Annotated in this window: 111 protein-coding genes (1 of these 111 cut by a window edge); 66 read left to right on the forward strand and 45 right to left on the reverse strand. The window is 40.6% G+C overall.

What is annotated here, in order from left to right:
• Positions 1-252: 252 nt before the first annotated feature.
• The 6 genes from GWK08_RS02605 to GWK08_RS02630 all read right to left on the reverse strand — a co-directional run bounded on the left by GWK08_RS02605 (position 253) and on the right by GWK08_RS02630 (position 6177).
• Positions 253-1392: an acyl-CoA dehydrogenase family protein gene (locus GWK08_RS02605; protein WP_163606285.1), complete on the reverse strand. Its 1140-nt coding sequence runs from the start codon at positions 1390-1392 to the stop codon at positions 253-255.
• Positions 1393-1428: 36 nt separating this feature from the next.
• Positions 1429-2274, reverse strand: a complete 846-nt coding sequence (locus GWK08_RS02610) for a ComEA family DNA-binding protein (RefSeq protein ID WP_394352000.1) — start codon at positions 2272-2274, stop codon at positions 1429-1431.
• A 26-nt stretch (positions 2275-2300) separates the two neighbouring features.
• Positions 2301-3920, reverse strand: coding sequence for an alanine/glycine:cation symporter family protein (locus GWK08_RS02615; RefSeq protein WP_163605346.1), 1620 nt, complete (start codon positions 3918-3920; stop codon positions 2301-2303).
• 92 nt (positions 3921-4012) lie between these two features.
• Positions 4013-5032, reverse strand: coding sequence for a potassium channel family protein (locus GWK08_RS02620; protein ID WP_163605347.1), 1020 nt, complete (start codon positions 5030-5032; stop codon positions 4013-4015).
• 2 nt (positions 5033-5034) lie between these two features.
• Positions 5035-5262, reverse strand: a complete 228-nt coding sequence (locus GWK08_RS02625) for a PspC domain-containing protein (RefSeq protein WP_163605348.1) — start codon at positions 5260-5262, stop codon at positions 5035-5037.
• A 75-nt stretch (positions 5263-5337) separates the two neighbouring features.
• Positions 5338-6177 carry a M57 family metalloprotease gene (locus tag GWK08_RS02630; RefSeq protein WP_204335985.1) on the reverse strand — a complete coding sequence of 280 codons (840 nt, stop codon included), beginning with the start codon at positions 6175-6177 and terminating at the stop codon, positions 5338-5340.
• Between the two features lie 139 nt (positions 6178-6316).
• Between GWK08_RS02630 and GWK08_RS02635 the strand changes: the two genes are divergently transcribed.
• Entirely contained in the window at positions 6317-9100 is a 2784-nt protein-coding gene (locus GWK08_RS02635) for a S8 family peptidase (protein WP_163605349.1), read from the forward strand.
• Here GWK08_RS02635 and GWK08_RS02640 read toward each other — a convergent pair.
• A complete protein-coding gene (locus GWK08_RS02640) occupies positions 9093-10379 on the reverse strand; it encodes a DUF2851 family protein (RefSeq protein ID WP_163605350.1) in 1287 nt (428 codons plus the stop codon). The two genes, GWK08_RS02635 and GWK08_RS02640, sit on opposite strands and share 8 nt — an antisense overlap.
• Before the next feature lie 48 nt (positions 10380-10427).
• Between GWK08_RS02640 and GWK08_RS02645 the strand changes: the two genes are divergently transcribed.
• Entirely contained in the window at positions 10428-11297 is an 870-nt protein-coding gene (locus GWK08_RS02645) for a peroxiredoxin family protein (protein ID WP_163605351.1), read from the forward strand.
• A gap of 34 nt (positions 11298-11331) precedes the next feature.
• On the opposite strand, the gene GWK08_RS02650 is transcribed toward GWK08_RS02645, so the two are convergent.
• Genes GWK08_RS02650 through GWK08_RS02660 form a run of 3 tightly spaced genes read right to left on the reverse strand, consistent with a single transcriptional unit; the run spans position 11332 to position 12879 of the window.
• The gene (locus GWK08_RS02650; RefSeq protein WP_163605352.1) at positions 11332-11643 is read right to left on the reverse strand and encodes a rhodanese-like domain-containing protein; all 312 of its coding nucleotides are present in this window, start codon (positions 11641-11643) and stop codon (positions 11332-11334) included.
• Positions 11644-11700: 57 nt separating this feature from the next.
• Positions 11701-12318: a thioredoxin family protein gene (locus tag GWK08_RS02655; RefSeq protein ID WP_163605353.1), complete on the reverse strand. Its 618-nt coding sequence runs from the start codon at positions 12316-12318 to the stop codon at positions 11701-11703.
• Between the two features lie 6 nt (positions 12319-12324).
• A complete protein-coding gene (locus tag GWK08_RS02660) occupies positions 12325-12879 on the reverse strand; it encodes a TlpA disulfide reductase family protein (RefSeq protein ID WP_163605354.1) in 555 nt (184 codons plus the stop codon).
• A gap of 130 nt (positions 12880-13009) precedes the next feature.
• On the opposite strand from GWK08_RS02660, the gene GWK08_RS02665 reads away from it, so the two are divergent.
• The 15 genes from GWK08_RS02665 to GWK08_RS02735 all read left to right on the forward strand — a co-directional run bounded on the left by GWK08_RS02665 (position 13010) and on the right by GWK08_RS02735 (position 29240).
• Complete coding sequence (locus GWK08_RS02665) at positions 13010-13459, forward strand: MarR family winged helix-turn-helix transcriptional regulator (RefSeq protein ID WP_163605355.1); 450 nt, start codon at positions 13010-13012, stop codon at positions 13457-13459.
• A gap of 4 nt (positions 13460-13463) precedes the next feature.
• Positions 13464-14096: an NAD(P)H-dependent oxidoreductase gene (locus GWK08_RS02670; RefSeq protein ID WP_163605356.1), complete on the forward strand. Its 633-nt coding sequence runs from the start codon at positions 13464-13466 to the stop codon at positions 14094-14096.
• Positions 14097-14133: 37 nt separating this feature from the next.
• The gene (locus GWK08_RS02675) at positions 14134-14712 is read left to right on the forward strand and encodes a YceI family protein (protein ID WP_163605357.1); all 579 of its coding nucleotides are present in this window, start codon (positions 14134-14136) and stop codon (positions 14710-14712) included.
• Positions 14713-15129: 417 nt separating this feature from the next.
• A complete protein-coding gene (locus GWK08_RS02680) occupies positions 15130-16530 on the forward strand; it encodes an anthranilate synthase component I family protein (RefSeq protein ID WP_163605358.1) in 1401 nt (466 codons plus the stop codon).
• Between the two features lies 1 nt (position 16531).
• Positions 16532-17098, forward strand: coding sequence for an anthranilate synthase component II (locus GWK08_RS02685; RefSeq protein WP_163605359.1), 567 nt, complete (start codon positions 16532-16534; stop codon positions 17096-17098).
• 9 nt (positions 17099-17107) lie between these two features.
• The gene (trpD, locus tag GWK08_RS02690) at positions 17108-18100 is read left to right on the forward strand and encodes an anthranilate phosphoribosyltransferase (RefSeq protein ID WP_163605360.1); all 993 of its coding nucleotides are present in this window, start codon (positions 17108-17110) and stop codon (positions 18098-18100) included.
• Positions 18100-18885: an indole-3-glycerol phosphate synthase TrpC gene (gene trpC, locus GWK08_RS02695; RefSeq protein ID WP_163605361.1), complete on the forward strand. Its 786-nt coding sequence runs from the start codon at positions 18100-18102 to the stop codon at positions 18883-18885. The genes trpD and trpC overlap by 1 nt, the downstream gene beginning before the upstream one ends.
• 51 nt (positions 18886-18936) lie before the next feature.
• Positions 18937-19554, forward strand: a complete 618-nt coding sequence (locus GWK08_RS02700) for a phosphoribosylanthranilate isomerase (RefSeq protein ID WP_163605362.1) — start codon at positions 18937-18939, stop codon at positions 19552-19554.
• A 27-nt stretch (positions 19555-19581) separates the two neighbouring features.
• Entirely contained in the window at positions 19582-20766 is a 1185-nt protein-coding gene (gene trpB / locus GWK08_RS02705) for a tryptophan synthase subunit beta (protein ID WP_163605363.1), read from the forward strand.
• A gap of 1 nt (position 20767) precedes the next feature.
• The gene (locus tag GWK08_RS02710; RefSeq protein ID WP_163605364.1) at positions 20768-21874 is read left to right on the forward strand and encodes a carbohydrate-binding family 9-like protein; all 1107 of its coding nucleotides are present in this window, start codon (positions 20768-20770) and stop codon (positions 21872-21874) included.
• Entirely contained in the window at positions 21874-22962 is a 1089-nt protein-coding gene (locus GWK08_RS02715) for a family 10 glycosylhydrolase (protein ID WP_163605365.1), read from the forward strand. The genes GWK08_RS02710 and GWK08_RS02715 overlap by 1 nt, the downstream gene beginning before the upstream one ends.
• The gene (trpA, locus tag GWK08_RS02720; RefSeq protein ID WP_163605366.1) at positions 22955-23719 is read left to right on the forward strand and encodes a tryptophan synthase subunit alpha; all 765 of its coding nucleotides are present in this window, start codon (positions 22955-22957) and stop codon (positions 23717-23719) included. Before GWK08_RS02715 ends, trpA begins: the two co-directional genes overlap by 8 nt.
• A gap of 108 nt (positions 23720-23827) precedes the next feature.
• Complete coding sequence (locus tag GWK08_RS02725) at positions 23828-26650, forward strand: M16 family metallopeptidase (protein WP_163605367.1); 2823 nt, start codon at positions 23828-23830, stop codon at positions 26648-26650.
• 179 nt (positions 26651-26829) lie between these two features.
• Positions 26830-28335, forward strand: coding sequence for a M20/M25/M40 family metallo-hydrolase (locus GWK08_RS02730; RefSeq protein ID WP_163605368.1), 1506 nt, complete (start codon positions 26830-26832; stop codon positions 28333-28335).
• A 44-nt stretch (positions 28336-28379) separates the two neighbouring features.
• On the forward strand, positions 28380-29240 hold the full coding sequence (locus GWK08_RS02735) for a DUF2911 domain-containing protein (protein ID WP_163605369.1): 861 nt from the start codon (positions 28380-28382) through the stop codon (positions 29238-29240).
• A 7-nt stretch (positions 29241-29247) separates the two neighbouring features.
• Here the strand turns inward: GWK08_RS02735 and GWK08_RS02740 are convergent, their stop codons facing one another.
• From GWK08_RS02740 to GWK08_RS02765, 6 genes are all read right to left on the reverse strand, one after another.
• The gene (locus GWK08_RS02740) at positions 29248-29925 is read right to left on the reverse strand and encodes a uracil-DNA glycosylase family protein (RefSeq protein ID WP_163605370.1); all 678 of its coding nucleotides are present in this window, start codon (positions 29923-29925) and stop codon (positions 29248-29250) included.
• Positions 29926-29928: 3 nt separating this feature from the next.
• Positions 29929-30654, reverse strand: coding sequence for a tetratricopeptide repeat protein (locus tag GWK08_RS02745; RefSeq protein ID WP_163605371.1), 726 nt, complete (start codon positions 30652-30654; stop codon positions 29929-29931).
• 22 nt (positions 30655-30676) lie between these two features.
• Positions 30677-31438 (reverse strand): peroxide stress protein YaaA, encoded by a 762-nt coding sequence (gene yaaA, locus GWK08_RS02750; protein ID WP_163605372.1) that lies wholly within the window; start codon positions 31436-31438, stop codon positions 30677-30679.
• A gap of 29 nt (positions 31439-31467) precedes the next feature.
• Complete coding sequence (locus tag GWK08_RS02755; protein ID WP_163605373.1) at positions 31468-32118, reverse strand: VOC family protein; 651 nt, start codon at positions 32116-32118, stop codon at positions 31468-31470.
• Between the two features lie 94 nt (positions 32119-32212).
• Complete coding sequence (locus GWK08_RS02760; protein ID WP_163605374.1) at positions 32213-33244, reverse strand: RluA family pseudouridine synthase; 1032 nt, start codon at positions 33242-33244, stop codon at positions 32213-32215.
• Positions 33231-33827, reverse strand: coding sequence for a PASTA domain-containing protein (locus tag GWK08_RS02765; protein ID WP_163605375.1), 597 nt, complete (start codon positions 33825-33827; stop codon positions 33231-33233). Before GWK08_RS02765 ends, GWK08_RS02760 begins: the two co-directional genes overlap by 14 nt.
• Before the next feature lie 138 nt (positions 33828-33965).
• Here GWK08_RS02765 and GWK08_RS02770 point away from each other — a divergent pair, with 138 nt between their 5' ends.
• The 4 genes from GWK08_RS02770 (at position 33966) to GWK08_RS02785 (ending at position 37363) form a co-directional block, all read left to right on the forward strand.
• Positions 33966-34949 carry a D-alanine--D-alanine ligase gene (locus GWK08_RS02770; protein WP_163605376.1) on the forward strand — a complete coding sequence of 328 codons (984 nt, stop codon included), beginning with the start codon at positions 33966-33968 and terminating at the stop codon, positions 34947-34949.
• Between the two features lie 26 nt (positions 34950-34975).
• Positions 34976-35431 carry a pantetheine-phosphate adenylyltransferase gene (gene coaD, locus GWK08_RS02775; RefSeq protein ID WP_163605377.1) on the forward strand — a complete coding sequence of 152 codons (456 nt, stop codon included), beginning with the start codon at positions 34976-34978 and terminating at the stop codon, positions 35429-35431.
• 9 nt (positions 35432-35440) lie between these two features.
• Complete coding sequence (locus tag GWK08_RS02780; protein WP_163605378.1) at positions 35441-35848, forward strand: VOC family protein; 408 nt, start codon at positions 35441-35443, stop codon at positions 35846-35848.
• Between the two features lie 105 nt (positions 35849-35953).
• Entirely contained in the window at positions 35954-37363 is a 1410-nt protein-coding gene (locus tag GWK08_RS02785) for a response regulator (protein WP_163605379.1), read from the forward strand.
• A 23-nt stretch (positions 37364-37386) separates the two neighbouring features.
• Here GWK08_RS02785 and GWK08_RS02790 read toward each other — a convergent pair whose 3' ends face one another.
• Complete coding sequence (locus tag GWK08_RS02790) at positions 37387-38979, reverse strand: SulP family inorganic anion transporter (protein ID WP_163605380.1); 1593 nt, start codon at positions 38977-38979, stop codon at positions 37387-37389.
• Positions 38980-39097: 118 nt separating this feature from the next.
• Here GWK08_RS02790 and GWK08_RS02795 point away from each other — a divergent pair, with 118 nt between their 5' ends.
• Positions 39098-40852: a M14 family metallopeptidase gene (locus GWK08_RS02795; RefSeq protein WP_163605381.1), complete on the forward strand. Its 1755-nt coding sequence runs from the start codon at positions 39098-39100 to the stop codon at positions 40850-40852.
• Here the strand turns inward: GWK08_RS02795 and GWK08_RS02800 are convergent.
• Entirely contained in the window at positions 40818-41429 is a 612-nt protein-coding gene (locus tag GWK08_RS02800; RefSeq protein WP_163605382.1) for an NUDIX hydrolase, read from the reverse strand. The genes GWK08_RS02795 and GWK08_RS02800 overlap by 35 nt on opposite strands.
• Positions 41430-41436: 7 nt before the next feature.
• Between GWK08_RS02800 and pyrE the strand changes: the two genes are divergently transcribed.
• Positions 41437-42078, forward strand: a complete 642-nt coding sequence (gene pyrE, locus GWK08_RS02805) for an orotate phosphoribosyltransferase (RefSeq protein ID WP_163605383.1) — start codon at positions 41437-41439, stop codon at positions 42076-42078.
• Between the two features lie 16 nt (positions 42079-42094).
• Positions 42095-42487, forward strand: a complete 393-nt coding sequence (locus GWK08_RS02810; RefSeq protein ID WP_163605384.1) for an SRPBCC family protein — start codon at positions 42095-42097, stop codon at positions 42485-42487.
• 7 nt (positions 42488-42494) lie between these two features.
• On the opposite strand, the gene GWK08_RS02815 is transcribed toward GWK08_RS02810, so the two are convergent.
• A complete protein-coding gene (locus GWK08_RS02815; RefSeq protein WP_163605385.1) occupies positions 42495-43226 on the reverse strand; it encodes a biotin--[acetyl-CoA-carboxylase] ligase in 732 nt (243 codons plus the stop codon).
• Between the two features lie 94 nt (positions 43227-43320).
• Between GWK08_RS02815 and rsfS the strand changes: the two genes are divergently transcribed.
• From rsfS to GWK08_RS02845, 6 genes are all read left to right on the forward strand, one after another.
• A complete protein-coding gene (gene rsfS / locus GWK08_RS02820; RefSeq protein ID WP_163605386.1) occupies positions 43321-43692 on the forward strand; it encodes a ribosome silencing factor in 372 nt (123 codons plus the stop codon).
• Between the two features lie 21 nt (positions 43693-43713).
• Positions 43714-45657 carry an ATP-dependent zinc metalloprotease FtsH gene (gene ftsH, locus GWK08_RS02825; RefSeq protein WP_163605387.1) on the forward strand — a complete coding sequence of 648 codons (1944 nt, stop codon included), beginning with the start codon at positions 43714-43716 and terminating at the stop codon, positions 45655-45657.
• A gap of 110 nt (positions 45658-45767) precedes the next feature.
• A complete protein-coding gene (locus tag GWK08_RS02830) occupies positions 45768-46376 on the forward strand; it encodes an LUD domain-containing protein (RefSeq protein ID WP_163605388.1) in 609 nt (202 codons plus the stop codon).
• A 1-nt stretch (position 46377) separates the two neighbouring features.
• Positions 46378-47181, forward strand: coding sequence for a phosphatidate cytidylyltransferase (locus tag GWK08_RS02835; protein ID WP_163605389.1), 804 nt, complete (start codon positions 46378-46380; stop codon positions 47179-47181).
• Positions 47171-47818, forward strand: coding sequence for a phosphatidylserine decarboxylase family protein (locus tag GWK08_RS02840; protein ID WP_163605390.1), 648 nt, complete (start codon positions 47171-47173; stop codon positions 47816-47818). The genes GWK08_RS02835 and GWK08_RS02840 overlap by 11 nt, the downstream gene beginning before the upstream one ends.
• On the forward strand, positions 47818-48093 hold the full coding sequence (locus GWK08_RS02845) for an acyl-CoA-binding protein (RefSeq protein ID WP_163605391.1): 276 nt from the start codon (positions 47818-47820) through the stop codon (positions 48091-48093). The genes GWK08_RS02840 and GWK08_RS02845 overlap by 1 nt, the downstream gene beginning before the upstream one ends.
• A gap of 8 nt (positions 48094-48101) precedes the next feature.
• On the opposite strand, the gene GWK08_RS02850 is transcribed toward GWK08_RS02845, so the two are convergent.
• Positions 48102-50735 carry a valine--tRNA ligase gene (locus tag GWK08_RS02850; RefSeq protein WP_163605392.1) on the reverse strand — a complete coding sequence of 878 codons (2634 nt, stop codon included), beginning with the start codon at positions 50733-50735 and terminating at the stop codon, positions 48102-48104.
• Positions 50736-50865: 130 nt separating this feature from the next.
• Here GWK08_RS02850 and GWK08_RS02855 point away from each other — a divergent pair, with 130 nt between their 5' ends.
• Positions 50866-51252 (forward strand): DUF1573 domain-containing protein, encoded by a 387-nt coding sequence (locus GWK08_RS02855; RefSeq protein WP_163605393.1) that lies wholly within the window; start codon positions 50866-50868, stop codon positions 51250-51252.
• 56 nt (positions 51253-51308) lie between these two features.
• On the opposite strand, the gene GWK08_RS02860 is transcribed toward GWK08_RS02855, so the two are convergent.
• Complete coding sequence (locus GWK08_RS02860) at positions 51309-52568, reverse strand: pepsin/retropepsin-like aspartic protease family protein (protein WP_163606287.1); 1260 nt, start codon at positions 52566-52568, stop codon at positions 51309-51311.
• A 232-nt stretch (positions 52569-52800) separates the two neighbouring features.
• Between GWK08_RS02860 and GWK08_RS02865 the strand changes: the two genes are divergently transcribed.
• The 11 genes from GWK08_RS02865 (at position 52801) to GWK08_RS02915 (ending at position 64137) form a co-directional block, all read left to right on the forward strand.
• Positions 52801-53991 (forward strand): pyridoxal phosphate-dependent aminotransferase, encoded by a 1191-nt coding sequence (locus GWK08_RS02865; protein ID WP_163605394.1) that lies wholly within the window; start codon positions 52801-52803, stop codon positions 53989-53991.
• A gap of 6 nt (positions 53992-53997) precedes the next feature.
• Positions 53998-55011: a UDP-N-acetylmuramate dehydrogenase gene (gene murB, locus GWK08_RS02870; protein ID WP_163605395.1), complete on the forward strand. Its 1014-nt coding sequence runs from the start codon at positions 53998-54000 to the stop codon at positions 55009-55011.
• Positions 55012-55421: 410 nt separating this feature from the next.
• Positions 55422-55982, forward strand: a complete 561-nt coding sequence (locus GWK08_RS02875; protein WP_163605396.1) for an RNA polymerase sigma factor — start codon at positions 55422-55424, stop codon at positions 55980-55982.
• The gene (locus tag GWK08_RS02880) at positions 55979-56752 is read left to right on the forward strand and encodes an anti-sigma factor (RefSeq protein ID WP_163605397.1); all 774 of its coding nucleotides are present in this window, start codon (positions 55979-55981) and stop codon (positions 56750-56752) included. The genes GWK08_RS02875 and GWK08_RS02880 overlap by 4 nt, the downstream gene beginning before the upstream one ends.
• A 79-nt stretch (positions 56753-56831) precedes the next feature.
• Entirely contained in the window at positions 56832-57038 is a 207-nt protein-coding gene (locus tag GWK08_RS02885) for a membrane or secreted protein (RefSeq protein WP_163605398.1), read from the forward strand.
• Positions 57039-57054: 16 nt separating this feature from the next.
• Entirely contained in the window at positions 57055-58167 is a 1113-nt protein-coding gene (locus GWK08_RS02890) for a glycosyltransferase (protein ID WP_163605399.1), read from the forward strand.
• Complete coding sequence (locus tag GWK08_RS02895; RefSeq protein WP_163605400.1) at positions 58158-58727, forward strand: RNA polymerase sigma factor; 570 nt, start codon at positions 58158-58160, stop codon at positions 58725-58727. The genes GWK08_RS02890 and GWK08_RS02895 overlap by 10 nt, the downstream gene beginning before the upstream one ends.
• Positions 58724-59938 (forward strand): Nramp family divalent metal transporter, encoded by a 1215-nt coding sequence (locus GWK08_RS02900; protein WP_163605401.1) that lies wholly within the window; start codon positions 58724-58726, stop codon positions 59936-59938. Before GWK08_RS02895 ends, GWK08_RS02900 begins: the two co-directional genes overlap by 4 nt.
• Positions 59939-59987: 49 nt before the next feature.
• Complete coding sequence (gene lipA, locus GWK08_RS02905) at positions 59988-60863, forward strand: lipoyl synthase (protein ID WP_163605402.1); 876 nt, start codon at positions 59988-59990, stop codon at positions 60861-60863.
• 38 nt (positions 60864-60901) lie between these two features.
• Positions 60902-61903, forward strand: a complete 1002-nt coding sequence (gene gap, locus GWK08_RS02910) for a type I glyceraldehyde-3-phosphate dehydrogenase (protein ID WP_163605403.1) — start codon at positions 60902-60904, stop codon at positions 61901-61903.
• Positions 61904-61929: 26 nt separating this feature from the next.
• Entirely contained in the window at positions 61930-64137 is a 2208-nt protein-coding gene (locus GWK08_RS02915; protein WP_163605404.1) for a response regulator, read from the forward strand.
• A gap of 77 nt (positions 64138-64214) precedes the next feature.
• On the opposite strand, the gene lpxK is transcribed toward GWK08_RS02915, so the two are convergent.
• Positions 64215-65255: a tetraacyldisaccharide 4'-kinase gene (lpxK, locus tag GWK08_RS02920; protein WP_163605405.1), complete on the reverse strand. Its 1041-nt coding sequence runs from the start codon at positions 65253-65255 to the stop codon at positions 64215-64217.
• Between the two features lie 45 nt (positions 65256-65300).
• Between lpxK and GWK08_RS02925 the strand changes: the two genes are divergently transcribed.
• Both GWK08_RS02925 and GWK08_RS02930 read left to right on the forward strand, forming a co-directional pair.
• Positions 65301-66395 carry a Nif3-like dinuclear metal center hexameric protein gene (locus GWK08_RS02925; RefSeq protein ID WP_163605406.1) on the forward strand — a complete coding sequence of 365 codons (1095 nt, stop codon included), beginning with the start codon at positions 65301-65303 and terminating at the stop codon, positions 66393-66395.
• Positions 66396-66398: 3 nt separating this feature from the next.
• Positions 66399-67178 carry a zinc ribbon domain-containing protein gene (locus GWK08_RS02930; protein WP_163605407.1) on the forward strand — a complete coding sequence of 260 codons (780 nt, stop codon included), beginning with the start codon at positions 66399-66401 and terminating at the stop codon, positions 67176-67178.
• A 54-nt stretch (positions 67179-67232) separates the two neighbouring features.
• On the opposite strand, the gene GWK08_RS02935 is transcribed toward GWK08_RS02930, so the two are convergent.
• The gene (locus tag GWK08_RS02935; protein WP_163605408.1) at positions 67233-68582 is read right to left on the reverse strand and encodes an FAD-dependent oxidoreductase; all 1350 of its coding nucleotides are present in this window, start codon (positions 68580-68582) and stop codon (positions 67233-67235) included.
• A gap of 360 nt (positions 68583-68942) precedes the next feature.
• On the opposite strand from GWK08_RS02935, the gene GWK08_RS02940 reads away from it, so the two are divergent.
• The 5 genes from GWK08_RS02940 (at position 68943) to GWK08_RS02960 (ending at position 72277) form a co-directional block, all read left to right on the forward strand.
• Entirely contained in the window at positions 68943-69791 is an 849-nt protein-coding gene (locus tag GWK08_RS02940; protein ID WP_163605409.1) for a helix-turn-helix domain-containing protein, read from the forward strand.
• A gap of 86 nt (positions 69792-69877) precedes the next feature.
• Entirely contained in the window at positions 69878-70261 is a 384-nt protein-coding gene (locus tag GWK08_RS02945; RefSeq protein WP_163605410.1) for a DoxX family protein, read from the forward strand.
• Positions 70262-70336: 75 nt separating this feature from the next.
• Positions 70337-71095 (forward strand): SDR family oxidoreductase, encoded by a 759-nt coding sequence (locus GWK08_RS02950; protein ID WP_163605411.1) that lies wholly within the window; start codon positions 70337-70339, stop codon positions 71093-71095.
• A gap of 209 nt (positions 71096-71304) precedes the next feature.
• On the forward strand, positions 71305-71850 hold the full coding sequence (locus GWK08_RS02955; RefSeq protein ID WP_163605412.1) for a carboxymuconolactone decarboxylase family protein: 546 nt from the start codon (positions 71305-71307) through the stop codon (positions 71848-71850).
• Positions 71851-71914: 64 nt separating this feature from the next.
• The gene (locus tag GWK08_RS02960) at positions 71915-72277 is read left to right on the forward strand and encodes a cupredoxin domain-containing protein (protein ID WP_163605413.1); all 363 of its coding nucleotides are present in this window, start codon (positions 71915-71917) and stop codon (positions 72275-72277) included.
• Positions 72278-72352: 75 nt separating this feature from the next.
• On the opposite strand, the gene GWK08_RS02965 is transcribed toward GWK08_RS02960, so the two are convergent.
• Positions 72353-72901: a ClpP family protease gene (locus GWK08_RS02965; protein WP_163605414.1), complete on the reverse strand. Its 549-nt coding sequence runs from the start codon at positions 72899-72901 to the stop codon at positions 72353-72355.
• 140 nt (positions 72902-73041) lie between these two features.
• Here GWK08_RS02965 and GWK08_RS02970 point away from each other — a divergent pair, with 140 nt between their 5' ends.
• Positions 73042-73710 carry a hypothetical protein gene (locus tag GWK08_RS02970; protein ID WP_163605415.1) on the forward strand — a complete coding sequence of 223 codons (669 nt, stop codon included), beginning with the start codon at positions 73042-73044 and terminating at the stop codon, positions 73708-73710.
• Positions 73711-73712: 2 nt separating this feature from the next.
• On the opposite strand, the gene GWK08_RS02975 is transcribed toward GWK08_RS02970, so the two are convergent.
• Positions 73713-74870, reverse strand: coding sequence for an MFS transporter (locus tag GWK08_RS02975; protein ID WP_163605416.1), 1158 nt, complete (start codon positions 74868-74870; stop codon positions 73713-73715).
• A gap of 131 nt (positions 74871-75001) precedes the next feature.
• On the opposite strand from GWK08_RS02975, the gene GWK08_RS19350 reads away from it, so the two are divergent.
• Together GWK08_RS19350 and GWK08_RS02985 are read left to right on the forward strand one after the other, a co-directional pair.
• Positions 75002-75862, forward strand: a complete 861-nt coding sequence (locus tag GWK08_RS19350) for an AraC family transcriptional regulator (protein WP_163605417.1) — start codon at positions 75002-75004, stop codon at positions 75860-75862.
• 11 nt (positions 75863-75873) lie between these two features.
• Entirely contained in the window at positions 75874-76584 is a 711-nt protein-coding gene (locus GWK08_RS02985) for a pirin family protein (protein WP_163605418.1), read from the forward strand.
• 14 nt (positions 76585-76598) lie between these two features.
• Here GWK08_RS02985 and kynU read toward each other — a convergent pair whose 3' ends face one another.
• Positions 76599-77870, reverse strand: coding sequence for a kynureninase (kynU, locus tag GWK08_RS02990; protein ID WP_163605419.1), 1272 nt, complete (start codon positions 77868-77870; stop codon positions 76599-76601).
• A 62-nt stretch (positions 77871-77932) separates the two neighbouring features.
• Between kynU and GWK08_RS02995 the strand changes: the two genes are divergently transcribed.
• On the forward strand, positions 77933-78577 hold the full coding sequence (locus GWK08_RS02995) for an O-methyltransferase (RefSeq protein WP_163605420.1): 645 nt from the start codon (positions 77933-77935) through the stop codon (positions 78575-78577).
• On the opposite strand, the gene GWK08_RS03000 is transcribed toward GWK08_RS02995, so the two are convergent.
• From GWK08_RS03000 to rpsO, 4 genes are all read right to left on the reverse strand, one after another.
• The gene (locus GWK08_RS03000) at positions 78572-79132 is read right to left on the reverse strand and encodes a phosphatase PAP2 family protein (protein ID WP_163605421.1); all 561 of its coding nucleotides are present in this window, start codon (positions 79130-79132) and stop codon (positions 78572-78574) included. The genes GWK08_RS02995 and GWK08_RS03000 overlap by 6 nt on opposite strands.
• Positions 79132-79404: a Sec-independent protein translocase subunit TatA/TatB gene (locus tag GWK08_RS03005; protein ID WP_163605422.1), complete on the reverse strand. Its 273-nt coding sequence runs from the start codon at positions 79402-79404 to the stop codon at positions 79132-79134. The genes GWK08_RS03000 and GWK08_RS03005 overlap by 1 nt, the downstream gene beginning before the upstream one ends.
• Positions 79405-79474: 70 nt before the next feature.
• On the reverse strand, positions 79475-81643 hold the full coding sequence (locus tag GWK08_RS03010) for a polyribonucleotide nucleotidyltransferase (RefSeq protein ID WP_163605423.1): 2169 nt from the start codon (positions 81641-81643) through the stop codon (positions 79475-79477).
• Between the two features lie 208 nt (positions 81644-81851).
• The gene (gene rpsO, locus GWK08_RS03015; RefSeq protein ID WP_163605424.1) at positions 81852-82121 is read right to left on the reverse strand and encodes a 30S ribosomal protein S15; all 270 of its coding nucleotides are present in this window, start codon (positions 82119-82121) and stop codon (positions 81852-81854) included.
• Positions 82122-82286: 165 nt separating this feature from the next.
• On the opposite strand from rpsO, the gene GWK08_RS03020 reads away from it, so the two are divergent.
• Complete coding sequence (locus tag GWK08_RS03020; protein WP_163605425.1) at positions 82287-83138, forward strand: hypothetical protein; 852 nt, start codon at positions 82287-82289, stop codon at positions 83136-83138.
• 233 nt (positions 83139-83371) lie between these two features.
• Here GWK08_RS03020 and GWK08_RS03025 read toward each other — a convergent pair whose 3' ends face one another.
• Entirely contained in the window at positions 83372-84019 is a 648-nt protein-coding gene (locus GWK08_RS03025; protein WP_163605426.1) for a hypothetical protein, read from the reverse strand.
• 315 nt (positions 84020-84334) lie between these two features.
• Between GWK08_RS03025 and GWK08_RS03030 the strand changes: the two genes are divergently transcribed.
• Positions 84335-85072 (forward strand): LytR/AlgR family response regulator transcription factor, encoded by a 738-nt coding sequence (locus GWK08_RS03030; RefSeq protein ID WP_163605427.1) that lies wholly within the window; start codon positions 84335-84337, stop codon positions 85070-85072.
• A gap of 4 nt (positions 85073-85076) precedes the next feature.
• Positions 85077-87011, forward strand: a complete 1935-nt coding sequence (locus tag GWK08_RS03035; RefSeq protein ID WP_163605428.1) for a tetratricopeptide repeat-containing sensor histidine kinase — start codon at positions 85077-85079, stop codon at positions 87009-87011.
• A gap of 90 nt (positions 87012-87101) precedes the next feature.
• Here the strand turns inward: GWK08_RS03035 and accD are convergent, their stop codons facing one another.
• The 3 genes from accD to tamL all read right to left on the reverse strand — a co-directional run bounded on the left by accD (position 87102) and on the right by tamL (position 91683).
• Positions 87102-87959, reverse strand: coding sequence for an acetyl-CoA carboxylase, carboxyltransferase subunit beta (gene accD, locus GWK08_RS03040; RefSeq protein WP_163605429.1), 858 nt, complete (start codon positions 87957-87959; stop codon positions 87102-87104).
• Between the two features lie 77 nt (positions 87960-88036).
• Positions 88037-89104, reverse strand: a complete 1068-nt coding sequence (gene fbaA, locus GWK08_RS03045; protein WP_163605430.1) for a class II fructose-bisphosphate aldolase — start codon at positions 89102-89104, stop codon at positions 88037-88039.
• A gap of 47 nt (positions 89105-89151) precedes the next feature.
• Positions 89152-91683, reverse strand: coding sequence for a translocation and assembly module lipoprotein TamL (tamL, locus tag GWK08_RS03050; protein WP_163605431.1), 2532 nt, complete (start codon positions 91681-91683; stop codon positions 89152-89154).
• A 39-nt stretch (positions 91684-91722) separates the two neighbouring features.
• Between tamL and GWK08_RS03055 the strand changes: the two genes are divergently transcribed.
• Positions 91723-92451, forward strand: a complete 729-nt coding sequence (locus GWK08_RS03055; RefSeq protein WP_163605432.1) for a TrmH family RNA methyltransferase — start codon at positions 91723-91725, stop codon at positions 92449-92451.
• A 2-nt stretch (positions 92452-92453) separates the two neighbouring features.
• Here the strand turns inward: GWK08_RS03055 and porT are convergent, their stop codons facing one another.
• Positions 92454-93149, reverse strand: coding sequence for a type IX secretion/gliding motility protein PorT/SprT (porT, locus tag GWK08_RS03060; RefSeq protein WP_163605433.1), 696 nt, complete (start codon positions 93147-93149; stop codon positions 92454-92456).
• 4 nt (positions 93150-93153) lie between these two features.
• Positions 93154-93885, reverse strand: coding sequence for a bifunctional demethylmenaquinone methyltransferase/2-methoxy-6-polyprenyl-1,4-benzoquinol methylase UbiE (gene ubiE / locus GWK08_RS03065; protein WP_163605434.1), 732 nt, complete (start codon positions 93883-93885; stop codon positions 93154-93156).
• 128 nt (positions 93886-94013) lie between these two features.
• Here ubiE and trkA point away from each other — a divergent pair, with 128 nt between their 5' ends.
• Both trkA and GWK08_RS03075 read left to right on the forward strand, forming a co-directional pair.
• A complete protein-coding gene (gene trkA / locus GWK08_RS03070; protein WP_163605435.1) occupies positions 94014-95363 on the forward strand; it encodes a Trk system potassium transporter TrkA in 1350 nt (449 codons plus the stop codon).
• Between the two features lie 6 nt (positions 95364-95369).
• Positions 95370-96860, forward strand: a complete 1491-nt coding sequence (locus GWK08_RS03075; protein ID WP_163605436.1) for a TrkH family potassium uptake protein — start codon at positions 95370-95372, stop codon at positions 96858-96860.
• 83 nt (positions 96861-96943) lie between these two features.
• Here GWK08_RS03075 and GWK08_RS19180 read toward each other — a convergent pair whose 3' ends face one another.
• The 3 genes from GWK08_RS19180 to GWK08_RS03090 all read right to left on the reverse strand — a co-directional run bounded on the left by GWK08_RS19180 (position 96944) and on the right by GWK08_RS03090 (position 101895).
• The gene (locus tag GWK08_RS19180; RefSeq protein WP_204335986.1) at positions 96944-99301 is read right to left on the reverse strand and encodes a CHRD domain-containing protein; all 2358 of its coding nucleotides are present in this window, start codon (positions 99299-99301) and stop codon (positions 96944-96946) included.
• A 284-nt stretch (positions 99302-99585) separates the two neighbouring features.
• Positions 99586-100770: a pyridoxal phosphate-dependent aminotransferase gene (locus GWK08_RS03085; protein ID WP_163605437.1), complete on the reverse strand. Its 1185-nt coding sequence runs from the start codon at positions 100768-100770 to the stop codon at positions 99586-99588.
• Positions 100771-100791: 21 nt separating this feature from the next.
• Positions 100792-101895, reverse strand: a complete 1104-nt coding sequence (locus GWK08_RS03090; RefSeq protein WP_163605438.1) for a fatty acid desaturase family protein — start codon at positions 101893-101895, stop codon at positions 100792-100794.
• A 138-nt stretch (positions 101896-102033) separates the two neighbouring features.
• On the opposite strand from GWK08_RS03090, the gene rsmG reads away from it, so the two are divergent.
• The gene (gene rsmG, locus GWK08_RS03095; protein WP_163605439.1) at positions 102034-102663 is read left to right on the forward strand and encodes a 16S rRNA (guanine(527)-N(7))-methyltransferase RsmG; all 630 of its coding nucleotides are present in this window, start codon (positions 102034-102036) and stop codon (positions 102661-102663) included.
• Between the two features lie 65 nt (positions 102664-102728).
• Here the strand turns inward: rsmG and GWK08_RS03100 are convergent, their stop codons facing one another.
• The 6 genes from GWK08_RS03100 to GWK08_RS03125 all read right to left on the reverse strand — a co-directional run bounded on the left by GWK08_RS03100 (position 102729) and on the right by GWK08_RS03125 (position 109502).
• The gene (locus tag GWK08_RS03100) at positions 102729-103634 is read right to left on the reverse strand and encodes an SPL family radical SAM protein (protein ID WP_163605440.1); all 906 of its coding nucleotides are present in this window, start codon (positions 103632-103634) and stop codon (positions 102729-102731) included.
• Positions 103612-104343, reverse strand: coding sequence for a DNA alkylation repair protein (locus tag GWK08_RS03105; RefSeq protein ID WP_163605441.1), 732 nt, complete (start codon positions 104341-104343; stop codon positions 103612-103614). Before GWK08_RS03105 ends, GWK08_RS03100 begins: the two co-directional genes overlap by 23 nt.
• A gap of 155 nt (positions 104344-104498) precedes the next feature.
• Positions 104499-105731 carry an erythromycin esterase family protein gene (locus GWK08_RS03110; protein ID WP_163605442.1) on the reverse strand — a complete coding sequence of 411 codons (1233 nt, stop codon included), beginning with the start codon at positions 105729-105731 and terminating at the stop codon, positions 104499-104501.
• A 240-nt stretch (positions 105732-105971) separates the two neighbouring features.
• Positions 105972-107600: an L-glutamate gamma-semialdehyde dehydrogenase gene (gene pruA / locus GWK08_RS03115; RefSeq protein ID WP_163605443.1), complete on the reverse strand. Its 1629-nt coding sequence runs from the start codon at positions 107598-107600 to the stop codon at positions 105972-105974.
• A gap of 87 nt (positions 107601-107687) precedes the next feature.
• The gene (gene apaG / locus GWK08_RS03120; RefSeq protein WP_163605444.1) at positions 107688-108074 is read right to left on the reverse strand and encodes a Co2+/Mg2+ efflux protein ApaG; all 387 of its coding nucleotides are present in this window, start codon (positions 108072-108074) and stop codon (positions 107688-107690) included.
• 174 nt (positions 108075-108248) lie between these two features.
• Positions 108249-109502, reverse strand: coding sequence for a type IX secretion system plug protein (locus GWK08_RS03125; RefSeq protein WP_163605445.1), 1254 nt, complete (start codon positions 109500-109502; stop codon positions 108249-108251).
• 201 nt (positions 109503-109703) lie between these two features.
• On the opposite strand from GWK08_RS03125, the gene GWK08_RS03130 reads away from it, so the two are divergent.
• The 6 genes in view from GWK08_RS03130 to nqrF are tightly spaced (at most 45 nt apart) and all read left to right on the forward strand, a layout consistent with a single transcriptional unit that may run on beyond the window.
• Positions 109704-111056, forward strand: a complete 1353-nt coding sequence (locus tag GWK08_RS03130) for a Na(+)-translocating NADH-quinone reductase subunit A (protein WP_163605446.1) — start codon at positions 109704-109706, stop codon at positions 111054-111056.
• Between the two features lie 4 nt (positions 111057-111060).
• Positions 111061-112260: an NADH:ubiquinone reductase (Na(+)-transporting) subunit B gene (locus tag GWK08_RS03135; RefSeq protein WP_163605447.1), complete on the forward strand. Its 1200-nt coding sequence runs from the start codon at positions 111061-111063 to the stop codon at positions 112258-112260.
• Positions 112261-113013, forward strand: a complete 753-nt coding sequence (locus GWK08_RS03140) for a Na(+)-translocating NADH-quinone reductase subunit C (protein ID WP_163606288.1) — start codon at positions 112261-112263, stop codon at positions 113011-113013. It begins immediately after the preceding gene.
• 3 nt (positions 113014-113016) lie between these two features.
• A complete protein-coding gene (locus tag GWK08_RS03145; RefSeq protein ID WP_163605448.1) occupies positions 113017-113664 on the forward strand; it encodes an NADH:ubiquinone reductase (Na(+)-transporting) subunit D in 648 nt (215 codons plus the stop codon).
• Positions 113665-113709: 45 nt separating this feature from the next.
• A complete protein-coding gene (nqrE, locus tag GWK08_RS03150; protein WP_163605449.1) occupies positions 113710-114432 on the forward strand; it encodes an NADH:ubiquinone reductase (Na(+)-transporting) subunit E in 723 nt (240 codons plus the stop codon).
• 1 nt (position 114433) lies between these two features.
• On the forward strand, positions 114434-115343 hold the 5' portion of the coding sequence (gene nqrF / locus GWK08_RS03155; protein ID WP_163605450.1) for an NADH:ubiquinone reductase (Na(+)-transporting) subunit F. It continues 398 nt past the right edge of the window; only the first 910 of its 1308 coding nucleotides appear in the window; it begins with the start codon at positions 114434-114436; the stop codon falls past the right edge of the window.

Genomic DNA, 115343 nt, shown 5'->3' on the forward strand with positions numbered 1-115343 from the left:
AAATGAGGCGCCTCATCTTTATAAATTCGCAATAGTTTCGTTAATTTCCTGACAATTTAGCAAAAAACACTTTCGGAAAAATAGACAGGTAAAAGCGAAAACGTTGTAGTTTTATAAAAAAAGGAAATACTACCATAAAACCATCGTTTCCCTGCCATTAAAACGCATTCAAAACTCTATTATGCTGATTTTCACCATAAAAAAACGCCGGAGATCATCCGGCGTTTTTCAGTATATATCTAAGATTAAATATTATTTCAGAATATTCCTTGAAATAACTAACTTTTGAATCTCGGTCGTTCCTTCCCCGATTGTACAAAGCTTAGAGTCTCTGTAAAATTTCTCTACCGGGAAATCTTTGGTATATCCGTAGCCTCCGTGTATCTGAACAGCATCGTTAGCCACTTTCACACATACTTCCGAAGCATACATTTTCCCCATCGCACCGATGGTAGTAACTTTTCTGTTGGTATTCTTTAAAAAGGCAGCTTTGTGCAATAGCAATTCGGAAGCTTCGATCTCCGTAGCCATATCGGCCAGTTTAAAAGAGATCCCCTGAAAACTGCTAATTGGCTTTCCGAACTGAACACGTTCTTTAGAATATTTAAGAGCAGCTTCATAAGCACCTTTGGCAATTCCCAGAGAAAGTGCCCCGATCGAGATCCTTCCTCCATCCAGTACTTTCATAGCCTGAACAAAACCATCTCCTACTTCTCCCAGTCTGTTTGCATCAGGTACTCGGCAATTATCAAATACCAATTCTGCAGTTTCGCTGGCACGCATTCCTAATTTATCTTCTTTTTTTCCACTGGAAAAACCTGGTGTTCCCATTTCAATTGCAAAGGCAGTCATTCCGTGTGAATCTCCTTTTTCTCCTGTTCTTACTATTACCACTGCAATATCTCCGCTTTTACCATGAGTGATAAAGTTTTTTGCCCCGTTAATGATCCAGTCATCTCCGTCCTTTACTGCTGTGGTATTCATTCCTCCGGCATCAGAACCTGTGTTGTGCTCTGTGAGCCCCCAGGCTCCTATCCATTCTGCTGTTGCCAGCTTGGGAAGCCATTTTCTTTTTTGCTCTTCGTTACCAAAAGTCAGGATGTGATTAGTACAAAGGGAATTATGAGCTGCCAATGACAGACCTATAGAAGGGTCTACTTTAGCAATCTCTTCAATAATAGCTATATATTCATGATATCCTAAACCGGATCCTCCGTATTCTTCCGGAACTAACACTCCCATAAAGCCCATCTCACCGGCTTTCTTAAAAACTTCAATGGGGAATTCCTGTGATTCATCCCATTTCATAACGTGAGGGCGGATATTTTGCTCCGCAAACTCTTTGGCAGAAGTCGCCACCATTTGTTGCGTTTCAGAATAATCAAAATTCATTTGTGTACCGAGATCTATCTCCATTTCTAAGCTCTTTTAATCAATTTTCAAATATAACCCAATTCTAGTAATTTTTTCTGCTGAAAAATCTTGAATTTTTGTTAATTCATTAATCGAATTAATCCGTCCAAACTTACTCCTGAAGCTAATTATTTTTTTCGCATCTTCATAATTAATATACGGAAGAGTCGTCAGATCCCGTAAGGAAATTGTATTGATATTTTGCTTTTTTATCTCCGGTAAACTCAACACTCTGAATTTTAGCAAAGTCCGTTCAACTACCTCCTTACGCAAGCCGTATACTTCATGCAATTGCTCATCCAATGAAAAACCTCCAAGGTAATTCCTGTATTTTATAATCCTTTCAGATAGCTTTAACCCTACCCCTCTTATCGTCTGCAATTCTTCCGCCTTAACCTGATTCAGGTCTTTGATCCGGATAACTTCCTTCTTTTTAGTGGCAACTGATGCACTTTTCCTGTTTTTCCTTTTAGGGAATCTAAAGTAGGGGCTGATCTCTTTTAGCAGGGAATCGGAAACTCCGGTTACCGATTGAAAGTCCCGGGCAGAATTCAAATATTTTCCACCGGTACGAAAACTGAACAGGCGATCTGTTTCTTCTACATCCATCCCCAGGGAATAGGCCCGGAAATCGGATATAAAATTCGGATTAAAACGATAAAAGATACTTTTTTTCTGCACGTTTTCCAAACGTTTCAGGGAATCCAGCCTGGATTCCAAAGCGAGCAGGTAAGCAGATCTAATGGAAGTCTCACTCTTAAAGCTCCGATAGTACAGTGTGCTTTGTATAGCGACAAGAAAGAGGAGTAAAAAGAAGATCCCACTTCGTTCCTGTTTGTTGAACACGAAGTGGGATCTCAAACTTCTCATTTTAACTGAGAATGTTGTTATTTTTTCAAGCCTCGTATAGCTCCCATATATTTACCGAGTTCTTCTCTTACTCTCGGGAATAAGAAGAATAAACCGATCATGTTAGGGAATACCAGGGCAAGGATCATTGCATCTGAAAACTTAATAACGGCGTTTAATGTTGTAGAAGCACCGATGATTACAAATGCAAGGAATAAAAGCTTATATGCCAAATCTGCACCTTTTCCTCTTCCGAAAAGATATTTCCAGGACTGTAATCCGTAGTAAGACCAGGAAATCATAGTAGAGAATGCAAACAATACGATCGCTACCGTTAATATCTTGGAGAAATGAGGAATTACAGAATCAAAAGCCAGGGATGTAAGTCCAACACCACCAACAGCTTCTCCTGTTGCATTTAAGATAACGTTTCCGCCACCATCTCCACCATAAGCAAAGATATCTCCGGAGTTATAGAAGATAACAACCAAAGCGGTCATTGTACAGATTACTACTGTATCAATAAACGGCTCCAGTAATGCAACTACTCCTTCAGATGCAGAATACTTTGTCTTAACCGCCGAGTGAGCAATTGCAGCAGAACCTGCACCTGCTTCATTCGAGAACGCAGCTCTCTGGAATCCTACGATCAGAACCCCAACCAATCCACCTAAACCGGCCATTGGTGTAAATGCTCCACTGATGATCATTCCAAAAGCATCATCTACGAAACTGAAGTTCGAGAAGATGATCACTAAACACGCAAGGATATAGATACCTGCCATAAAGGGAACGATCTTTTCCGTAACGTTTGCAATCCTTTTTATTCCTCCGATGATCACTACCGCAACAATAGCTGCCATGATCACACCGATCCAGAAACCATATGTTTCAAAAGAAATTCCTATTAAACCTGTTAACTGTGCTGCTGCCTGGTTAGACTGGAAAGCATTTCCTCCACCAAAAGAAGCTCCAACACACAAGATAGCGAACAGACCTCCCAGGATCTTCCCGAAAACTCCCATTCCTCTTTCTTTAAGTCCTTTAGACAGATAGTACATCGGACCTCCGTATACAGTTCCGTCTTCTCCCACATCTCTGTATTTTACCCCCAGGGTACATTCTACAAATTTGGAAGACATTCCTATCAAACCACAGACAATCATCCAAAAGGTAGCTCCGGGTCCTCCCAGGGCGATCGCCACTGCTACCCCCGCAATATTACCGAGACCAACTGTTCCGGAAACTGCGGTTGTTAATGCCTGGAAGTGACTTACCTCTCCTTCCTGGCTCTCATCTTTAATAGTTCCGATTACATCGCCATCAACAGCTAGATCCGATTTCTCGGCACCGTGATGATCCAATTCATCATATTTACCTCTAACGGTATTAATGGCCACCGGAAACAATCTTATGTTCGGGAATCTGAAATAGAGCGTAAAGAAGGTTGCACCCAAAACCAATAATAGTACAACGATCGGAATATCATATCCGAAGATCTTAATTGGAAAGGGATAAAGAACTTTGTGTTCCCACCAGTCTGCGATAGGTTGAAACCATCGGTCAATTCGCTGTCCCAATCCTAAATTTTCTGCCTCCTGCGCAAAAGTGATAACCGGTATCATTAATGTAAAGATGAAAAGAAGATATTTCTTCATAATATGTAGTTTGATGTTAATTTTAAAGATAGTTTAAGTTTAAGCAGCCGCCAATATCCTAAAAAAATAAGTGGAAATCAAATTTTTGGTTGTTAAATGTAATTTTCCGGAATGTGGAACATTTCATTGAGTTTCTTTATCTGCTCTGGCCTCCCGAGGACCATAAGTTTTGATTTTGGAAGTAGTTGTGTCTCTCCTTCCGGATTCACAATATAGGTTCCGGAAGGGGCTTTATAACCTATAACGGTACAGCCCGTTTTCTTTCTGAGATCCAGATCAATGATCGATTTATATTGATAATCTTTAGGCAGGTCTTCGATCGCTACTTCTTCCAGGTTGATGGTGTTTTCTCCTTCTATCGAAAGCTGGTCCATAAATTCTATCAGATCCGGCAAAACCACCAGTGAAGCCATATGATCTCCCCCGATCTTATCGGGCATAATGATCTTATCTGCCCCGGCCAGTTTAAGTTTGCGCTGGGAAGCTTCCTGGGAAGCCCGGCTAATGATAGACATATCTTTATTAAGCTGACGGGAAGACAATACCACAAAAAGATTATCCGCGTCGTTGGGTAAAGTAGTTATCAGGCAGGCAGCACGTTCGATCCCCGCTCTCTGAAGAGTTTCATCTTCATTGGCATTTCCTTCGATAAAAAGAATATCCTCCCCGCTTTTTTCGATAACCTCTCTGTCGTTCTCAATAACCAGAAAGGGGCGCCTGTAAGCTTTTAACTTAACTGCAGCCTGTCTTCCATTCCTGCCGTAACCACATATAATAATATGATCACTTAAGTGATTAATCTTTTTTTTCATCTTTCTGATTTTTAATTGTTGAAAGGAACTTCTTGAGATCAGGTATTCCGTTATGACCGATATTGCGTACGCAAAAATAAATACGCTCGAAACTATCAGGATAATCGTAAATATCTTGGTCCCGTCGTCAACCGGTTGCACCTCCCTGAACCCAACCGTGGTAATAGTTATTATGGTCATATAAACCGAATCTATCCAGGAGAAACCCGAAAAGAATCTATATCCAAATACACCAAGCAGAAAAACAACCAGCAATAGGCTTATTGCTGTATAGAATTTGGATTTATAGAGTTTATGCATAGTTACAGATCAAAAACTGAGGTTCTTTTGGTATATACCAGATCTTTAAGTTTTAACCAGAATGCCAGGGTGAGATATACGGCAAACCAGGCGCCGAAAGTGGCAAATGAGACGTATATAAAAAACAATCTCACATTTTTGGCTTTCATTCCCAGGCGATCGGCCAGCCTGGAAGAAACTGCAAAGCCGTGTTTTTCGAAGAAATAGCGTAAATCGTTCATCATCTTCATATGACAAATTTGATGATTTTTTGCGAATAAAAAAAGCCGCTTTTCAGCGGCTTCTTATAATATTTATCGTATGAATTAATATACGGTAGTCAATGCAGTTTGATCTCCGGATGTAAACGGACGATCCGTACCGCTGCTACAAGCCAGCATCCAGGATCCGTTTTCAGGACCTGCAGGAGTTCCGGGGATAAATATAGCACCTACACCGGCATCTCCTTCATCACCTCCCTGACCACAGCTAAAAGAGCGATCAAAAAAGTCGGTGTGACGGAAACCGATCGCATGCCCAATTTCGTGAGCGATCACGGTAACCACATCTGCAGGAACACCTCCTCTACGCGGATTGTAAACCGCAGAATTAAGGATAATAGGTGTTGCAGGGTTTCCGGCTGCATCAGGGAATCCGGCGCTCTGCCCGAGGATAATATTTCCTCTTACTCTTCCCAGTCTTTCTGCTAAAATATCGATATCAGCTCCCGGAGCATTAGCACGCTGGAAGGTAAGATCGAGATTTAAAGCATTAAAACGGTCCAGTGCTTCGTCAAAAGCTGCCTGTACATCAGATCTTGTAAATCCGTCATCAAAGTAAATGTTAAGCACCCTCGGTGTACTAACAATATTGTTAGTTCTGTAGTGCTCTGTGTTTACTTCGTTTCCGTTGTCAACAGATCTTCTTGGTGCTAAATTGGCAATGTCCTCGTCTGTCAAAAAGATATCTCTTTCAACCAAATAACCTTCTTCCCCCCTCATAGTGGTGGCAATAAGATCGTCAGTGTTGAAACCAAGAGCCCGAAGTTCTGCAGCAACTTCTTCGTTGACGGCCTCATTATCGGCACTGTCATTGGTACAGGAAATAAACATGGTAATAGACATAGCTGTCGCACCAGCAAGCGATAATAACTTACTTTTTCTCATAATTAAATTTATAGTTTTGATGGTTAATAATTAATTATTCATTAGAATTTTGGCCAATATATTAGTTTTTTCACATTAAAAATGCATTTTTTATAAAAAATCGATAAATTGCACTCAAAAAAATTAACCTGCTATAGCAATGATGAAGTACGTTATTTCCCTCTTGTTTATTATAGGGCTTATATCCAAAGGGTTGTCACAGGAATCTCTCCCTCATGCCTTTTTAAAAAGTGCCAGTAAAATAGAATTTCAGCAAATACCAGGAGGGTTTTACCTCATAAAAAGTACGGATATTAAACAGTTTTGTATTAAAAATAAAGCAGAGCTGATCCAAAAACATCAGGGTAATTTTTATGTGATAAAGACCACTCAGAACATTACACTTTCTTCTTCTGATGTTTTTTTTGAAATAGATAACAAATGGAAGCTGGCACCCGCTCTTCTTTCGGAATATCAGGAAGGATTGCCGAGATCCAGGCGAAAGAAAACACGGGTTTCCGTTCATACTTTAAACAAAGACGTTTTTAAGTCGGGATGGATATACAACTACCGGAATAATTATGTGGTAGATGTTACTCCTGCAGAACTGGAGCAACTACTGGAAAATGAAAACGTAAGCCGTATAGATCTTTACCGAAGACCAAGAGTGGAGACTCCGGTTGTTGAGAACGATATCAGTGTAAACAGGATCAACAAGGTGCATCGCCTCTATCCGGAAATTAACGGAGAAGATCTGGTTGTTTCGGTTAAGGAATTACTATTTGATGTAAACGATATAGATTTCAGGAACCGGATCCGACTGGTAGGAACCGAAGCGGAAGAGACCGAACAACACGCTTCCCTTATCGGAACAGTGATCGGAGGAGGCGGAAATTCTTCTTCACGCGGACGTGGAGTAGCTAATGCCGTTACGCTAAGCTCCTCCAGTTTTTTACAATTATTCCCAGACGATGAGCAGATATTAAGCAGTAATTCCATCTCGGTACAGAATCACTCTTATGGGGTGGGAATAGATAATCAATATGGTAATGAAGCAGCAGCTTATGATACGAATACAAATACCCTTCCTACCATATTGCATATTTTCTCTTCCGGTAACAGCGGGAACCTGACCTCAGAAAATGGCCCGTATGCCGGGATCCCGAATTTTGCCAATCAGACCGGGAACTTTAAAATGGCTAAAAACATAATTACCGTGGGTGCCATAAATCGTGATGGTGTGATTGATGAGCGGAGCTCCAGGGGTCCTGCCTATGATGGAAGGGTAAAACCCGAAATGGTTTCCTATGCTCCGGGAGGAACATCAGATGCCGCTGCACTGGTTTCCGGAACCGCTATATTATTGCAACAACAATATCAGGAAAACAACAATCAACTCCCTCCCTCTTCTTTGGTAAAAGCAGTATTAATTGCCGGGTCTGATGATGTCGGACCGGTTGGAATAGATTTTCTGTCGGGATACGGGAATTTAAATGCAGGGCAGAGCATAGAGATCATGAGGAACGATCTTTTTATTGAGGACAGGATCGCTGCAAGCGAATCAAAAGATTTTGTGATCAGTGTTCCTGCCAATACCAGTCTGCTCAAAATTGCACTTACATGGAATGATCCCGCGGCAAATCCCGGAGACCAAACTGCATTGGTAAACGATCTGGATATGAGTCTCAACAACGGAGGGAATACCTGGTTACCCTGGGTTCTGAACTCTAATGCAGATATCAATTTGCTTTCTCAACAGGCACAGCGGGCCGAAGACCACCTCAACAATGTAGAATTTATCACACTTGATAATCCGGCAGCAGGAAGTTACACCATCACCATAAACGGTACTGATATTGCAGGAAACGGGCAGGATTTTTCAGTAGCTTATCAATTCATTGCATCTGATGAGTTCAGTTGGTCCTTCCCTACTTCTACTGATGCACTTGAAAGTAATATTGAAAATATTGTACGATGGGATAACAGTTTTTCGGAAAGTACCGCAACCCTGGAGTACAACCTCAACGATACCGGATGGCAGCTCCTTGACGATCAGGTGGATCTCCAGAGTGACCTGTTCAGATGGCCTGTTGAAGATATTGGTGGAAGTGCGCGCCTCAGAATGACGGTAGGTAATCAGCAGTTTGAATCGGAGAATTTTGGTATTTCTCCCGAATTGCTTCCGCGGGTACTGTTTAATTGCGACGAAGAGTTGCTACTCGGATGGAGTGAAGTACCCAACGCCACTGCCTATAATGTACGTTTTCTGGATGATCGTTATATGGAGATCACTCAAACAGTAACCGATACCACCGCCCTTCTGGTCAAAGCCGATTTTCAGGAATCCTTCTTTTCCGTAGAGGCTGTCTTTGACGATGTACAGGGAAAAAGAGGAAGAGCGATAGATTACGAATTACAGGGAGTAGACTGTTATTTCAGTAATTTCTTTGCTTTCCTGGCGGATGACAGTTTTGTGAGTACAACTCTTAATTTGAGTACTTCCATCAATGTAAGCCAGGTGATCTTTGAAAAAACTAACGGAGGGAACACAGAAACCATTGCTGTTTTTGATCCGCCCTTTGAGGAACTTTCACTTAGTTTTGACGATCCGAATTTGATAAGCGGCACCAATACCTATCGTGCCACCATTATCCTGGAAGACGGAACCCGCATACAAACAGATCCTGCCGAAATTTTTATTCCTATGGAAAATACATTGATCCTGTTCCCCAATCCGATAAGTGCGGGAAGCGATCTGAACGTAATCTCTATAGGAGCCGATCAGACTTTTGAGATTGTGGATCTTAGCGGACGCGTGGTTGAAAAAGGAGAGATCTCCTTTATCAATGAACTAGTGGATATTGAACTGAGGCCAGGGTTTTACATCTTCAGGACCATAAGGGACGGAAGGACTGTCGAAGCCCGTAAATTCATTGTTAATTAGCAGATCTGTTCAGGATCGTATTCCCAATATTGCAGCTAAGGCATCTGTTTTTACTGCAATACTCATCATAAAGTTGTATAAACGCCTGACTATCTTTGGCCGAAGCCGATTCCAGATGAAGGCGATCGAATCTGTTGGTAATACTATTCTTTTCCGCTTTAAGGGAAGCAATTAATTTAAGAAAAGTGTCGTTCTCCTCTTTTCCCATACTCTTTGCATAACAGAATTTAAGGGGTATTACGGTATTGATGATCAGCAGGGAAATAAATTCTTTGGATAATTTTTTATCTGAAGAAGCGGATTCTTTTCCGAAAGTATAGTGATCCTTCCAGTAAACCGATGCTGATACGCGGAACAGTTCGAAAAAATCATCTGTCGTATTGCAGCGAAGGATCTCTGAAAACAAATTCCGGTGTTTGTGATACAAACCGGCAAACTGGGAAAGCCGGATTGTCGGGAAATTTACCGGTCTCAATCTAAAAAAAACTGGGCCGGAACTCAATTCATAAAGGGAATTGAATTTTCGCTTTATATAGTGGTATTCCTTTTTTAGAGATGTACGATAATCGTCATCAATATCCTCTTCCTTCTCCAGAAAACCGGCAACTCCGAACAAAAGTGCTTCCAGGGAAAACACCTTATGTTGAAGTTTACGAACGATATTAAAATCTATGATAGCTGACATCTGATAAAAAGCCTGTCCGTTTATTTTCAAACCGAAATTCTTAAGCAGCATTCTAAAAAGGACTGCTTCCCAATCATTATGAGTATCTTCCAGTTCCTGCATAATAAATGCCGACTTCTGTTCCAGTCTTTCGATATAAAGACGCTCTTTCCAGCTCTCCAGAATAAATTTATCCGTGTTGACTATCTGCTTCTCACAATTAATAAAACTCTTTCCTTTTTTAAAAAGCCATTCATAGTTGGAAAGCAGATGTTCCTCCACCCGGTTCTTTAATTCCAGAGTGGGGATAATACTGTTATCCGACCGGAAAATAGCTATATCGTCTTCCCAGACCACGTGCAGGATCACATTGTCATAAGCCTTATCTTTTTGGTGATGGTGGGCATACCAATCGGAAGACCTTAGGTGAATTTCAACATTTCCGGCCCACAACTGATCATCCAAAGATATCTTTGCATTGAAAAAATCAGGCCCGGAATTGTGATTGTGTACTCCTACCGAAAAAATTTGAAGTCGCTCACCACGGGTTGTATATAAATTTGTATTTTCAAAGCGTCCAAACTTCCACAAGTAATGTAAAAACTCCTCTTTCATTACAAAATCAAGACTTAATTTACATTAAAAATAAAAATAATCTTACAAATGATGATTAATTTTATTAAATCCCTCTTTATAAGCTTATTCCCTGTGTTTGGGTTATACGTCTTTATAGATTGTATTCTGAACCTTTTGTCGGACAGTTTTTTACTGGGGAATTTCGGAAGGATGCTCTGTGCTCTTGGTATTATCGTCTTTTTTGCGGCATTATTCCTGAAACCCGTAGCCAGAACGGAAAGAATTCCTGTCTCTTATACCCTTTTTATTGTTTTGACCTTTCTATTCAGTATGGTTAGCGATGTTACCGAAAGGAATGTAACAATTAGCCATAGTCTGGTAAGCCTCCTGCTGTTAACGGGATGGTTCGTTTATCTCTGGTGGTATTCGTCTTTTGATGAAAGGGAGCAGGCCGAGATCTCGGTTGGAAGGTCCCTGCCCGAATTCTTTCTGGAGGATACCCATAAAAACGAGGTTCCCTCATCATCTTTTAAAGGCAAACCTTCCATTTATATATTTTACAGGGGAAACTGGTGCCCCTTGTGTATGGCACAGATCAGTGAGGTGGCCCAACAATACAGGGAACTGGAAAAACACGGAGCGCAGGTTGTTCTGATAAGTCCTCAACCTCACAAGTACAGTGCTTCGCTTGCCCGGAAATACGATCTGGGTTTTCATTTTATGGTGGATAGAAATAACAAGGCTGCAGAACTGCTTAACATTCACAGTGTAAACGGTATTCCTGCCGGATTTCAGTTGCTGGGTTATCAGAGCAATACGGTTATGCCTACCGTAATAATTACAGATAAACAGGGAAAGGTAATCTTTGCCGATCTGACCGATAACTACAGAGTGCGCCCGGAACCGGAGACTTTTTTGAGGGTGTTACACACTCTTAACAACAAAAATGCCCGCTAAAAGCAGGCATTTTATTCTTTCTGATATTTGACAATTACTCTGCAATCTCACCTTCCCATTCCATAAATCCGCCTTCCAGGTTATAAGTATTTTCAAACCCTAACTGATTCATGATGGTACAGGCCTGTCCGCTTCTGTTACCGGACCTGCAGTAGATATAGTAATTTTTGGATTTATCGAGCTTCTGAATTTCCTCCATAAATCCCTGTCCTAAATAAATATCTATATTGGTTGAATTCGGAATATATCCCTCTTCAACTTCTTCGGGAGTTCTGACATCCAGAATAAACGCATTAGCATCTTTTTCCAGTTGTTCTACCCACTCTTCTTGTGTAAGATCTGCCATTATAAATTTTTGCGTCAAAAATAAACAATAAAAGTTTCAAAACCATTCAGCTATTCATCAAACTTTAATGGAACACCCGATAGCTTTTGTACTATTGATCTTTATTTCTTTTCCATCCAGCATGGCTTCGATGGCATCTTCTACATATTTGGTTTCTACAGCTTCAGCATCCTGATAATTATCATCGATAGCTCCGATATATCTCACCTTATTTCCTTTGGTTGTTTTTTCCAGTAAAAACACATGAGGCGTACGGGTTGCTCCGTATTGAGGATATACTTTTTGTCCTTCATCCAGTAAATATGGGAAGGTGAAGCCCTTCTTCTCTGCTCTTTTGATCATCTTCTCAAAACTATCTCCGGGCTGTACCTTAGGATTGTTAGGGTTGATGGCAACAACAGGAACTCCTTTAGTCTTATACTTTTTATCCAGAGCAATGATCCTGTCTTCATAGGCCTTGGCATATGGACAGGTATTACAGGTAAAAATAACAAGGTAACCTTTTGCATCATTAAAATCTGCCAGGGATACCATTTTCCCGTCAATATTTTTCAAACTAAAATCGGAGGCATAATCCCCAACTTTATAACCGTCTTCATAACTAAACGAATCTTTAGTGAATGAACTCGCTATTACTACAAGTAACAGCAGTATTACGCTTTTAATAGGTTTCATTTGATGTTATTTTAAAAATTGTTGAACTGTATTTTCTAATTCTTCGTATTCAAAAGATCTTTCGTAAAATTCCCTTTTATCCTTATTGTAGATCAGGGTTGCCGGAATAGCCCCGGACCAATCTTCATTTACTTTAGGGATCCAGGTATTTTGTTTCGGATCATCAAGGGCTACAACTCTCGATTGTAATCCCCTTTTCTCAATAAAAGGGATAAGATGTGATTTGTACATCTTGGGAAAATCCATACTTACCAGGATCACTTCCACCTTTTTGTTTTTGTATTCTGCGTTGATCTTTTCAAAATAAGGCAATTCCTTTATACACGGTTTACACCAGGTTGCCCAAAAATTAATTATATAGGTTTTATCGTCTTTCTTATTTAACAAAGGCTCCAGGCCATCAAAATTGTAAACAGCCACAGATAAACTATCTTCAGCCAACACCTCTTTGGGTTCCAGCAGGGATACATCTTCTTTATTTTCGGCCTTTTCCGGCTTACTATCCTCTGTTTTACAGCTAATTAAAAATACGAAAAATGCGAATATATATAGCCTTTTCATGATCATTATTTATAAAGTAAAAATATGCATCCTCAATTGCTGCCGTGCATTTTTAACAAAAAATTATCACTTAAACAGGGATGGAAAATAAAAATAAACATACATTTGTCTATACAAATATTGTATAAACATGAATGTAAAGCAATACTTGAAAACCACAAAGGAGATCCCTCTTAAAAAGGAGACCTTAATTCACCTTATCCTTATTCATAACAGGATCAAAGAAGCGGTTAGTGAGGTATTGAAACCCTTCGATATCTCCATTCAGCAATACAATGTTTTAAGAATACTCAGGGGGCAAAATAAAAAGCCGGCCAATCTGAGTACCATTAACGAAAGAATGGTAAGTAAGATGAGTAACACGACCCGTCTTGTCGATAAACTGATCTCGAAAGGCTTGGTGGACAGATCTGTATGCCCTACTAACAGGAGAAAAGTAGAGATCCTGATCACTAATGACGGACTGGACGCTCTTGCTAAAATGGATGAAGCAGTTGACGGTGCAGAAGATTTTCTGACCGGCGACTTTAATGATAACGAGCTTAAGACGCTCAATGCACTTTTAAATAAATTTAAATAATTACATGAACGAGTATATTGAAAGCCTCCGTTGGAGGTATGCGACCAAGAAATTTGACAACCAAAAAAAGGTATCTGAGGAAGATTTGAATACCCTAAAAGAAGCGATACGTTTAACGGCTTCTTCTTACGGGCTTCAGCCCTATCGCATCCTGATCGTTGAGGATCCGGAAATAAGAAAAGAACTGCAACCTGCTTCCTGGGGGCAAACCCAGATAGTAGATGCGTCTCACCTTATAGTATTTTGTACTGAAAGGGAAGTAAACGACGATTTTATAGACCACTATCTCGAAAACATAAGCAGTACCCGGAAAGTGGCTATTGAGGATCTCAAGGATTACGGCAATTTTATGAAATCCAAGATCACTCCCCTCGATCCGGATGTTAAACAGAACTGGAGCACAAGACAGGCTTATATTGCCCTGGGTAATCTTCTGTCTGCTGCAGCTCAGCTTAAAATAGACAGCTGCCCGATAGAAGGTTTCTCTCCGGAAAAATACGACGAGATCCTCGGATTAAAGGAAAAGGGGCTTTCATCTGTTGTAGTGGCTGCCATTGGTTACCGCTCTCAGGAAGATCAGACCCAGCATTTCGCCAAAGTGCGAAAACCGGCACAGGAGTTATTTATAACTATATAAACCCTCAATTGAACATTAACATTAAACAAAAAGGAAAATGAAAAACAAAGTAGTAAAAATTGCATTGACTCTGGTAGTAGCCTTTAGTACTCTTGCATTCACATCGGCTATTGCAGATAAAAAAGAAATCAAGGCAGATAAAAGTAAGATTACCTGGAAAGGATATAAAGTAACCGGTTCTCACGAAGGGACCATTGCTCTGAAAAGCGGTTTCTTTAATTTTGACGGTGATAAGCTGGTTGGAGGTGAATTTGAAGTAGATATGACTTCCCTTACCAGTACGGATCTTTCCGGAAAGTATCAGGCTAATCTTAACGGTCACCTGAAGTCTGACGATTTCTTTGGTGTTGAGAATTTCCCAACTGCTAAACTGGTGATCAAAAAAGCTAAAGCTAACGGTAAAAATTCCTATAAAGTTACAGGAGACCTTACCATCAAGGGAAAAACAAATCCAATTGCTTTCGATCTTTCGGTTTACGGAAGTAAAGCTACTGCTTCGTTAAAAGTAGACAGAGCCAAGTACGATATCAGATATGGTTCTGGAAGTTTCTTTGATAATTTAGGAGATAAAACAATCTACGACGAGTTCGATCTTGTGGTAGATCTTCAATTCTAAGTATCAAATGATTAATAGCGATGAAAAGCCCTGACATTAATGCCAGGGCTTTTCTATTGAACGGATAATTTGTCAAAAGCATTGTTAGAACCACTTTATTATCAATTTTCAACCAACCATCCGGAATAAATATTGAATATGTCGTGCCTGTATGATACTTTATTTGTTATATAAGACACAATAAAAAAGAAAAGGTTTAAAAATTTTATAAAAGCATTTTTCGATCGAAAAATATTTTTATCTTTGGCTCAATAATTTTGAAAAATGAATCAAATTTTAAACAATAACTGGTGGTGGTGCTTACGAAATTCCAAAGTCGTGAGTTAAAACACCTATAGTATAGTTTAAAAGTAAAACATACAAAAGGCTTGTCAGATCACGACAAGCCTTTTTTTATTTTAATCAGGAAAGATCAGCATGAAAAAGTACCAATTAAAGACACATTACAAAAAAATACTGGCCGATACTATTACTCCGGTAAGTGTTTACCTTAAAATACGGGATAAATTCCCCAACAGCCTGTTGTTGGAAAGTAGTGATTACCACGCCAACGACAACAGTTTTTCCTATATCTGCAGCAATCCCATCGCATCGATAAAAATTGAAAACGAAACGGTTGTTCAGACCTTTCCCGACGGGAGCGTAGAAAGAGAAGCTATAGGCCCGGATACTGATGTTCCGGGAATCATTACGGCTTTCTCTTCCCGATATAATGTGGAGTCCAATGATTTTAAGTTTATCAATAACGGGCTCTTTGGTTATATAGCCTATGATGCCGTCAGGTATTTTGAGGATGTAGAGGTAACGAAAAAAGAAGAAAGTCTGAATATTCCGGATGTTTACTATGCGGTCTATCAGAATATCATTGCCATTAATCATTTTAAGAATGAGGCATACATTTTTGCACATTGCTATGAAAGAGAGAATAATATCCAGGAAATTGAGCAATTACTGCATGTAAAGAACTTTGCTTCCTATAATTTTTCCCGTGAAGGCGAAGCCACTTCCAATCTACGGGATGAGGAATACAAAGAGCATGTAGAACTGGCTAAAAAGCATTGCTTTAGAGGAGATGTTTTTCAGCTGGTATTGTCAAGGCGATTTTCTCAAACTTTCAAAGGGGATGAATTTAATGTATACAGGGCTCTTCGCTCTATAAATCCATCCCCTTATTTATTTTATTTTGATTACGGCGACTTTAAGATCTTCGGTTCTTCTCCTGAAGCACAATTGGTTGTTAAAGACAGACAAGCCGAAATACACCCGATTGCCGGAACCTTTAAACGTACAGGGAATGACCTTCAGGATGCCGAACTGGCCAATCAGCTTGCGGTAGATGAAAAGGAGAATGCAGAACACGTAATGTTAGTAGACCTGGCCCGTAACGACTTAAGCCGGCATGGAAGTTCGGTAAAGGTTGAAACCTACAGAGAGGTACAGTTCTTCTCTCATGTAATACATTTGGTATCTAAAGTAACAGGGCAAATGCACGACGATACGAATACCATGCAGGTAGTAGCTGATACTTTTCCTGCGGGAACATTGAGCGGAGCCCCTAAGCATATGGCGATGCAGCTCATTGAACGCTATGAAAAGTGCAACAGGGATTTCTATGGAGGAGCCATCGGGTTTATGGATTTTAAAGGGAATTTTAATCACGCCATTATGATCCGTACTTTTTTGAGTAAAAATCATCAGCTTCATTATCAGGCGGGAGCCGGACTCGTATCCGAATCCAATCCTGAACTGGAGCTACAGGAAACATATAATAAATTGGGCGCCTTGAATAAAGCGCTGGAAATTGCTGAAACTATTTAAGATGACAAAAGTATTAGTAATAGACAACTACGACAGTTTTACCTATAACCTGGTACACTACCTGGAAGACCTGAACTGTGACGTGACCGTAAAAAGAAATGATCAGCTAAGCCTTGAAGAGGTTGAAGCTTTCGATAAGATCGTATTATCTCCCGGTCCCGGGATCCCGGAAGAAGCCGGACTTTTAAAGGCGATAATAGAAAAATACGCTCCTACCAAAAGTATTTTTGGGGTATGTCTGGGACAGCAGGCCATTGGTGAGGTTTTCGGAGGAACACTTATCAATCTGGACGAGGTATATCACGGTGTTGCCACAAAAGTAAATATCACTGCTCAGGATGAATCGCTGTTCGACGGTCTTAACAATGAAATAGAAGTCGGAAGATATCATTCATGGGTGGTAGATCCGGAATTACCCGAAACACTGGAAGCCACTTCCTTTGATGAGAACGGGCAGGTAATGTCTATCAGGCATAAGAGCTACGATGTAAGAGCGGTTCAATATCATCCGGAATCCGTACTTACTCCCGATGGAAAAAAAATACTGGAAAACTGGTTGAAGTCTTAAAAAAAGAAGATGAAAGAATTATTAAACAGGCTTATCAGCCATGAAACGATCTCCAAGGAAGAAGCCAGGAATGTATTGGTCAATATATCCAAGGGAGAATATAACACCAGTCAGATTGCAGCTTTCCTGACCGTTTATATGATGAGAAGCATTACCATAGAAGAACTGGAAGGTTTCAGGGATGCTCTGTTGGAATTGTGCATTCCGATAGATCTTAACGGTTATGATGCCATAGATCTTTGTGGTACCGGAGGGGACGGAAAAGACACTTTTAATATCTCTACCCTGGCGTCGTTTGTAACAGCCGGTGCCGGAGTTAATGTTGCCAAACATGGGAATTATGGAGTATCCTCTAAATGTGGTTCCAGTAATGTAATGGAACATCTCGGGATTAAATTTTCCAGTGAAGCGGATTTCCTCAAACAATCTATGGATAAGGCGGGGATCTGTGTATTGCACGCTCCTCTTTTTCACCCGGCAATGAAAAATGTAGCTCCTATCCGCAGGGAACTGGGAGTAAAAACTTTTTTCAATATGCTGGGCCCCATGGTAAACCCTTCCTTTCCAAAGAATCAGATCGTTGGGGTTTTTAACCTGGAGCTGGCCAGGATGTACGGCTACCTCTATCAGAACACCGATAAGAATTTTACAGTTCTCCACGCTTTGGATGGTTATGATGAGATCTCACTGACGGGAAATACCAAAACCATTTCCAACAATACGGAAGGAATGATCAAACCTGAGGATTTCGGGCTCAGTGCGCTTTCACAGTCGCAGATTGCCGGAGGAAGTACCGTGGAAGAATCCGCCGGTATATTTATGAAGGTTCTTGAAGGTAAAGGAACCGAAGCTCAGAACAATGTTGTCTGTGCCAATGCCGGGATGGCCATCGCCACGGTAAAAGGACTGGGGCCTAAAGAAGGTTTTGAATTGGCAAAAGAATCCCTTCTGTCCGGGAAAGGTTTAAACGCATTAAAAACACTGCAGGAATTAAGCGCATAATGAATATACTGGATAAAATAGTAGCAGATAAACGCAAGGAAGTAGCCTTAAAGAAAAGTATTGTTCCTGTTTCTCAACTGGAAGCTTCTGCCCTCTTCGGCAGGGAAACAAATTCCCTTGCCACTGCATTGCGAAATAGTAATACAGGTATTATAGCCGAACACAAGCGTCGTTCTCCTTCCAAATCGGTCATCAACCAGAAAGTAAGTGTGGAAGAAGTGGCCCTGGGTTATGAAAAAGCAGGGGTTTGCGGAATGTCGGTGCTTACAGACGGGAAATATTTTGGAGGATCCCTGGAAGATCTCCTGTTGGCAAGAGCTTCGGTAAACACACCCTTGCTGAGAAAGGAGTTTATTATTGATGAATATCAATTGATAGAAGCCAGGGCTTACGGAGCAGATGTTATCCTTCTGATTGCTGCTGTGTTGAGCAGAGAGGAAATAAAAACCCTTTCGGAAACCGCCAAAAGCTTGGGTCTTGATGTTCTGCTCGAGGTTCACAATGAGGAGGAACTTCATAAATCGGTAATGCCAAGCCTGGATATGCTGGGAGTGAACAACAGGAATTTAAAAACTTTTGAGGTAAGTATAGAAACCAGTAAAACCCTGTCTTCTGTTATCCCGGACGATTTTGTAAAAGTATCGGAAAGCGGGATCAGCAATGTTGAAGCCATCAGGGAATTACAGCAATTCGGGTATAAAGGCTTTCTTATAGGAGAGAACTTTATGAAAACGGAGCACCCTGGTAAGAGTGCGGTAGAATTTATCAATGATTTGAAAAATTAAACCCAAAATACCATCCCTGCGAAGGCAGGAATGACAATAAAAAAACAACAAATGAAACTAAAAGTATGCGGAATGAAATACCGGGATAATATCGAAGCTGTAGTGCGCCTACAGCCGGATTATCTGGGTTTTATTTTCTGGGAAAGATCCAGTCGCTTTTTTGATGGAGAAATGCCGGAAGTACCGTCGCATATTAAAAAAACAGGGGTTTTTGTCGACGCGAGCTATGAGGAGATCACAGATAAGGTAAACCGATATGACCTGCACGCAGTTCAATTACACGGTAATGAGACTCCCGATCTTTGTAAAAAACTCAAGGGAGACAATCTCGAGGTAATCAAGGTGTTCTCTATCAAGGATCATTTTGATTTTTCCCTTCTGCAACCTTATGAAGATGTATGTGATTATTATTTATTCGATACCAAAGGAAAACTTCCGGGAGGAAACGGATATGGTTTCGATTGGACCATCCTTAATCAGTACCCTTCCAAAAAACCTTTCTTTCTAAGTGGAGGGATCGGACTTGATGAAGTGGAAAATGTGAAGAGGATCCTGAAAACCGATTTGCCGATCTATCTCATTGATGTAAATAGTAAATTTGAAACGGCTCCCGGTCTAAAAGAGGAAAAAGACATTAAAAAGTTTAAAGAACAACTTGCTATTGAATAGGCAATAGCTGAAACAAAATATTTGCAAATGAAAACTTATCACGCAGACGAAAAAGGCTATTACGGAAAATTTGGCGGTGCCTATATTCCGGAGATGCTTTATCCGAATGTTGAAGAATTGCGCCAACGATACCTGACCATCATGAACGAAGCATCTTTTAAGGATGAATTCGATCAGTTGCTAAGAGATTATGTCGGGCGTCCTTCTCCCCTTTATTATGCAAAACGTTTATCGGAAAAATACAATTCCCGTATCTATCTGAAGCGGGAAGATCTGAATCATACAGGAGCGCATAAGGTAAACAACACCATAGGTCAGATACTAATGGCCAAGCGTCTGGGTAAAAAAAGGATCATTGCCGAAACCGGTGCCGGCCAACATGGGGTAGCTACAGCTACAGTCTGTGCCCTGGCGGGAATAGAATGTATTGTGTATATGGGAGAGATCGATATAAAACGTCAGGCTCCCAATGTGGCGAGGATGAAAATGCTCGGTGCTAAAGTGGTTCCCGCTACTTCAGGAAGTAAAACCCTGAAAGATGCCACCAACGAAGCGATCCGGGATTGGATCAATAACCCGATAGATACTCATTATATTATCGGTTCTGTAGTAGGGCCTCACCCCTATCCCGATATGGTTGCCCGTTTCCAGTCGGTGATCTCCGAAGAGATCAAATGGCAGTTAAAGGAAAAAGAAGGTAAGGAAGATCCGGATTACGTCATTGCCTGTGTAGGTGGTGGAAGTAATGCTGCCGGAGCCTTTTATCATTTCCTGGATAATGAAAAAGTAGGGCTTATTGCGGTAGAAGCTGCCGGAAAGGGAATACACAGCGGAGAAAGCGCTGCAACCAGTGTTCTGGGGAATGACGGGATCATTCACGGAAGCAGGACCCTGCTGATGCAAACCGAAGACGGCCAGATTACCGAGCCTTATTCTATTTCTGCAGGCCTGGATTACCCCGGAGTAGGTCCGTTGCACGCACATTTGTATGAAAGTAAACGCGCAGAATTTATCTCAATAACCGATGACGAAGCTATGACTTCCGGCCTTGAATTATGCCAGCTGGAAGGGATCATCCCGGCAATAGAGAGTTCTCATGCTCTCGCTGCTCTTCAGCAAAAAGAGTTCGGAGCAGATGATATAGTGGTTATTAACCTTTCGGGGAGAGGAGATAAGGATCTGAATACTTATATTGATTATTTTAAATTGTAAAATGTCTCAATACCCGAAATATTTTATTTTCCTTTTCTCATTGATCTCCTGTGTTGCGGTTTATGCTCAGGAGGCCATAAATGTTCGTCTTGAATCCGGAAAAGATATCGTTAGTCCGAAGACCTATGTCATTCATAAAACTTCCGGTTCGATTACGATAGATGGGAAAGCTGATGAAAAAGACTGGATAAACACTCCGTATACCGATGCTTTTATAGATATTGAAGGGCATAAAAAACCAAAATATGACACCAGGGTCAAAATGTTGTGGAGCGACACTTATTTATATGTGTATGCAAAGCTTACCGAAGATCACATCTGGGGGACACTGAAAAAGAGGGATACAGTCATCTTTTACAATAACGATTTTGAAGTATTTATTGATCCATCAAACGATACTCACGATTACGGGGAGATCGAGATCAATGCATTAGGGACCGTTTGGGACCTTCTTTTAAACAAGCCCTACAGATCAGGTGCCAAGCCCAATACCCATTGGAATCTGAACGATCTGAAAACGGCTGTTTATCTGGATGGCACTTTAAATGACCCATCCGATACGGATAATTTCTGGGCGGTGGAAATGGCCATCCCCTTACGGGCCTTTGCCGAGCTAAAGAACAGACCGAGGACCATTCCGAAGGACGGAGAACAATGGCGGATCAATTTTTCAAGGGTTCACTGGGATTTCGATCTTAACAAGAACCGTTACAGCAGGAAAAAAGTAAACGATAAATACGCTCCGGAATACAATTGGGTCTGGAGTAACCAGGGAGTCATCAATATGCATGAGCCCGAAAAATGGGGGTATGTGCAGTTTTCGGATAAACTCCCGAATGAAAAAGTAGTTTTCCAACAGAAGGATCCCGTTCATTTAAGGCAGGTCTCCTATGCGCTTTACCGCAAGGTTTCCAGAGGATCCCTAAAAGAACTCCTGAAGAACAAGACAGGATATACAACAGAGATCATCCCTGTTACGGAAGGGAATAAAACATATAAAGCAACTTTTATAAAAACATATTCCGGTTTTAATCTGATGGTCACAGAAATACAGAAGAATATCAGCTGTATTATCAGAGAGGACGGTTATTCTAAAATTATTAAATAATGAAAAAAATATACCTGCTTTTAATTTCTGTCAGCCTGCTTTCCTGCGGGAAAAAAGAGAGTACTCCGGCACCTTTAGAGCAACAACCGGATGATTTTGTTTTTGCCACCTGGGTAGGAGGCGGAGCATCTTTTGATAAGGATATCTGGGATCAGAAACTGAGCTATTACGATTCTCTGGGTATTAGTGAAATTCTTGTACAGGCCAATGCAGATTATCTTAAAAACCTTATCCCCCTTGCAAAGGAAAAGAACATAAAAGTACATGCCTGGATGTGGACGCTTAACAGACCGAACGATACAATTGCCAATAAACATCCCGACTGGTATGCGGTAAATCGCAAAGGGCAGAATTCCCTCGAGTACAGGGCTTATGTGGATTACTATCAGTGGTTGAGTCCGTTTCATCCCGAAGCCAGGGCATATATTAAAAGCAATGCGGAAAAGCTTATGGAACTTGAGGACCTGGCATCGGTACATCTCGATTACGTACGCTATCCGGACGTGATACTCGGAGCTGATCTTCAGCCCAAATACGGCCTGGTACAGGATCATGAAATGCCGGAATACGATTATGGATATCATCCTATAGCCCGGGAAGGTTTTAAAAAGATCTTCGATAAGGACCCTGTAGATTTTAAAAATCCCGAACTCTCAACAGAATGGAGGCAGTATCGCTTAAATGCGGTAACCAGCCTGGTTAACGAGATCGTAGAAATTGCGCATAGCAAGAATAAAAGAGTAACGGCTGCCGTTTTTCCGTTTCCTGAAATGTCAAGGCAGATGGTACGTCAGGCCTGGAATGACTGGAAGCTGGATGCAGCCTATCCCATGTTATACAACAACTTTTATCGTGAAAACGTAAACTGGATAGGATTTGCTACGGCACAGGGAGTTAATGATGTGGAATTTCCGCTTTATTCCGGTTTGTATTCTCCCGCATTAAAAGATCCCGAAGATCTGGAAAAAGCTATCCGTTTAGCGAAAAAGGAAGGCGCCAGAGGGATCTCCATTTTTACTGCTGATAACCTCAGCAAAGAACAACAAAGCGTTTTTGTCAAACTCAAGAATAGCATTTCTCATGAATAGGATCAATCAAAAATTAGAAGAAAACAAAAAACTTTTATCCATATACTTTACAGCGGGATATCCTTCCGTTAACGATACGGTTTCCATTTTAAAGGAGCTTGAAAAAAGCGGAGTGGATATGGTTGAGATCGGACTACCCTTTTCCGATCCGCTGGCAGACGGGCCCACCATACAGGAGAGTTCCACGCTGGCATTAAAAAACGGGATGACCACCGACCTGCTTTTTGAACAGCTAAAAGACATCAGGGAATCGGTTTCCATTCCGCTGATCATCATGGGGTATTTTAATCCGATGATGCAATATGGGGTGGATAAATTTTGCCAGAAATGTGCAGAGATCGGTATTGACGGATTGATCATTCCCGATCTGCCGGTAGATGTTTATCACGATCAGTTTCAGGCCATCTTCGAAAAACACGGCCTGATCAATGTATTCCTGATAACGCCTCAAACCAGTGAAGAACGCATCCGCTTTATCGATTCGATCTCCAGCGGATTTATATATATGGTAAGCTCTGCCAGTACTACCGGGGCCAAAAACACCTTTGGAGAAGATCAGAGCAGTTATTTCGAGAAAATAGCTGCGATGAATCTTAAAAACCCGCAGATCGTAGGTTTCGGGATCTCCAATGCAGAGACCTTTAATCAGGCTACCAAAAAAGCCAAAGGAGCCATAATCGGTTCGGCTTTTATCAAATATATCAGTGCAAATCCGCCGGAAAAAATAAGCGATTTTGTGGAGGGTATCCGTTCATAAACGGAAGCATTCAGGGCATTTTTCTTTTAGATTCATAAAACTTTCTTAACAGAAAGAACCATCTGTTAAAATTTATCTAAATTGCTTTGAATAATTACTCATCAAAAAATGAAAAGCACTATAATTAAAATTACTGCAGCACTTTTTTTAAGTGCTGTTGTTTTTTCCTGTCAAAAGGAAAAAAAAGAAACGGAAAACGAATTATCAGTCGACTTTGAAAAGTTCACTCTGGACAACGGGCTGGATGTGATCTTTCATACCGATCATTCAGATCCGGTAGTCTCTGTAGCGCTTACTTTTCACGTAGGTTCTGCCAGGGAAAAAGAAGGAAGGACCGGGTTTGCTCACTTATTTGAGCACCTCCTCTTCCTGGAATCTGAAAATCTTGGGAAAGGCGGACTTGACAAACTGAGCAGCCGTGTAGGTGGTTCCGGAGCAAACGGATCGACCAGCAGGGACCGGACAAATTACTATCAAACCGTACCTAATGATGCCCTGGAGAAAATGCTTTGGGCAGAAGCCGATAAACTGGGCTTCTTTATCAATACGGTAACCGACGAAGTACTTGCCAAGGAAAAGCAGGTAGTAAAAAACGAAAAGAGACAAAGTGTAGATAACAATCCTTACGGGCATACGAATTATGTGATCGGTAAGAGTCTTTACCCTACAGAACACCCTTATAACTGGCAGGTGATAGGATCTTTGGAAGATCTGCAAAATGCTACTCTGGAAGACGTTAAGGAATTCTACAGAAAATGGTATGTTCCTAATAACGCTACCCTGGTTGTGGCCGGCGATTTCGATACGACACAAGCCAAGGAATGGGTAGAGAAATATTTTGGAGAGATCAAAAGAGGGAAAGAGATCACCAGGCTCTCAAAGAATATTCCCGTGCTTAACGAAACGAAAAAGCTCTATTACGAAGATAATTTTGCACGTCTTCCCCAATTAAGGCTTACCTGGCCTACGGTGGAAAACTACAACGATGATTCTTATGCACTGGACGTATTGGCCGAATATCTTTCAGAAGGTAAAAAAGCACCTTTCTACAAAGTTTTGGTAGAAGAAAAAGAGCTTGCTCCGAATGTATTTATGTTCAACAGTACATCAGAACTCAGCGGAGAGTTTAGCCTTATTACCAGAGCATATCCGGGCAAAAACCTCAATGACGTACAAGCTGCAGTTAATGAAGCTTTTTTAAAGTTTGAGAATGAAGGTATTTCTGAGCAGGACCTGAACAGGATCAAAATAGGTATTGAAACCCAGTTCTATAACGGGCTGTCCAGTGTTTTAGGTAAGGCCTTCCAACTGGCACAGTACAATATTTTTGCGGATGATCCAGGTTTTATCAATAAGGATATCAAAAATATCCTTGCGGTTACCACGGATGACGTAAAGCGTGTATATGAGAAATACATCAAGGGAAAGAATCATATCGTAACGAGTTTTGTTCCGAGAGGTCAAAGCGAGTTGATCGTCGAAGGATCTGAAATGGCCGAGGTTGTAGAGGAAAAGATCGTTCAGGGAGCCGAAGATGAATTCGTATTACCTGAAAGTACCGAATATGAAAAAACACCTTCAAACTTTGATCGTTCTCAGGAGCCTCCTTACGGAAAATCTCCGGAAACTAAAGTTCCTGTTGTATGGAATGAGACCTTGAATAACGGAATAGATGTTTTCGGGATCGTAAATGACGAATTACCACTGGTTCAGTTTAACCTGAAAATAAAAGGTGGTTTACTGCTGGATAATCCGGAAAAAGTAGGTGTTGCCAATCTGCTTGCAGACATGATGACCAAGGGAACCAAGAATAAGACCACTGAGGAACTGGAAGAAGCCATCAATGAATTAGGGGCTACGATCAATGTAAATGCCAGATCTCAGTCTATCGAGATCTTCGGAAATACGCTGGCCAGAAACTATGACAAGACCATGGCACTGGTAAAAGAAATTTTACTGGAACCAAGATGGGATGAAAAAGAGCTTGAATTACTCAAACAACAGACCATTAGCGGGATCATTCAGAGCCAGGCGAGTCCGAATGCAATTGCTAATAATAAATTCAGTGAGCTGGTCTATGGAAAAGACCATATTTTGAGTCACAATATCTCAGGAACGGAAAGTTCGGTTCAGAGTATTACTATGGACGATCTGAAGGCTTATTACGATAACAACCTGTCTCCTTCTATGGCTAACTTTTATATAGTGGGAGATATTGCTCAGGGAAATGTGATCACTTCGCTTAAGGATATTGAAACATCCTGGGAAAGTAAGGAGGTAAACATCCCGGAATATTCGCTTCCGGAAGCAGTGAGTTCATCCAAAATTTACTTCTACGATGTTCCTAACGCCAAACAATCGGTGTTAAGGATCGGGCATTTATCAATGCCGATAACAGACGAAGAGTATTATCCTGCAACCGTTATGAATTACATTCTCGGGGGTGGTGGTTTTGCTTCCCGTCTGACACAGGAATTAAGGGAAGGAAAAGGTTATACCTATGGAATTCGTTCCGGATTTAACGGAACTGACATCTCCGGAACTTTCGGTATCTTTTCGGGTGTAAGATCCAATATTACTTATGAAGCTATTGCGTTGATCAAGGACATCATGGAAAAATACCCTGATACATTTACGGATAAGGACCTTGAAACAACCAAAGGCTTCCTCTTAAAGAGTAATGCCAGGGCATTTGAAACACTGGGTGCCAAACTCAATGCCCTTCAAAATATAGGCGATTACAACTGGGATAGTGATTACGTAAAACAACGGGAAGCGATTGTAAATGCCATGACCATCGACGAGATAAAGCGCCTGGCTTCAGCATATGTAAATCCTGATAAAATGATCTATCTGGTTGTCGGAGATGCGGCAACTCAACTTGACAGGTTAAAAGCCCTTGGCTATGGCGACCCTATTCGATTGAATTAATATCTTTTTATATATGATCTAAACCCCGGCCTGTAAAGGCGGGGTTTATTTTTTTAACATAATTCACTTCTGTTTTCCTGTTACCGAACAACTAATTTTTAGTATTTTTAATACTTCATCAAAAACCAACTAAAACTCCCGGTTAGTACCCGTACTGACCCTTTTAACGATTCAACTAAATGAAAAAGAAGTTATATGCACTCGCTTTTTTGATCCCCTTATTAAGCTTTTCACAGGATTTCGACTTTCAATTAAAAACGGAGGTAAGAGAAGCCATTGAAGATCTGAGGGATTTCAATAAAATACCTAATAATTCCCTTGAGCACAGCGATATTATGAGGAATATTACATGGCTCACACAGAAATTCAACGAACGCGGATTCAATTCGGCGGTACTCGAAACGGAAGGTGAACCTCTGTTCTTTGCGGTAAGGCCTATTGTTCAGGGCCTCCCTACGGTTCTGTTTTATATGCATTTTGACGGTCAGCCGGTAGATCCTTCAAAATGGGACCAACCTAACCCTTACGAAGTTGTTCTGAAGAGAAAAGAGGGTGATAACTGGCAACAGGTAGATTGGGCCGAACTGGACAAGGAAAGTGATATGAATTACGATATGAGATTGTTCGGAAGATCGGTTTCGGATGATAAGGGTCCTATTGTAATGATGCTGAATGCCATCGACCTGCTTAAAAAGAATAACAAGGAGATCCCTTTTAACGTCAAGGTGATTCTTGACAGTGAGGAAGAGCGAAGCAGCAAGCCGCTTCCGAATGCGGTTAAAAAATACAGGGAACTGCTACAAGCCGATTTTCTGATCATTAATGACGGGCCGTTGCACCCTTCCGAAAAACCTACGCTTGTGTTCGGTTGCCGGGGAATCACCACAGTAAATCTTACTACCTATGGTCCGGTAAAACCTCAACACAGTGGTCATTACGGAAACTATGCACCTAATCCCGGTTTTCAGTTGTCTCAGTTACTGGCTTCTATGAAGGATAAAGACGGAAAAGTGATCGTTAAAGGTTATTATGACGGAATATCTCTGGATGAAAAAACAAAAGAAGTATTGAATAGCGTACCCGATGATGAAAAAGCGATTCGTGAGCGTTTGGCTTTTAAATCACCTGAAAAAGTAGGTCAGAACTACCAGGAAGCCCTGCAATACCCTTCCTTAAATGTCCGCGGACTTTCATCCGGATGGACAGGGGCACAGGCACGGACCATTGTACCGGATAAGGCCACTGCTGCTATCGATATCAGATTAGTACCGGAAAGCGATGGGAACAAACTAAAAGATCTTATCAAAAAACACATTCAGGCCGAAGGTTATTATGTAACCGATAAAGCTCCGACCCAGGAAGAGAGGATGTCTCACGATAAGATCGTTACTTTTGAAAGTGGTACGGTAACTCCTGCTTTCAGGACCAGTCTGGATGATAATTATGCCAAATGGGTGGAAGATGTTCTAAAAAATACTTTTAATGAAGATGTTGTAAAGATCAGGATCATGGGAGGTACGGTTCCGACAGCTGCTTTTATTAACGAGCTTAATATCCCTGCGGTTATCGTTCCTATGGTAAATCCCGATAACAATCAGCACAGTCCTAATGAAAACCTGAGGATATGGCAGATATCATACGGAATTGAGGCTTTTTATAATATTCTCAGTACAGCAGTTAAGTAATTGAAGTTTAATACGACCTATCGTCAGTACCAAAAATTAAACTCATGAAAAAGAAATTATTCACAGTACTTTTTGTCTTTGTTTTTACAATGGCACAGGCCCAGATAAACAAGGCCAGCCTGAGTCCGCAGATCAAAGTAGAACAAAATGTCGGCCTGGCAAAAATATCTCTCGAATACGGACGTCCGGGTGCCAAGGACCGCAAGATCTTCGGTTCGCTGATCCCCTACGGGAAAGTATGGAGAACAGGTGCCAATTCGTCTACAAAAATGCACATCAGCAATGATCTGTCATTAAATGGTCATAAAATACCGGCAGGGTCCTATGGCCTCTACTCTATTCCCGGAGAAAAAGAGTGGACCATTATTATCCATAAGAATACCAATCTTTGGGGAGCCGGAGGCTATAATCCTTCTGACGACCTTATCCGGTTTAAAGTTCCTGTCATCAAACTAAAAGACAAACAGGAAACTTTGAATATAGGTTTTGAGAATTTTAATGCCAACGGAGCAGACCTTACCATTGCGTGGGAAAACTCTAAAGTAGCCATTCCTGTTTTCGTCGATTCGGATGCATTGGTATACAAGGAGATCGAGGATAAACTGATCAATGCCACAGGTGAGATAAAAGCTGCAACTTATTTTGATGCGGCCATGTTCTATTATGAAAAAGGAAAGGACCTGGATCTGGCAGCCCAGTGGTTTGATAAAGCCATCGAATTAAGACCGAATGCCTTCTGGTATATCTACTACAGGGCCGAGCTTGCACATCAGCTAAAAGATAAGACTACGGCAGAAGCACAGGTAAAAAGATCTTTAGAATTGGCTAAAGCCAGTAGTTCGGGAGATTACGGTTATATTGCCAAATGCGAATTACTCCTGGAAAAGATCCAGAAAAAAAGCTAAGTCTTTTTTAAAAATACGATTTATATTGCAGGACCCTGAAATCAAAAGTTGTGAATTCAGGGTTTTGTTGTTTTAACTGCCTGTATAAAGGAATACTTCCGATAGCCCGGTTTGCAGCTCCGGAAGGAGAAGTAAGAGATACCGTTTGTATTACGCGCTTGGTAAGCTTTGTGTTTGAAGGATCCTCTAATACAAATTGATGCACTCTGGGGATATCATCCGATACCACTTCCAGTTTTATATTGTAGGGTTTGATATGCCTTCTGAAGAAATACTCCGGGCCGTTTTTACTGTTACCTCCGGTAAATAACAAGGTATCTATTTTGGGGTGTTTACGCAGATAACCGATCAGGTCTCTTAAAACAATATTCTGCATCCCCAGGTCTGAAGCATCTATTTTTTCACGTTCGCAGCTCTCCACAATATCACACACCCCTATCCCGCTTTTGTGTAAAAAGTCTTTTCGCTGCTGAATGGCTTCTTCCGAATTATCAAACCTCAGCTTCAGGTCATGTATCTTATCTATAAATAACCAAAGAGAATTGTAATAACTTCCATAACAGAAATCCACATCGTGCTCTATAAGCTCTCCGGTGGAAAAACGCGGAGGTGGCAGGGTTCCCACAATCAGCTTGGTAGCTGTTTCCGGGATATAAGGTGGATATGGATGCCTGTGAAAAAACATTGCCTAACTGAGTGCCTGGTATTGTTCCCTGGCTCGTTGAATAAAAAGCCTGTTCTTCCTTCTGTTCTCAGGTTTCATATACTCTCCTTCCGAAATGATCTCTTTGTAGATCTCCAAAGCGTCCTTAAGCTTCCCTCTTTGCTTAAGAAGATCTGCAAAAGTAATACGCTCCTCATAATTGGAATAGCGCAGATCTGTTTGCCTGAGTTGCTCTTCTGCTTCTTCCCATCTATCTGCCTCATTAAGGGCAAGACCGTAATAAAACTGAGATCTGGATTTTTTGAATTCGGACGCATTTTTTATCCGCCCGGCATATTCCAGGGTCTTTTCCACGTCTCCCTTCCTGAAATAAGCTTCCACTAGTTTTGAGATCGTGTAATAATCGTTTTTGAACATTCCGTCCAGGCTCTTTTCATAAAGCCCGATAGCTTCGTCATATCGTTCGGTTAACAGATAGGCATCGGCCAGGGCTACCCTATTCTCAAAAGTGTCGGTAAACTTCATTCTTCTTTCCAGGTCCCTGATCCTCTTTCCAGGATCTACCAGATGGGTAAGCTCCTGCTGAGCTTTATCCACATCACTTTTGGAAAAGACCTGTGTAAACAAATAGATAAGGCATCCGATAAGCGGAAGAAAAATAATCAGGAAATACCAATAATATTCCTTTCGGTTTTTATAGGCATGATAAATACAAAATCCCTGAAATGCAAGAATAAGATAGTAGTACATAACAGAAACCAAATATAATGGCTTATCTCACAAAAACCAATTCATTTTCTTTGGTAGTGTATTCGTCACTAAAACGATACCCTTCATAGTCGAAGCCTTTCAGGTCTTCTATGGTTTCTGCTTTCTTATCCAGGATATAGCGAACCATCATTCCTCTTGCTTTTTTAGCAAAGAAACTTATGGTTTTTAGTTTTCCATCCTTAAAATCCTTGAAAACCGGGGTAATCACAGGTACTTTTAATCCTTTTGCATCTACAGCGCCGAAATACTCATTACTGGCCAGGTTGACAAAAAGCTCGTCCTTTTCCAGTTCTTCATTCAAAGCTTTGGTAAGCTTCTTTTTCCAGAATTCATAGAGGTTCTTATTTCTTCCAACCGTCATTTTAGTTCCCATTTCCAGTCTGTACGGCTGCATAAGGTCTAATGGCTTCAGGATTCCGTAAAGCCCCGATAAAATACGTAAGCGTCCCTGAAGTTCATCCAGTTTTTCTTCGGGAATCGTATAAGCATCCAGGCCATTATACACATCGCCGTTAAAGGCATATACCGCCGGTCTTGCATTATCCCTGGTAAAGGGTAATTGCCATTCCTGGTTTCTCTGCCAGTTAAGCTCTCCCAGTTTCTCCGAAATACTCATCAATTTGGAGATACTCTTAGGCGATTTCTTTTTCAATACTTTATTCAGACGTTCTGATTCTGCCGTAAAAGTCGGTTCTGAGAAACGTTTTGTGGGTAATGTACTCTCAAAATCCAGGGACTTGGCAGGCGATATAACAATTTTCACTTTTTTAAATTTTATTAGTAGCTAAGTTATTATAATTCTTTTATTTCTCCATTCTTAAATTCAAAATTAAAATCCCCTTTTACCCTGAAATCGGTCAGGTAAACATCATCATCTGCAGGGAACCATTTTTTCTTTTTCACATCTACCAGGATAAAAAGTCCTTCTTCATCTCCGGCAGCACAAAATCTATCAAAGTTTCCGTCAAAGACCGGAAGTTCTCTTAAGCTGTTCAAACGATCGTAAACATCTTTAATATTGGACGTTGCTATCCCTATTTCACTTACACATAACAGCTTGTCTGCGGCAAAAGGAGAAGCAGATCGTATATCCAGGTTTTTCCTGGCAATAAACTCGACTATATTCCTGTCTGCATCGTAAAAATACAGGGCTTTAGCGTTCCAGTTCCTGAAATCCACTATTGGTTGATCCTGATAAGGGATGACCTCAACTCTTTTCTGAAGCCATTCCAGAGCTTCCGTATCCTGGTAGGAAGGAATATTTAAAGCGTAGTGAATGGGTTTTGCATCCTTTCTGTACTCAAAACTGATAATGCTTCTTCCGGCTTTAAAAGACACACTCTCTTTACTGTCCCTGATAATTTCCATCTCCAGGACATCCCGGTAAAATAATTTCTGTTTTTCTACAGATTGACTGTACAATATCAATTCATCTACCTTCATAGATCGGTTTCTCTACAGGTAAAATTAGGGCTAAATAGCTCAATTACCTATAAATAGAAACACTTAAAAATTATCTGAGAATAGAAATTTCTTATTACATGGATTGATGTGTAGCGTAGGCACGCCATTTCTCTATGCAGGTAGTCATATCCTCCGGGAGTTCCGAGTTAAATCTCATAAATTCCCCGCTGACAGGATGTTCAAACCCCAGGGTTTTAGCGTGTAGTGCCTGTCTTGGCAGGATCTTAAAGCAATTTTCAACGAATTGCTTGTATTTGGAAAAACTCGTTCCTTTCAGGATCTTATCTCCTCCGTAGCGTTCATCGTTAAAGAGGGTATGCCCGATATGCTTCATATGAACCCTGATCTGGTGGGTCCTCCCTGTTTCCAGCTTACATGAAACCAGGCTAACATAGCCCAGGCTTTCAATGACTTTATAATGAGTGATGGCTTCCTTACCCTGTTCTTCTTCTTCAAAAACAGACATTTGAAGTCGGTTCTTCGGATGCCTTCCGATATTTCCTTCTATGGTTCCTTCTTCTTCCTTGAGGTTTCCCCAGACCATGGCAACATATTCTCTTTCGCTGGTCTTATCGAAGAACTGCCTGGCAAGATGGGTCATGGCCTCTTCTGTTTTGGCCACTACAAGGAGTCCGCTGGTATCTTTGTCGATTCTGTGTACTAAACCAGGACGGTTATTACTGTTCTTGGGAAGATTTTCAAAGTGATAAACAAGCGCATTGATCAGAGTACCGCTATAATTGCCGTGCCCCGGATGCACTACCATTCCCGCAGGTTTATTAACTACCAGGAGTACATCGTCTTCATAAACAATATCCAGGGAAATATCTTCGGGCGTAAGCAGGTACTCATAAGGCGGATGCTCAAAAAGCACCTTTACCTCATCATTGGCCCTTACTTTATGATTGGATTTTACCGGCTGGTCATTTACCCAGATATTACCATTTTTGGCGGCCTGCTGTATCTTATTCCTGGTGGCATTCTCAATAAAATTCATCAGGAACTTATCAACCCTTAAAGGTTCCTGGCCCTTTCCTGCCTTGAAGTTATAGTGTTCATAGAGATCATCACTCTCCTGCTCTTCTATTTCATTACTCACCGCCATTATCTCCTCCTATTTCATTCCTCCTGTGGTTATCCTGATTTCCGTTTCCACAAACCAGTTCTACCTTGGTAGTTTTGGTGAGTTGTGATCCCGGCAGGATATTCTCTCCTTTGTGCTTTATGTAGTATACCATATCCTTACCCAGTTCGTCAATATATGTTACCTTCTCCACATCAAGGCCTACTGCCAGTAACATGGACTCGGCATTTCTGCGGGTTACCTGTATTACATTGGGAACGGTTACTTTTCTGTATCCTGACGGATTGAGGATAACATAGATCTTTCTGTTCTTTTTAACCTTTCCTCCCGCCGGCGGATTCTGTTCGATAATGGAAAATCTTGGGTATTTAGCATTAAAATCGGTAGAATCCTGCATCACCAATTGTAAATTGGCTTCATTGATAAGCTTGGTAGCCTCATTCATGGTCTTTTTAGAAAGATCTGGCACTGTAATATAATCTCCATGGTTCGTGGATGATTTCAACCATTGCAATAAAAGAAATATCAATGCTACGCCTGCAATAAATGCGAAACCCAGTTGTTTTAAAAATGTCTTACTAAAAATAAACTTGAATAAGTCCATAAATTCCTGTTTAAAGAGCAAAGATATAAAAACGGAATACTTTTTTCTTTGCATCAAATAAATGATATTTTTGTTTAACGGATTTTTAATTGTTTTTGTATATCTCAAAACATATAACCCATAAATAATCTAACGTAAATGAAGCAAAACATAGCCATCATAATGGGAGGATATTCAAGCGAATACGAGATTTCCCTGCAAAGCGGCAATGTAGTTTACAAACATTTAAACAAGGAAAAGTTTAATTGCTACCGCATTCATATTTTTAAAGATAAATGGGTCTATGTTGATGATGACAAGAACGAATTCCCGGTAAATAAGCACGATTTTTCGATTCAACCCGGAAATCAGAAAATAAAATTCGACTGTGTATTCAATGCCATTCACGGTACTCCGGGTGAAGACGGTTATATTCAGGCCTATTTTGAATTACTCGAAATACCTCAGACAAGTTGTGGCTTCTATCAGGCAGCTTTAACCTTTAACAAGCGGGATTTTTTATCGGTGGTCAAACCCTATGGTATTAAATCTGCCACTTCGTATTATCTGGATAAAGGAGACGTTATAGATGAGGATGCCATTATTAAAAAGGTAGGCCTTCCCTGTTTTGTTAAGGCCAACCGGGCCGGTAGCAGTTTCGGGATCTCCAAAGTGCATAACAAAGAACAACTCATTCCAGCCATTCATCACTCCTTTACAGAAGATCATGAGGTGATCATAGAGTCATTTCTCGACGGAACGGAAGTGACCGTTGGGGTTATTAAATACAAAGGTGAAACCATAGCGCTCCCTATTACAGAGATCGTTTCCGATAACGACTTCTTTGATTATGAAGCCAAGTATTTAGGGAAATCACAGGAAATAACACCCGCCAGGATCCCGCAGGAATGGACAGAAAAAGTATCCGATATCGCCAAAAGAGTCTATGACCTTCTGAAAATGGAAGGTTTTAGCAGAACCGAATTTATTTTTGTTGACGACGAACCTTATATTCTCGAGATGAATACGGTTCCCGGTCTGACAGACGCAAGCCTCATCCCCCAGCAGGCACAGGAAGCAGGCATTAGCCTGGAAGAGCTTTTTGAAAACGCCATTACGGAAGTTTTAAATAAAAAAAGCTAATTTTAACTGTATTCAATTATCAAGAAATGAAGAGAGCTATTTTTCCGGGGTCCTTTGACCCCCTGACACTGGGGCATTTCGATATCATTAAACGCGGACTCCCACTTTTTGATGAAGTTGTAGTTGCCATCGGTGTTAACGCTACCAAAAAATATATGTTTTCCCTGGAGGAACGCAAACACTTTATTGAAGAAGCTTTTAAAGATGAGGACAAAGTAAAAGTGGTTACCTATGAAGGATTAACGGTCGATTTCTGCAAAGAGATCAATGCAGGTTTTATTCTGAGGGGACTCAGGAATCCTGCCGATTTCGAATTCGAAAAGGCGATTGCCCATACCAACCGCAAACTTTCCAGGATAGAAACGGTCTTTTTACTCACTTCTGCAGATACTTCTTATATAAGTTCCAGTATTGTCAGGGATGTTATCAGAAATGGCGGTGATTACTCCGTTCTGGTGCCTCAAAGTGTAAGCGTAAAATAAACAGCTCTTATGAACAGAAAGATAGGCGCCCTAAGTCTCGTAGTAGACGATTACGATAAGGCTATTGCATATTATACGGAAAAGCTGGGTTTTAAACTGATGGAAGATATTCCCCTGGATGAAAAGAAACGGTGGGTACTCATCTCCCCTTCCGGAGATACCGGTACTACCGATCTGTTACTGGCCAGGGCAGCGGATGAAGAACAAAAAAAAGCCATAGGCAACCAAAGCGGAGGAAGGGTATTTCTTTTCCTTCATACTGATAACTTCCGGAGAGATTACGAAAACATGAAAGCCAAAGGAGTATCATTTCTGGAGGAACCCAGGCACGAAAGTTATGGTACTGTGGTTGTTTTTGAAGATCTTTATGGTAATAAATGGGATCTGATAGAGCATTCATTTTCGAAAAAAACATAAGTTTTTTCAGGCAAACATACGTGTAAATACGTATTGTTATCGCCTTAATTATTCGAGATGTTTGTTATTTATTAACTTTACATACTAAAGTTCCAAATATTTCTTATGAAAAACACGTGGTATAAAACAGAAGCTGCCAAATATGCTCTTTATGGTGCCATTTTCGGACTTGTCTTCCCAATCATAGCGATAACCATCGATTTGTTGAGAATGAATCTGAGCTTCAGTACTGAGAGTATTGCCTTCGTTCATAAAAATTTCCCCATTCATTTTATCATTGATACTGCACCTTTTTTCCTTGGTCTCTTTGCGTTTCTCGGAGGCTTGGCCATGGATAAGGTAAAGGAGCAAAACGAGCTGATCGTCAGGAATTCCAAGTTTAAAGACGACTTCCTCGCCAATATGAGTCACGAGATCAGAACCCCAATGGCCGGGGTAATCGGAATTATAGATCTGCTTTCCAAGAGCAATAACATCAACAAAACAGAAAAAAACTATATCAATATTATCCAGAAGTCCTCTAACGACCTGATGAAGATCCTTAACGAAATACTGGATCTTTCCAAACTGGAAGCCGGAAAGCTGGACATTAATCCCGCCGAAGTTAATTTCAGAGAACTGATCAATCATGTTCATGGCCTGTTCCTTGCAGTAAGCAAATCAAAGGACCTGAAACTGGTGATGGAAACCGCACCGGATATTCCTGAATATATAATTATGGACGGGCACAGGATCAATCAGATACTGTCTAACCTCATCGGAAATGCGGTTAAGTTCTCGGATCAGGGTGCAATAACCATAAAATCTACCTTGTGGGAAAAATACGGAGATTGCATCAAAATAAAAGTAGAGGTCATCGATGAGGGAATGGGAATTGACGAAGAGGAGCAGAAATCTCTTTTCTCCCAATTCCAGCAATTGGATTGCCCCAGCGCCAAAGCGGTAAAAGGTACCGGTCTCGGGCTCTTTATCTGCAAGAAACTGGTTAATCTGATGGATGGCGAAATGGGAGTGATCAGTAAGGTGGATGAAGGAAGTAATTTCTGGTTTACCTTCCATGCTTCCATAAAGGGAGGTGTTGAGCAATGTATGGAAAACGGGGTTAGCGAACTTCAGGAAGGAGAAAAAATAGACCTGAATGTGTTACTGGCAGAAGACAATCAGATGATCAGCGCCGTAATAAAACATATGTTGTTGCGCTTCGGATGCAATGTACAGACAGCCGATAACGGAAAAATAGCCATAGAGACCTTTAAACAAGGGAAATTCGACCTTATCCTGATGGACATTCATATGCCTGAAATGGATGGGATTGAAACCACTTCCTTTCTCAAGAACAACTTCCCGGAAGTGCCTCCTATCATTGGTTTAAGTGCAAATGCTCTAAAGGGGCAGGCTGAGAAATACATGAGTCAGGGAATGGACGATTATCTCACCAAACCTTTAACCTCCAAAGCACTGGAGAGAAAAATATTAAAATGGTCTAAAGCTAAAAAAGAAAATATAGAAGAATAACTACTTTAAACTTTTACCCGGTTTTACTTCATAATCCTCGCCATCACATGGTATCGGGGATCATCTACATCTTCTTCGATCACGTTTGCAAGTTTAGGTGATGCCTTTACCATTAGATTTTTGCAATCTTCACTCAGGTGTTTTAGGGTTACTTTTTTCCCTGCAGTCTCATATTTCTCCACCAGAACGAATAAAGCTTCCAGGGCCGAGTGATCGGAAATTCTCGACTCTATAAAATCGATCTCCACATTTTCAGGATCATTGGCTACATCAAACTTATTGTTAAAGGCCTGGATGCTTCCAAAAAACAGAGGCCCCCATATTTCATATACTTTGGTACCGTCTTCTTTGATCGTCTTTCGGGCCCTGATACGTTTGGCATTTTCCCATGAGAACACAAGGGCTGAGATGATCACTCCGGCAATTACCGCAATGGCCAGGTCAAAGATCACTGTAAGCGAGGAAACTGCTATAAGAACAATAGCATCACTTAGCGGGATCTTATTCAGGATACGGAAGCTACTCCAGGCAAAAGTACCTATAACCACCATAAACATTACTCCCACGAGCGCAGCAATGGGCACCTGTTCTATCAATCCGCTGGCAAAAAGGATAAACAATAAAAGAGTTATTGCCGCAACAATACCCGATAAACGCGTACGCCCGCCGGATTTTATATTGATGATACTCTGTCCTATCATGGCGCATCCTCCCATTCCTCCGAATAGTCCTGTAATGATATTGGCTCCTCCCTGGGCCATACACTCCCTGTTACTACTTCCACGGGTTTCTGTGAGTTCATCGATCAGGTTGAGGGTCATCAGGGATTCTATCAGTCCGATAGCCGCCAGAATAAGCGCATAAGGGCCTATGAATTTTAAAGTTTCAAGATTAAGCGGGATGGCAGAAAACAGTTCGGTTTGGAACTGAGGCAGGCCACCTTTCAGGCCTTCTCCCCCGCCATCACGTATAAAAGATCCTACGGTAGCCACTTCCAGGTTTCCGAGGATGACAATGGCAGAAACAACAAGAATAGCGATAAGGGCTTCCGGTAATTTTTTAGTTATTCGCGGTAGCCCCCACATGATTAGCATGGTCAGGGCCACAAGGCCTATCATCATCCAAAGGTCAGCTCCTCCCATCCAGGTCCTTTCTCCGTTGATCGTTTCTTTAAACATTCCGAGCTGCGACAGAAATATAACAATAGCCAATCCGTTTACAAATCCCATCATTACCGGATGCGGGATCAGACGTACAAATTTCCCCAGTTTAAGTACACCGGCAAGCATCTGAATGATCCCCATTAAAATTACCGTAGCGAACAGATAATAAAGTCCGAGGTTCTCCCCTTCAGCTCCGAGGGCATTACCTTCCCGTACCAGATCTACCATTACTACCGCCAAAGCTCCTGTAGCTCCGCTTATCATTCCGGGGCGTCCACCAAAAACAGCGGTAATAAGGCCTATCATAAAAGCAGCGTACAAACCTACCAAAGGATCTACTCCCGCAACAAAGGCAAAAGCCACAGCCTCAGGCACAAGGGCCAGTGCAACTGTGAGTCCGCTTAAAATATCATTTTTGGCATTTGCCGCTCTCTTCCTGATAAATTCTGTCATAAAAATGGCCTTTTCTGTTAAAAGCTTGCAAAAGTAGATGATTTATTTGATTAGACAAGAAATTAAAGTTTTCAAATAGTTATTTTTGGTTCGCTATTGCAATTAAAATGAGTCTAATATGAAACGATTTCTACTTCTTGTAATTCTTATTTCCGCCTGTAAAAGCCCCACCTATGAGGAAAAAGGCAGTTTCACAACTTTATTCGAAACCAGTGGAGGTACACAAACACCTACTTACGAGGAAGTGATCGATTTCTATATTGAACTCGCCAGGGAATTCCCGGAGATCAATATTCAGACCATGGGAGAGACCGATAGCGGCTACCCTCTTCATATTGTGAGTTTTAACGATGACGGAGAATTTAATTTTTCAAAAATAAGGGAACGAAAGGCCGTTATGCTTATCAATAACGGGATACATCCCGGAGAAAGTGACGGAATAGATGCAACAATGATGTTGTTCCGCGATCTGGCTACGGGTCAGATAGAAATACCAAAGCGTACGGTTCTTGTAGCTATTCCCCTTTACAATATTGGCGGATCATTGAACAGGAATTCCACCAGCAGGACAAATCAGAACGGGCCGGAAGAATACGGTTTCAGGGGGAACTCCAGGAATTATGACCTGAACCGCGATTTTATTAAAGCCGATACCAAAAACGCAAGGGCATTTGCAGAGATCTTTCATCTGGTACAACCCGATGTTTTTATCGACAATCACGTGAGTAACGGAGCAGATTATCAATATACACTTACGCACCTCTTTACCCAGCATAACAAATTAGGCGGGGAATTAGGAAATTATCTCCATACGGTGGTCATGCCGTCTCTCGAACAATCTTTAGAAGAAAAGGAATGGGATGTTACTCCTTATGTGAACGTTTTTAACCGTACTCCCGAAAGCGGGTTTTCTCAGTTTATGGATTATCCGAGGTATTCTACCGGATATACCACCTTGTGGAACACACTGGGAATGATGGTAGAAACTCATATGCTGAAACCCTATAAACAAAGAGTTGAAGGTACCTATGAGCTTATGCGAAGCATGATAGACATTACAGAAAAGGAAAGAGATACTATAAAAATGCTACGCGAAAAAGCTTTTGAGGCTTACAGGCAAAAAGATATGTATACCCTGGATTGGGCAATCGATACTACCAAAGCAAGCACTCTTAACTTTAAAGGTTATGAAGGCGAACAGATTGTCAGCGAGGTAACCGGTGCTAACAGGCTCAAGTATAACAGGGAGCGACCGTTTACAAAAGAAGTGACTTACAGGAATTATTTCAGCCCGAGGAGTGAAGTAAGTATTCCCGAGGCATACATTATTCCGCAGGGATGGTGGAATGTTATTTCCCGCTTACGGGAAAACAAAGTTGAAATGAGGGAGATTGGCCAGGATACGGTTATAACTGCCGAAAGCTACAGGATCGAGTCATACGGGACACGAAATTCGGCTTATGAAGGACATTATCAGCATTTCAACACCAAAGTAAGTTCTTCTGTGGCCGATGTAAAATTCAGAAAAGGCGATTTTATCGTTCCAACAGATCAGCCTGCATTGAGATATATTATCGAAACCCTGGAGCCTGCAGCTCCCGATTCCTTTTTTAACTGGAACTATTTTGACACGGTTCTGCAGCAGAAAGAAGGTTTTTCACCTTATGTTTTTGAAGATATCGCCAAAGAACTTCTGGCTAAGAATGAAGATCTGAGAACAGAATTTCAATCCAAACTTGAAGAAGACGAAGCTTTTGCAGGGAATTGGTATGCGCAGTTAGACTGGATCCACAAACATTCAGATCACTACGAGAAAGCGCATTTGAGGTATCCTGTTTTCAGGTTTGGAGGACCGGATCCTGGTAACGATTGATCACCACTTTAATATTCTGATAGGAATTTTTCAGTGCCTCTTTTATCTGCCCTGGCTTTTTCCATTCTACGAGCTCTATCCCTTCATCGCATTGAGGTGTTAGTTTCCCGTCATAGGAAGTATGCATCAGATACCAGTATGTTTCTTTTAATTTATAGGTTCCGTTTCTCCTGAAGAGATGATAGGTCTTAGCCAGGAATTTTTCCAGGCTTAGTCCGTTTACTCCTGTTTCTTCTTCCACCTCTCTAACGGCTGCTTCTTCCAGGCTTTCTCCTTTATCGAGTTTCCCCTTGGGTAAATCCCATTTCCCGTTTCTGAAAATAAAAAGAAGCTTCTCCTTCGGGTTTATGACCAGTCCTCCGGCAGCCACAACCAATGGCAATTTCTTCTTTAGTAATGGCAAAAGTTCCTTTTCGTTCTTATGATAAAGATGAGCCGACTTTATCTCTCCATCCTGGAGCTGACGAATAACTTCCTCAATATTAACAGATTCCAGTAAAAACAGCTTATTATCCTCTTCTTTTGTAATCTGATTTGTTAAGATGATGAGATGTTCATTAATAAAAACTTCATACATTTGCACCATGGTTTTAGATAAAGATACCGCCAAAAAAACGGCCGAACTACTCTTGCAAATTAATGCAATAAAGTTGAATCCGAAAAATCCTTTTTCCTGGGCATCGGGATGGAAATCTCCGATTTACTGCGATAACAGAATTACTTTATCCTTCCCTCCTATTCGAAATTTCCTTAGAGAGAACATGGCAAAACAGATCGAATCCGAATACGGGAGACCCGATGTAATTGCCGGTGTTGCAACCGGAGCGATCGGGATCGGAATGCTGGTGGCAGAATCTATGGGGCTTCCCTTTGTTTATGTAAGACCGGAACCTAAAAAGCACGGAAGGGGAAACCAGATTGAAGGCTTCCTTGATAACGGGCAGAATGTGGTGGTGGTAGAAGATCTGATCAGTACGGGAAAAAGCAGCCTGAATGCCGTGAAGGCCCTGAAAGAAGCAGGAGCCAATGTTAAGGGTATGATAGCTATTTTCTCTTACGGCTTCAACATTGCCAGTGAGAATTTCGAAAAAGAACAAGTTAAACTGAACACCCTGAGCAACTACAATTTCCTTCTGGAACAAGCCAATGAAACTCATTATATTAATGAGACAGAACTGGAAACCCTCAAAGAATGGAGGGAAAATCCCGCAGAGTGGTGTGTCTAACAACAGTTTTTAACCAATGAATATAACAAGTCCAAAAACAACCGTAAATAAATCGGCTCAGGAATTATTTGACCTCCTGACAGATGTAAAGAACTTTGAACGCCTGATGCCAGACAGTATCAGCAAGTTTGAAGTCCTTGAAGAGGGGAAATTTATTTTTGCTCTTAAAGGAATGCCCGAAATTACCCTTCAGCTCAAGGAAATGCAGGCACCAAATAAAATAGTTCTGGGAGCTGCCGGTGATAAATTACCTTTCACGCTTACAGCAGATATTAATGAGATTGCAGAAAACAAAAGTGAAGCACAACTCACGTTTGAAGGCGATTTCAATCCGATGATGGCCATGATGATCAAAGGCCCTATTACCAGTTTTATCGGTACGCTTAGCGAAAAAATGGGGCAACTCTAAAACAATTTTAGTGAAGCAGGGATACCTCTTTGAGGTCGAATTCCTTTTCAATTTCATCTTCCAGTAAAACCCTGAGTTTTCCGGAAGTACTGACCCCTTTGATAAAACCCATAAAGATATTTTCATCTTTCCCTTTAAAGGTAGAAGGCTTGTCCTTTCTGAAAAGCTGGGACTCATATTCGTTTAACAGCGCTTTAAAGTCCCTTTTGTTGATCACGGTTTCATATTTCTTTAAATAATACACGATCTGATGAACGATCTCTTCGTGGTTGTAATAGTTTCCGGTAATTAATTTCATGGAAGAAGCGTTCGGAAGTCCCTCAAAAGAACTTTGGTTCACATTGAGCCCGATTCCTATTACACTGGCATAAAGTTGGTTGCCTTTGATGATATTTTCTATTAAAATTCCGCAAATCTTATAGTTTGCTGACAAAATGTCGTTTGGCCATTTAACCTTTAAATCGGGAATTCCCATAGACTTTAATGCCTTTAAAATAGCCAGTGAAATAACAATACTGATATAGAATTGCTCATCCTTCTTAACATGGGAAACTCTCGTATATATACTGAAAGTAAGGTTCTTACCCGCTTCGGAGCTCCAAACCGTACCCATTTGCCCCCTGCCCGAAGTCTGATTCCGGGCTATCACAATGGTATAATCTTCAAGCGTGCTTTCCACACTTAATTTCTTTAGAAATGTATTTGTGGAATCAATGGCATCAAGTTTGATTATATTCATATTGTAATAGTTAAATCTATTATGTAATCTTATGTTAAATTGAATAGTTAAAGAAGTAAAAAAATAATAACTTTGCGTAAAATAAAAAAAATTAATGGCAATTAGCAAAAGTAGTTCAGATCAACTAATATCAGTCATTTTAAAGGGAATAGAAGAGGTAAAGGGGAAGGATATCAGTATCTTGGATTTAAGAGAAATTGAAAATACGGTCTGTGACTATTTTGTAATCTGTAACGGTACTTCAAACACACAAGTAAACGCCATTGTTAATTCTATCCAGAAAACAGTTAGCAAACAAATAAGTGATAAGCCGTGGCATGTTGAAGGCTCCAATAACGGAGAGTGGGTACTATTAGATTATGTAAACGTTGTGGTACACGTATTTCAGAAACATATAAGAGAGTTTTATGATATAGAAGGCCTGTGGGGCGATGCTAAAGTAACTTCCATATCAACTAATTATTAATATTATTTAAGACTTAAATTAATGGCAAAAGAAAGCCCAAATACTAAAAAACCGAGGTTTAACTCCTATTGGATATATGCGGTGATCCTTATTGTGATCATTGCAATGAATTATTTTTCCGGTAGCGGAGGTTGGCAAAAATTAAGTCCAACCACTCCTTCCGAGCTTCAGGAGTACCTTAAAAACGGTGATGTAGAGAAAATTTTAATTATTACCAATACAAGACAGGCAAAAGTATTTTTAAAACCGGAAGCACTTGCTAAGGAAGCTCATAAAGGAGTTGAAAGCAAATCCTTTATTCCTACCAGTGCGAAGACCCCTCATTACGAGTTAAAGTTCGGGGATCTTCAGAATTTTGAAAACGAGCTTAAGGAAACGGTTAAGGAAAACAACCTGGATACGGAGATCGAATTTACCTCAGAATCCAACTTACTGGGAGATCTCTTACTCACCTTATTACCTTTTATTCTGATTATTGGTATATGGATCTTTCTGATGCGTCGTATGTCGGGCGGAGGCTCAGGCGGTGCCGGAGCACAGATCTTCAATATTGGAAAATCCAAAGCAAAACTTTTTGATGAAAAGATTAATACCAGAGTAACATTTAAGGATGTTGCCGGTCTTGAAGGGGCTAAAGAAGAGGTTCAGGAGATTGTCGAATTCCTTAAGAGTCCTGAAAAATATACGTCCTTAGGAGGAAAAATACCTAAGGGAGCATTACTGGTAGGACCTCCGGGAACAGGAAAGACTTTATTGGCCAAGGCAGTAGCAGGCGAAGCAAAAGTACCTTTCTTCTCCCTGTCTGGATCTGATTTTGTTGAAATGTTTGTAGGTGTCGGAGCCTCCAGGGTAAGAGACCTTTTCAAACAGGCAAAAGACAAGTCGCCGGCCATCATATTCATTGATGAGATCGATGCTATCGGTAGGGCCCGTGGTAAAAACAATTTTACCGGTTCTAATGACGAAAGAGAAAACACACTTAACCAGTTATTGACCGAAATGGACGGTTTCGGAACCAATACCAATGTTATCGTACTTGCTGCAACCAACAGAGCTGATATCCTCGATAAAGCCCTGATGCGTGCGGGAAGGTTTGACAGGCAGATATATGTAGACCTGCCGGATCTGAGAGAACGTAAAGAGATCTTTGAGGTGCATTTAAGACCTATCAAGACATCAGAAACTCTCGATCTTGACTTCCTGGCAAAACAAACTCCCGGATTCTCCGGAGCTGATATAGCAAATGTTTGTAACGAAGCAGCGCTTATTGCGGCGAGAAACGGGAAAAAAGCAGTTGACAGACAGGATTTCCTCGATGCGGTAGACAGAATTGTAGGAGGTCTGGAGAAAAAGAATAAGATCATTACTCCCGAAGAGAAGAAAACCATTGCTTATCACGAAGCAGGTCACGCAACCGTTAGCTGGATGCTGGAGCACGCAGCTCCCCTGGTTAAGGTAACTATTGTTCCAAGAGGACAATCCCTCGGAGCAGCCTGGTATTTGCCTGAAGAGCGTCTGATCGTCAGACCTGAGCAAATGCTGGACGAGATGTGCGCTACCCTTGGAGGGCGTGCCGCCGAAAAAGTTATTTTCGACAAGATCTCTACCGGAGCATTAAGTGACCTGGAAAAAGTTACCAAACAAGCCAAGGCAATGGTAACCATTTACGGACTTAATGATAAAATAGGGAATCTCACTTATTACGATTCCAGCGGACAGGGTGATTACGGCTTTACTAAACCTTATAGTGAAGAAACCGCTCTTGTCATAGATAAAGAAATATCTACCATTATTGAAAAGCAGTATAAGAGAGCAATTTCATTACTGGAAGACAACAAAGATAAACTTACCGAATTAGCGGAGAGACTTCTGGATAAAGAGGTGATCTTTAAGGACGATCTTGAAAAGATCTTCGGAAAAAGACCCTTTGAAAAAGAGGAAGAGCAAGAGCTAACGGAAAATTGATTTTTCGTTAATAAATACCCAATATTTTATTTTTTGCCTATCAAAAATTTAAAATGTTGGGTATTATTTTATAAATTTACCAGAATATGTATCATAGTCCCAAATTCTAGATGAGTTTGTTCAAAAAGATTTTCGGCCTAAAAAGCAAGAGGGATTCAACTGATGGCAAACCGGTTGAAAGGGGCAAATACATGCCGGAAATTAAACTCCCGGTGGACGAGAAATTCACCATAAATTTCAAGAAAAACGGCGGAAAATTCATTTACTGTGATTCCATAGACGAGATCCTGGAAAGCTTCGATCTTATCCTCTCCGAAAATTCCTGGAAAAACACAAAATTATATTGCACGGATAAAGAGCTTCAACAGAAGTTCAAGGACTTTAAAATAAAGTTCTCAAAGAGCAGCAAGGACGCATCTGCCTTCCTGACAAGTTGTGAAAACCTGGTTGCCGATGTGGGAGGTGTGCTCATCAGCTCTAATCAGATAGGGGAATTTAAACTACACGATCTTCCCGATAACTTTATTGTCTTTGCCGCCACCAGCCAGTTGGTGGATACTATCGGTGAAGGCCTCCGGAAAATCAAGAACAGGAATAAGAGTAAGATCCCCACAAATATCACTACTATAAAGCATTTCAACATCAAGGAAGAAAAAGATTTTCTTTCATACGGAAGTAGTTCAAAAAACCTATATTTGCTGCTATTGGAAGATTTATAGAATGAGAGAACTCCTCAAACGTTCCATTACTGGAATTTTATATGTTTTTTTATTACTTGCTGCCGTTTTCCTAAGCAATGATGCTTTCGATTTCCTATTCCTTATTTTCGGACTGGTATGCCTGTATGAGTTTAAAAAGATCATAAAATTAAGTGGCTACTATATTTTTATTGCCTTCCTGATCATCTGGTGGCTGTTCATATATCTCATTAATGAAAGTGCGATCATCCGGGTATTCCTGGTAGCTTGCTGTACGGTGAATATCTTTCTGATCCTTCGCTTATTCTCCAATAACGATACGAAGTACAACAACACTCAAAAATTCATTATCAGTTTATTTTATATCGGAGGGGGGTGTATTTTCCTGACAATGATCCCTTATTTGGGAAATCATTTTGCCAAATTTTTAATTATGGGTATTTTTATAATGATTTGGGTAAATGATTCTTTTGCCTATCTGGTCGGGAAATCGATAGGAAAGACCAAATTATATGAAAGTGTATCCCCAAAGAAGACGGTTGAAGGCTTTGTGGGGGGATTTGTTTTTGCACTGCTGGCCGCTTTTCTTTTGTGGAAATACGATAAAGATCTTGAACTTAGTGAGTGGCTTATACTGGCAGTTATTGTTGTAGTAACAGGTAGCCTGGGCGATCTGATAGAATCTAAATTTAAACGAAGTGCCGGGATCAAAGACAGTGGCGCTATCTTACCAGGGCACGGAGGATTACTGGATCGGCTGGATAGTTTGATCTTTGCAGCTCCATTTGCATATTTAACGCTTCAAATTTTTAATTATGTTTCATAAAGAGGGATATATCATTATCTTATTCACCTTACTTTTTGTAATTAGTGGCGCTCTTCTTTCCGAATATTTTATCTCCCTTAACTGGGTAAAGATTACGGTTCAAATAGCCCTTATCATTTTTCTTGTATTAATTCTGCAGTTCTTCAGGAACCCTAAACGCCCTGTAAGTATAGATGAAACCAGGATCGTTGCTCCTGTAGACGGAAAAGTGGTTGTAATAGAAGAGGTTTTCGAAAAAGAATATTTTAAAGATAAGCGTATTCAGGTGTCCATTTTTATGTCTCCTGTAAACGTTCATGTTACCCGATATCCTTTAAGCGGAGTTGTAAAGTTCAGTAAATACCATCCGGGCAAATACCTTGTGGCCTGGCATCCTAAAGCTTCCGAAGAGAACGAAAGGACAACCATAGTGGTAGAGCATCGCAGGTTTGGAGACATCCTTTACCGGCAGATTGCAGGAGCAATGGCCAAGCGAATTGTCAACTACGCCAGGGAGGAGATGCAGGTGGTACAGGGAACCGATGCAGGTTTTATAAAATTTGGTTCCAGAGTTGATCTTTTTTTACCTTTGAATACTGATATTCATGTTAAGCTACATCAAAAAGTAAAAGGAGGAATTGATATTATTGCAGGCTGATGAAAGAAAAGGATACTTTAGATGAAAAATTCAGGGAAGCTGTAGAAAAGGTAAACAACTACACAGATCCGCTTCCGGCAGATCTTTTGCTTCGTTTATACGCTTACTACAAGATTGCCAACAAAAACTATAGCAATCCGGCAAGTAAAAAACCGCTTATTAATGCTTTTAAGACGAATGCCCTGTTTCAGGCCAAGAATGTAGGCGAAACAGAAGCTAAAGAAAAGTATATAGAATTGGTAAATACCTATATCGATTCGCAGAAAAAAAGCTAACCGGTCTTTTATTCAAGACCGGCCAGACTCTCTTTAATTGTTTCTATTTTGGCAAGCGCATCTGCTTCTTTTTTGCGCTCTATAGCTACCACTTTCTCAGGTGCATTATTTACAAAACGCTCATTAGACAGCTTACCTCTCACCGATTTAAGGAATCCTTCGGTATAGGATAACTCATCCTTAAGTTTTTTGATCTCTTCTTCTACGTTGATGGCACCTCCTATCGGAATAAAATACTCATTAGATTTTACCCTGAAAGACATAGCTCCGTTTACCTTCTCATCAACATAAGTAATGCTATCCAGGTTTCCGAGTTTTGAAATAACACTATCGAAGGTTGCATCAATCTTGTCATTATTGATAACAAAAAGAGATAATACCTCCTTTTTAGCAATATTCTTTTTCTTTCTGATAGTCCTTATTCCGGCAACCACTTCCGTAACTCTATTAAACCCATTTATCAGTTCCGAATCATACTCTTTTAATTCCGGCCAGGTAGAAACTATCAAAGCTTCTTCCGGTGTTCTTTCCTCAATTCGTTGCCATATCTCCTCGGTAAGGAAAGGCATAAAAGGGTGCAATATTTTGAGGTTAGCTTCGAAAAACTCTATAACAGAAGCATAGGTTTTCGCATCTATTGACTCATTATATCCAGGTTTTGCCGTTTCCAGTAACCAGGAGCAGAAATCATCCCAAACCATTTTATAGATCGCCATCAAAGCATCGGAGATCCTGTATTTATCAAAATCCACCTCGATCTGAGCTAAAGTCTGCTGGAATTTAGCTTCGTACCATTTAACACCTATTTTGGCCGATTCTGGTTGTACCTTATTCTCATCTATTTCCCATCCTTTTACCAGTCTGAAAGCATTCCATATTTTATTGGCAAACCCTGCTCCTTGCTGGCACAGGGCTTCATCAAACATCAGGTCATTACCCGCAGCAGCACTTAATAGCAAACCAACACGTACAGCCCCCGCTCCATAGTCTTCTATAAGTTTTAAAGCATCCGGGGAGTTCCCTAATTGTTTTGACATCTTTCTACGTTGCTTATCCCTTACCAGACCGGTTAGGTAAACATTGCTGAAAGGTTTGTCCTTTCTGTATTCATAACCGGAGATGATCATACGGGCCACCCAGAAAAACAGGATGTCCGGACCGGTTACAAGGTCGTTTGTCGGGTAGTAATAGTTTATTTCTTCATTTTCCGGCTCCAGGATCCCTCCAAAAACACTTATCGGCCATAGCCATGAAGAGAACCAGGTATCCAGAGTATCCCCGTCCTGATTCAGATCTGTCAGGGAAAGTTCTTTATTTCCTGTTTTTTCGATAGCCAGCTTTAAAGCCTCTTCAGCAGATTCTGCCACTACAAAATCTTCTTTCCCTTCTCCGTAGTAGTAAGCCGGGATTCGCTGACCCCACCACAATTGTCTCGAGATATTCCAGTCGCGAATGTTTTCCATCCAGTGTCTGTAGGTATTCTCAAACTTTTTAGGGAATAATTTAATTTCTTCATCTTCCAGAACTGCCTTAAGTGCCGGCTTTACAAGATCTTCCATCTTCAGGAACCACTGATCCGAAAGTCTGGGCTCTATGACAGCCTTGGTCCTTTCTGAGGTTCCCACATTGTTGATATGGGTTTCGGTCTTAACCAGATATCCTTTTTCCTCTAATTCCTTAGCGATCTCCTTCCTTGCTACAAAACGGTCTTTCCCTTTGTAGTGAAGTCCGTAACTGTTTAAAGAAGCATCTTCGTTAAAAATATCTACAACCTCAAGTTTATGCTTCTCTCCCAGGGTCTTATCGTTAACATCATGGGCCGGTGTTACCTTCAGGCAACCCGTACCGAACTCCATATCCACATATTCATCTTCAATGATCGGGATAGACCTGTTACAAATAGGTACAATGGCCTTTTTTCCTCTTAAATGCCTGTATCTTTCATCATTCGGGTTGATACAAACAGCAGTATCTCCCAAAATGGTTTCCGGTCTTGTGGTCGCGATCGTTACTTTTTCATCGCTTCCCTCTATTTTATAGGACAAATAGTATAAAAGTCCTTGTTTTTCCTCATAATTAACCTCTTCATCGGAAAGGGTTGTTTTCGCTTCCGGATCCCAGTTTACCATTCTGTACCCCCTGTAAATAAGGCCTTTTTTGTATAGATCCACAAAAACCCTGATCACAGAAGCTGACATATCGTCATCCATCGTAAACTTTGTACGGTCCCAATCGCAGGAACAACCTAGCTTTTTTAGCTGTTCCAGGATAATTCCACCATGCTTATCGGTCCATTCCCAGGCGTGCTCCAGGAACTCTTCCCTGCTAAGATCTGACTTTTCTATGCCTTCCGACTTCAGTTTTGCCACAACTTTGGCCTCTGTGGCAATAGCTGCGTGATCGGTTCCGGGTACCCAGCAGGCGTTATATCCTCTTAAACGAGCCCTTCTGATCAATACATCCTGAATGGTATTATTAAGCATATGCCCCATATGTAAAACCCCTGTAACATTAGGAGGGGGAATAACAATGGTATAAGCCTCTCTTTCATCGGGTTGTGAATGAAAAAACTTATTATTCATCCAGTATGAATACCACTTATCTTCTACCTCTAGCGCATTATATTTTGATGGAATTTCCATAGTTTGGTCTAGTTTTTGACAATAATCTGCAAAAGTAGCTATATCCTGTTAGATTATAAAAGGATTATAGTTTATTTTGATTGTTGATTAAAAAGTAGTTATTTTTACAATTCATTAAAAATTAAAAACCATGAAAAAATTTATTGCTTTAACACTTTTTGTTTTTATGGGTATGGCCCTGAACGCCCAGACAAAAGTTGCTAAAATCGAATTTAAAGAAGATACCATCGACTATGGTGAGATCGCCAAAGGTAGTGACGGGGTAAGGGTTTTTGAGTTTAAGAATACTGGTAACGCTCCATTGATTATTTCGAATGTAGCATCCAGCTGTGGTTGTACTATCCCGAAGAAACCTGAAGGACCTATTCAGCCAGGTGAAACCGGTATTATTGAAGTAAAGTACGACACCAACAGAGTTGGTCCTATTAGAAAGACCATTACGGTTACTTCTAATGCTGCAACGCCAAACATAGCGTTAAAAATTAAAGGAAAAGTTATGCCGGATAGCGGATATTAAGATATTCCGGTATTAAAATTATAAGAGCTCCGACAGCAATGTCGGGGCTTTTTTATTTAAAGGACTCTTTTGAGCTCGAAGAAGAAACGCAGCTCCACCCCCTTGCGATCAATGGTAAGCCTGATCTTTTTACCTACTCTTTCATTGAGAAGTTCATTTACTTCTTGAAGTGAATAACGATGCGTCTGTTTTCCGTTAATAGAGAGGAGTACATCCCCTATTTTCAACCCTGCCAGTGCCGCCGGGCTGTTTTCCCTTAATTCGGCTATTTCAAAAGAAGGGTGCAGGGAAAACTTAAACTGCTCTGTCAGTACTACTTTAACCGTACCGGTAGCATCAGATTCATTTCGGGCCACCACCCCATTAATATTGGAAGCCAGCTCTCTAACCAGGCGAATACCGTTATGCTGTACCTCTATCCCACTCATATTATATTTGAACGGGTCTTTAAAGTTAGAATTCTTCCGGAGGGTAACCTTATTAGACGAATAATCCAGGACCATGTGAAAACGCTTTAGTATTTCCGCACCTACACTTCCATTCCTGTTGTTCATATTCCTGACAAACTGTATAGAGAGAGAATCGGGAAAAGACACTTTTGCATCCTTAAGGCCAAAACTGCCCACCCGGAAATTATCGACCCTGGAACGTTCCCCGAAAATACTTCCGCTCAGGCCTCTTCCGAGAAAATCCTCAAACTTCCTGGTCGGGATCTTTATACCTTTCTCCTCATCTTTAAATAACCACAGCGCATCACTACTCCCGGTGTCGATCAATAATTTAACATCGATCTCCTCGGAGTTCTCTATGGTTACCTTGGATTTGAGATAGGGTTTATTCCTGAACAATTCCAGGTCAAATTCCTCGCATTTCTTACATTCCTTATATTCGTACTCTCCCTTGCGGTAAAATTTAATTTTTTTGGAAACATAATTTATATCGAGGACAAAATCCTTGATCAGGTCATAGCCTATGATCCCATGAACGGGGATCCCCAGCTTTGGTGAGAAGTTAATTTCCTTATCCAGAACGATATACAATTCCTGGTTAGGATTGTATATCCCGTCCATACGGAATTTATTCCCTTTGGAGCGGTAGGCTTTTATCGCCTCCCCTTCTCCCAGGCCTTTTAGATAGATTTCCTCTACCTGCTTTACCTGCAGTGTATCACTGTCAAATAGGTTAAAAAGAATAGGTTTATTTACACCTGTATCCAGGATAAAAGACAATTCAACTCCGTTAACCTCAATCGGAATAACCATGAGGTTATTAGCCAACTTAAACTTAATTACTTCTTTCTTTTGGTTGTCCGCCATTCTGAAACTGCCTTGTCCCCAGGCACTTGCCGTCACCAAAAAAAGTAGTATAAAACATATATTAAAAACCTTCTGCACCTCGATATTAATTTAGTTTGGACCAATTACTAATATACTAATTGAATAGATTTTTATTTATTTTTTTAACACAATTTAACTCCAATTAATCCCCGGAATTCGGAAGATTTTCTGAAATTTATTTTGCAAATTTGCAGTGCTTAAAAACTAAATTATGCCAGCAATATCAAATAAAGGCTTAAAAATGCCGGAATCTCCTATCCGTAAGTTAGTACCTTTTGCAGAAGATGCAAAGAAAAAAGGGATTAAAGTATACCATTTAAACATAGGACAACCCGATATCAGAACTCCCCAGGTGGCCCTGGATGCCATTAAAAACAACGATATAGCTGTACTGGAATACAGCAGAAGTGAGGGGTCTGAAGTCTACAGAGAAAAAATAGCTGCCTATTACGACAGCAAGAATATAAAGGTTAGCGCTACCGATATTATTGTAACGACCGGAGGGTCTGAAGCCTTGTTCTTTACCATGGGAACTATTGCAGATGCCGGGGATGAAATAATCATTCCGGAGCCTTTTTATGCAAATTACAACGGATTTGCTACCGCATCGGGGGTGAATGTAGTACCTGTTGTGTCTAAGATCGATGATAATTTTGCCCTTCCTCCTATTGAGGAATTCGAAAAACTCATCAGCCCGAAAACAAAGGCTATTCTTATCTGTAATCCCGGAAACCCTACCGGTTACCTGTATTCCAGAGAGGAGATCCTGAAACTTGCAGAAATTGCTAAAAAACACAACCTCTTCCTGATAGCAGATGAAGTATACAGGGAATTTGCTTATGACGGAGCTGAACATTACTCTATCATGCAGGTAGAAGGCCTGGAAGAGCACGCCATTATGATCGATTCGGTTTCCAAGCGTTACAGTATGTGCGGAGCGAGGATCGGTTGTATCGTTTCCAGAAATAAAGAGGTGATCGCATCGGCGCTTAAATTTGCCCAGGCGAGGTTATCTCCTCCTACTTTTGCACAAATTGCCAGTGAGGCAGCATTAGATACCCCTCAAAGCTACTTTGACGAGGTAATTACGGAATATGTGGCCAGAAGGAATACTTTGGTAAGTGAGCTTGAAAAAATAGAGAATGTAAAAGTAGCCAGGCCTAAAGGGGCATTTTACTGTATAGCTGAGCTTCCGGTAGACGATGCCGATGATTTTGCGCAGTGGTTACTGGAAAAATTCCATCTGAATAACGAAACCATCATGGTAGCTCCTGCCGCAGGATTCTATTCTACCAAAGGGATCGGAAAAAATCAGGTAAGGATCGCTTATGTTCTTAAAGAAGAAGACCTTATAAAATCGGTTGCAGTATTAAAAGCTGCCCTGGAAGCCTATAAATCCTGATATAATTTGATCATTCAAGAAAATATATCGCTTAAGGCCTTTAATACTTTTGGCATCGATGTAAAAGCCAGGTATTTTACAGAGGTTACTACTCTGGAAGATCTGAAAGCAGTTCTGACCCAAAAGGAACATCCGGATAAATTTATCCTGGGTGGTGGTAGCAATATGCTTCTAACCCGTAACATTGATGCGCTTGTGGTTTATATTAACCTCAAGGGGATAGAAGTCATTTCCAGTACGGAGGAAGAGGTAGATATAGCTGTCAGAGCGGGAGAAAACTGGCATGAATTTGTTTGCTGGTGTATAGAAAACAATTACGGAGGACTGGAAAACCTTTCCCTTATCCCCGGAAATGTGGGCACTGCTCCCATTCAGAACATCGGAGCTTACGGAGTAGAGCTTAAGGATGTGTTTATTTCCTGTCATGCCTGGCATAAAGAAAATGCAGAAGAGCAGGTATTTTCACTGGAAGATTGCAAATTCGGGTACAGGGATTCTGTTTTTAAGAATGAACTCAAGGGAAAATATATAATTACACAGGTTAATTTCCGTCTGAGCAGAAAAGATCACAAGCTGAATACCTCTTATGGAGCTATACAACAGCATTTGGAGGATTCAAATATAAACTCCCCTACTATCCGGGATGTTTCAGAAGCCGTGATCGCTATCAGGAGGAGCAAACTTCCGGATCCTAAAGAAATAGGTAATAGCGGTAGTTTTTTCAAGAATCCGGTAATTTCCCGGCTTAAATTCGATAGTTTACTGGAAAAATACCCAAATATGCCGAGTTACAGGATCTCAGATACGGAGATCAAGGTTCCGGCCGGATGGCTCATAGAACAATGTGGATTTAAGGGTAAACGCTTCGGAGATGCGGGTATACACGAACGCCAGGCACTTGTACTGGTAAATCACGGCAATGCCAGCGGGAAGGAAATATGGCAATTAGCCACCGAGATCCGCGCCACCGTAAAAGATACTTTCGATATTGATATTGAGCCCGAGGTAAATGTCATTTAAAAGATAATTCCATCAGCTTAAAGAATAAAAAAAACCCCCATCTCAAAAGATGAGGGTTTTTCGTCCCAAACTTAACTAACCTAAACTAACCGCTATTACTTCGGTAACTAAACAGTCATCTCACGGATTGCTCCGCTATTTGCCCCAACAACTGTTTATCGTAATAGCAGAAGTTCCTTATTTTAATCAGTCAAAGCGACATAGATATATGGATACTATTACTTACTTAACTTAACAATATTTCAAAATGAACTTCGTTCTTATCACAGCTTTTACTAAAACTTTTTCTTTTTCGCTGTTTTAATTTTTTAATTAATAAATTTGAATGTTTTTCGTTACAAGTATGTACGTCTGGTATTAAACTTTTGGACGTGCTTATCATCATAAATTTTTGTTAATCGTATTTTTTTATGGCTGAATTACTGGAAAAACATATTATCCAGCTTTTAAGGGATCAGGACGAAAAAGGAATGAGCCTGTTATACGAGTACTATGGAGACACGCTTTTCGGGGTGGCCTTAAAGGTTACCAAGGATGAAGACCTCGCCAAAGATGTACTCCAGGAGAGTCTTATTAAGGTCTGGAGAAAAATAAATAGCTACGATCCTAAAAAAGCCAAACTCTTTACCTGGCTGTTCAGGATCACACGAAATACAGCCATCGATAAAATAAGAAGTGTCAACACTAAAAGTGAGCAGGAAATCCAAGTTGAAGTTTCTAACGTATATAGTGTAGGGGTTAATAGCATAAGGCCCGAACACCTAGACGTAAAACAGCATATTGATTCGCTTGATGAAAAATATCAGGTAGTGCTTGATGCGCTGTTTTTTAAGGGGATGACCCAGCAAGAGGCCAGTGAGGCTTTAGATATGCCCCTGGGAACTGTCAAGTCGAGATTAAAAATAGGCTTGAGAGAACTAAGAAAGATTTTTAATGCACCTATCGTGCTATTATTAATGTTTTGGATATGAAAGATAATGTAAAAATATTTTTAGAGAGCGATCTACTCGAGAAATATCTGATCGGCTCGACTACCGAAGAAGAAAGTATTCAGGTAGAGCATTATATTTCTAAATATCCTGATGTGAGCAGGCAATATGAAGAATTACAGGATAATTTGGAAAATTATGCAAGATCTTTTTCCGTATCTGCACCACAGGAAGTTAAGGAACAAGTCCTTCAGGCTATAAACAAAAAAGCTACCAGTCACAGAATACATTGGTTTTCGGTGGCAGCAAGTGTGGCAGCTATCGTTTTCTGTACCACTACCATTATGTTATGGTTACAGAATAATCTGTTGCTTGAAGAAAATTCTATGGTCTCTACCGAGATCAGGAACCTTAAGGAAGATGTACTTAGTACAAATACCAAATTAGAGGATATTAAAGATCAGTTTGTAGTCCTTAATAATCCCGAAACCAGGAAATATGTATTAAGAGGAAATCAAAGAGCAAAAAACCTTAGAACGGTTGCCTATATCAATCCCGTAGAAAGATTGTCTATGATTGATGTGGTTTCTCTTCCCGAACTACCTGAAGAACAGGTATATCAAATGTGGGCAGAAGTAGACGGAGTTATGATAAATTTAGGTGTCCTTAAAAAGAGGAATGAAGAAAAACTTATTTCTATTCCATTTAAGGAAAACGCCTCAGGTTACAATATTACGATAGAACCCAAAGGCGGTAATGAACAGGCTACAGCTGAAAATGTAGTAGCTAATATTTCATTTGAACAACAATAAATTTTAACTTAATATTATTCTAGTATAAAACTTAGTCTTTGGGCTAAGTTTTATATTTTTGTAGAAAGTTTATTTGTAAATGAAATTAGTATTACTAACAATAGGATTAATAGGACTGGCTTTTGCCGGGATCGCTATAAAAATATGGGGCAAGAAGGACGGTAAATTTGCCGGCACTTGCGCCAGTCAGAGCCCTTTTCTTAATAAAGACGGACAAGCTTGCGGTTTTTGTGGAAAAATGCCGGATGAGCAATCTTGCGGAAGAGAAGAAATGCAAGGAAATTAACCGGTAGAAAGCGCCTATGCTTACACTACTACTCTACACTTATATCTCGATTATAGGTATTCAGCTTATTTACTTTTTGGGAATATTCAGGTCTTTTGCCTTTTACAAAGAAGAAAAAAAACGAAACCTGAAAAAACTCCCTCCCGTTTCGGTAATTATCTGTGCCAAGAACGAATCTGAAAACCTCAGAGAAAACCTTCCCAAAATAATAGATCAGAACTATCCCGAATTCCAGGTTGTCCTTATTAACGATGCTTCAAGTGATGACAGCCTCAAAATAATGGAAGATTTTGCTAAAAAACACGCTTTTATCAAAGTAGTGGATGTAAAGAGCAATGAGACTTTCTGGGGAAATAAAAAATACGCCTTAACCCTTGGTATCAAAGCAGCCAAATACGACCATCTCCTCTTTACGGATGCGGATTGCAAGGTCAATTCTGAGATCTGGATATCGGAAATGGCCGGGAAATTCAATGATCATCAAACCATCGTATTGGGGTACAGCCCCTATAAACGAATAAAAAAATCCTTTCTGAATGCCCTTATCAGGTTTGAGACCCTCTTAACGGCCATTCAGTATTTCTCTTATGCCAGGATCGGTATTCCCTATATGGGAGTAGGAAGGAACCTGGCCTATCACAAAAAGGAATTCTTTAACGCCAAAGGCTTTATCAAGCATATGCACGTTAAAAGCGGAGATGACGATCTGTTCATTAAAGAAGTGGCACACAAAGAAAATACGGCCCTGGCCTTCTCCGAAAGCAGTATTACCCTCTCAGAGGCCGAAAAAAGCTTCAAAAATTGGTTTTATCAGAAAAGAAGGCATATTTCTACTTCAAAGCATTATAAATTTTTTCATAAGATGCTTTTAGGGCTTTTTTATATTTCCCAGTTTCTCTTCTGGCTGTTACTTATTATTCTCTTAGTGTATCAGTATCAGCTTATTCTGGTGATCTCTCTGGCGGTACTGAGGTTTTTAGTTCAATTCATTATTTACGGAAACTCCTTTAAAAAACTTCACGACACATCCCTTAAATGGTTCATTCCTGTGCTGGAGCTATTTCTAATTATGTTTCAATTTGTTATATTTATCGTAAATAGTTTTTCAAAAAAAGTACATTGGAGATAACGCCCCAATTAATTGAGGATAATATAGCAAAAGCTAAAACAGGAGACCAAAAGGCATTTAGTTTCCTGCTCGATCATTTCTGGAATGATGTATACGGATTTCAGCTTAGCAGGACCCACAATGAAAATGATGCCGAAGACATTAGTATTCAGACTTTTTCCCGGGCTTTTGATAAAATAGACAGTTTTGATGAAAAATACGAATTCAGGACCTGGCTCATTACGATCTCCAAAAACATTCATATAGACCTGATACGGAAGCAAAAATCCAATATTATTAATCAGGCTATTCAGGAGGAGGACAATGCCGTATACGATCTTGCCGATGATGCTCCTACCGCCGAAGATAAGCTCATTATAGAGCAAAACCTGGCAAAATTACTTCGTTATATCAAAAAATTAAAACCTCATTACCAGCAGGTCATCAACCTGAGGTATTTCCAGGAACTCAGCTATCAGGAGATTGCAAATGAGCTGGATGAGCCTTTGAATAACGTAAAAGTAAAGTTGCTGAGAGCTAAAAAATTATTGGCAGAGATCATTCAAAATAAAAAACAATGAGCAATCTTCTAAAAAAGCTTGGCCCCGGACTCTTATTTGCCGGAGCTGCTATAGGGGTGTCCCATCTGGTGCAGAGTACCAGGGCAGGCGCTGATTTCGGTTTCGGTCTGATCTGGGCTTTATTGCTTGTAAATTTGTTTAAATACCCCTTCTTTCAATACGGTCCGAGATATGCCATGGCAACCGGAGAAAGTCTTCTTGACGGTTATAAAAAGATGGGGAAATGGGTGATCATCGCATATTTTATCCTCACATTCGCTACCATGTTTGCCATTCAAACTGCCGTTACCATTGTAACAGCCGGTCTGGCCGTAAATCTTTTCGGAATTACGGATAATGTTGTGGTCTGGAGTACGATCATCACTTTTGTATGTCTCTTTATTCTCCTTGTCGGAAAGTACAAACTCCTGGATAATCTTATCAAATTCATCATCATAGCCCTGACCATCAGTACAATTACCGCTGTAATTATAGCGGCTTTTAATTCGGATGCCGCTTACAGTTTTAAACAGGTATTGCCCGAAGGTGCTATAGAAGTCTCCTTTTTAATAGCATTTATGGGCTGGATGCCGGCTCCTCTCGATATATCGGTATGGCACTCCTTATGGGCCATAGAAAAAAAGAAGACAGTAAAAAACTACGATATCAAAAGTTCCCTCCTCGATTTTAATATCGGTTATATCGGTACTATTATCCTGGGAGTATGTTTTGTATCGCTGGGAGCCCTTGTAATGTTTAATTCGGGAGAGACCTTTAGCAATAGTGCTTCGGCTTTTTCCGGTCAGCTGATCAGCCTTTATACCAGTAACCTGGGCGAAGGTACTTATATCTTTATTGCACTGGCAGCCTTTACCACCATGTTCAGTACCACCATAACCACCCTGGATGCTTCTCCAAGGGCTATGGCACATATATCCAAACTGTTATTCGGAAAGCTCGTAAAACACAGTTTTATTTTCTGGATGATGGTATTGGTATTCGGAACCATTGCCATTTTTGTGTTTTTCCTCTCAGAAATGAAATTACTGGTAGATATTGCCACCATTCTGTCCTTTATAACGGCACCTTTCTATGCCATCATCAATTACAAGCTTATTACTTCAAAGCATACACCAAAGGAGTGGAGACCCGGTCTTCTGCTAAAAACAATAAGTATTCTGGGAATACTGTTTTTATTGGTATTTAGTATTTGGTACATAACAACACTCTAGGCTTTTTTTAAGAGATTAGTTTGTATCTTTGCTTTTCTAAAAACATGCAATGAGCGTAGAAACAGTTACAGCCAAAGAGCCTCTTAAGGGGAAACCCAAATGGTTAAGGGTTAAACTACCCACAGGTAAAAAATACACGGAATTAAGAGGATTGGTAGATAAATATAAGCTCCACACCATCTGTACTTCCGGAAGTTGCCCGAATATGGGAGAATGTTGGGGAGAAGGTACTGCAACTTTTATGATTCTGGGAAATATCTGTACCCGTTCCTGTGGTTTTTGCGGAGTTAAGACCGGAAGACCGGAAACGGTAGACTGGGAAGAACCGGAAAAAGTAGCGCGCTCTATCAAAATAATGAATATCAAACACGCCGTGGTTACTTCGGTAGACAGAGATGATCTGAAAGACATGGGATCTATCATCTGGGCCGAAACGGTAAGGGCTATCCGAAGAATGAATCCGAATACAACGCTGGAAACCCTTATTCCTGATTTTCAGGGAGTGGAACGCAATATAGACCGTATCGTGGAAGTTGCTCCCGAAGTGGTGTCTCACAATATGGAAACCGTAAGGCGTCTGACCCGTGAAGTAAGGATACAGGCCAAATACGATCGAAGCCTTGAGGTGTTAAGATATTTGAAAGATCAGGGGATAAACCGTACAAAATCGGGTATCATGCTCGGTTTAGGGGAACTGGAAGAAGAAGTTATACAGACCATGGAGGACCTGAGAAGCGTAAATGTAGATGTGGTAACCATAGGTCAGTATCTTCAACCTTCGAAGAAACACCTGCCGGTAAAAGAGTTTATTACCCCCGATCAGTTTAAAAAATACGAAAACATCGGTTTGGAAATGGGATTCAGACATGTTGAAAGCGGTGCTCTGGTAAGATCTTCTTACAAAGCTCACAAACATATCGAATAAACTTCCATTTACCGAGATCTGTTTACCTTACCTCCAACATGAAAAAAATCAAAATAGCCATTAATGGTTTCGGAAGGATCGGAAGAACCTTATTTCGTTTACTTATCGACCATCCGAATATAGAAGTCGTTGTTATCAATGACCTCGCAGATACAGCTACACTCAGTCACCTGTTAAAATACGACAGTATTCACGGAGTGCTGAAAAATGATATTGGTTTTGAAGCTGATGAAATAATTATCGGGGACCGGAAAGTAAAGGTCCTGAATGAAGATCATCCCAAAAACATAGATTGGACCCCCTTTGATATAGATATGGTAGTTGAAGCCTCCGGAAAATTCAAAACCCGGGAAGAACTGCAGCATCATGTTAAAAACGGTGGCGGAAAGGTGATCCTGAGTGTTCCACCGGCAGATGACAGCATTAAAATGGTGGTTTTAGGGGTTAATGAGGACATTTTAACAGGAAATGAGGATATTATCTCCAATGCTTCCTGTACGACCAACAATGCAGCCCCTATGATCAAGGTGATCGATGAGCTTTGCGGAATAGAGCAAGCTTATATTACAACCATACACTCCTATACCACAGATCAAAGCCTTCACGATCAGCCCCACAGGGATCTCAGAAGGGCCAGAGCGGCTTCTTTATCGATAGTTCCCACCACTACGGGTGCGGCAAAGGCGCTGACAAAAATATTCCCTGAGTTGGGAGATGTTATCGGGGGATGCGGAATAAGAGTCCCCGTACCGGATGGTTCGCTCACCGATATTACATTTAATGTAAAAAACACCACCACCATAGAGGAAGTGAATTCGGCCTTTAAAAAAGCCTCAGAAGGACCGTTAAAAGACATTCTCGCTTATACAAAAGACCCCATTGTATCTATAGATATTATTAATAATAGTTATTCCTGTACCTTCGATTCTCAAATGACTTCGGTGATTGGAAAAATGGTGAAAATCATCGGTTGGTACGATAATGAGGTCGGATATAGTTGTAGAATTATCGATTTAATCGACTACATTTCACAGAAATAACTATATTTATGGATTAAACTTGACCTATGAAACGTTGTCTCGCACATCTTTTATTGTTATTCGTGTGTTCTTCCGTGGCCCATGCGCAAGACACTGATGCTATGAAAGATAGTATCAACGACCTTCTCCGGAAAGTGTATTATCAGAAGAATAAAGTAAAATTCGATAATGCAAAAAAACTTCTCGAAAAGGCCGAAGCTCTGGCAGATTCCCTGGACGATGATATGTATCGTGTAGACTGCTACAATCTGAATGCGCAGCTGGATATCAGTTTTGAAAAATACAATTTCGCAGATCAGTACCTCAACATTTCCGATCTCAGACTCACAAGGCAGAAATACCCCAGGGGTAATGTTATTGCCAAAGGCCTTAGATCCGAACTGCTTGCAGAACGGAAACAGTTCTATGAAGCTATTACCCTTCTGAGGGAAACAAAGGGGGAGCTGAAGAAAAGGGATAAGGCCGCATTGAACAGGCTGGCTTTTTATGAAGGGATAGTGCATTTTAAGAGAAAAGACTTCGAACAGGCAAAAAATATCTTTGAAAACCTCTCCCCTTTTGCAGACAAATACGAAAAGTATTATCTCCGGTCGCGTGTACTGACCTATTTATCGGAGATCTACTTTAACGAGGGAGAGTACGAAGAAGCAGGCACTTATGCCGCAAATTCATTAAAGATCAGTAATTCAAGGGATTTTCCGAAGTTAAAAAAGGAGAATCACCGTATGCTTTCGAATATATTTGAGGCGGAAGGCGATTTTAAAAAGGCTTTTTACCATCTTACGGAAGCTGAGAAAATAGAACATAATATTTTAAATCCCGGAAGGATTGTCCTTGCTAATACGGCTGAAACAGAAAATCAGGAGCTGGCTTTCTTAAAGCGTATGACAAGGCAACTGCAAAACGAAAATGCAGAACAGCAGCAGCAGGTAAATATGTCTAAACTAACCTCTGTATTGAGTTCGGCCTTACTGATCATTATTTCGTTACTGACCATCTCTCTGTACAGAAACAACCAGATCAAGTTCAAGACCAACGATCTTTTGTTAAAGAAGAACCTGGAGCTTGAAACGGCAAGAGATGAAGCGGAAAGGGCCATGCAGGCCAAGGGTCAGTTCCTTTCTACCGTGAGTCACGAGTTAAGGACTCCGCTCTACGCGGTTACAGGGCTTACTCACCTCCTGCTCGAAGAAAATCCGAGTGAGAGTCAGAAAGAGCATTTAAAATCCTTAAAGTTCTCAGGGGAATACTTGTTGAACTTTATTAACGATATCCTTCAGATCAACAAGATAGAAGCCAAAAAGCTTTCTGTTCAGAAAATACCTTTCAACTTGAAGAAGGTATTGAAAGATGTGGTCGATTCTCTTCATCAGACCGCCAAGGAGAACAACAATACTATTGATCTGAATATAGACAGGAAATTACCTAAGGAACTCCTGGGAGATCCGCTTAAACTATCTCAGATCCTGATCAACCTTATCGGGAACGCTTCGAAATTCACCCATAACGGGAAAATTAATGTAGCAGCCGGGCTGGTTAACAATGAAGATGAAAAAGTGGGTATTCATTTTGAGGTACAGGACAACGGAATAGGTATTTCCAAGGAATTACAGGACACTATTTTTGAAAGTTTTGCTCAGGGATCTATTCAGATCAACAGAAAATACGGTGGTACCGGACTTGGACTAACGATCGTAAAAAGCCTGCTCAGTCTTTTCGATTCTGAGATCAAGCTTGAAAGTGAGTTAGGTAAAGGAAGTACCTTTATGTTCGATATTTACTTCGATATTCCTGCAATTGAAGAAAAACCTCCTGTAGAGGAAACCAAGATAGAAGTAAAAGACGAATTCTTCGAGAACATGCATTTACTGGTTGTTGAGGATAACAAGATTAACCAGGTGATCACCAAAAAGATGCTGGTGAAGAAAGGAATGACCTGCGATATCGCCAATGATGGTTACGAAGCTATAGAAAAGGCAAAAAGCCCTGTGTACAACGCTATCCTGATGGATATTCATATGCCGGGTATAAGCGGACTTACAACCACCAAAGAGATCAGAAAGTTCAATAAAAAGGTTCCGATCATTGCCCTTACGGCAATTTCCCTGGATGAGAATACAGACGATTTCTACGAAGCAGGATGTAATGATGTAATTACCAAACCTTTCAAACCGGAAACTTTTTACGAAAAGATCGGAAATAACATTCTAAAAAATATAGAAGTAAACATATAAACTAACTTTGGCACGGATATTGATAAGAGCTAAGTAACGTGTAAACAACGTTCTTATAGATAAAAGTTTTGAGTTAGTTAGTTAGAATTAAAAGCGGGGTTCTCAACTCCGCTTTTATCTTTTATAAACCCGGCTACAAGGGTTGTAAACTCCTGTTCTTCCCCGAAGAGAAAATCTACTTTTATAGGTAAGTAATAAAGCCTGTCCACCCTGCCGGACAGCCGCACATAATCTTTTTCGGTAGTAATGATCATTTCCTTTTTATTGAGTTCATCTATCTCTTTATCTGAAAAGTGGTGGTGATCATTAAAATTCAGGTGTTCAAACTTTAATCCCCGGCTTTTGAGGTACTTTACCAGGTAAGAGGGCCTGGCAATACCCGTTACAAGACTGAAGTTCTTTTCGGTCAGCGAATCAAAGCTCAGGCTTCTGTCTCCTGAAATAACCTCTTTTTCATAACGGATCCCTGTAAAAAAGACCTTTTGTCCCTTTTCAGGCTTTATTTTCCTTAAAACCCTTTCTTTTTGCTCAGGTGAAAAATCTGCAGGGCATTTGGTTACAATAATAATATCGGCTCTGGCAGATTCCTTGCGCGAATCCCTTAAATTCCCCATGGGTAGCATCCAATCGTCTGTATACAGCTCATCAAAGACCGTAAGCATGATGTTCAGGCCTGCTTTTACCCTCCTGTGCTGAAATGCATCATCCAGTAAAATTACTTCCGGAGGGTCCTGCAATTTCATCAGTTCTGAGATCCCGTTAACCCGGTCGGCATCTACCGCCACTCGGATATTGTTGTACTTGTGATGATATTGAAAGGGTTCATCCCCTATATCTTCCATTCTCGTATCCGGATCCGCCAGTAAAAATCCTTTGGTCTTTCGTTTATACCCCCTGCTCAGGCTTGCTACTTTGTGTTCGTCTTTCAGCAAACGGATAAGATATTCTATCATAGGGGTCTTTCCGGTTCCTCCCACACTGAGGTTCCCCACACATATAAGCGGAAAATCATATGTAACAGATTTAAAGATCCCGTAATCGTACATAAGGTTCCTCACCCGGACTATCAATGCATACAGGAATGAAAAGGGGAAAAGTAATTTTCGAACAACCGACATAAAGGCGAAAGTATAATATTTTATCTTTGAATAAAAATTATATAAATGATAGTTAAAGATGTCATTGAACTCATAGAAGAGTTCTCTCCCCTCTCCTATGCCGAAGATTTCGATAATGTAGGTCTGCTGGTAGGTAATTCCGGCACAAAGGTCACCAATGTACTGGTTAGCCTGGATACCCTGGAAAATGTAGTAGATGAGGCTATAAAAAAAGATTGCAATATGATCGTTAGCTTCCATCCCATTATTTTTTCGGGCCTTAAGAAAATAACAGGGCGCAACTATGTTGAGAGGGTGGTCATCAAAGCTATTCAGAACAATATTGCCATTTACGCCATGCATACGGCCCTCGACAATTCTTTTAAGGGTGTAAATGCACGCATCTGTGACGAGCTCAACCTCATTAACCGAAAAATACTTATCCCTCAAAAAGGAACGATCAAAAAGCTTGTAACTTTTGTCCCGGAAAAAGATGCCGAAACCCTTCGTGCTGCACTCTTTGAAGCGGGTGCCGGGAATATCGGTAATTACGATCAATGCAGCTTTAACGTAAGCGGAACAGGAACCTTTAAAGGAAATGAAGATTCCAATCCGGTAGTGGGCTCCAAAGGAGTTACCCAATATGAAAATGAGGTCCGTATTGGTATTACCTTCCCGAAACACAGCGAAAGTAGGGTTTTAAAGGCATTATCGGACCATCATCCCTATGAGGAAGTAGCGTATGAAGTGACGACACTGGAAAATACGAATCAGCATATAGGAATGGGAATGATCGGAGAACTGAGTGAGGCGATGAATGAAAAGGATTTTATGAAATTCCTCAAAGAGAAAATGAATGCAGGAGGTATCAGGCATTCGGCCTTCCTTGGCAAAGACATTAAAAAGGTAGCAGTTCTGGGAGGCAGCGGGGCTTTTGCCATTGAGAATGCAAAGGGTGCCGGTGCAGATATTTTTGTTACTGCAGATGTGAAATATCATCAGTTTTTTCAGGCGGAAAACAGAATGATCATTGCCGATATTGGCCACTTCGAGACAGAGCAGTTTACAAAAAACCTTTTAGTTGAGTATCTTAAGGAAAAAATTCATAATTTTGCAATCATTTTATCAGACAGCATAACGAATCCTATCAAGTATTTTTAATATATGGCAAAGAAAACAGAAGCTACCGTTGAAGAGAAGTTAAGAGCATTATACGATCTGCAATTAATAGATTCTAGAGTAGACGAAATACGAAATGTGAGAGGTGAATTACCTTTAGAAGTAGAAGACCTTGAAGATGAAGTGGAAGGTTTAAAAACCCGTTTGGATAAATTAGTTGATGATTTAGACAATCTTAATCACGAAATTGCCAGTAAAAAGAATTTAATAGAAGAAGCAAAAGCGCTGATCAAAAAATATACTGAGCAGCAGAAGAATGTTCGAAACAACAGAGAATTCAATTCTTTGAGCAAGGAGATCGAATATCAGGAACTTGAGATCCAGTTAGCAGAAAAGAACATCAAGGAATACAAAGTTCAGATCGAGCAGAAAAAAGAAGTTATTGCGCAAACCAAAGAACGTTTATCAGAGCGTGAAAGTCATCTAAAACACAAAAAAGGTGAATTAGATGCTATTATGGCCGAAACTGAAAAGGAAGAGAAGGCACTGATGGACAAATCTGAAGAGTTTGAAAAGCTTATCGAGGAAAGACTGGTTTCCGCTTATAAGCGTATCAGACAGAACGTAAAGAACGGACTTGCAGTTGTAGCTATTGAGCGTGGTGCATCCGGAGGATCTTTCTTTACCATCCCACCTCAGATACAAATGGAAATTGCCGCAAGGAAAAAGATCATTACCGACGAGCATAGCGGAAGGATCCTTGTAGATCCTATCCTTGCTGATGAGGAAAAGGAAAAAATGGAACAATTATTTTCTTCGCTATAAGCAGTCGAAAAGCATAAAAAATAAAAACCCTGACAACATTGTCAGGGTTTTTTATTAATCTGATATCTTAACTAGTTCCAGTATCTTTTCTTCTACCTCTCTGCTGTTCCAATTATCCTCTATTTCCGGGATCTTCATTATCTCATCCATGATCTTTGCCTGACGGTCTCCTATCTGCAAAGCTTCTGAATAAGGCTGATCTGAAAATGTTACCCTGCTGTACACAGGTAACCATTTATCCGGATGTTTTCCGGAAAACCACTTTTCTATCTTCTTTCTCAGCAAAAATTCTTTATCGGCCGTCTTACTGCTCATCTCCACAAAGTTCCTGTAGCTCAGCTCAGCTATCGCATCTGTATTGGGTTTTCTCTGTAATTCGTATTGCCTGAAGATGGTTTCCCAATCGTCTCCGTAAATATCGATCAGATCGTCCAACACACTTATATCTTCAAAGCCAGCATTCATTCCCTGTCCGTAGAACGGAATAATAGCATGGGCAGAATCGCCTACCAGGGCTACTTTATCCCAATAGGTCCAGGGAAAACATTTCATAGTTACCAACGAACTCGTGGGGTTTTTAAAGAAATCCTTCATCAGGTTGGGAATATCCTCCAGGATGATCGGAAAATGCTTTTCAAAGAAGCTTTGTACTTCTTCTTCTGTTTTCAGGCTTTCAAAGGAATTCTCTCCTTCAAAAGGCATAAACAGCGTACAGGTAAAGCTTCCGTCCAGATTAGGCAGGGCAATGAGCATAAACCTTCCCCGTGGCCAGATATGAAGTGAGTTCTTCTCCAGTTTATGGCTTCCATCGGTATTGGGAGGGATTGTCAGCTCTTTATAGCCTGTATCCAGGAATTTCTGGGAATAATCGAAGCGGCTTCTTCTCTGCATCCTGTGACGTACGCGAGAGAAAGCCCCATCGGCACCAAAGATCATATCGTATTGATGGTTTTCCCAGGCCTCTTTAGGTCCGTCGCCCACATGAAGTGTAGCTTCGGGAAGTGTAACATCCCAAACCTTGGACTCAAAAATAAACCGGGCACCTTCCTGCTCAGCCAGGTCGATCATCTTTCTGTTCAGCATACCCCTCGAGGTCGAATAGATTGCTTCGCCTTCCTTTCCGTAAAACTGAAAATACATGGGTTCATCGAGAACATGAATAGCCCTCTTATTCATCGGGATGGCAATTTTTCGGATCTCATCCCCGATTCCAACCCTATCTAAGGCCTTCCAGCCCCGGGTAGAAATAGCCAGGTTGATGGACCTTCCTGAAAATTCTATGTTCCTGATATCGGGTCTTCTGTCGAATATATCTACTTCGTGCCCCCGTTTTCTGAGGTAAACCGCAAGCAGAGAACCAACCAATCCGCTACCTACTATTGCAATTTTTTTAGGTGTATGCATAAGATGTAAAAAAGAGTCTCGCCACGGCGGGAACTGACTGTATCAAAAATAAGAAATTTAAACCAGAAGTAACCGGCATTTTACCCTCTTATTAGGGCAATTTGTACCTTCTTTTGGTTTTCAAAATAGCTTTCGCTTTTGTCTGGGCGTAAACAAAAAAATCATTTTTCGATGTAATGAAATCCAAAGTAAATCGTCTTACCGTATATAAGATAAAGGACAATCCGCATAATGCGTCTATATATTTTCACTACTCGCCCTTTGCTTCACGGCAAAGGGTTTTTTTATGGAACCTTCCGAAAGAGGTATTATCTTATAACTAATTTGTAATTTTAACTTGTTAAAGCGGACTGATATAACATGACGAAAACCTTCACCGAATTTACAACACAGGCAATTCTCAAAATCGGAAATGAGGAATTACTGGAACCCTATTCAAAATCCAGTCAATTAGACCTTTTTACCTTTATCTGGGCTAAAGACGAGCCTATAGAGATCATCGTAGACAGTATCCCGTTTACAGTGCAACCCAATCAAATTATCGCCCTTACCAATATACAGTACTTTAAATATCTGAGTGGTGGTAATGCCACCGTTTACCAATTTAACCGGGAGTTTTACTGCATTAAGGATCACGACAAAGAAGTAAGTTGTGTAGGGATCCTTTTTTACGGGAATTCGGTGATACCTATTATCGATCTCAATAAGGACGAGATAGAGAGTTTCCAGACGCTACACAAAGTTTTTCTGGAGGAACTGGAGACCGCAGACAATATACAGGCAGAAATGCTCAGAATGTTGATGGCCAGGTTTATTATTAAAACCACAAGGATCGTAAAATCCAAGGCAGGCCTGGGGAAAACCTACGATGCCAAAACAGAAACGATCCGGCAGTTTAATTTACTGGTCGATACTCATTATAAAGAATCGCATAACGTGGCTTTCTATGCCGGGAAGATGAACAAATCTCCCAAAACCCTTTCCAACAGTTTTTCGGGTTATGGTAAGAGTCCGTTACAGATCATTCATGACCGCATTATCCTCGAGGCTAAGCGTCTTTTGTTCTATACGGAAAAATCGGCCAAGGAAATTGCATTCGAGCTTGGCTTTGAAGATGCTTCCCATTTCAGCAGGCTATTTAAAAAACATTCGGGCGTATCCCCGGTAGAATTCAAAGGGAGCCTTCAGAAGGAAGCTATTGAGAACTAAAACATTAGAAAGTTTTTTTAACAGGGCAGAAATGATTTTAACATATTGTCGACTAAGTGTTAGAAAAACATTCAAAACAAATGATCATGAAGAAATACTTTCCATTAATTCTAAGAATCGTAGTAGCAGTTATCCTTATTCAGACCCTTCGTTTTAAGTTTACAGCACATCCCGACAGTGTTTTTATTTTCAGTCAGGTAGGTTTGGAACCGGTAGGTAGAATAGGTATTGGTGTTACAGAACTGATCGCAGCCATCTTATTACTTATTCCAAGAACCGTTTGGTTAGGAGCAACTCTGGTAATAGGGATCCTTGCAGGAGCTATTATCATGCACCTTACCTCCATCGGTATTGAGGTTAAAGGAGACGGAGGAACTTTATTCGGAATGGCGATAGGAACCTTTATTATGGGGGCTATCCTTCTCTGGCTATACAGAAAACAAATTCCCGTAATCGGTGAAAAATTGTAAAATATTAGAATAATAATATATATCTTGAGTGCCTTTTGAAATCGAAAGGCACTTTTTTATTTAAAGCTCTATCTTATGTGGAATCTGAAAAATAAAACCGCCCTGGTAACGGGTGGGACTAAAGGCATTGGGAAGGCTACCGTACTGGAGTTCCTGTCGCTTGGAGCCAATGTTATTTTTACGGCCAGAAATGAAAACGATATACAATCTTTTGAAGAAGAATTGCAGAACAGCGGTTTTCAGGCCATGGGTGTTAAAGGTGATGTTTCCAGCAGTGAAGATCAGGACCGGCTTGTAAAAGCTGTAACGGAAAAATATCCTGCTCTGGATATTGTTGTTCACAATGCAGGAATAAATATCAGGAAAGATGCTACGGACTATTCGGAAGATGAATACCGAAAGATCCTCAATATTAACCTGATTGCGCCATTCGAGCTTAACAGGAAGCTCTATCCGCTTCTTTTAAAGGGTAAAAATGTATCTATCATTAATGTTGCATCAGTAGCGGCAAGTCAGGATGTGCGTTCGGGAAGTCCCTATGCCATGGCCAAGGCCGGTCTTTTACAACAGACCCGAAGTCTGGCTGTTGAATGGGCAAAGCACAATATCAGGGTTAATGCAATTTCGCCCTGGTATACCAGGACTCCCCTGGCCGCTCCGGTTTTTGAACAAAAAGAACGTATAGAACACATTATAAACAGAACACCGCTTCAACGGGTTGCTGAAGCAGAAGAAATGGCAAATATCATAGCATTTCTGGCTATGGATCGCTCTTCTTATATTACAGGACAGAATATTGTTGCCGACGGCGGGATCAGTATCAGCGCTTTATAGGCAGTAAAAAATATAAAAACAAGGCCTTTACCTCCCGGTAAGGGCTTTTTTTATTGAGTTTTTCTTCCAAAGGGAAAAATTGACAAGTGGTCGGGAAAAAGATACATTTTCTCAGGCTTGTATTGGTCGCATCTTTGTACCATCAATTTGAAACAAGTAAGATTCAAATTAAAAAATAAAGATCATTAACAATTTTAAAGAAATAAATTATGAGCACATTTAATGTTCCAACAAGAGAAGAAGTAAGCGCAAATAATCAGCAAATTTTTGACAACCTTGAAAAAGGTCTTGGTTTCGTACCAAATATCTACGCTACTTATGCGTATTCTGAAACTGCACTTGAAAACTATTTAAACTTTGCCAACGCAAAGACTTCACTTTCTACTAAAGAAAAAGAAGTAGTAAACTTAGCCGTTAGCCAGGTTAACAACTGTGTGTACTGTCTTTCTGCTCATACTGCGATCGGAAAAATGAACGGTTTTACAGATGAGCAAATCCTTGAACTAAGAGGAGGACAAGCTTCATTCGACAACAAACTTGACGCTTTGGCTAAACTAGCTAAAAATGTTACTGAAAACAGAGGAGCAACTGAAGCATCTGTAATCGAGAATTTCTTCAATGCAGGTTACTCTAAAGGAAACCTTGTTGATGTAATTTCATTGGTAGGTGATAAAACTATCAGCAACTACCTGCACAGAACAACTCAGGTTCCTGTTGACTTCCCGGAAGCTCAACCATTGGCACAAACTGTTTAATCAGATTTACGCCGCTTAATTCAATTGACAATTAAATATAAATATCTAAAATTCTAAAATTAAAATGAGAAAATTATTAGTAGTTATCGCTTTTGTATTTGCTTTTGCAAGTAATGTATCTGCACAGGAAATAAAAACTGTTTCCTTAGAACAAACTAAAGGAGAGTTCACTCAGAAACAAATCACTCTTTCCGAAGGAACTTATGTTTTTGAAATTTCTAACACAGGTGTAGGTCACAATGTAGGTTTTGTATTAGCGCCAAAAGGTAAAACTGATCAGGCGAACCACATTAAGAATGCTTATGTAACAAAGCCAGTAGCTACAGGAAAAACCGAGTCTACTAAGAAGGTGACGTTGAAAAAAGGAGAGTATGTTTATTTCTGCCCTCTAAACCCAACCCCTCAATATACATTGATCGTTAAGTAAGAATGTTTTTCATGATTAATGGCAAAAAGCCCTGACAATGTCAGGGCTTTTTTGCTTTTAAATATATTTTTCTCTTTAAGACAGGATACCGTCTACAATTCCGTATTCTACAGATTCCTCCGCTCCCATCCAGTAATCCCGGTCAAAATCTTTCATCACCTTCTCAGCACTTTGTCCGCAGTTCTCCGACAGGATCTTTGCTCCCAGTTCACGGGTCTTTACGATCTCCCGGGCCTGGATCTCAATATTGGATGCCTGTCCTCTGGCTCCGCCACTCGGCTGATGGATCATTACTCTCGCATGAGGGTAGATAAAACGTCTTCCCTTCTTCCCTACAGACAGTAAAATAGATCCCATAGAAGCGGCCAGACCTGTACAAATGGTAGAAACCGGGCTTTTTAAGGATTTAATAGTGTCGTAAATGGCAAAACCCGAAGTTACATATCCTCCCGGGCTGTTTATGATCAACTGTATTTCATCATTACTGACCATATCCAGATACAATAACCTGTCGATAACGTGTTTTGCAGAATCATCATCAACCTGCCCCCAAAGGAACACCTTGCGTTCCTCCAGAAGTTTTTCATCTATTTTATCCTGGATTTTATTTTTTTTGACTTTCATAAGTTCGTATTTGTTTACAAACGAAATATAGAAATTTATTTGATTAAAATATTCACAATATTCCCATAAAATATAAAAAAAGCGTATTTATTTTAACAACAGCAGCTTAATGCTGTATCTTTATTCAAAAATAAATTCTCATGAAAAGAGTAGCAGCCATCTTTGTTTTATCGGTTTTATTTTTCAGCTGTAAAACAGAAACCAAAAACGAAGAAAAAAAGGTAGAAAAAGAACTTACTATCCTGGAAAAAGTAGCGTATGCCCACGGGTATGAGAACTGGAAAAATGTTGAAGAGATCCAATTCTCTTTCAATGTTGATCGCGATTCTTCTCATTTTGAGAGAAACTGGACCTGGAAACCAAAAACCAACGATGTGATCCTGAAAACCGCTCAGGATACCGTTTCCTATAACAGAGCTAATGTTGACAGTCTGACCACCAATGCCGACAGAGGTTTTATAAATGATAAATACTGGTTACTGGCTCCTTTTAACCTGATCTGGGACAAAGGGATTACCCATGAATACACAGAAGAGGCAGAAGCGCCTATCGCCAAGACAACTATGCATAAGTTAACCATCGTTTACAATAATGAAGGTGGGTATACCCCCGGTGATGCTTATGATTTTTACTTCGGAGATGATTACCTTCTAAAGGAATGGGTTTTCAGAAAAGGGAATGCTCCAGAGCCTTCTCTTACCACTACCTGGGAAAACTATGAAGAGCACAACGGATTAAAACTGGCTACGGTTTATAATCGCGAAAGCGGGAACTGGAAACTTTACTTTACCAATATTCAGGTAAAGTAGTTTTACTTTCTTTTTCTGATCATAAATGTGGTGATCATAGCAATCGCCGCAGCAACAAGCAGTGCCGAAAAACTAAGCCGGAGGCTGGATAATTCTGATAAAAACCCTAGAATAACAGGGCCTGACAAAAATCCTATATAGCCAAAACCGGCAACAAAAGATATCCCTTCGGATGAGGAAACTCCGTCTGTCTTTCCTGCCAGGCGGAACAATTCCGGGATAATTACCGAAAAGCCGAGGCCAACCATTCCGAAACCAAATAAGCTAAAATACAATGCTTCGGTAAGGACAAAGCCATATCCCAGCATTGCAATAAGGCAACCCGCTATTATTATTTTGAACGCTCCGTAGTTTTTACTCACCATATCACCCAGAAAACGTCCGGTGGTCATCGTAGCAGAAAAAGCCACAAACCCGAAACCTGCTGTTTTCTCCGAAGAGACCTGTACAATATCCAGCAGATACAGTTTACTCCAGTGCTCTATTGCTCCCTCACTTCCCATAATTATCAGCGCAATGATCATCAAGCCCACCAAAGGTCTCAGTAATTTAAATTGAAAAGGATTCTTTTCCCGTTCCACTTCCCTACTCCGTATTTTGATATAGGCTTTGCATACCAGCAGGTTTGTGAGTACCACAAAAATTGCAGCATAGAGCATATGAATAAAAGGGATCCTGAAATTAAGAATAAGCAAACTCCCTATTCCAGCTCCCAACACTCCTCCTAGGCTGAAAAAACCATGAGATGCCGACATAAAACTAACTTCGTCTTCCTGTTCAATATCAGAAACCAGGGCATTCATAGCAATATCGGTAAATCCGGAAGCGCCGCCGGTCAGAAAAAGGGAAACACATAAAAGAAAGTAGTTGTTTGCAAGTACAGGTAACAGAAATATCAGTGCATAGAACACAACTCCTACAGCGGTAGCCCTTCCTACTCCCGCTTTTGAGATAATACGGGAAGCAAAAGGAATCAGTGTTAATGTTCCCAGAGCAAAGCAAAAAAGAGCTATCCCCAGCTGCCCGTCATCGATTGCCAGTTTGTTTTTGATCTCAGGAATATAAAGTACCCAGGTACCGGTCATAATATTCAGAGAAGCAAAAACCCAGGCCGGAGCAAAATACCGCAGACGGGTAAGTATAAGTTTTAACGCATTCATATAACTATCTGTCGTACAATAAACAAAGTAAAAGATTATCGGGTGGGGATATTAGAGTTATTTATTCCAAGATTAAGACTAATTATTCAAAATTTATGAATTTCTCTCTTTTTTAGGTTAAATTTACCTAAGTGAAACCGGAATTTGAGAAAATAGAGCTTACCGAAGACACTTCTTTTAAACTACGTGTTTTCGATATTCATTCGGATTGTTACAGTGTAGACTGGCATATTCATCCGGAGTATGAGATCGTGTACATTAAAAACGGTCGCGGGAACCTGCAGATCGATAAGTACAATTCCGATTATGAGGACGGGGTATTGCTCTTTCTGGGGCCCAATACTCCGCATATGCCGTTCGGGAATACCGATTTTAAGGATCGGCTGGAAGTAGTGATACAGTTTGGAGAGGATTTTATAAAAGATAAGATCATGCTCTTTCCCGAATTCTCTTGTATCCCTGATCTGATGGAGCGTTCCCGCAGGGGAATTATTTTTCATCCGTCGGTTAAGGAGGAACTTACAGAGTGTTTTGAAGGCCTTAGAACAGCTTCCCATGCAGAAAGGCTTATCGGTTTTTTCGGGATCCTGCACACCCTCTCGAAAAGTACCGCCTTTGAAGCGGTTAAGGAAGAAGATATTATCGCTTCCTATAAACGCAGGGATGCGGAACGAATCAACAAAGCTTTTGAATATGTAAACACTGCCTATCACAAAGAGATCAGTACGGCAGAAATAGCAAAGATCGTCGGGCTGACCACCAATTCGTTTTGCAGGTTATTTAAAAAGACCACTCATAAAACCTTCACCCAGTTTATCAATGAATTCAGGATCAGAAAAGCTGCAGCTTTCTTTGACAAAGGCGGATGCACCGTATCTGAAGTAATGTATAAATGCGGATATAACGACCCCTCCTATTTTACAAAGCAATTCCGGAGGAATAAGGGAGTCTCTCCCTCAGAATATCTAAAAAATCAGGTCAAAGCAATTTAAATTAAAACAAAATGAAAACCGTAATACACAAGGCAGACAGCAGAGGGAACGTAAATTTTGGCTGGCTTCAAAGCAGGCACAGCTTTAGTTTTGGCAACTATTATAATCCGGAAAGAATGAGTTTCGGCTTGTTAAGGGTATTGAATGACGACATCGTGGCACCGGGTATGGGTTTCGGGAAACACCCTCATGATAATATGGAGATCATTTCCATTCCGCTTCACGGCGACCTCGAACATAAAGACAGTCTTGGGAACACTACCGTTATAAAAGAAGGTGATGTACAGGCCATGACTGCCGGTAGTGGTATCTATCATAGTGAGTACAACAAAAACAAAGATAAAGAAGTACGTTTTCTGCAGATCTGGGTATTTCCCAAAGAAAGGGATGTAACTCCTTCCTATGACCAGATCAGCCTACGGGTGGAAGACCGTCATAATAAGTTACAGCAGATCGTATCTCCCGATAAAAACGAGAGCGGGGTAACCATTAATCAGGATGCCTGGTTTCACCTTTCGGAAATCGATAAAGGTGTGGAAATTAAATACGAACTAAAAGGCAGGGATACCGGAGTTTATATTTTTGTCCTTGAAGGTGATCTCAGCATCGATCAGCAGCAACTGAACAAAAGAGATGGAATGGGCATAAGCGGGATCAGTTCCTTACATATCAAGGCAGATACCGACAGTCAGGTATTGCTTATGGAAGTTCCGATGAATTAGTCCGGTGCTTTCCTCTATTTTCCGGAAATTATCCCCTCTTTCAGGATCTGGCCAAAACGATACATATCCTCAAAAGAACAGTAAAAAGGTGCCGGCGCCAGCCGTATTACGTTAGGTTCCCTCCAGTCTGTAATTACGCCTTGCTTCATCAGGTAATCAAAAAGCGGCCTTCCTTCTCCGTGGAGGAAAACTGAAAGCTGACAGGCCCTGTCTGCAGGAGTGATCACTTCAAAACTACTGCTTACCTCCTTATCTATTTCCCGAAGAACGAATTCCAGATAAGCTGTGAGGCGATCTCTTTTCTGAACCAGCGCATCCATTCCTACCTCGTCAAAAAGCTCGAGGGATGCCAGATAAGGTGCAATAGCCATTACAGGGGCATTACTTAATTGCCAGGCCTCTACATTCGGCATAGGATCAAACTCGGGTTCCATTAAAAAGCGCCTTTCTTTATTATGGCCCCACCAGCCTTCAAAGCGCGGGATATCTTTTTTTCCCAGGTGTTTTTCGTGTACAAAAGCCCCGGAAACATTCCCGGGCCCCGAATTCATATATTTATAACTGCACCAGGCAGCAAAATCGACATTCCAGTCGTGAAGTTCCATTTTAATATTTCCGGCAGCATGGGCCAGGTCCCAGCCTACCATAGCTCCGGCCTTATGCCCGGCTTCGGTAACGGTTTTCATGTCAAAAACCTGCCCGTTATAATAATTCACTCCCCCTATGAGTACAAGGGCAAGTTCATCTCCTATTTCTTCAATTTTAGCCAGGATATCTTCGGTTCTCCAGAAATTCTCCCCTTCTCTTTTTTTAACTTCCACGATCGCATCTTTAGGGTCAAATCCGTGAAAACGCACCTGACTGGCTAACATATACTGATCTGAAGGAAACGCTTTCTCTTCACAAAGGATCTTATACCGCTTCCCTTCCGGGCGGTAAAAGGAAACCATAAGCAAATGAAGGTTTACCGTAAGTGTATTCATTACCGTTACTTCTTCGGTCTTTGCCCCTACTACTCTTGACAGGGGTGCAGCCAGACGCTCGTGATAATCCCACCAGGGTTTATCTGCATAAAAATGCCCTTCCACTGCCAGTTCTTTCCAATCCCTCATAATATCGGTTACGAAAGCTTCGGTACGTTTGGGTTGCAGCCCAAGGGAATTACCTGTAAAATAAATAACCTGTTTATCGTTTACTTTTGGAAAGTGAAATTCATCTCTGTATTTGTGTAGTATATCTTCCTGATCCAGTTCTCTGGCAAATTGAAGCGTATTTTGAAATTGCATTCCTTCATTTTTTTTCAAAAATAAGCAATCAAAAATTAAGTAGATTTGCAAAAAATATCACTATGCATTTTTTATCTGAAACTCTTGAAAAATATGTAACCGACCATACGGAAGACGAACCGGAGATCCTCAGGGAACTATCGAGGGAAACTCATTTAAAGGTCCTCAGACCAAGGATGTTAAGCGGTCATTTTCAGGGAAGGGCTCTGAGTATCCTTTCCAAGATCATCTATCCGAAAACAGTATTGGAAATAGGAACCTATACGGGTTATTCTACTATTTGTCTTGCCGAAGGCCTGCAGGCGGGAGGTAAGATCCACACTATAGATATAAATGAAGAGCTTGAAAATATACAGCAGAAATATTTTAAAAAAAGCGGATATGCAGATCAGATCGTTTCGTATGTAGGAGACGCAACTGAGATCATTCCCAACATGGATGCTAAGTTTGACCTGGTATTTATCGACGCCGACAAGCCCAATTATTGTATTTATTTTGATCTGATCATTGAAAAGATGAATCCGGGCGGCGTTATTTTATCGGATAATGTACTATGGAGTGGAAAGGTGATAGAAAAAGATCTAGATCCCAACGATATAAGTGCGCTCACCCTAATAGAATACAATAAAAAGATCAAGGAAGATCCAAGAGTAGAAACCGTACTCTTTCCCATCAGGGACGGACTGACAATAAGCAGGGTTTTATAGGTTCCGCCGGGGTTTTAACCTCTGGAAGAGTTTATAGAAAGTAATCCCTATAAGAGTTCCGGCCAGGGCTCCGGTAAGAATATCGGACGGGTAATGGACCCCTGCATATATCCTGCTAAAACTAAAGAGGAGCGGCCAGAGAAAAAACAGATAGCTCCATTTAAAGTGCTTCCTTATAAACAATATCAAAATTACCGTTACCGTAAAGGAACTGGAGGCATGCCCGGAAAAAAAGCTGTAACTGGAAGGTTCTATAAGAATACGAAGTAAAGTATTGATGGACGGGTCATTGTTAGGCCGTATCCGCATTACAGATTCTTTAATTATTTCCGTAAAGATCAGGTTAAAGGCCAGGGCTCCCAGAACAAATCCCGTAACCAACCAGGCTTCCTTTTTGGGGTAGCTTTTAAGCACGAGGATCAAAAATAACAGAAAAAGAGGCGTCCAGCTGACGCTATTGGTAATGGTTATCCAAAAAGAATCGTAAGTATCCGCTCCTAACCCGTTGAGATATAAAAGAAGGTCTCTATCGTATTCAAGAAGCTTATCTATCATTAAAATTTACGTTTTATCGGCCCCGTAAAATCGTCAATTTCATCTTTAACTTTGTTTATTTCTTCGTTAATCTCTTTGGTAATATCGGTATCTATCCCTTGTTTTTCAGCACTTTTCTGTATCTCGTATTTTATTTCATTGGTTGCATCTTTCAACTGCCGCATTCCTTTCCCTAGGCCCCTGGCAATTTCAGGGATCTTATCGGCTCCAAACACCATAACTACGATAAAAAGTATAAAAACTATTTCCGCACCACTAATGAATAAAAACATAACTATTCAAATTACTCTATACAAAACTACATAAAAAAACCGACCATTTGGCCGGTTTTTAAAAAGTCTCTTACTGTCTTGCCTTATTATTTTCATGCCTAGGCTTTCTTTCCTCTCTAGGCGGTCTTGGCAACAATGCTTTTCTCGATACTTTTTCCTTTCTGGTCTTAGGATCAACACCGAAGTATTTTACTTCCATAACGTCTCCGATGTTCACAACATCGGTTACATTATTGGTGCGTTCCCATGCCAGTTCGGAAATATGTAGCAGTACTTCGTTTCCTGGTGCATCTACATATTCTACCACTGCTCCGAAATCAAGTAATTTGATCACTTTTACGGTGTAAGTACTACCTCTTTCCGGTTTAAAGGTGATGGCATCGATCTTTTTAAGAACCATTTCAATTCCTTCCGGATCCGTACCAAGGATCTCAACAACTCCCTGCTCATCCACTTCTTCGATAACGATAGTGGTATTGGAAGCTTTCTGAAGTTCCTGGATCACTTTTCCACCAGGACCGATAAGAGCTCCGATAAAGTCACCCGGAATTGTTCTTGTAATGATCTTAGGTGCGTGTGGTTTAACTTCGGCTGCAGGTTCTGAAATAGTATCTGTCAGCTTTTCAAGAATATGAAGGCGGCCTTCTTTAGCCTGATTTAACGCATTTACAAGGATCTCATAAGACAATCCTTTTATTTTAATATCCATCTGGCAGGCAGTAATACCTTCGGCAGTACCGGTTACTTTAAAGTCCATATCTCCCAGGTGATCTTCATCTCCGAGGATATCAGACAATACTGCGTACTTTCCTGTTTCAGGATCTGAGATCAATCCCATGGCAATACCGGAAACTGGTTTTTTAAGTTGTACCCCTGCATCCATAAGGGCCATAGTTCCGGAACAAACAGTAGCCATAGAAGAAGAACCGTTAGATTCCAATACTTCAGATACTACTCTTACGGTATAAGGGCAGTCTTCCGGGATCATTCCCTTAAGTGCTCTTTGTGCCAGGTTTCCGTGCCCTACTTCCCTACGTGAAGTTCCTCTTAAAGGGCGTGCTTCTCCTGTAGAGAACGGAGGAAAGTTATAGTGAAGATAAAACTTCTCTTCTCCCTGTTCTGTCGGAAGGTCAATAACATTGGCCTCACGGGAAGTTCCCAGTGTTACCGTAGCAAGTGCCTGAGTTTCCCCACGTGTAAAGATAGACGAACCATGTGTTGATGGCAGATAATCTACCTCACACCAGATAGGACGTATATCTGTGGTCTTTCTTCCATCCAGACGAACTCCTTCGTTCAATACGAGGTCACGTACGGCTTCTTTATGTGCTTTTCCAAAATATTTGGAGATCAGATCGCCATCCTCCTCAATTTCTTCTTCAGAGAACATTGCTTCCACCTCTTCTTTTACCTTGGCAAAAGCTTCACCACGCTCCTGCTTAGAGCTGGCCTCTTTAGCTATGTCGTAGCATTTCTGATAAGCAGCATCATGGATCTTTTGCTGCATATCTTCATCAGATTTCTCCTCTTCGTACTCGCGTGTTTCTTTCTTTCCAACTGCTTCAGCCAATCTTACCTGAGCAGCACACTGAGCTTTAATAGCTTCGTGAGCCACCTTGATAGCATCTGCCATTTCTTCTTCGGAAACTTCTTTCATCTCTCCTTCTACCATGGCAACGGAATCTTCAGAAGCACCAACCATCAGGTCTATATCTGCTTCTGCCAGTTGAGTTCTGCTCGGGTTAACGATGTATTCTCCGTTAACTCTGGCAACCCTTACCTCAGAGATAGGGTATTCAAAAGGAATATCGGATAACTGAATAGCTGCAGATGCGGCTAAACCGGCCAATGCATCGGGCATTACGTTATCGTCATGAGACATCAACTGTATCATCACCTGAGTTTCGGCGTGATAATCTTTAGGGAACAATGGTCTTAGTACCCTGTCTACCAATCTCATGGTTAGAATCTCTTCATTACTCGGTCTGGCTTCTCTTTTAAAGAATCCGCCTGGGAAACGACCTGCAGCAGCAAATTTCTCTCTGTAATCTACTGTTAAGGGTAAAAAGTCTATTCCTGGGCTTGCAGACCTTGCAGATACTACAGTTGCCAGTAACATGGCATCACCCATACGCACAACAACAGAACCATCTGCCTGTTTTGCGAGCTTTCCTGTTTCCAGGGAGATCGTTCTTCCGTCTCCCAAATCAATAATTTCTTGTTTTACTTCAGGAATCATAAATTTTTTTAATTAATTAAACAATGGGCGTTGTGTTGTTGTAGTTGTTGTGTTCCCCAATGAAAAACTAATTTTACAGCTTTTTATAATTGAAGCTTCTTGCTTCTTTATTTGTATTGATACTGAGCTTACCTCAGCAAAACTCTCCGGGAATGATCCTTTTGAGTATATTGTATTAATAAAAAAAGAGGCACGAAGCCTCTTTCTTTTACTTTCTTAACTTTAATTCTTTAACGATAGCTCGGTATCTCTCAATGTCTTTCTTCTTTAAATAGTTCAAAAGACTTCTTCTCTTACCTACAAGCTTTACCAGCGAACGCTCCGTGTTAAAATCTTTGCGGTTCTTTTTAAGATGCTCCGTTAAGTGGTTAATTCTGTGCGTGAACAATGCGATCTGTCCTTCAGCAGAACCGGTGTCCTTCTCTGAACTACCGTGTTTTTTGAAAATTTCTTCTTTAACTTCTTTTGTTAAATACATGCCAATATTATTTAAATGATTTTTATGTACCTGATAGTTTTTCTATCAAGGCGCAAATATAGACATATTTTTACAATCGGGCAGCATTACATCTTTTTTTCTTACCGAATTAAACCTTTTATTCTCAGGTCAGTCTTAAGCTATATAACATAAAACCATAAGATTATGAAAAACTATCTCAAAAAGCTGGCAGCGTTAAGCATTATTGGTTTAGGAGTGCTTAGCTGTGACAGTGAACAGGCCGATGTGATCGAAGTACAGGAAAGCAGCATCTCGGTAGAGGAAATTCAATTAAGTGATGAGGCCGACCTCATCTCTGAAGAAGTTACCAATATCGTTGAAGATGTATATGCTTCGGATGAAATTTCGGCTTTATCACGAGGTCCTTACAATTCGGATTACCTTCCGGACTGTGTGACCATTACTACTGTGGTTACCGATACTACAGTAGAAAAAACGATCGAGTTTGAAGACGGATGTGAACTTCCGAACGGGAATGTTGTAAGCGGAACCATTAAACTGAGCTATGCCAGGGACATGGAACTTATGACAAAGACCCTGAATTTCTCATTGGAAAATTTTGTTTTTAACGATGTAAGCATTGAAGGATCTTCATCTATCATTCGTACCCGCTCCAACGGAAACGGAAATCCTCAGTCTGAGGCTACTGCCAATTTTGAAGCCGAATGGCCTGACGGAACTTCTGCAAGCTTCTCCGGAACCCGCACCAGGGAATGGATAGAAGGCTACGGAACAGGTTTCTGGGGAGACAATGTTTTCCTGATCACAGGAAACAGGACCTTTACCAACAGGGAAGGTACTACTTACAGTAAGGAAATACTGGTTCCTCTAAGACGTGAACTTGCATGCAGGTTTATCGTTAGTGGGGTACTGGAAATTTCGAGAGGGGATGTTACGGCAACTCTGGATTTTGGTGACGGTACTTGCGACAGCAAAGGTATCCTGACCAATGCGGACGGAGAATCCCAGGAGATCAATCTCAGAAGATTCAGATAATAAGTAGGGTAATTATTATAAAGAAATCCCGAGTCGGTTTAATTAAAAACCGCTCGGGATTTTGATCAATGTTACCCCTAAGATTCTGAAATCAATTTAGGATCAGAGCTACCCCCGTATACTCATCTTCTAAATTTTCTATGCGTTGAAATCCCAGGAATTAACATCTTAAGTTTCGATTAATAGCCGATTTTCCCGTAATGAGGTTATTGTTGACACGCATAGAATTCTTTTTAATTTTTATCGGGATCTGAGAACAACTTTATCCCGTCTTTGCTAATATTTAGAGTTTTAACATCGATTTCGATCTCTCCTTCAATATCTTCTCTGACTATTTCAGGTCGGGAAATATCCGGATTATACCAGCCCGATCCTTTTGCTCTTATCTTCATCGTTCCGTCTACTCCTATCTTTTCTACTACTGCCTCTCCCTTAAAAAAGGTAAATACTCCCCTAACACCTTCCTTTACGAACTGAGTAGAGAGTGTTGCATACCCATCTTCGGAATAATTTAACGGAAAGGATCCTGAGATCTCTTCCATACGGGCCTCCTCTCCGTGCAGGGTAAAGGAAACATTCATATCGGGCGTCACTCCCCTGATCACTCCCATTACTTCAGGGTTCTCAGTAAACCAGTCCAGGTAAACTGCTCCGTTGGGGTTAAAGTAATCTATCAGGAACCTGTCTGTACTGCAACTAAGTCCTTCCATTTTAAACTCCACAGTTCCCAACCGGGCACAGTTATTTGAGCTTTCCTCGTCTTCTACTATTTCCCGGTACGTTATAATATCTTCTGCTCTGCTTTCTCTCAATAATTGTTTACAACTCCAAAGAGAAAAAACAGCAAATAAGATGATCGTATATTTCAGATAATTTATCATTTCAGCATCTTATTTTATGATATTCTAAAGCATTCCGGAAAAGTTGTTTGTGAAGATCGGAGGGCTGTAACAATATAATTAAGAGCGTATGATTGTATGCATTCCAAATTTAACCATGAACTCCGTCTGTTCGGGCCCGGAATGTATCATTGGTCAAAAAAACTGTACAAATTGCATTTGAATAACAGCTGTTTTCCCCGTTGCAGGTTATAATCAAGTCCGGTTATTCCATACATTCTTTTATACCTTTTACACCTTATTTTGAACCTTTAGCTATAAAAAAGTTATCTTTAACATTCTATAAATGTCCTTATTATGATCCGTGCCATTATCATAGATGATGAGGAAAAAGCCATAAAAAGCCTGGCCTGGGAACTGGAAAGTTTCTGCAAGGATGTGGAAGTGGTAAAATACTTTACAGACCCCGGTGAAGCTATTGGTTTTCTGGAAAACCAGGATATAGACTGTGTATTCCTGGATATAGAAATGCCTAAAATGGACGGACTTCAATTCCTGAACCGCTTCCCGGAAAGGAATTTTTTAGTGGTTATTACCACTGCTTACGATCATTATGCCATCAACGCACTAAAGCAGCACGTTTTCGATTATCTCCTGAAACCTATCGATTCTGACGATCTGATAAAGACCATTGATAAAGTGTCCAAACACTTGCTGAAGAACAATCTGAAGGACAGTCTGGAGGAAAGGCTCAAAAGCATGCTCAATCAACAGGTAATCGAGAAAAAAATAAGTTTTAATGTAGACGGAAAGATCATCTTTTTACAAACGGGAGAGATCATTTATTGTAAAAGCGATGGTAATTACTGCGATATTTTCCTTGAGAACGGCAAAAAGATCACCATCACTCAAAAACTCAAATACGTGGAAGAAATTCTCCCCGATTCTACTTTTTTAAGGGTACATAATTCCTATGTGGTAAACCTCAACAAGGTAAGAGCCTATGATAAGGGAGAAGGTTATATTACCCTGACCAATCAGAAAAATATTCCCGTTTCAAGACAGCGCAAAGCCACATTCCTTAATAAGCTATAACACGATGAGGATCAAAGAAAATATTATTTGTCTTATTTTTTCCCTTTTTTGTTTCTGCGGATTTTCTCAGCAACCGGAAATAAAACAAATACTCACCGAAAAAGCCGATAGCCTGCTTAAGATCAGGCCGGTTAATTACAACGATATTAATCAGACTTTCAGAAGGTATCAGAGAGATTCTTCAAACCTGCGTTTCCTGGCAGACTATTTTGCAGAAAACAAATATGCGGCCGGAGAGAGTTACGCTTTAAACCATCTGGGAGTACACAACAGGAATGTTTCTCAATACCAAAAGGCTATTGAGTTGCATAAAAAGGCCATTGAAAAGGCACAAGAAGGCAAGAGTGTTGAGCTCGAGATCCTCAATTACAATATGCTGGGAGTGGTATACCGAAGATTGGATGCCCTCAGAACGGCATTGGACAATCATTACGAAGCACTGAGCCTGGCAGAAAATATCCCCAACCCAAGTATGTCGGTCAAAAGAAGTCTTGCAGTCTCGTCCAATAGTATCGGAAATATTTATTTAAGCCTGAAGCAATACGAGCTGGCCATAGAGCAATTCTCAAAATCGCTTGAAATAGAAACATCCATAGACAATAAACTCGGGTTGGCCATTAACTATCACAATACAGGTGCAGCCAAAGAGTATCTCGGAAGAATGGATGAAGCTCTGGAAGATTATCAGAAATCTCTGTTGTACAACCTGCAGATCAACTCAAAACTGGGAGAAGTGATCTGTAAGAACAGCATCGGGCAGATCTATATCAAGCAAAAGAATTTTGTGGAGGCCGAAAAACTTATCCAGTCTTCTCTCAGTATTGCCAAAACCCTGAAAGATGCTTTTCATCTGGCCGGGGTGTATATTAACCTGGGATGGGTACAGACAGAACTAAAGCAATACGAAGAAGCCGAAAAGAACCTGATGGAAGGCCTTGCCATTAGTGAGGAACACGATTTTACCAGCAGCATTTCGGAAGCTTACCGACTGTTGTCGGCACTGCATGAGGTAAGAGGAAGGTTTCCTCAGGCGCTCGAATATCACAAAAAATACCAGGCGTTTAATGAGGAAATAGCCAATGAAAAAAATTCCCAGTATGTAAACGACCTCATTATAAAATACGATGCCGAAAAGAAAAATACTCAGATAAAACTTCTGGCTCAGGAGAACGAGATCGTAAAACTTAAATACAGGAGAAATCAGAGTGTCTGGATCGTTAGCCTTATCGTTACATCGCTTATGGCTATCCTGCTCTATATCCTTTACAGGCAACGCATGCTGAAAAAGGAGAAAAGGATACTTACCCTGCAGCAAAAAATGCTCAGCAGTCAGATGAATCCGCATTTTATCTTTAATTCTCTCAACTCCATCAAACTTTATATCATAAATAATGAAAAGGAGAATGCGGTTTATTATCTGAATAAATTCTCAAAACTGATAAGGCTTATACTTTCTAATTCCAATAAACAGGAGGCCTCCCTGGCGGAAGAGCTGGAATTTCTAAAGCTCTATGTCGATATAGAGAACATTCGGTTTGACAACCAACTGAATTTTGAAATATCTGTAGAAGCCGATACCGATATCAACCTCATCAAGATCCCGCCCCTGGTATTGCAACCCTTTATTGAGAATGCCATTTGGCATGGCCTCTCATCTAAAGAAGGTGAAAAAAATATTCACTTATTCATCAAGTCGGATGAAAAGGATTATATAACTATTTCCGTAGTAGATAATGGAATAGGGAGAGAAAAGGCACAGCAGATCAAAGCTTCTAAAATTGTCAAGGACGAGTCTGTGGGGGTTATGCTTTCCATCAGCAGGTTACAACATTTCTCGAATAACCTCAATCACAAAGCAGCCTTGCTATTCAATGATCTTTTCGACAAGCAAAAAGGCCCCTCAGGTACAGAAGTTATTATAAAACTCCCCTTAACGTAATGCGCTAGGCGATATGCAAAGTGCATAAAAAAATCCCGGGTGTATTGACGGCATTCAGCAACCCGGGATTTTGAATTCTATTTTTTTATCCTAAGCCCTTAACCGCTGATTCAGGATAAGGTCCAGATAATGGTTTACCTTGTCCTTCAGGTCTCTTCTGTGAGTGATAAAATCCAGGAACCCGTGCTCCAACAGGAATTCGGAAGTTTGAAAATCCTCAGGAAGGTCTTTTCCGGTAGTATCTTTTACTACCCTCGGACCTGCAAAACCGATAAGTGCTCCCGGTTCTCCGATATTAATATCTCCCAGCATGGCGTATGATGCCGTTGTTCCTCCGGTAGTCGGATCGGTACAAAGAGAGATATAAGGAATATTGGCTTCTGCCAGTTGCGCAAGTTTAGCCGATGTTTTAGCAAGCTGCATTAACGACAGTGCTGCTTCCATCATTCTGGCACCTCCCGATTTGGAGATCATTAAAAAAGGGATCTTTTTTTCTATAGAATGATCTATAGCTCTGGCGATCTTTTCTCCTACCACACTTCCCATAGATCCTCCGATAAAAGAAAAATCCATACATGCCACAACCAGGTTCTTTCCTTTGGATTTACCTACGGCAGTACGGACAGCATCTTTTAATCCGGTTTTGGCCTTAGCATCTTTCAGCCTGTCCACATACTTCTTGGTGTCTTCAAAACGCAAGGGGTCCTTAGAGGTAAGGTTAGGATGCAATTCCTTAAACTTATTGTCATCAAACAGGATCTCGAAATATTCCTTACTTCCGATCCTTACGTGATAATCGTCCTCCGGACTTACATAAAAGTTTTTAGCCAGTTCCTCCGACTCAACAATCTTACCCGTTGGTGATTTATACCACAATCCTTTCGGGGTATCTTTCTTTTCTTCTGTGGAAGTCTGAATTCCTTTTTCTTTTCTTTTAAACCAAGCCATTATTTTGATTTCAGGTTATTACAAATAAACAGATTTTCATCTGTTTGTCAATACATTCTTTATGATTTTGAATTTGACTAGAGCGTATTTACGTTGTTAAGATCTTCGAAGGCTTTCTTAAGGCGCTCTATAAAAGTAGCTTCACCCAGTCTTAGCCATTTTCTCGGATCGTAGTATTTTTTATTAGGTTGATCTTCTCCTTCAGGATTTCCAATCTGAGACATCAGGTAATCTTTACTACCCAGCATATAATCTCTTATCCCTTCCATAAAGGCATACTGAAGATCGGTATCTATATTCATTTTGATCACCCCATAGCCTATTGCTTCGCGAATTTCTTCGAGAGTAGATCCCGATCCGCCGTGAAAGACAAAATCTATATGATTAGGTCCCACTCCGTATTTTTCAGAGATATATTCTTGGGAATTCTTAAGGATCTTAGGAGTTAATTTCACATTTCCGGGTTTGTAAACCCCGTGAACATTTCCAAAAGCAGCAGCAACGGTAAACTGATCACTTACCTTGCTCAATTCTTCATAAGCATAGGCTACTTCTTCCGGTTGTGTGTAAAGTTTGGAATCGTCTACATCGGTATTATCAACTCCGTCTTCTTCTCCTCCGGTAATACCCAATTCGATTTCCAGGGTCATCCCCATCTTGCTCATTCTCTCCAGATACTTTTTACATATCTCGATATTCTCTTCTATAGGTTCTTCGGAGAGATCTATCATATGAGAACTATACAGAGGCTTTCCTGTTTCCTTAAAGTGTTCCTCACTGGCATCCAGTAATCCGTCTATCCAGGGAAGTAGTTTTTTAGCACAGTGATCTGTATGAAGAATAACAGTAGCTCCGTATTCCTTTGCAAGCTGATGAATGTGTTTTGCACCTGCAACAGCACCTGCAACAGCAGCACGCTGATCTTCGTTAGACAGTCCTTTACCTGCATTAAACTGGGCTCCCCCATTTGAAAACTGTATGATTACCGGAGAATTTAAGGTGGCGGCCGTTTCTAAAACTCCGTTAATACTACTGGATCCAACTACGTTTACAGCTGGTAATGCAAAACCTTTGCTTTTAGCATATGCAAAGATCTCCTGTACTTCTCTTCCGGTGGCTACACCGGGTTTAATGTTATGATTCATATTTTCTAAGTTAGTTAGAGGCTACAAAAGTAATAAATTTATAAAGCTTAAAAAGGATAATTTATACCGATATTATATACGGCATTTCTAAAATTAAATTCTCTGAACCATCTTCTTCCCGCAGGATTCGCCGGATTATGGGTTTTAAAGCCCACATCGAACCTCAGTACAAAGAAATTAAAATCGTATCTGAGACCGAAACCGGTACCCAGTGCCAGTTCTCCCAGCGATCGGAAGTCATCAAAAGTAGCCTGCTCGTTCTCCACATCATCCAGGGCATTCCAGATATTCCCCGCATCGGCAAATAAAGCTCCTTTAAAACTTCCGAAAACATTAAAGCGGTATTCGAGATTAAAGGCAATTTTTAAGTTCGCCTCATTAAAATCGTTAATATTATCGGTTGTTCCGGGTCCCAGGGTGTAGACTTCCCAGGCCCTGTTATCATTAGATCCTCCTCCAAAGTAACTCTGAGAGAAAGGAATGTTGTCTGCATTTCCGAAAGGAACGGCAAAGCCGAAGAAACTCCTGAATGCCAGCACGTCATTTCCCAGATCCCAGTATTTTATATAATCGATCTCCGTCTTAACATATTGAGAGTATCGCACCCCGAAAACCAGGTTATTGCCTTCATCATCTTTATTAAAATCGATAATCCTGGCAATTCCCGATAACAGATTTCCTGCCGATTCGAGTTTTATCCTGAACTGAGAAAAACTATTATCATCAAAGCCTTGCCTGTTGTTCCGGGTATGAGTGAAACTTGAGGCAAAGATCAGGTTGTCTGCGGTAAGACGTCGCTGAAGCTCATCGATACTTCTTACTTCCCTGAAATCATCTGAGTCCTGAGGTACTCCCGGAACCTGATTACTGAGAACATCACTTATAAACTGATCTGCTTCCGTAGGAATGACAAGATCATCGCCCGCAGGATAGCCAACCTCTCTCGCGATCCGGTTCAGGCGGTTAAAAGTATTGTCGTATACATTAAAGAAGTTGTCAATGTTTACATTTCGTATAAATTCGAGATTTACCAGTTCCAGGGTATTTCTCTTAAAGGCGTTAGGGCGCCAGTTATAGCTAAGGATATTATTAAAACTCTGCCTGTCCAGACCTATATTGTTCTGAAAACTGGTTCCTATGGAGATCCTGGTTTCCGGTAACATATATTTCGGGATGAGTTTATCGGTATTTAACGGAAAGAATATCCTTGGAAAATTCAATCTTATATCCCCACCCACTTCCGAAATATTAAAAAGCTGGTTCTCCGTTTCTCCCGTAAGGTCTGAAGAGGAACCTAAGGACCCTCTGACTGCAAACTCCAAAGTTTCCGCTCCCTTAAAGACATTTCTGGTAATAAGGGAGGTACTGAAAGATATTCCGAAATCCTGGATATTCGAATGCGAAACATCGGTATCGAATCCGAGAGAGAATTTAGGCCGGGGGGATAAATAAATATTGGCACTCAACTGATTGTCCGTGCTATCAACATAAGTATAATTGATGTTGGGATATTTAAAAGTACGAAGGTTACTTATCTGCTGGGTGGTCAGCGACCTGTCTGATTCCTTATAGACGTCTCCCGGATTGATGGCCACCACATCGGTAAGGGCCTTGGGTTTATACTTCAGCTCATCCTTATAATAGATCCGGTAATTATCGTAATCTACATAATTAAGGGTATCCCGTCCTTCACTAAAGATATTCACCTTTTTAACGGTATGCACCTTATATTCTATTTCCTTTAAGCTATCCCCGTCCCGTTCGTAAAAATTATCGATCTCCAGCTCTACCGGCATTAAAAAATCTTTGTTTGCCGCAACCGTATCTCTTTCAATATTAAAATTGATGGAGGTATTGGGTTGAAACCTGTAGATCCCGGAATTAGCAAAAATATTGGCCAGTCGTGTACGCTCGGCCTCAAAATTAACTCTCCTGAACCGATTCCCCTGTTTTATAAAGGAACCATCTTTATGAAGCTGATAAATAGAGTCCAGTTCTTTGGAGGCAATATTAGAGCTAATGGTATCGAGGTAATACGCATTTCCTTTTTCAACAAAATAATTTACCTGCGCTCTTTTGGCTTTTTTTCCGACCGTATCTATACTGTAATGCGCCTTGTTATTAAAATAGCCTTCAAAATTAAAATACTGCTGTAAACGCTGCGTAGATTTAAGGGTCCTTCCCCTGTCTATAATTACCGGGGCTTCCCCTGTTCTTTTCAACCAGTTACTAAAACCTTTTTTATACCGGCCCAGTTCATTCACCTGCTTTTCCGAATAACGTCTGTTTAAACGCGCTCTTCGCTTAGGATTACGGTCCAGCCAAGCATTATAAGTACTATCGGGGTTTTCTTCCGCCAGGTTATAGATATGCAATCGCAACGGAATACTTAAAACAGAAGTATTGGGCTGTTGAAGTAAGAGATTTGAGATCACCTCATCGTTCTCCTTCTTATCGTCTATGGTAATTGTATTTTTCGTCAATAATAACTCACCATCTTTAACTCTTTTTACCGCATTACATGATGATAAAAGAAGGATTATTAAGAATACAGTTATTTTTGCAGAAAAATTTCTCAAGTCGTCTTACGGATTTCGAGTCAAAAATACATTATTTGTATGGTTAGCAAAAACCAAATCAAGCTTATAACGAGCTTACAGCAAAAAAAGTACCGAAATAAACACGGATTGTTTGTAGCGGAGGGGCCTAAGGTGGTAAATGAGTTCCTGAATTCAGGACTGAAACTCCACAGCGCCTTTGTTACTGAGGCTTCGGTCTTCGAAGATCAAAATATTGACTATCAGTTAATTTCGGAAAATGAGCTGAAAAAAATTAGTTTTTTAAGTACTCCCAACAAAGTTCTGGCTCTTTTCAGCATCCCGCAGGCAAAGGAAATACAGACCGACGATCTTATTCTGGCCCTGGACGATATCAGGGATCCGGGAAATCTGGGAACCATTATCCGCTTATGCGATTGGTTTGGTTTGAAGGAACTGGTATGCAGTACCGCCACCGTAGATTGTTTTAATCCGAAAACCGTGCAGGCAAGTATGGGATCATTAGCAAGGATAAATATCAGCTATACCGATCTTGAGAATTTTGTTCGGACCACTCCCCTTCCCACTTTTGCTGCCAATATGAACGGTACGAATGTATACAAGGCAAAACTCCCTAAATCGGGTATCCTAGTCATGGGGAATGAAGCAAACGGAATATCTCCTGCCCTGGAAGAACTGGTAAAGCATCAGATCACCATCCCGAGATTCGGAGATATACAGAAAACAGAAAGCCTTAACGTAGCTACCGCTACTGCTATCCTTTTAAGTGAATTCAGAAAATTGCTCTGATCTTATTCGAAAGTAAAATTGATAAAAACCCCGCGGCTGAAAATACTATTGAGGTTTCCTGTCCATGGGCTGTTCGGATCGGCATCGGGTACCAATTCATCACTAAATGCAAAGACACCTCTTATAGAAGGTGAGAACTTAAAGTAGAAAAGATAGAAATCTATTCCGAAACCTATTTCATAGTAGTAGGTAGAGCGCTTGGTCCTGAAAGTCCCGTTACTGTTATCGTCCGGACTGTCCTCATTACTCCCCAGGTTAATGGAAGTTGATACCCCTCCCACTATATAGGGTTTAAAATTCCCCAGGCGTTTGGTACTTATTTTAAGTAAAAGCGGAAAATGAATATAGGTAGATCTTACTTCTCTTAAAAAGTCGCGTTCCTCGGAGAATCCGGGAAATCCAAGATTCCTTTGTGTATAATACAGACCGGGTTCCAGGCGAAGATCGAAATGATCGCTCAATCTGAGGTTTCCTATCAGCCCCACATTAAAACCTATACTTTTAGCCACCTGAATATCGCCGGTATTCTCATTGGCATCAAACTTAAAATCGTATTGATTGAAACCAAGGAAGTACCCCCAGTGAACTCTTTGTTTATCGAAGTTCTCCAGGTTAATAATAGGGTTCTCATTAAATTGCGCATGATTCTTCTGAACCAATAAAAGGCTAATGAGGGCTAAAAGAAACAGTTTCTTCATACAATTATTTTGATGCTACATAAATGGAGGCCACCCCAAAAGTCTGAGGCTTATCTTCCACATTTATAAACCCGATTTTGCGCAAAATATTGTTGAAGTTTTCACCATATGGAAAAATGGATGCTGATTCCGATAAATATTTGTAGGCGGAACGGTCTTTGGAGAAGATCTTTCCGATGGTTGGTAATATCCAGTTACAATATGCCTTATACCCCTGTTTAAAGGGAGTTTTTGTCGGTACCGAAGTTTCCAGCACCACAAATAACCCACCCGGTTTAAGTACTCTGTATATCTCGCCCAGCCCTTTCTCAAGGTTTTCAAAATTCCGTACTCCGAAGGCAACGGTTATGGCATCAAAAGATTCGTCATCAAACGGAAGTTGCTCACTGTCGCCAATGATCATTTTTACAGTATCACTAAGGCCCGCAGAAGCTACTTTTTGCTTTCCTACTTCCAGCATTCCTGGAGAGATATCCAGACCGGTAATATTTCCTGCCTCCGTATTATTGGCAATATTAATGGCAAGATCTCCCGTTCCGGTAGCAATGTCAAGAACCGAATCGGCTCCGGCCTCCTTAATAAGCTGTACTACTTTTTTTCTCCATTTTACATCTATCCCAAAAGAAATAACCCGGTTTAAACCGTCATAATTCTCCGATATGGTATCAAACATACGGGTAACCTGTTCTTTCTTCCCCAATTCCGAATCCTTATATGGAGTAACCTTTTTTGACATCTAAAAAATTTTTGGCAAAGATACTATAATGTACCATTTATTACAGCTTTCGTTTTATCTTCTCGTTCTGAGACAGGAATAATTTAATTTTGCCCTATATTTGTATTCGGAAATATCTTATTTTTTTCATGAAAATAATAATTGCAGGTGCCGGTGAGGTGGGATTTCATTTAGCAAAACTTCTTTCTTATGAATCCCAGGATATCATTCTCATAGACACAGATAAGGAAAGCCTGGGCTACGCAGATACTCATTTAGATATTAAAGTATTAAAGGGAGATGCCACTTCTGTAAGTATTCTGAAGGAGGCCAATGTTGCTAATTCCGATCTGGTTATCGGGGTTACTTCTTCCGAAACTACCAATATCACTCTTTGTCTCCTGGCAAAGCAACTGGGATGTAAAAGAACCATTGCACGTATCTCCAATACAGAATTTATCGATAAGAAAGAGGAGATCCGTTTTGCAGATCTGGGAATTGATGAACTTATCTCTCCCGAAGAGCTTGCAGCCGAAGAGATCCAGTTATTATTAGATCAGTCTGCCTTTAACGACAGTTATGAATTCGAGAACGGAGCCCTAATTATGGTGGGGACTTCCCTTCAGCGAACCGCGCCTTTTGTCGGGAAATCTGTAAAAGATGCAGCCAGTATTTTTCCGGAATTACATTTTGTACCTATTGCTATTCAACGATTCGGAACTCAATACACGCTTATTCCCAGAGGAGATACCATCTTTAAGGAAGGAGATCAGGCTTATTTTGTAACCTCTAAGGAAGGAGTGGACGAACTTTATAAGCTTATTGGTAAAACCAGGGAAGAGATCAAGGATGTTATGATCCTTGGCGGGAGTAAGATCGGGTTTAAAGCTACCCGTGACCTTTGCTGCAATAAGTTTAAGGTTAAGCTTATAGAGATTAACAGGAACAAGGCTTTCGATCTTGCCGATGAACTTCCGAATGCACTGATCATCAATGGAGACGGGCGTAATGTAGAACTGCTGGAAGAAGAGAATATAGAAGAAATGGATGCCTTTATTGCGGTAACCGGAAATTCAGAAACCAATATCATGTCATGCCTGGTAGCCAAATCGAAGAATATAAAAAAGACCATAGCCCTGGTGGAGAATATGGACTATTTTCAACTGTCCCACTCCATTGGTATTGATACACTCATAAACAAAAAGCTACTGGCGGCGAACAATATATTCAGGCATATCAGAAAAGGAGAAGTAGTGGCTCTTACCCGCCTGAATAATCTGAATGCTGAGATCCTGGAGTTTATCGTTAAGCCGTCATCAGCAGTAACAGGCAAGAAAATAAAAAATATCGATTTCCCCAGATCGGCTATTATCGGTGGGGTTATACGAGACAACGTAGGGATCATTGCCCTGGGTGATTTTGAAATTAGGGCCGGCGATCGTGTGGTTGTCTGCAGCCTTCCCCGCTCTATCTCAAAAGTTGAAAAATTATTCCTCTAAGACCTCATGAAACTTAACACCAAAATCATTTTTCATATCATGGGGCTTTTGCTCCTCTTTAACGGGGGGTTTATGCTGATCTCAGCTCTGATCAGCGGGATCTATAAAGACGGAGTGACCTTCGATATCTTTCTGGCAGGGATCACAACTATTTTTTCCGGGATCCTGCTTATGTTCGTAACCCGGGACCATAAAAGAGAGGTAAAGAAAAAAGAAGGATATATCATTGTTACCTTCGGATGGCTGATCATGTCATTATCCGGTACCCTCCCCTATATTTTTTCGGACAGTATTCCCGATCTGACCAATGCTTTTTTTGAGACCATGTCGGGTTATACCACCACGGGAGCTTCCATTCTTAACGATATTGAATCCCTTCCCGAAGGGATATTGTTTTGGAGGAGTACCACACACTGGATTGGCGGGATGGGGATCATTGTACTTGCCATTGCCATTTTACCACTTCTGGGAATCGGAGGAATGCAGCTGTTTACTGCAGAAGCTCCCGGACCCAGTGCAGATAAGCTTCACCCCAGAATTACGGATACGGCTAAAAGATTATGGCTCATCTATTTCGGTTATACGGCTGCAGAGACCATTCTGCTGAAAATTGCAGGAATGTCTTTTTTCGATGCTATAAACCATTCGATGGCCACGCTTTCTACCGGAGGTTTTTCTACAAAGAATGCCAGTGTAGCCTATTGGAATGACAACCCGGCCATTCAATATATCATTATCGTATTTATGTTCCTTGCGGGAAGTAACTTTATTCTGAGTTATTTTGCTTTTAAAGGCAAAGTTCAGAAAGTCCTGAGGGATGATGAATTTAAATTTTACTTTCGCGGAATAGCTGCTTTTACGGTTATTGCCGCCGTATTTATCTTTTTTCAGGCCAATGTACCTGTTTCAGATTACCACCCAATGGTACTCGGTAAATTTGAGAGCGCCGTACGCCACGCCCTGTTTCAGGTGGTAGCTATTACAACTACCACAGGTTTTGTTACCGCCGATTTTACCGCCTGGACCCCTTTGCTAACCGTTCTCTTTTTCGGGATCATGTTTATGGGAGGTTCGGCCGGATCTACAGCCGGAGGTGTTAAAGTTGTAAGGCATATGCTTATGATTAGGAACGGTCTGCTCGAATTTAAAAGGACCTTGCATCCGAATGCGGTTATCCCTGTACGTTATAACAACAAATCGGTTTCCGGAGAGATCGTATATACTATCCTGGCCTTTTTTATCCTGTATATGCTGATGTTTATCATCGGGGCTTTGGTTCTTGGTTTTCTGGGACTGGATTTTGAATCGGCTATCGGAGGAGCAGCATCTTCTATTGGAAATGTAGGGCCTGCCCTCGGAGATCTAGGGCCTCTCGACAACTATAACTCACTGCCTTCTGCCGGAAAATGGTGGTGTTCATTCTTAATGCTTATCGGAAGGCTGGAATTATTTACCGTACTTATCTTGTTAACTCCTTATTTCTGGAAAAAATCCTGATATATAAAAAGGAGAAGACCCTGACATTTATTGCCAGGGCCTGTAATTAACATGAAACACCCCTATAAAAAGTTTAGCTTTTATTAAAAGTTAGAGCCTATATTTCCCTGTCCGATCAGGTTAGCAAGGTTCTGTGTACTTTCGTGAACGTTGATGTAACCGTCAAAATCCAATAACTGCTCATAGTTGATAGGAGTTCCGTCATTTAATGCATTTACGGAAGTACGGCTTAGTCCGTTATCGCCATTTACATCCGTAAGGCTGATTACGATAGGGCCTGTTGTAATCGCATCATTCATATGAATATGAGATGGGCTCAATACACCAGGAATAGTGTTCTCTAACTGAAGCGTTACCAAAGTATATCCGTTGTTACGTTGTGCAAAAGTTGCTGTTCCGGAAATAGCAGGATTATCAATACTGTTTAGCGGGTAAACGATGGACTCTCCTGTTAAGGCATTTTGTCCTATATCTCCCTGTCCGATTAAGTTAGCAAGGTTCTGCGCACTTTCGTGAACGTTGATGTAACCATTAAAATCCAATAGCTGCTCGTAGTTGATAGGAGTTCCGTCATTTAAAGCGTTTACTGAAGTACGGCTTAATCCGTTATCACCGTTTACATCCGTAAGGCTGATCACGATCTCTCCACCTTCAGCAGCAGTATTCATATGAATATGTGAAGGACTTAATACGCCTGGAATAGTGTTCTCTAACTGAAGTGTTACCAAAGTATATCCGTTGTTACGCTGTGCAAAAGTTGCAACACCTGAAATAGCTGGGTTATCCACACTGTTTAGTGGGTATTCGACAGATTCTCCGGTTAAGGCATTTTGTCCTATATCTCCCTGTCCGATAAGATTAGCAAGATTCTGCGCACTTTCGTGAACATTGATGTAACCATTAAAATCCAATAGTTGCTCGTAGTTGATAGGAGTTCCATCATTTAAAGCGTTTACTGAAGTACGGCTTAATCCGTTATCCCCGTTTACATCGGTAAGACTGATCACGATCTCTCCACCTTCAGCAGCAGTATTCATATGAATATGTGAAGGGCTTAATACGCCTGGAATAGTGTTCTCTAACTGAAGCGTTACCAAAGTATATCCGTTATTACGTTGTGCAAAAGTTGCAACACCTGAGATAGAAGGATTATCCACACTATTTAGTGGGTATTCGATAGATTCTCCGGTTAAGGCATTCTGTCCTATGTCTCCCTGTCCGATCAGGTTAGCAAGATTCTGTGCACTTTCGTGAACATTGATGTAACCATTAAAATCCAATAGTTGCTCGTAATTGATAGGAGTTCCGTCATTCAATGCATTTACAGAAGTACGGCTTAATCCGTTATCCCCATTTACATCGGTAAGACTGATTACGATATCTCCACCTTCGGCAGCAGTATTCATATGAATGTGTGAAGGACTTAATACGCCTGGAATAGTGTTTTCAAGCTGAAGTGTTACCAAAGTATATCCGTTGTTACGTTGTGCAAAGGTTGCAACACCTGAAATAGCAGGATTATCAACGCTGTTTAACGGGTATTCGATAGATTCTCCAGTTAAGGCATTTTGTCCTATATCTCCCTGTCCGATAAGGTTAGCAAGGTTTTCTGTACTTTCGTGAACGTTGATGTAACCGTTAAAGTCCAATAGTTGCTCATAGTTGATAGGAGTTCCGTCATTCAACTCTCTAACAGAGGTACGGCTTAATCCGTTATCCCCGTTTACATCGGTAAGACTGATCACGATATCCCCACCTTCGGCAGCAGTATTCATATGAATATGAGAAGGACTCAATACACCTGGAATCGTGTTTTCTAACTGAAGTGTTACCAGCGTATTTCCATTGTTACGCTCTGCAAAGGTTGCAACACCTGAGATAGCAGGGTTGTCAACACTGTTAAGCGGGTACTCAATAAATTCTCCGGTTAAAGCATTCTGTCCTACATCTCCCTGAGCTATTAGAGTAGCCAGGTTTTCTTCACTTTCATGAACATTGATGTAACCGTTAAAGTTCAGAATTTCTTCATAAGTAACAGGCGTCCCGTCATCTAAAGTTGTAAACGTGGTTGTACTATAACCCGAATCTCCGTCTACAGATTCAAGAGAAATTACAATATCTCCGCCTTCTGCTGCAGTACCCATATGAATATGAGCCGGACTGATTACCCCTTCTATCGTATTGGTAAGTGCCAGTCTTACAGTTACGGAATTATCGTCGTTTTCCAGGAAAGTAGCGGTTCCGTAAATTCTTTCGTTACTTACAGATCCAAGCTGGAAGACACCGGCTTCTCCGGTAGGTACAGGATCTGCTGTATCCTCTAATTCAGGTTCCGGTTCGGTCAGTATTTCTTCATCATCATTACTACAGTTGGTTAAGCTCAGAGACAGTACCATGATAAGGCTTAGGAACATACCCCTTTTTAGTTTTAATTTTTTCATAACATTAATTTTTTTTTACGTCAGCACTTACGAGGAATAAATTCTATCAGTTTTAAAAAATCAATATTGCTGTTAGGAGAGGTATTCTTAAAAATCGGTCGATCCTTGCTATTTATTGATGGATTTTCATAAAAATTTAAAAATATTTTAATTCAATTGAGAGTTTGTGTAAAAGATCAAATATTTTTTAAGACTTAACATTTTGTTGGTTTTAACACTTTTTAACAAAAAAACCGGAAGTATCGACTTCCGGTTTCTCATTATAAATGTTTTTGATCTTCGTATTAAAGTACTGTTTTGATCCTCCTGATCGCTTCTCTAAGCTCTTCTTCAGAGGCTGCATAGGAGATCCTGATACAGTTCGGGTTTCCGAATGCTTCTCCGGTAACCGTGGCTACATTTGCTTCTTCCAGTAAATACATAGAAAAGTCTGAAGCATTTTCTATTTTCTTCCCGTTCAGGCTTTTTCCGAAGAAAGAAGAAATATCAGGAAAAATATAGAATGCGCCTTCAGGAAGGTTCAGTTTAAAGCCTTCTATCTCTCCAAGAAGCTGAAGTACCATATCCCTTCGTTTATGGAATTCATCTATCATGTACTGGATCTTACTTTTCGGAGCTTCTAATGCAGCAATGGTAGCGCGTTGTCCTATGGCATTGGCTCCACTGGTAATTTGTCCCTGTATCTTATTACAGGCCCTGGCAATCCACGCGGGAGCTCCGATATATCCGATACGCCATCCGGTCATTGCAAATGCTTTGGACACCCCATTAACGGTAACCGTCCTGTCGTACATTCCGTCTATAGCCGCAATGCTCACATGGCCGTCCGCAAAATTAATATGCTCGTAGATCTCATCGGAAACCACATAGATATTCGGGTGTTTCTTAAGCACCTCAGCTAAGGCCTCCAGTTCCTCTTTACTGTAAACAGAACCACTTGGGTTGCAAGGAGAGCTATACCAAAGCATTTTTGTTTTTGGTGTAATCGCTGCTTCCAGCTGCTCCGGAGTCATCTTAAAATCGTTTTCAATAGAAGTCGGTACTTCTACCGGTACTCCTTCAGCTATTTTAACGATATCCGAATAACTCACCCAGTAAGGTGCGGGTAATATAACTTCATCGCCCGGATTGATCATTACCATAGCCACATTGGCCAGGGATTGTTTGGCTCCTGTAGATACTACGATCTGGTCTGCCTTATAATCAAGTCCGTTATCTCTTTTAAACTTATGAATGATGGCCTCTTTCAAGTCGCCGTATCCGTCTACCGGAGGATAACTGCTATAGTTATCATGAATAGCCTGAATGGCTGCTTCTTTTATAAATTCGGGAATATTAAAATCGGGCTCTCCTAAACTAAGTCCGATAATATCTTTTCCCTGCCCTCTTAATTCTCTGGCTTTTGCGGCCATAGCAAGAGTGGCCGAAGTAGACATGTTTACAATCCTTTCAGATAATTGATCATTCATTTTGGTTGATTAATTAATAGTTTACGAAAACTGAATTGCCGGTTTTCTTCCCAATTCCTTTAGATGTTTAAAATGTGAGGCTATTGCTTTTCTTGTTGTCTTATATTCATTATAAGGCAAATTGAATTCCTTAGCCGTTTCCTTCACAATTTTAGAGATTTTCGTATAGTGAATATGACTGATATTCGGGAAAATATGATGTTCAACCTGATGATTTAATCCCCCGGTAAACCAGTTTACAACCTTGTTTTTGGTAGAGAAATTCACCGTGGTAAACAACTGGTGAACCGCCCAGGTATTCTTCATTGTACCTGTTTCGTCCGGGATCATCGTATCTACTTCCTCAACCACATGTGCCAATTGAAATACGACGCTCAAAATTAATCCTGCCGTATAATGCATTGCAAAAAATCCTATTAAGATCTTCCACCATGCGATATCAAGGAAAACCATGGGTATTACTATCCAGATTGATATATAAATAAGTTTTGTTACGATCAATAAACTCCACTCTTTGGCCGGATTCGGGAATTTCCCATAAGAGAGTTTTCTCTTGAGGTATCCTCTCATCTGCTTGAAATCTGTGGTTATTGCCCAGTTAATGGTCAACAAGCCATATAGCAGAACCGAGTAGAAATGTTGAAACCTGTGAAAACGGTACCATTTTGCATGCCTTGAAAAGCGCATAACCCTACCCGCATCAAGATCTTCATCATGACCGTGAATATTTGTATAGGTATGGTGCAACACATTGTGCTGTACTTTCCAGTTGTATACATTTCCTGCCAGGATATAGATACTGGCTCCCATTAATCTGTTGATCCAAGGTTTGGATGAATAGGAACCGTGATTTCCATCGTGCATAACGTTCATTCCCACTCCTGCCATTCCAACACCAATAATTACCGTAAACAGTAATTTGATCCATTCATTTACATCAAGGGTAAGGATTAAAAAATAGGGAGTAAGGAAAATGGAAAACATTACAATCGTTTTCAGATATAGTTTCCAGTTTCCGGTTTTCTTTATTTTATTTTCTTTAAAATACGCATTTACTCTTTGGTTAAGCGTCTTGAAGAATTGGGCTGTATCTCTTCTAGAGAATCTTATAGTTGTGTCAGACATATATTTTTTCTCTTTTTATAACTTAAAATTTATTTCCCGCCAAAGGTACATATTTATACTATCATGGCTCTGTTAAGATCTATTAAATATTCAATAAGTGCTTAAAAAGATTACTTTTGTCAAAAATAACGCAGGTTAATGGAAGAAATTATAAGATATTTCCCTTTTCTCAGCCAGGATCAGCAGGAAAAATTTGCAAAACTGGAGTCTCTTTACACAGAATGGAACTCTAAGATCAATGTAATTTCCCGCAAGGACATTGACCAGTTATACCTCAGACATGTACTTCATTCACTGGGCGTTGCAAAAGTTGTCGATTTTCTTCCGGGCTCTTCCATCCTGGATGTGGGAACCGGAGGTGGTTTCCCCGGAATCCCTTTAGCCATCCTGTTTCCGGAAAGTCGTTTTTACCTGATAGACGCCATCGGAAAAAAGATAAAAGTAGTTAATGAAGTGGCTGAAGCCCTGGAACTGAAGAATGTAAAAGCAGAACATATACGTGCGGAAAAGGTAAAGGAATCTTTCGATTTTATCGTGAGCAGAGCGGTGACCAATATGCCCGATTTTGTAAAATGGGTGCGTAAAAAAATAAAAAAAGAATCTCGTCACGATATCAGAAACGGAATTCTTTATCTAAAGGGAGGCGATCTGGATGAAGAATTGAAAAGTTTTGTAAATGCGCAGCAATTTAAGCTTTCCGACCATTTTGAAGATGAGTTCTTTGAAACCAAGAAAGTAGTATACCTTCCGTTAAAGTACCGGCCTTAAATTTAGAGTATCTCCTCTTTCAGATATCCGTTACTTATCAATTCGCCTTTGGAGTTCAGTGCATGTCATTTATCCGATGCAGCTATAAGAATGGTATCGTTTAGCTGGTATTCAGTACAGAGCTCTTTCATTTTTTTGTAAAAAGCATTCCGGTAATACGCAGGCATTTCATTGCTATACTTAAAAAATTTATGGTACCTGGCTTCGAGTTCCGGATAGTGTTTTTTAATAGCCCTTAGCATTAAAGTTTTGCTATCGGCTTTGTCATTTCCGTACAATCCCAGCGTTGCCGGCAGCACATATTTAACATCGAGCGCCCTGAAAGTTGAAAAGAGTTTATGGAGTTGTTCCGTAGTATCGGAAATATATGGCAATAAAGGCATTAAACTTATCCCGGTAAAGAAACCTTCCTTCAGGGTTTTTTCTACGGCTTTTAGCCTTTTGGAGGGTCGGGTTGCGCCCGACTCAAATATTTTAGCCACTTCGTCCTCCAGGGTAGAAAAGGAGAAAGATATCAACACCCCACCCTTTAATTTCCCGTTTAGATCTGCAGGGAGGATGGCTCTCTTGTCTATCTCATGAAGGATATCGAAATCCCGCTCCAGAAGATCGGATTTGGTAATAATATGTACCGGAAACCTGTGTTTTGCGATCACCTGAAGCGCCTTTCTGGTAAGCTGGTATTTTTCCTCTACCTGAAGATACGGATCCGTAGCCGATGAGAGTACTATAAATCCGTATTCTCCTTTCTTAGCACGATTAGCCAACTGCCGGTCCAGCAGGTCTATGGCATTTATCTTAACAGACAGGCTTTTTTCAAGGTTGGTTCCGTATTTACTTCCGCGGATATAGCAATAAAGGCAGTTAAAGGAACAACTGCTATACAGGTTTACCGTATAATTATCTAAAAACCAGGAATCCCTTTTTTTGGCTTTGTTTAAAATAGATTTAACTTCTATTTCTATTGACATATTCGTAACGCTCCAGGCCGATCCTTACCTTGGTCCTGAACCAGCTGGATACTACTCTTTTATTTTGAATTTCTTTCTGGTAGGTTTCAATAATATCCGGGTGAAACTTTGCCGTAGTTTTGGCGGCCCACCCTATTCCCTGCCTTATTTGCTGGTCTTTCCTGTTTGCCATGGAAAGAAGGATCTCAAAAACAGGTTTTACCTCCTCTTTTCCGAGTCCCTTTTTTATTGCGTAATGACAGGCAGGCCCTAATGATCTTACCACCCAGTTGTTTTCATGAACGGATAAGCGTTTTAGCTCCAGCAGTGTCCGGTAAGGTTCGTTTAAAAGGGAATAGCCGAAAACGCGTTCCCCTATAATATCGCACACATACCATTCAGCTCCCTGAATAATGTATTCTGTGGCTTTTTCTATGGATTCTTCAAAATGATTAGGAAGTCTCTTCTGGAGGATGATCCCGATAATTACGTTCCCGCCAATGGTTCCGAGTGCTGCTATCTGGTCGCAGAAGGGAATTTGCTGATCTTCCGGCAGGTTCTCAAAAAAAGTAGTTCCGCAAAACTCCAGTAACGGAAACTTTACCTTATGCTGCAACAAATAAGAATTGAGAGTATCTACACAGCACTGCAAGCTGTTATTCTCATTATAAGCCTGAAAACATTTCCTGACTTCCTCTGTAATCTCTCCTTTTCTTGTAATTATTCTCATCTAAACTAAATCAGCACATAGGTTTCTTTTCGTCGTCTTTTACTTTCAGGGTTCAAAGAAGCAAAAAATTAAATCCTCTCCCTCCCAAAATTTCTTTAAAATTCCGATGCCCAAACGTAAAATTTACATAAAAATAGATCGGGAAAACCCTGATCTCAGAATCTGTATTCGGGTAAGGATACTTTTTGCAACAGGATAAGAGCATCAAACTTCTTGGATAAGTTCATCGTATTTTTCTTGTATAAATTGATAAACGTATCATTTACAATTATATCCTCAAAAAGCCATTCGCTACCGCTATAAGCTTGTTCCGGAACCGGAAGGTAATGAGCAAACCCACTGAGGGACTGTATGATATGTTTTATATCCAAACGATCGGAATCCGGTGGTGAAAGCGTTTCTTCCCTCCTGAAATTATCTGCAGACACACCGCTTCCGGCAAAAACACCGATAGCATAGATCTCGTCTTTAAACTCGTCTTTCAGCAATTCTCCCATGACGAGCTCCACCTGGTTAAATTTTGAAATATGAAAATTATGGGCCACGATAATCACCTTCTTTCCCGGGTATATATTTTTCAGCAGCCAATTGATATTTTCGTACATCTGAGTATCTCTGGCCGCCCATCTTTTACTCCAATCTCCATCTGATTTAAACTGAAGCATATAATCCAGAAAAGCGATCCTGTTCATCAAGGTCTTTCTTATCAGTTTGGCTTCTTTTGAGTTTTCCGTTCCGTTTCCCAGTATATTATAGAGGTCGTTGTAATCGCTTCTCAAAGCACTTACTTCTCCTTTAATATCATCATAAGTGGTTTTTCTGTTCCTCAAAAGGCTCGCTGCCTTTCCATATCTGTTTTCCAGGTTTAAAAAACGATCTGTGTTTTCCAGGTTCTTCAGCAGAAAGACCGACAGGGCTTCCTCAAACCCCTTTCCGGTTCGCTGAACATCAAAGCCGGCTATCTCCAGGTTCTCGGCCTTCACATATTGCATCAGAAGGTCAAACTCCCGGGTAATCCAGGGTCCCATAAGTCGTGAGGTAATATGCCTGGAATTCAAATGGTCTTTTTGAAGGTTTGGTGCTATGAGTTCTCCCAGTCCCGATTCAAATAATATTACATCGAACCCCAATTTTTTATGGAGTTTTTGAATAAGACTGTACCGGAGGTCGAATACTTCCCTGGATCCGTGGTTAAATTCCCCTATGGAAACAATGCGCTTGTCTTTTACTTTTTCGAGTAGCAGATCCCATTTACTGTTTTCAAAATTACTGTCGCTATCAATTAAGGCAGAAGCATCATTGATAAATTTCCTTTGTTCTTCACTTAGCTTTTGAGCCGAGGTAAGGGTAGAAAAAAGCAGAAGGATCAAATTTAATTTTAGTCTCATTTCAGTATTTTTTAACCGTCCTAAATATTTTGTTGAACATCAATAGGAAAACACACTAACGAACGTATTTACGACCATTTCAAACCTGTGGTTTTATTCTGTCATATCCTGTCCGTACGAACACTTTTTAAAGATACTTAAAAACATTATGACAATCAACCGTTTAGCCCGAGATTAGCCGTAAAACAAAAAAAGCCTGTCAGTAACACTAACAGGCTTCCTATTAAAATTTCATTTTATTTATCCTAAGAAGGGATATCTGTAATCTGTCGGACTTACAAAAGTTTCTTTAATAAGTCTCGGAGACACCCAACGTAACAGGTTCTGTGCAGAACCAGCCTTATCATTGGTTCCTGAAGCTCTTGCTCCTCCAAAAGGCTGTTGTCCTACTACTGCTCCCGTAGGTTTATCGTTGATGTAGAAATTCCCCGCACAGTTCTCAAGTGCTTTAGTTGCTTCATCTATAGCATAACGATCTGTAGAGAATACAGCACCGGTTAAAGCATATTCCGAAGTACCATCTACCATTTTTAAAGTCTCAGACCATTTGTCATCCTCATAAACATACAAGGTAACTACAGGTCCGAATAACTCGGTAGTCATCGTTTTATATTGAGGATCGGTAGTAAGGATCACGGTAGGCTCTATAAAATAACCTTTTGATTTATCGTAATTCCCTCCGGCTACGATCTCTGCATCATTATCTGCTTTAGCCTGATCAATATAACTCGATAGCTTATCAAAAGACCCCTCGTGAATAACAGCAGTAATAAAATTACTCATATCTTCAGGAGATCCTGGCTTGTTAAAGGATGTGATATCTTCTTTTACATATTCTATCACTTCATTTGCAATAGATTTAGGAAGGTACACACGGGAAGCCGCACTACATTTTTGTCCCTGGAACTCAAAAGCACCACGGGTAATCCCTGTAGCTACCTGCTTGGCATTCGCAGAAGGGTGTGCAACGATAAAATCTTTTCCTCCGGTCTCTCCTACGATTCGCGGATATGTTTTATAGTTGTGAATATTGTTTCCAATTTTTTTCCAGAGCTCCTTAAATACGAAAGTAGATCCCGTAAAGTGGATTCCTGAAAAATCAGGACTTGCCAAAACAGTATCGGTAATCATTACCGGATCTCCGTAAACCACATTGATCACGCCATCCGGAAGTCCTGCTTCCTTGAATACATCAACGATTACCTTGGCAGAGAATATCTGGCTGTCACTAGGTTTCCACACTACCACATTCCCCATCATTGCAGCACTGGCCGGAAGGTTTCCTGCAATAGCCGTAAAGTTAAACGGGGTAATGGCATATACAAATCCTTCTAACGGACGATATTCCACCCTGTTCCAGATCCCTTCGGCAGAATCGGGTTGCTCCTCATAGATCTGCGACATAAATTCTACATTAAATCTAAGGAAGTCTATTAATTCGCAAGCAGCATCAATTTCTGCCTGATGAATGGTTTTCGACTGTGCGATCATAGTTGCCGCATTGATCTTTGCCCTGTAAGGACCGGCAATTAATTCTGCTGCTTTTAAGAATATAGCTGCTCTCTGTTCCCAGGTCAGGGCTGCCCATTCGTTTCTGGCCTCCAATGATGTGGAAATAGCTTTTTCCACATGAGACTTTTCAGCCAGGTGATATGTTCCTACCACATGCTTATGATCATGCGGAGGGGACATAGTCCTGGTGTTATTGGTTTTGATTTCCTCACTCCCAATATATAATGGTACATCTACATTTCCTTCGAAATACGATTTGTATTGTTTTAAGACTTGCTCTCTTTCCGGTGTTCCTGGAGCATACGATTTAACCGGCTCATTTACAGCCGCAGGAACGTGAAAAAAACCTTTTCCCATAATAGAAATTGTGTTTTGAATTAATTTTTGCCAAAGGTAATAAATACGAAATCGTTATAGAAGTTAAATTCTATCTAAAAATAATATTTAATTGATTGCGAAAGGAGCGCAAAGTTTAAAAGTAGGAATGGTTACTTTAAAACGCTTTGTAGAAGTAAAATTCACCATATGGTAATGCCCTTTCATAGAACCTATGGGCGAACTGAGCAGGCATCCGGAACTATAGGTATGTGATTCCCCCGGTTTAAGTACAGGTTTCTTACCGATAACCCCTTCCCCTTCTATATTTTCCACATCATTCAGGGAATCGTAGATCTTCCAGTGTCTGGTGGTTAACTGCACGGAATCCTTACTCTGATTCTCAATGGTGATCTGATAGCCGAAGGCAAAATGCATCCTGTAGTTTTTGAAGAAAGTTCCTTCAAAACTGGTTTCTACAGATATTTTTATGCCTTTGGTAACTTGTTGAACCATAATTCCAATTGCAGAATAATGCTTTTTTTAAGAATTTTTCAAAATGCTATTTCCTCAAAATGAGGAGCTAAAGCCCAAAAATACAAATTTAATTGATGTAATAAATCAGCGTTGGTCATAAAATCTGCCAAAGACCTAAAAAGCAGTTGATCTGCCTTCTTTTTCCCTAAACAACTAGTTGGAAATATTTACAGAACTCGCACTTCCGATCCCAATGACACTGTCATAACGGTCACCAAAATTCCGGTAATAAACTATAACCGTATAATTGTTTTCAGTTTGATAGTGATTTCCTGAGATCCGGTTATAATCTATCTCACCATTTTCATTTACCACAACAAATTTATAATTGTAGAACCCCTGTTTGAGCAACATAGTGGTTTCCAGAAGTCCGGTCTCAACATTGAGTTTAAGCTCATTTTCCTCGTTGAGTTCGAAATTATTGAACTTCCCGAAAACATATACTTTGTCCAGTCCGATGCTGTTATCGTACTCCAGGCTAAAATGTACCTGAGCGTAATCCGCTTCGGTATCATTATCCTCTCCCTCCAGAGTTCTGACCACAAAATCTCCGTTAACATCCGGGTTAAAGGTATACTGAAAGTCAGATCTGTTCTTTGCGGTATACAGGTAATGGTTGTACAGATCGTCCAGCTCTACACTGAACACCCCGTTACTGGCGGTCCTGATCTCTTTATTGTCATAGAACAAAAACTCATTTCCACCGTCAAAGGAAGTTTCCTTATCGTATTTGTAAATAAGCTGATTTCCCGAAAAGAATTGAGGGCGAACCCCGGTGATGGCTCCCGGCCAGTAATGGTTTTGTAAAATAGCCACCTTAACTTCTTTCTGCGGGTTTACCAGCTGAAAACCACTGCTGTTTATAGTAAACTGCACTACCTGCTTACTGTAAATTGTATTCAGGTCTCTGGAGCGTTTGAGATACGCCCCTACATTTACCGCATCCCTGTAAATAACGAATCTCCGGGAAAACTGAAGCTCATCACTGCTGTTGTATATCTTGAGGACATAATTCCCGGTTAGCTTCAGGCGTGTCAGGCTATTCGGAAAACTCAGCTGGTAATTCGAATATGGCTGAAGTGTATTATAGGAATTCTGGTAGTTCTGTATCCTTTGGTTATCCAATCCGTTCAGGTATTGCATTTTTGAAAGATTGGAAGGGGTCCAGTCGTAATTACAATGCACGATCTTATAATAGTAATCTGCTTCGGATGCCGTAATATCATCAAAAGAAAGCGTAAAACTCTCCCCTATTTTAACGATGGGAAAAAGATCGCCTTCATTCGCACTTTTAAAGACAATAGACCGGATATGATCGGGCGGGCTTATCTCATATTCTACCTGCGCATTCAGCACGGTAGCAAAGCACAGAAAAACAAATATTAAGCATTTCAGGGTCTTTATCATATCACATGTATTACGACCTCAAAGATAAACAAAATGTATGCCGAAACGAGATACACTTGCAGAGAAGGTTTTTAAAACTCAAAAATCACTATTTAGAATTATTATAAATAAAATTTAAGTGATTATCTTGCCTTTCAGTTCACTATTTTAATTAGTAAATTTGCACGAATTTTTAGTTAATTTTACAAAGATCCAAGACATATGTCAAACGACATCCGAATTAAGAAGGGGCTGGATATTAAATTGATTGGTGAGGCAGAAAAGACTACTACAGAAGCAGTACCAAGTAATATCTACGCTATCAGACTCTCTGATTTTCACAGTATTACCCCTAAAATGCTTTTAAAGGTTGGTGACAAAGTTAAAGCCGGACAGGCACTTTTTTACAACAAAGCTAACGAAGATATGTTTTTCGTATCTCCGGTGAGTGGGGAGATCGTGGAAATAGAAAGAGGCGCAAGAAGAAAGATCCTGACCATTAGAATTCAGGCAGATAAGGAACAGACTTATGCAAATCAGAGTGCATTCGACTTAAATAATGCCGATGGAGAGGCAGTAAAAAAATATTTATTAAGCGCGGGTTGCTGGCCGTTTATCAAGCAACGTCCGTACGATGTCATTGCTAATCCGGATAACAAGCCCAAGGCTATTTTTATCTCAGGTTATGCAAGTGCTCCTTTGGCTGCAGATTACGACTATGTACTTGAAGGCAAAGAGAAAGAATTACAGACCGCTATTAATGCGATCTCCAAATTAACAGATGGGAAAATACATGTTTCCGTATCTAAAAAATCTTCTTCTCCCCTGGCAAGCCTGGAGAATGTGAGCCTTCACAGGATCTCCGGACCTCATCCGGCAGGAAATGTAGGTACTCTTATTTCTAAAGTAGATCCGATTAACAAAGGAGAAGTGGTATGGATTCTTAATCCGCAGGACCTGATAATCATCGGAGAGCTTATCCTTACCGGAAAGTTCAATGCAGAGAGAAAAGTAGCTTTGGTAGGTTCATCGGTAAAATCTCCGAAATACTACACCACCAAGATAGGAGCTGAGATCTCTACTTTCCTTTACGATGCAGGTGTAAAAGACAATAACATCAGGGTAATCAGTGGTAATGTCCTTACCGGAACCAAGGTAGATCCGGATGGTTATCTTGGATATTACAACAATACGGTTACCGTTATTCCGGAAGGAAATGATTACGATTTCTTCGGATGGAACAAACCTGTGTTTAATAAACTATCGACAACAAGAGCATTAACCTTTTCATGGTTATTCCCAAATAAAAAATACGATCTGAACACCAATACCAACGGTGAACACAGAGCTTTTGTGGTGACCGGTAATTACGAAGAGGTATTCCCTCTCGATATTTATCCGTTACAACTTCTAAAAGCTACAATGGTAAAAGACCTGGATCAGATGGAGCAATTAGGAATGTACGAAGTTGCACCGGAAGATTTTGCACTTACCGAGTTTGTTTGTGTTTCCAAGCAACCTCATCAGCAGATCATAAGGGAAGGACTAGACTTAATGTATAAAGAAATAGGATAACACTATGGGCTTAAAGAATAATTTACATAAACTCAAAGAAAAGTATGAAGGCACCAAAATGGCGCCTGCATTTAATGCCATACATACATTTTTATACATGCCCAATGAAACTACGCATTCCGGAGGGCATATCAGAATGGCAGACGATTTAAAAAGGACCATGAACATAGTTATTATGGCCCTTGTACCTTGTTTGATTTTCGGGATGTTCAATGCCGGTTATCAACACTACCTTGCTATCGGAGAGGAAGTACCTTTCCTTTCGGGAGCGGCCTTTATGATTGGAGTAACTAAAATTTTACCGCTGGTTATCGTATCCTACGGGGTTGGTCTGGCGATAGAATTTGTTTTTGCCATGATCAAAGGACATGAGGTAGAAGAGGGTTACCTGGTATCAGGGATGCTTATACCACTTATAGTTCCTGTAGATATTCCGTTATGGATGCTTGCAGTTGCTGTTGCTTTTGGTGTGGTTATCGGAAAGGAAGTTTTCGGAGGTACAGGAATGAATATCCTGAACCCTGCTCTTACAGTAAGAGCATTTCTTTTCTTTGCCTATCCAACATGGATGAGTGGTGATAAAGTATGGGTACACGGAGCAGTAGAAAGAGCCAATCAGCTTGCAAACGGTGAGAACGTAGATGCAATTTCCGGAGAAACCATTCTTGGAAACCTTGCTCAGAACAACGCCCCGGGTTATGACCTGGCGGATATGTTCTACGGGTTTATTCCGGGTTCTGTAGGAGAAACTTCTACCTTGCTGATATTGCTGGCAGGACTCTTCCTGATCTTTACCAAAATCGGTAGCTGGAGGATCATGTTATCTGCTGTACTGGGTGCAATTGTTATGGGACTCATCTTTAACGGTGCTGTTGATGCCGGATGGGTTTCCGAATCGAGTAAGTTTTACGGGTTGATGAGTACCACTTTCTGGCACCACCTTATCATAGGAGGTTTTGCTTTCGGAGTTGTATTCATGGCGACAGACCCCGTAACTGCTTCACAAACCAATAGAGGGAAATGGATATACGGATTCCTGATCGGATTTATTTCGATCCTTATCAGGGTATTTAACCCGGCATATCCTGAGGGTGTAATGTTAGCTATATTATTAATGAACGTATTTGCGCCGACTATCGATCATTACGTAATACAAGCCAACGTAAAAAGAAGAATGAAACGTTTAAAAGTTAAAACCGCTTAAATTGGTATGAATACGGAAAAGAACAGTTACACGGTACTCTTTGCCATCGGAATGGTGGCAGTAGTGGGTTCTCTGCTGGCTTTTGTAGCAGGCTCCCTTAAGCCCAATATCGAGGAAAATGAACGCCTTGAAAAGCAACAAAACATCCTGTACGCTATGGGAATCAATGAAAATGGCGAGGACGCAGGAGGTGTAAATTTTATATCTACGGATAAAGTTTCAGATGAATTCAGCAAGTTCATCAAACAGCAGCTCGTAATTCAGGGAGATGACGTAACCGAAGACGATCAGGCCTATCTGATAGATATCAAAAAAGAAGAAGCTTTAGCAAAAGCAGATGATTACGAAAGACGTCTTCCATTGTTTATAGGAGAAAAAGACGGAAGTACTTTTTATATAGTACCCATGAGAGGTAAAGGTTTATGGGATGCGATCTGGGGATATATTGCCTTGAACGACGAAATGGTTGTTCAGGGAGCATATTTCGACCATGCCGGAGAAACTCCCGGACTGGGAGCCAATATCAAGGAGCGCTTCTTTATGGACGATTTTATAGGAGAACACGTTTATGACGGAACTGCTTTTAAGGGAATTGAAGTAGCAAAAGGAAATGCAGACCCGCTTAACAAAGATAAAACCGATAACGAAGTAGATGCTATTGCAGGAGCTACTATTACCGGAAACGGAGTAGCTGCCATGATCAAAAAGGACCTTAGAATGTATCTACCTTATTTTAATTCATTAAAAAAATAAGAAATGGGAATATTATCAAAAAAAGACAGTAAACTTATATTAGATCCGTTAGCAGATAATAACCCAATTACGATACAGGTACTGGGAATCTGTTCTGCCCTTGCAATTACTGCCGAGTTAAAGGCTTCTATTGTAATGACTATTTCAGTACTATTTGTACTGGGAGTGGGTAATGTGGTAGTTTCCTTAATGAGAAATATCATCCCTCCAAAGATCAGGATCATTGTTCAGCTTGTAGTCGTTGCAGCTTTGGTGATCATTGTAGACCAGGTTCTGAAGGCTTTTGCTTATGAATTGAGTAAGACCCTTTCGGTTTTTGTCGGTCTGATCATTACAAACTGTATTATCATGGGACGTTTTGAGGCTTTTGCCCTGGGTAACGGTCCCTGGAAATCTTTCCTGGATGGAATTGGAAATGCCCTTGGATACGGAGTTATCCTTATTATCGTAGGTTTTTTCAGAGAGTTATTGGGATCAGGAACACTTTTGGGTATTCAGGTACTTGGAGATCCTATTGCCAAGACCGGGCTTTACGCTCTTGGATATGAGAACAACGGATTTATGCTGTTATCGCCTATGGCTTTGATTACAGTAGGGATCATTATCTGGGTACAGCGTTCAAGAAACAAGACTTTAATTGAAGAAAATTAAAATTAGGGGAACGGCTTTATGCCGTGAACTGAAACGAAAAAAATTATGGAACATATAGAGTTATTTTTCAAATCGATTTTCATAGACAACATGGTATTTGCCACCTTCCTTGGAATGTGTTCTTACCTTGCTGTTTCCAAAAAAGTATCTACAGCCGTAGGTCTGGGTGCTGCCGTTATTTTTGTAATGGCCATTACCGTTCCTTTTAACTGGCTGCTGGATCAATATATCCTTAGAGACGGAGCTCTGGCCTGGTTAGGACCTGAATATGCATCCTACGACCTGAGTTTCCTTTCTTTTATCCTGTTTATTGCCACTATTGCCACTATGGTACAGCTGGTAGAAATTATCGTGGAGAAGTTCTCTCCTTCCCTATATAACTCACTGGGGATATTTCTTCCGCTGATTGCGGTAAACTGTGCAATTCTTGGAGGTTCTCTCTTTATGCAATCCAGAGAGATCCCAAGTTTAGGACTTGCTTTTAACTACGGGGTTAGTTCAGGGATCGGATGGTTCCTTGCTATTCTTGCTATCGCAGCTATCAGGGAGAAGATCAGATATTCCAATGTACCGGCTCCATTAAGAGGTTTGGGTATTACATTTATCATTACCGGTTTAATGGCTATCGGATTCATGAGTTTCGGTGGAATGTTAACAGGTGGAGATGAAGCAGCTCAGGAATCTCAGCGTGAAGCTAAAGTAGAGATTAAGAAAGAGGAAGCACCTAAGAATTTGATATCTGAAAATACAAAAGAAATAAACCAATAGTATGATATTAGCAGCAAGTACAACAGGAACTATTGTAGCAACCGTCATTGCCTTTTTAGTGATCACACTTCTATTGGTAGGACTGCTATTATTTGTAAAACAAAAACTATCTCCATCAGGGCCGGTTAAAATTACTATCAACGGAGAGAAAGTAGTTGAAGTGGCTTCGGGTAATTCTCTATTATCTACTCTTGGAGGTGAAAAAATATTTTTACCATCTGCCTGTGGTGGTGGTGGAACCTGTATCCAGTGTGAGTGTCACGTAAATTCTGGTGGTGGAGAAGCTTTACCAACAGAAACTCCTCACTTTACAAGGAAAGAGTTACAGTCCGGTGCCCGTCTGGCATGTCAGGTAAAAGTTAAACAGGATATGGATATTTCCATTCCTGAAGAAGTATTCGGGATCAAGAAATGGGAAGCTACCGTAGTAAGAAATTACAATGTAGCATCCTTTATTAAAGAATTCGTGGTAGAGATTCCCGAAGATATGGATTATAAAGCAGGAGGATATATTCAGATCGAGATCCCTGAATGTGAGATCAAGTATTCTGATATCGATATCACTGCTCACCCGGAAGAGCATGAAACTCCGGATAAATTCCAGACAGAATGGGATAAATTCGGACTATGGCCGTTGGTAATGAAGAATACGGAAACCGTAGAACGTGCTTACTCTATGGCCTCTTATCCTGCAGAAGGAAGAGAGATCATGCTAAACGTACGTATTGCCACTCCGCCATGGGACCGATCTAAAAATGCATGGATGGATGTAAATCCAGGGGTAGCATCTTCTTATATTTTCTCAAGAAAACCGGGAGATAAAGTTACTATTTCAGGACCTTACGGAGAATTCTTTATCAACCCTTCGGAAGCAGAAATGCTTTATGTTGGAGGTGGAGCCGGAATGGCAC

The sequence above is a fragment of the Leptobacterium flavescens genome, from assembly GCF_010671605.1.
Lineage (GTDB): Bacteria > Bacteroidota > Bacteroidia > Flavobacteriales > Flavobacteriaceae > Leptobacterium > Leptobacterium flavescens.

Coding starts and splice junctions, on each gene's coding strand:
- GWK08_RS02605 (WP_163606285.1), bottom strand. CDS start 1,392: ATGAATTTTGATTATTCTGAAACGCAACAAATGGTGGCGACTTCTGCC.
- GWK08_RS02615 (WP_163605346.1), bottom strand. CDS start 3,920: ATGAAGAAATATCTTCTTTTCATCTTTACATTAATGATACCGGTTATC.
- GWK08_RS02620 (WP_163605347.1), bottom strand. CDS start 5,032: ATGCATAAACTCTATAAATCCAAATTCTATACAGCAATAAGCCTATTG.
- GWK08_RS02625 (WP_163605348.1), bottom strand. CDS start 5,262: ATGAAGATGATGAACGATTTACGCTATTTCTTCGAAAAACACGGCTTT.
- GWK08_RS02630 (WP_204335985.1), bottom strand. CDS start 6,177: ATGAGAAAAAGTAAGTTATTATCGCTTGCTGGTGCGACAGCTATGTCT.
- GWK08_RS02635 (WP_163605349.1), top strand. CDS start 6,317: ATGATGAAGTACGTTATTTCCCTCTTGTTTATTATAGGGCTTATATCC.
- GWK08_RS02640 (WP_163605350.1), bottom strand. CDS start 10,379: ATGAAAGAGGAGTTTTTACATTACTTGTGGAAGTTTGGACGCTTTGAA.
- GWK08_RS02645 (WP_163605351.1), top strand. CDS start 10,428: ATGATGATTAATTTTATTAAATCCCTCTTTATAAGCTTATTCCCTGTG.
- GWK08_RS02650 (WP_163605352.1), bottom strand. CDS start 11,643: ATGGCAGATCTTACACAAGAAGAGTGGGTAGAACAACTGGAAAAAGAT.
- GWK08_RS02655 (WP_163605353.1), bottom strand. CDS start 12,318: ATGAAACCTATTAAAAGCGTAATACTGCTGTTACTTGTAGTAATAGCG.
- GWK08_RS02660 (WP_163605354.1), bottom strand. CDS start 12,879: ATGAAAAGGCTATATATATTCGCATTTTTCGTATTTTTAATTAGCTGT.
- GWK08_RS02665 (WP_163605355.1), top strand. CDS start 13,010: ATGAATGTAAAGCAATACTTGAAAACCACAAAGGAGATCCCTCTTAAA.
- GWK08_RS02670 (WP_163605356.1), top strand. CDS start 13,464: ATGAACGAGTATATTGAAAGCCTCCGTTGGAGGTATGCGACCAAGAAA.
- GWK08_RS02675 (WP_163605357.1), top strand. CDS start 14,134: ATGAAAAACAAAGTAGTAAAAATTGCATTGACTCTGGTAGTAGCCTTT.
- GWK08_RS02680 (WP_163605358.1), top strand. CDS start 15,130: ATGAAAAAGTACCAATTAAAGACACATTACAAAAAAATACTGGCCGAT.
- GWK08_RS02685 (WP_163605359.1), top strand. CDS start 16,532: ATGACAAAAGTATTAGTAATAGACAACTACGACAGTTTTACCTATAAC.
- trpD (WP_163605360.1), top strand. CDS start 17,108: ATGAAAGAATTATTAAACAGGCTTATCAGCCATGAAACGATCTCCAAG.
- trpC (WP_163605361.1), top strand. CDS start 18,100: ATGAATATACTGGATAAAATAGTAGCAGATAAACGCAAGGAAGTAGCC.
- GWK08_RS02700 (WP_163605362.1), top strand. CDS start 18,937: ATGAAACTAAAAGTATGCGGAATGAAATACCGGGATAATATCGAAGCT.
- trpB (WP_163605363.1), top strand. CDS start 19,582: ATGAAAACTTATCACGCAGACGAAAAAGGCTATTACGGAAAATTTGGC.
- GWK08_RS02710 (WP_163605364.1), top strand. CDS start 20,768: ATGTCTCAATACCCGAAATATTTTATTTTCCTTTTCTCATTGATCTCC.
- GWK08_RS02715 (WP_163605365.1), top strand. CDS start 21,874: ATGAAAAAAATATACCTGCTTTTAATTTCTGTCAGCCTGCTTTCCTGC.
- trpA (WP_163605366.1), top strand. CDS start 22,955: ATGAATAGGATCAATCAAAAATTAGAAGAAAACAAAAAACTTTTATCC.
- GWK08_RS02725 (WP_163605367.1), top strand. CDS start 23,828: ATGAAAAGCACTATAATTAAAATTACTGCAGCACTTTTTTTAAGTGCT.
- GWK08_RS02730 (WP_163605368.1), top strand. CDS start 26,830: ATGAAAAAGAAGTTATATGCACTCGCTTTTTTGATCCCCTTATTAAGC.
- GWK08_RS02735 (WP_163605369.1), top strand. CDS start 28,380: ATGAAAAAGAAATTATTCACAGTACTTTTTGTCTTTGTTTTTACAATG.
- GWK08_RS02740 (WP_163605370.1), bottom strand. CDS start 29,925: ATGTTTTTTCACAGGCATCCATATCCACCTTATATCCCGGAAACAGCT.
- GWK08_RS02745 (WP_163605371.1), bottom strand. CDS start 30,654: ATGTACTACTATCTTATTCTTGCATTTCAGGGATTTTGTATTTATCAT.
- GWK08_RS02755 (WP_163605373.1), bottom strand. CDS start 32,118: ATGAAGGTAGATGAATTGATATTGTACAGTCAATCTGTAGAAAAACAG.
- GWK08_RS02760 (WP_163605374.1), bottom strand. CDS start 33,244: ATGGCGGTGAGTAATGAAATAGAAGAGCAGGAGAGTGATGATCTCTAT.
- GWK08_RS02765 (WP_163605375.1), bottom strand. CDS start 33,827: ATGGACTTATTCAAGTTTATTTTTAGTAAGACATTTTTAAAACAACTG.
- GWK08_RS02770 (WP_163605376.1), top strand. CDS start 33,966: ATGAAGCAAAACATAGCCATCATAATGGGAGGATATTCAAGCGAATAC.
- coaD (WP_163605377.1), top strand. CDS start 34,976: ATGAAGAGAGCTATTTTTCCGGGGTCCTTTGACCCCCTGACACTGGGG.
- GWK08_RS02780 (WP_163605378.1), top strand. CDS start 35,441: ATGAACAGAAAGATAGGCGCCCTAAGTCTCGTAGTAGACGATTACGAT.
- GWK08_RS02785 (WP_163605379.1), top strand. CDS start 35,954: ATGAAAAACACGTGGTATAAAACAGAAGCTGCCAAATATGCTCTTTAT.
- GWK08_RS02790 (WP_163605380.1), bottom strand. CDS start 38,979: ATGACAGAATTTATCAGGAAGAGAGCGGCAAATGCCAAAAATGATATT.
- GWK08_RS02795 (WP_163605381.1), top strand. CDS start 39,098: ATGAAACGATTTCTACTTCTTGTAATTCTTATTTCCGCCTGTAAAAGC.
- GWK08_RS02800 (WP_163605382.1), bottom strand. CDS start 41,429: ATGTATGAAGTTTTTATTAATGAACATCTCATCATCTTAACAAATCAG.
- pyrE (WP_163605383.1), top strand. CDS start 41,437: ATGGTTTTAGATAAAGATACCGCCAAAAAAACGGCCGAACTACTCTTG.
- GWK08_RS02810 (WP_163605384.1), top strand. CDS start 42,095: ATGAATATAACAAGTCCAAAAACAACCGTAAATAAATCGGCTCAGGAA.
- GWK08_RS02815 (WP_163605385.1), bottom strand. CDS start 43,226: ATGAATATAATCAAACTTGATGCCATTGATTCCACAAATACATTTCTA.
- rsfS (WP_163605386.1), top strand. CDS start 43,321: ATGGCAATTAGCAAAAGTAGTTCAGATCAACTAATATCAGTCATTTTA.
- ftsH (WP_163605387.1), top strand. CDS start 43,714: ATGGCAAAAGAAAGCCCAAATACTAAAAAACCGAGGTTTAACTCCTAT.
- GWK08_RS02830 (WP_163605388.1), top strand. CDS start 45,768: ATGAGTTTGTTCAAAAAGATTTTCGGCCTAAAAAGCAAGAGGGATTCA.
- GWK08_RS02835 (WP_163605389.1), top strand. CDS start 46,378: ATGAGAGAACTCCTCAAACGTTCCATTACTGGAATTTTATATGTTTTT.
- GWK08_RS02840 (WP_163605390.1), top strand. CDS start 47,171: ATGTTTCATAAAGAGGGATATATCATTATCTTATTCACCTTACTTTTT.
- GWK08_RS02845 (WP_163605391.1), top strand. CDS start 47,818: ATGAAAGAAAAGGATACTTTAGATGAAAAATTCAGGGAAGCTGTAGAA.
- GWK08_RS02850 (WP_163605392.1), bottom strand. CDS start 50,735: ATGGAAATTCCATCAAAATATAATGCGCTAGAGGTAGAAGATAAGTGG.
- GWK08_RS02855 (WP_163605393.1), top strand. CDS start 50,866: ATGAAAAAATTTATTGCTTTAACACTTTTTGTTTTTATGGGTATGGCC.
- GWK08_RS02860 (WP_163606287.1), bottom strand. CDS start 52,568: ATGGCGGACAACCAAAAGAAAGAAGTAATTAAGTTTAAGTTGGCTAAT.
- GWK08_RS02865 (WP_163605394.1), top strand. CDS start 52,801: ATGCCAGCAATATCAAATAAAGGCTTAAAAATGCCGGAATCTCCTATC.
- GWK08_RS02875 (WP_163605396.1), top strand. CDS start 55,422: ATGGCTGAATTACTGGAAAAACATATTATCCAGCTTTTAAGGGATCAG.
- GWK08_RS02880 (WP_163605397.1), top strand. CDS start 55,979: ATGAAAGATAATGTAAAAATATTTTTAGAGAGCGATCTACTCGAGAAA.
- GWK08_RS02885 (WP_163605398.1), top strand. CDS start 56,832: ATGAAATTAGTATTACTAACAATAGGATTAATAGGACTGGCTTTTGCC.
- GWK08_RS02890 (WP_163605399.1), top strand. CDS start 57,055: ATGCTTACACTACTACTCTACACTTATATCTCGATTATAGGTATTCAG.
- GWK08_RS02900 (WP_163605401.1), top strand. CDS start 58,724: ATGAGCAATCTTCTAAAAAAGCTTGGCCCCGGACTCTTATTTGCCGGA.
- lipA (WP_163605402.1), top strand. CDS start 59,988: ATGAGCGTAGAAACAGTTACAGCCAAAGAGCCTCTTAAGGGGAAACCC.
- gap (WP_163605403.1), top strand. CDS start 60,902: ATGAAAAAAATCAAAATAGCCATTAATGGTTTCGGAAGGATCGGAAGA.
- GWK08_RS02915 (WP_163605404.1), top strand. CDS start 61,930: ATGAAACGTTGTCTCGCACATCTTTTATTGTTATTCGTGTGTTCTTCC.
- lpxK (WP_163605405.1), bottom strand. CDS start 65,255: ATGTCGGTTGTTCGAAAATTACTTTTCCCCTTTTCATTCCTGTATGCA.
- GWK08_RS02925 (WP_163605406.1), top strand. CDS start 65,301: ATGATAGTTAAAGATGTCATTGAACTCATAGAAGAGTTCTCTCCCCTC.
- GWK08_RS02930 (WP_163605407.1), top strand. CDS start 66,399: ATGGCAAAGAAAACAGAAGCTACCGTTGAAGAGAAGTTAAGAGCATTA.
- GWK08_RS02935 (WP_163605408.1), bottom strand. CDS start 68,582: ATGCATACACCTAAAAAAATTGCAATAGTAGGTAGCGGATTGGTTGGT.
- GWK08_RS02940 (WP_163605409.1), top strand. CDS start 68,943: ATGACGAAAACCTTCACCGAATTTACAACACAGGCAATTCTCAAAATC.
- GWK08_RS02945 (WP_163605410.1), top strand. CDS start 69,878: ATGAAGAAATACTTTCCATTAATTCTAAGAATCGTAGTAGCAGTTATC.
- GWK08_RS02950 (WP_163605411.1), top strand. CDS start 70,337: ATGTGGAATCTGAAAAATAAAACCGCCCTGGTAACGGGTGGGACTAAA.
- GWK08_RS02955 (WP_163605412.1), top strand. CDS start 71,305: ATGAGCACATTTAATGTTCCAACAAGAGAAGAAGTAAGCGCAAATAAT.
- GWK08_RS02960 (WP_163605413.1), top strand. CDS start 71,915: ATGAGAAAATTATTAGTAGTTATCGCTTTTGTATTTGCTTTTGCAAGT.
- GWK08_RS02965 (WP_163605414.1), bottom strand. CDS start 72,901: ATGAAAGTCAAAAAAAATAAAATCCAGGATAAAATAGATGAAAAACTT.
- GWK08_RS02970 (WP_163605415.1), top strand. CDS start 73,042: ATGAAAAGAGTAGCAGCCATCTTTGTTTTATCGGTTTTATTTTTCAGC.
- GWK08_RS02975 (WP_163605416.1), bottom strand. CDS start 74,870: ATGAATGCGTTAAAACTTATACTTACCCGTCTGCGGTATTTTGCTCCG.
- GWK08_RS02985 (WP_163605418.1), top strand. CDS start 75,874: ATGAAAACCGTAATACACAAGGCAGACAGCAGAGGGAACGTAAATTTT.
- kynU (WP_163605419.1), bottom strand. CDS start 77,870: ATGCAATTTCAAAATACGCTTCAATTTGCCAGAGAACTGGATCAGGAA.
- GWK08_RS02995 (WP_163605420.1), top strand. CDS start 77,933: ATGCATTTTTTATCTGAAACTCTTGAAAAATATGTAACCGACCATACG.
- GWK08_RS03000 (WP_163605421.1), bottom strand. CDS start 79,132: ATGATAGATAAGCTTCTTGAATACGATAGAGACCTTCTTTTATATCTC.
- GWK08_RS03005 (WP_163605422.1), bottom strand. CDS start 79,404: ATGTTTTTATTCATTAGTGGTGCGGAAATAGTTTTTATACTTTTTATC.
- GWK08_RS03010 (WP_163605423.1), bottom strand. CDS start 81,643: ATGATTCCTGAAGTAAAACAAGAAATTATTGATTTGGGAGACGGAAGA.
- rpsO (WP_163605424.1), bottom strand. CDS start 82,121: ATGTATTTAACAAAAGAAGTTAAAGAAGAAATTTTCAAAAAACACGGT.
- GWK08_RS03020 (WP_163605425.1), top strand. CDS start 82,287: ATGAAAAACTATCTCAAAAAGCTGGCAGCGTTAAGCATTATTGGTTTA.
- GWK08_RS03025 (WP_163605426.1), bottom strand. CDS start 84,019: ATGATAAATTATCTGAAATATACGATCATCTTATTTGCTGTTTTTTCT.
- GWK08_RS03030 (WP_163605427.1), top strand. CDS start 84,335: ATGATCCGTGCCATTATCATAGATGATGAGGAAAAAGCCATAAAAAGC.
- GWK08_RS03035 (WP_163605428.1), top strand. CDS start 85,077: ATGAGGATCAAAGAAAATATTATTTGTCTTATTTTTTCCCTTTTTTGT.
- accD (WP_163605429.1), bottom strand. CDS start 87,959: ATGGCTTGGTTTAAAAGAAAAGAAAAAGGAATTCAGACTTCCACAGAA.
- fbaA (WP_163605430.1), bottom strand. CDS start 89,104: ATGAATCATAACATTAAACCCGGTGTAGCCACCGGAAGAGAAGTACAG.
- GWK08_RS03055 (WP_163605432.1), top strand. CDS start 91,723: ATGGTTAGCAAAAACCAAATCAAGCTTATAACGAGCTTACAGCAAAAA.
- porT (WP_163605433.1), bottom strand. CDS start 93,149: ATGAAGAAACTGTTTCTTTTAGCCCTCATTAGCCTTTTATTGGTTCAG.
- ubiE (WP_163605434.1), bottom strand. CDS start 93,885: ATGTCAAAAAAGGTTACTCCATATAAGGATTCGGAATTGGGGAAGAAA.
- trkA (WP_163605435.1), top strand. CDS start 94,014: ATGAAAATAATAATTGCAGGTGCCGGTGAGGTGGGATTTCATTTAGCA.
- GWK08_RS03075 (WP_163605436.1), top strand. CDS start 95,370: ATGAAACTTAACACCAAAATCATTTTTCATATCATGGGGCTTTTGCTC.
- GWK08_RS19180 (WP_204335986.1), bottom strand. CDS start 99,301: ATGAAAAAATTAAAACTAAAAAGGGGTATGTTCCTAAGCCTTATCATG.
- GWK08_RS03085 (WP_163605437.1), bottom strand. CDS start 100,770: ATGAATGATCAATTATCTGAAAGGATTGTAAACATGTCTACTTCGGCC.
- GWK08_RS03090 (WP_163605438.1), bottom strand. CDS start 101,895: ATGTCTGACACAACTATAAGATTCTCTAGAAGAGATACAGCCCAATTC.
- rsmG (WP_163605439.1), top strand. CDS start 102,034: ATGGAAGAAATTATAAGATATTTCCCTTTTCTCAGCCAGGATCAGCAG.
- GWK08_RS03100 (WP_163605440.1), bottom strand. CDS start 103,634: ATGTCAATAGAAATAGAAGTTAAATCTATTTTAAACAAAGCCAAAAAA.
- GWK08_RS03105 (WP_163605441.1), bottom strand. CDS start 104,343: ATGAGAATAATTACAAGAAAAGGAGAGATTACAGAGGAAGTCAGGAAA.
- GWK08_RS03110 (WP_163605442.1), bottom strand. CDS start 105,731: ATGAGACTAAAATTAAATTTGATCCTTCTGCTTTTTTCTACCCTTACC.
- pruA (WP_163605443.1), bottom strand. CDS start 107,600: ATGGGAAAAGGTTTTTTTCACGTTCCTGCGGCTGTAAATGAGCCGGTT.
- apaG (WP_163605444.1), bottom strand. CDS start 108,074: ATGGTTCAACAAGTTACCAAAGGCATAAAAATATCTGTAGAAACCAGT.
- GWK08_RS03125 (WP_163605445.1), bottom strand. CDS start 109,502: ATGATAAAGACCCTGAAATGCTTAATATTTGTTTTTCTGTGCTTTGCT.
- GWK08_RS03130 (WP_163605446.1), top strand. CDS start 109,704: ATGTCAAACGACATCCGAATTAAGAAGGGGCTGGATATTAAATTGATT.
- GWK08_RS03135 (WP_163605447.1), top strand. CDS start 111,061: ATGGGCTTAAAGAATAATTTACATAAACTCAAAGAAAAGTATGAAGGC.
- GWK08_RS03145 (WP_163605448.1), top strand. CDS start 113,017: ATGGGAATATTATCAAAAAAAGACAGTAAACTTATATTAGATCCGTTA.
- nqrE (WP_163605449.1), top strand. CDS start 113,710: ATGGAACATATAGAGTTATTTTTCAAATCGATTTTCATAGACAACATG.